Source organism: Moraxella sp. K23 (genome assembly GCF_041154765.1).
GTDB lineage: Bacteria > Pseudomonadota > Gammaproteobacteria > Pseudomonadales > Moraxellaceae > Faucicola > Faucicola tetraodonis.
In genome coordinates this window covers 1-115,343 of record NZ_AP031595.1, presented here as the reverse complement: position 1 = coordinate 115,343, position 115,343 = coordinate 1, and the positions used below count along the sequence as shown (strand labels likewise).

At 44.0% G+C, this 115,343-nt stretch carries 97 protein-coding genes, 3 tRNA genes, 3 rRNA genes and 2 pseudogenes (1 of these 105 running past the window's edge); 37 read left to right on the top strand and 68 right to left on the bottom strand.

Annotated features, from left to right (window positions below):
* The 5 genes from ACAM37_RS00525 to ACAM37_RS00505 form a co-directional block, all read right to left on the bottom strand.
* Positions 1–83, bottom strand: the 5' portion of a protein-coding gene (locus ACAM37_RS00525) for an L-serine ammonia-lyase (protein ID WP_201665058.1). 1,363 nt of this gene lie to the left of the window's left edge; 83 of the gene's 1,446 nt are visible here — the first part of the coding sequence; its start codon is at positions 81–83; its stop codon lies off the left edge, out of view.
* Positions 84–302: 219 nt separating this feature from the next.
* Positions 303–1,490, bottom strand: a complete 1,188-nt coding sequence (locus ACAM37_RS00520; RefSeq protein WP_369626284.1) for an ABC transporter permease — start codon at positions 1,488–1,490, stop codon at positions 303–305.
* On the bottom strand, positions 1,490–2,896 hold the full coding sequence (locus tag ACAM37_RS00515; RefSeq protein WP_369626283.1) for an ABC transporter permease: 1,407 nt from the start codon (positions 2,894–2,896) through the stop codon (positions 1,490–1,492). The genes ACAM37_RS00520 and ACAM37_RS00515 overlap by 1 nt, the downstream gene beginning before the upstream one ends.
* An 8-nt stretch (positions 2,897–2,904) precedes the next feature.
* Entirely contained in the window at positions 2,905–4,116 is a 1,212-nt protein-coding gene (locus ACAM37_RS00510) for an HlyD family secretion protein (protein ID WP_369626282.1), read from the bottom strand.
* 46 nt (positions 4,117–4,162) lie between these two features.
* Positions 4,163–6,112 carry a TolC family protein gene (locus tag ACAM37_RS00505; RefSeq protein ID WP_369626281.1) on the bottom strand — a complete coding sequence of 650 codons (1,950 nt, stop codon included), beginning with the start codon at positions 6,110–6,112 and terminating at the stop codon, positions 4,163–4,165.
* Positions 6,113–6,762: 650 nt separating this feature from the next.
* Between ACAM37_RS00505 and ACAM37_RS00500 the strand changes: the two genes are divergently transcribed.
* Positions 6,763–7,272 (top strand): hypothetical protein, encoded by a 510-nt coding sequence (locus ACAM37_RS00500; RefSeq protein WP_309593384.1) that lies wholly within the window; start codon positions 6,763–6,765, stop codon positions 7,270–7,272.
* On the top strand, positions 7,272–8,558 hold the full coding sequence (locus ACAM37_RS00495) for a replication-associated recombination protein A (protein ID WP_369626280.1): 1,287 nt from the start codon (positions 7,272–7,274) through the stop codon (positions 8,556–8,558). The genes ACAM37_RS00500 and ACAM37_RS00495 overlap by 1 nt, the downstream gene beginning before the upstream one ends.
* A 38-nt stretch (positions 8,559–8,596) precedes the next feature.
* On the opposite strand, the gene ACAM37_RS00490 is transcribed toward ACAM37_RS00495, so the two are convergent.
* Complete coding sequence (locus ACAM37_RS00490; RefSeq protein ID WP_369626279.1) at positions 8,597–9,250, bottom strand: BLUF domain-containing protein; 654 nt, start codon at positions 9,248–9,250, stop codon at positions 8,597–8,599.
* Positions 9,251–9,707: 457 nt separating this feature from the next.
* On the opposite strand from ACAM37_RS00490, the gene ribBA reads away from it, so the two are divergent.
* Positions 9,708–10,823 carry a bifunctional 3,4-dihydroxy-2-butanone-4-phosphate synthase/GTP cyclohydrolase II gene (gene ribBA, locus ACAM37_RS00485; protein WP_095356474.1) on the top strand — a complete coding sequence of 372 codons (1,116 nt, stop codon included), beginning with the start codon at positions 9,708–9,710 and terminating at the stop codon, positions 10,821–10,823.
* 95 nt (positions 10,824–10,918) lie between these two features.
* Here the strand turns inward: ribBA and ACAM37_RS00480 are convergent, their stop codons facing one another.
* On the bottom strand, positions 10,919–11,392 hold the full coding sequence (locus tag ACAM37_RS00480) for an acyl-CoA thioesterase (RefSeq protein ID WP_369626278.1): 474 nt from the start codon (positions 11,390–11,392) through the stop codon (positions 10,919–10,921).
* 54 nt (positions 11,393–11,446) lie between these two features.
* On the bottom strand, positions 11,447–12,415 hold the full coding sequence (locus ACAM37_RS00475; RefSeq protein WP_286130657.1) for an acyl-CoA thioesterase: 969 nt from the start codon (positions 12,413–12,415) through the stop codon (positions 11,447–11,449).
* 183 nt (positions 12,416–12,598) lie between these two features.
* On the opposite strand from ACAM37_RS00475, the gene plsB reads away from it, so the two are divergent.
* Positions 12,599–15,364, top strand: coding sequence for a glycerol-3-phosphate 1-O-acyltransferase PlsB (plsB, locus tag ACAM37_RS00470; protein WP_369626277.1), 2,766 nt, complete (start codon positions 12,599–12,601; stop codon positions 15,362–15,364).
* Between the two features lie 60 nt (positions 15,365–15,424).
* Here the strand turns inward: plsB and ACAM37_RS00465 are convergent, their stop codons facing one another.
* Both ACAM37_RS00465 and argS read right to left on the bottom strand, forming a co-directional pair.
* Entirely contained in the window at positions 15,425–16,156 is a 732-nt protein-coding gene (locus ACAM37_RS00465; RefSeq protein ID WP_369626276.1) for an SPOR domain-containing protein, read from the bottom strand.
* 56 nt (positions 16,157–16,212) lie between these two features.
* Positions 16,213–18,030: an arginine--tRNA ligase gene (argS, locus tag ACAM37_RS00460; protein WP_369626275.1), complete on the bottom strand. Its 1,818-nt coding sequence runs from the start codon at positions 18,028–18,030 to the stop codon at positions 16,213–16,215.
* A 266-nt stretch (positions 18,031–18,296) separates the two neighbouring features.
* Between argS and ACAM37_RS00455 the strand changes: the two genes are divergently transcribed.
* Positions 18,297–18,515, top strand: coding sequence for a DUF2788 domain-containing protein (locus ACAM37_RS00455; RefSeq protein WP_007117392.1), 219 nt, complete (start codon positions 18,297–18,299; stop codon positions 18,513–18,515).
* Between the two features lie 80 nt (positions 18,516–18,595).
* On the opposite strand, the gene cmoB is transcribed toward ACAM37_RS00455, so the two are convergent.
* Together cmoB and cmoA are read right to left on the bottom strand one after the other, a co-directional pair.
* Positions 18,596–19,648, bottom strand: coding sequence for a tRNA 5-methoxyuridine(34)/uridine 5-oxyacetic acid(34) synthase CmoB (gene cmoB, locus ACAM37_RS00450; RefSeq protein ID WP_369626274.1), 1,053 nt, complete (start codon positions 19,646–19,648; stop codon positions 18,596–18,598).
* Between the two features lie 48 nt (positions 19,649–19,696).
* A complete protein-coding gene (gene cmoA, locus ACAM37_RS00445; protein ID WP_369626273.1) occupies positions 19,697–20,470 on the bottom strand; it encodes a carboxy-S-adenosyl-L-methionine synthase CmoA in 774 nt (257 codons plus the stop codon).
* 279 nt (positions 20,471–20,749) lie between these two features.
* On the opposite strand from cmoA, the gene msrA reads away from it, so the two are divergent.
* Together msrA and ACAM37_RS00435 are read left to right on the top strand one after the other, a co-directional pair.
* Positions 20,750–21,280 carry a peptide-methionine (S)-S-oxide reductase MsrA gene (msrA, locus tag ACAM37_RS00440; protein ID WP_144918667.1) on the top strand — a complete coding sequence of 177 codons (531 nt, stop codon included), beginning with the start codon at positions 20,750–20,752 and terminating at the stop codon, positions 21,278–21,280.
* 266 nt (positions 21,281–21,546) lie between these two features.
* Positions 21,547–22,932 (top strand): lytic murein transglycosylase, encoded by a 1,386-nt coding sequence (locus ACAM37_RS00435; protein ID WP_369626272.1) that lies wholly within the window; start codon positions 21,547–21,549, stop codon positions 22,930–22,932.
* 114 nt (positions 22,933–23,046) lie between these two features.
* On the opposite strand, the gene ACAM37_RS00430 is transcribed toward ACAM37_RS00435, so the two are convergent.
* From ACAM37_RS00430 to ACAM37_RS00415, 4 genes are all read right to left on the bottom strand, one after another.
* On the bottom strand, positions 23,047–23,307 hold the full coding sequence (locus tag ACAM37_RS00430; protein WP_369626271.1) for a hypothetical protein: 261 nt from the start codon (positions 23,305–23,307) through the stop codon (positions 23,047–23,049).
* A 201-nt stretch (positions 23,308–23,508) separates the two neighbouring features.
* Complete coding sequence (locus ACAM37_RS00425) at positions 23,509–24,516, bottom strand: DUF4062 domain-containing protein (RefSeq protein WP_369626270.1); 1,008 nt, start codon at positions 24,514–24,516, stop codon at positions 23,509–23,511.
* Between the two features lie 128 nt (positions 24,517–24,644).
* A complete protein-coding gene (gene murI, locus ACAM37_RS00420; RefSeq protein ID WP_369626269.1) occupies positions 24,645–25,514 on the bottom strand; it encodes a glutamate racemase in 870 nt (289 codons plus the stop codon).
* A 189-nt stretch (positions 25,515–25,703) separates the two neighbouring features.
* A complete protein-coding gene (locus ACAM37_RS00415; protein WP_369626268.1) occupies positions 25,704–26,429 on the bottom strand; it encodes a DUF1285 domain-containing protein in 726 nt (241 codons plus the stop codon).
* Between the two features lie 551 nt (positions 26,430–26,980).
* Between ACAM37_RS00415 and ACAM37_RS00410 the strand changes: the two genes are divergently transcribed.
* Entirely contained in the window at positions 26,981–28,642 is a 1,662-nt protein-coding gene (locus tag ACAM37_RS00410; RefSeq protein WP_007115862.1) for an electron transfer flavoprotein-ubiquinone oxidoreductase, read from the top strand.
* Between the two features lie 62 nt (positions 28,643–28,704).
* Here the strand turns inward: ACAM37_RS00410 and ACAM37_RS00405 are convergent, their stop codons facing one another.
* From ACAM37_RS00405 to recG, 3 genes are all read right to left on the bottom strand, one after another.
* Positions 28,705–30,522 carry an alkaline phosphatase D family protein gene (locus tag ACAM37_RS00405; protein ID WP_369626267.1) on the bottom strand — a complete coding sequence of 606 codons (1,818 nt, stop codon included), beginning with the start codon at positions 30,520–30,522 and terminating at the stop codon, positions 28,705–28,707.
* Between the two features lie 235 nt (positions 30,523–30,757).
* Positions 30,758–30,937 (bottom strand): hypothetical protein, encoded by a 180-nt coding sequence (locus tag ACAM37_RS00400; RefSeq protein WP_007115860.1) that lies wholly within the window; start codon positions 30,935–30,937, stop codon positions 30,758–30,760.
* Between the two features lie 208 nt (positions 30,938–31,145).
* Complete coding sequence (gene recG, locus ACAM37_RS00395; RefSeq protein WP_099807411.1) at positions 31,146–33,299, bottom strand: ATP-dependent DNA helicase RecG; 2,154 nt, start codon at positions 33,297–33,299, stop codon at positions 31,146–31,148.
* A gap of 97 nt (positions 33,300–33,396) precedes the next feature.
* Between recG and ACAM37_RS00390 the strand changes: the two genes are divergently transcribed.
* Both ACAM37_RS00390 and ACAM37_RS00385 read left to right on the top strand, forming a co-directional pair.
* A complete protein-coding gene (locus ACAM37_RS00390) occupies positions 33,397–34,482 on the top strand; it encodes an NYN domain-containing protein (protein ID WP_099807410.1) in 1,086 nt (361 codons plus the stop codon).
* Positions 34,483–34,489: 7 nt separating this feature from the next.
* Positions 34,490–35,386, top strand: a complete 897-nt coding sequence (locus ACAM37_RS00385; RefSeq protein WP_099807409.1) for a patatin-like phospholipase family protein — start codon at positions 34,490–34,492, stop codon at positions 35,384–35,386.
* A 49-nt stretch (positions 35,387–35,435) separates the two neighbouring features.
* Here ACAM37_RS00385 and ACAM37_RS00380 read toward each other — a convergent pair whose 3' ends face one another.
* Positions 35,436–35,969: a hypothetical protein gene (locus tag ACAM37_RS00380; RefSeq protein ID WP_065253570.1), complete on the bottom strand. Its 534-nt coding sequence runs from the start codon at positions 35,967–35,969 to the stop codon at positions 35,436–35,438.
* A 516-nt stretch (positions 35,970–36,485) separates the two neighbouring features.
* On the opposite strand from ACAM37_RS00380, the gene argA reads away from it, so the two are divergent.
* Complete coding sequence (argA, locus tag ACAM37_RS00375) at positions 36,486–37,844, top strand: amino-acid N-acetyltransferase (protein WP_065253583.1); 1,359 nt, start codon at positions 36,486–36,488, stop codon at positions 37,842–37,844.
* 98 nt (positions 37,845–37,942) lie between these two features.
* On the opposite strand, the gene ACAM37_RS00370 is transcribed toward argA, so the two are convergent.
* The 6 genes from ACAM37_RS00370 to ACAM37_RS00345 form a co-directional block, all read right to left on the bottom strand.
* Positions 37,943–38,737: an FKBP-type peptidyl-prolyl cis-trans isomerase gene (locus ACAM37_RS00370; RefSeq protein WP_369626266.1), complete on the bottom strand. Its 795-nt coding sequence runs from the start codon at positions 38,735–38,737 to the stop codon at positions 37,943–37,945.
* A gap of 100 nt (positions 38,738–38,837) precedes the next feature.
* Positions 38,838–39,683: an FKBP-type peptidyl-prolyl cis-trans isomerase gene (locus tag ACAM37_RS00365; RefSeq protein WP_369626265.1), complete on the bottom strand. Its 846-nt coding sequence runs from the start codon at positions 39,681–39,683 to the stop codon at positions 38,838–38,840.
* A 362-nt stretch (positions 39,684–40,045) separates the two neighbouring features.
* Entirely contained in the window at positions 40,046–40,681 is a 636-nt protein-coding gene (locus ACAM37_RS00360; RefSeq protein ID WP_369626264.1) for a lysophospholipid acyltransferase family protein, read from the bottom strand.
* Between the two features lie 101 nt (positions 40,682–40,782).
* Positions 40,783–41,121: a YnfA family protein gene (locus ACAM37_RS00355; RefSeq protein ID WP_060995363.1), complete on the bottom strand. Its 339-nt coding sequence runs from the start codon at positions 41,119–41,121 to the stop codon at positions 40,783–40,785.
* A gap of 113 nt (positions 41,122–41,234) precedes the next feature.
* Positions 41,235–43,124 carry a DNA topoisomerase IV subunit B gene (gene parE / locus ACAM37_RS00350; protein WP_369626263.1) on the bottom strand — a complete coding sequence of 630 codons (1,890 nt, stop codon included), beginning with the start codon at positions 43,122–43,124 and terminating at the stop codon, positions 41,235–41,237.
* Between the two features lie 120 nt (positions 43,125–43,244).
* A complete protein-coding gene (locus ACAM37_RS00345) occupies positions 43,245–43,874 on the bottom strand; it encodes a YqiA/YcfP family alpha/beta fold hydrolase (protein WP_369626262.1) in 630 nt (209 codons plus the stop codon).
* Between the two features lie 259 nt (positions 43,875–44,133).
* On the opposite strand from ACAM37_RS00345, the gene ACAM37_RS00340 reads away from it, so the two are divergent.
* Positions 44,134–44,412 (top strand): DUF1289 domain-containing protein, encoded by a 279-nt coding sequence (locus ACAM37_RS00340; protein WP_369626261.1) that lies wholly within the window; start codon positions 44,134–44,136, stop codon positions 44,410–44,412.
* A 39-nt stretch (positions 44,413–44,451) separates the two neighbouring features.
* Complete coding sequence (locus tag ACAM37_RS00335) at positions 44,452–45,438, top strand: putative bifunctional lysylphosphatidylglycerol flippase/synthetase (protein ID WP_369626260.1); 987 nt, start codon at positions 44,452–44,454, stop codon at positions 45,436–45,438.
* Between the two features lie 149 nt (positions 45,439–45,587).
* Here the strand turns inward: ACAM37_RS00335 and ACAM37_RS00330 are convergent, their stop codons facing one another.
* Positions 45,588–45,743, bottom strand: coding sequence for a DUF1328 domain-containing protein (locus tag ACAM37_RS00330; RefSeq protein WP_007115844.1), 156 nt, complete (start codon positions 45,741–45,743; stop codon positions 45,588–45,590).
* Positions 45,744–46,353: 610 nt separating this feature from the next.
* On the opposite strand from ACAM37_RS00330, the gene ACAM37_RS00325 reads away from it, so the two are divergent.
* The gene (locus ACAM37_RS00325; RefSeq protein WP_076775432.1) at positions 46,354–46,845 is read left to right on the top strand and encodes a hypothetical protein; all 492 of its coding nucleotides are present in this window, start codon (positions 46,354–46,356) and stop codon (positions 46,843–46,845) included.
* 148 nt (positions 46,846–46,993) lie between these two features.
* Here the strand turns inward: ACAM37_RS00325 and sstT are convergent, their stop codons facing one another.
* From sstT to ACAM37_RS00310, 3 genes are all read right to left on the bottom strand, one after another.
* Positions 46,994–48,232, bottom strand: a complete 1,239-nt coding sequence (gene sstT / locus ACAM37_RS00320; protein WP_369626259.1) for a serine/threonine transporter SstT — start codon at positions 48,230–48,232, stop codon at positions 46,994–46,996.
* Positions 48,233–48,356: 124 nt separating this feature from the next.
* Complete coding sequence (locus ACAM37_RS00315) at positions 48,357–48,824, bottom strand: DNA polymerase III subunit chi (RefSeq protein WP_369626258.1); 468 nt, start codon at positions 48,822–48,824, stop codon at positions 48,357–48,359.
* Positions 48,825–48,846: 22 nt separating this feature from the next.
* Entirely contained in the window at positions 48,847–50,361 is a 1,515-nt protein-coding gene (locus ACAM37_RS00310; RefSeq protein ID WP_369626257.1) for a leucyl aminopeptidase, read from the bottom strand.
* 348 nt (positions 50,362–50,709) lie between these two features.
* Here ACAM37_RS00310 and lptF point away from each other — a divergent pair, with 348 nt between their 5' ends.
* The 4 genes from lptF (at position 50,710) to ACAM37_RS00290 (ending at position 54,607) form a co-directional block, all read left to right on the top strand.
* Entirely contained in the window at positions 50,710–51,843 is a 1,134-nt protein-coding gene (gene lptF / locus ACAM37_RS00305) for an LPS export ABC transporter permease LptF (protein ID WP_369626256.1), read from the top strand.
* Positions 51,840–52,913, top strand: a complete 1,074-nt coding sequence (lptG, locus tag ACAM37_RS00300) for an LPS export ABC transporter permease LptG (protein ID WP_369626255.1) — start codon at positions 51,840–51,842, stop codon at positions 52,911–52,913. Before lptF ends, lptG begins: the two co-directional genes overlap by 4 nt.
* 1 nt (position 52,914) lies before the next feature.
* On the top strand, positions 52,915–53,580 hold the full coding sequence (locus ACAM37_RS00295) for a DNA glycosylase (RefSeq protein WP_369626254.1): 666 nt from the start codon (positions 52,915–52,917) through the stop codon (positions 53,578–53,580).
* A gap of 205 nt (positions 53,581–53,785) precedes the next feature.
* Complete coding sequence (locus ACAM37_RS00290) at positions 53,786–54,607, top strand: DUF305 domain-containing protein (RefSeq protein ID WP_309596460.1); 822 nt, start codon at positions 53,786–53,788, stop codon at positions 54,605–54,607.
* Between the two features lie 100 nt (positions 54,608–54,707).
* Here the strand turns inward: ACAM37_RS00290 and ACAM37_RS00285 are convergent, their stop codons facing one another.
* Together ACAM37_RS00285 and ACAM37_RS00280 are read right to left on the bottom strand one after the other, a co-directional pair.
* Positions 54,708–55,034 (bottom strand): chaperone modulator CbpM, encoded by a 327-nt coding sequence (locus tag ACAM37_RS00285; RefSeq protein WP_227715536.1) that lies wholly within the window; start codon positions 55,032–55,034, stop codon positions 54,708–54,710.
* A gap of 111 nt (positions 55,035–55,145) precedes the next feature.
* The gene (locus tag ACAM37_RS00280) at positions 55,146–56,144 is read right to left on the bottom strand and encodes a DnaJ C-terminal domain-containing protein (RefSeq protein ID WP_369626253.1); all 999 of its coding nucleotides are present in this window, start codon (positions 56,142–56,144) and stop codon (positions 55,146–55,148) included.
* A gap of 176 nt (positions 56,145–56,320) precedes the next feature.
* Here ACAM37_RS00280 and hisH point away from each other — a divergent pair, with 176 nt between their 5' ends.
* Positions 56,321–56,956: an imidazole glycerol phosphate synthase subunit HisH gene (gene hisH / locus ACAM37_RS00275; RefSeq protein WP_353551592.1), complete on the top strand. Its 636-nt coding sequence runs from the start codon at positions 56,321–56,323 to the stop codon at positions 56,954–56,956.
* A gap of 55 nt (positions 56,957–57,011) precedes the next feature.
* Here hisH and ACAM37_RS00270 read toward each other — a convergent pair whose 3' ends face one another.
* Positions 57,012–58,334, bottom strand: coding sequence for a valine--pyruvate transaminase (locus ACAM37_RS00270; protein WP_099833314.1), 1,323 nt, complete (start codon positions 58,332–58,334; stop codon positions 57,012–57,014).
* Positions 58,335–58,438: 104 nt separating this feature from the next.
* Here ACAM37_RS00270 and ACAM37_RS00265 point away from each other — a divergent pair, with 104 nt between their 5' ends.
* The gene (locus tag ACAM37_RS00265; protein WP_309596456.1) at positions 58,439–59,815 is read left to right on the top strand and encodes an ATP-binding protein; all 1,377 of its coding nucleotides are present in this window, start codon (positions 58,439–58,441) and stop codon (positions 59,813–59,815) included.
* 110 nt (positions 59,816–59,925) lie between these two features.
* On the opposite strand, the gene ACAM37_RS00260 is transcribed toward ACAM37_RS00265, so the two are convergent.
* From ACAM37_RS00260 to ACAM37_RS00205, 12 genes are all read right to left on the bottom strand, one after another.
* Positions 59,926–60,135 carry a hypothetical protein gene (locus tag ACAM37_RS00260; RefSeq protein ID WP_227522662.1) on the bottom strand — a complete coding sequence of 70 codons (210 nt, stop codon included), beginning with the start codon at positions 60,133–60,135 and terminating at the stop codon, positions 59,926–59,928.
* Between the two features lie 97 nt (positions 60,136–60,232).
* Positions 60,233–61,927, bottom strand: coding sequence for an ATP-binding protein (locus ACAM37_RS00255; RefSeq protein WP_060995381.1), 1,695 nt, complete (start codon positions 61,925–61,927; stop codon positions 60,233–60,235).
* 213 nt (positions 61,928–62,140) lie between these two features.
* Entirely contained in the window at positions 62,141–62,848 is a 708-nt protein-coding gene (locus ACAM37_RS00250; protein WP_007115827.1) for a response regulator, read from the bottom strand.
* A 386-nt stretch (positions 62,849–63,234) separates the two neighbouring features.
* A complete protein-coding gene (locus tag ACAM37_RS00245) occupies positions 63,235–63,651 on the bottom strand; it encodes a F0F1 ATP synthase subunit epsilon (RefSeq protein WP_007115826.1) in 417 nt (138 codons plus the stop codon).
* 81 nt (positions 63,652–63,732) lie between these two features.
* Positions 63,733–65,133, bottom strand: a complete 1,401-nt coding sequence (atpD, locus tag ACAM37_RS00240; RefSeq protein ID WP_007115825.1) for a F0F1 ATP synthase subunit beta — start codon at positions 65,131–65,133, stop codon at positions 63,733–63,735.
* A gap of 25 nt (positions 65,134–65,158) precedes the next feature.
* Positions 65,159–66,037 (bottom strand): F0F1 ATP synthase subunit gamma, encoded by an 879-nt coding sequence (gene atpG, locus ACAM37_RS00235; protein ID WP_007115824.1) that lies wholly within the window; start codon positions 66,035–66,037, stop codon positions 65,159–65,161.
* Positions 66,038–66,178: 141 nt separating this feature from the next.
* Positions 66,179–67,723 (bottom strand): F0F1 ATP synthase subunit alpha, encoded by a 1,545-nt coding sequence (gene atpA, locus ACAM37_RS00230; RefSeq protein WP_007115823.1) that lies wholly within the window; start codon positions 67,721–67,723, stop codon positions 66,179–66,181.
* A gap of 47 nt (positions 67,724–67,770) precedes the next feature.
* A complete protein-coding gene (locus ACAM37_RS00225; protein WP_007115822.1) occupies positions 67,771–68,373 on the bottom strand; it encodes a F0F1 ATP synthase subunit delta in 603 nt (200 codons plus the stop codon).
* Positions 68,374–68,398: 25 nt separating this feature from the next.
* Positions 68,399–68,869, bottom strand: coding sequence for a F0F1 ATP synthase subunit B (locus tag ACAM37_RS00220; protein ID WP_036594652.1), 471 nt, complete (start codon positions 68,867–68,869; stop codon positions 68,399–68,401).
* A 79-nt stretch (positions 68,870–68,948) separates the two neighbouring features.
* Positions 68,949–69,191 (bottom strand): F0F1 ATP synthase subunit C, encoded by a 243-nt coding sequence (atpE, locus tag ACAM37_RS00215; protein ID WP_007115820.1) that lies wholly within the window; start codon positions 69,189–69,191, stop codon positions 68,949–68,951.
* 27 nt (positions 69,192–69,218) lie between these two features.
* The gene (gene atpB, locus ACAM37_RS00210; RefSeq protein ID WP_007115819.1) at positions 69,219–70,094 is read right to left on the bottom strand and encodes a F0F1 ATP synthase subunit A; all 876 of its coding nucleotides are present in this window, start codon (positions 70,092–70,094) and stop codon (positions 69,219–69,221) included.
* Between the two features lie 467 nt (positions 70,095–70,561).
* Positions 70,562–70,963: an ATP synthase subunit I gene (locus ACAM37_RS00205; protein WP_369626252.1), complete on the bottom strand. Its 402-nt coding sequence runs from the start codon at positions 70,961–70,963 to the stop codon at positions 70,562–70,564.
* A 343-nt stretch (positions 70,964–71,306) separates the two neighbouring features.
* Here ACAM37_RS00205 and ACAM37_RS00200 point away from each other — a divergent pair, with 343 nt between their 5' ends.
* The 4 genes from ACAM37_RS00200 to gluQRS all read left to right on the top strand — a co-directional run bounded on the left by ACAM37_RS00200 (position 71,307) and on the right by gluQRS (position 74,385).
* Positions 71,307–71,759 carry a Fur family transcriptional regulator gene (locus ACAM37_RS00200; protein ID WP_239741246.1) on the top strand — a complete coding sequence of 151 codons (453 nt, stop codon included), beginning with the start codon at positions 71,307–71,309 and terminating at the stop codon, positions 71,757–71,759.
* A 180-nt stretch (positions 71,760–71,939) separates the two neighbouring features.
* A complete protein-coding gene (locus ACAM37_RS00195; protein ID WP_369626251.1) occupies positions 71,940–72,767 on the top strand; it encodes a metallophosphoesterase in 828 nt (275 codons plus the stop codon).
* Positions 72,768–72,992: 225 nt separating this feature from the next.
* Positions 72,993–73,430, top strand: a complete 438-nt coding sequence (dksA, locus tag ACAM37_RS00190) for an RNA polymerase-binding protein DksA (RefSeq protein WP_036594643.1) — start codon at positions 72,993–72,995, stop codon at positions 73,428–73,430.
* A complete protein-coding gene (gene gluQRS, locus ACAM37_RS00185) occupies positions 73,423–74,385 on the top strand; it encodes a tRNA glutamyl-Q(34) synthetase GluQRS (protein ID WP_369626250.1) in 963 nt (320 codons plus the stop codon). Before dksA ends, gluQRS begins: the two co-directional genes overlap by 8 nt.
* Here gluQRS and ftsW read toward each other — a convergent pair.
* Both ftsW and murD read right to left on the bottom strand, forming a co-directional pair.
* Entirely contained in the window at positions 74,382–75,590 is a 1,209-nt protein-coding gene (gene ftsW, locus ACAM37_RS00180; RefSeq protein ID WP_369626249.1) for a putative lipid II flippase FtsW, read from the bottom strand. The two genes, gluQRS and ftsW, sit on opposite strands and share 4 nt — an antisense overlap.
* Positions 75,591–75,627: 37 nt before the next feature.
* Positions 75,628–77,013, bottom strand: coding sequence for a UDP-N-acetylmuramoyl-L-alanine--D-glutamate ligase (murD, locus tag ACAM37_RS00175; protein WP_369626803.1), 1,386 nt, complete (start codon positions 77,011–77,013; stop codon positions 75,628–75,630).
* 742 nt (positions 77,014–77,755) lie between these two features.
* Here murD and ACAM37_RS00170 point away from each other — a divergent pair.
* Both ACAM37_RS00170 and ACAM37_RS00165 read left to right on the top strand, forming a co-directional pair.
* Positions 77,756–78,094 carry a P-II family nitrogen regulator gene (locus ACAM37_RS00170; RefSeq protein ID WP_007115809.1) on the top strand — a complete coding sequence of 113 codons (339 nt, stop codon included), beginning with the start codon at positions 77,756–77,758 and terminating at the stop codon, positions 78,092–78,094.
* Between the two features lie 122 nt (positions 78,095–78,216).
* Complete coding sequence (locus tag ACAM37_RS00165) at positions 78,217–79,542, top strand: ammonium transporter (protein WP_099833311.1); 1,326 nt, start codon at positions 78,217–78,219, stop codon at positions 79,540–79,542.
* Between the two features lie 144 nt (positions 79,543–79,686).
* On the opposite strand, the gene ACAM37_RS00160 is transcribed toward ACAM37_RS00165, so the two are convergent.
* Together ACAM37_RS00160 and ACAM37_RS00155 are read right to left on the bottom strand one after the other, a co-directional pair.
* On the bottom strand, positions 79,687–80,118 hold the full coding sequence (locus ACAM37_RS00160) for a DUF2147 domain-containing protein (protein WP_253852211.1): 432 nt from the start codon (positions 80,116–80,118) through the stop codon (positions 79,687–79,689).
* Positions 80,119–80,318: 200 nt separating this feature from the next.
* Positions 80,319–81,254 (bottom strand): DNA/RNA non-specific endonuclease, encoded by a 936-nt coding sequence (locus tag ACAM37_RS00155; RefSeq protein ID WP_219300294.1) that lies wholly within the window; start codon positions 81,252–81,254, stop codon positions 80,319–80,321.
* Between the two features lie 126 nt (positions 81,255–81,380).
* Between ACAM37_RS00155 and ACAM37_RS00150 the strand changes: the two genes are divergently transcribed.
* Positions 81,381–81,471 (top strand) — tRNA-Ser (locus tag ACAM37_RS00150).
* 57 nt (positions 81,472–81,528) lie between these two features.
* Here the strand turns inward: ACAM37_RS00150 and ACAM37_RS00145 are convergent.
* From ACAM37_RS00145 to ACAM37_RS00095, 11 genes are all read right to left on the bottom strand, one after another.
* Positions 81,529–83,625, bottom strand: a complete 2,097-nt coding sequence (locus ACAM37_RS00145) for a catalase (protein ID WP_369626248.1) — start codon at positions 83,623–83,625, stop codon at positions 81,529–81,531.
* Between the two features lie 261 nt (positions 83,626–83,886).
* A 5S ribosomal RNA gene (gene rrf / locus ACAM37_RS00140) occupies positions 83,887–84,000 on the bottom strand.
* Positions 84,001–84,098: 98 nt separating this feature from the next.
* Positions 84,099–86,957: ribosomal RNA gene (locus ACAM37_RS00135) — 23S ribosomal RNA — on the bottom strand.
* A gap of 300 nt (positions 86,958–87,257) precedes the next feature.
* A tRNA-Ala gene (locus ACAM37_RS00130) sits at positions 87,258–87,333 on the bottom strand.
* A 6-nt stretch (positions 87,334–87,339) separates the two neighbouring features.
* A tRNA-Ile gene (locus ACAM37_RS00125) sits at positions 87,340–87,416 on the bottom strand.
* A gap of 136 nt (positions 87,417–87,552) precedes the next feature.
* Positions 87,553–89,084, bottom strand: a 16S ribosomal RNA gene (locus ACAM37_RS00120).
* Together the 16S, 23S and 5S rRNA genes with 2 tRNA genes alongside form the textbook arrangement of a ribosomal RNA operon.
* A gap of 446 nt (positions 89,085–89,530) precedes the next feature.
* Complete coding sequence (dnaK, locus tag ACAM37_RS00115; RefSeq protein ID WP_203171263.1) at positions 89,531–91,453, bottom strand: molecular chaperone DnaK; 1,923 nt, start codon at positions 91,451–91,453, stop codon at positions 89,531–89,533.
* Positions 91,454–91,614: 161 nt separating this feature from the next.
* Positions 91,615–92,196: a nucleotide exchange factor GrpE gene (gene grpE / locus ACAM37_RS00110; protein ID WP_065253958.1), complete on the bottom strand. Its 582-nt coding sequence runs from the start codon at positions 92,194–92,196 to the stop codon at positions 91,615–91,617.
* Between the two features lie 223 nt (positions 92,197–92,419).
* Positions 92,420–93,025 carry an L-threonylcarbamoyladenylate synthase gene (locus tag ACAM37_RS00105; protein ID WP_369626247.1) on the bottom strand — a complete coding sequence of 202 codons (606 nt, stop codon included), beginning with the start codon at positions 93,023–93,025 and terminating at the stop codon, positions 92,420–92,422.
* A 49-nt stretch (positions 93,026–93,074) separates the two neighbouring features.
* Positions 93,075–94,304, bottom strand: coding sequence for a DNA-processing protein DprA (gene dprA / locus ACAM37_RS00100; protein WP_369626867.1), 1,230 nt, complete (start codon positions 94,302–94,304; stop codon positions 93,075–93,077).
* 169 nt (positions 94,305–94,473) lie between these two features.
* Positions 94,474–95,577, bottom strand: coding sequence for a LysM peptidoglycan-binding domain-containing protein (locus tag ACAM37_RS00095; protein ID WP_369626246.1), 1,104 nt, complete (start codon positions 95,575–95,577; stop codon positions 94,474–94,476).
* A 375-nt stretch (positions 95,578–95,952) separates the two neighbouring features.
* Between ACAM37_RS00095 and def the strand changes: the two genes are divergently transcribed.
* Both def and hisB read left to right on the top strand, forming a co-directional pair.
* Entirely contained in the window at positions 95,953–96,483 is a 531-nt protein-coding gene (gene def / locus ACAM37_RS00090) for a peptide deformylase (RefSeq protein WP_353551570.1), read from the top strand.
* 22 nt (positions 96,484–96,505) lie between these two features.
* Positions 96,506–97,108 (top strand): imidazoleglycerol-phosphate dehydratase HisB, encoded by a 603-nt coding sequence (hisB, locus tag ACAM37_RS00085; RefSeq protein WP_007117432.1) that lies wholly within the window; start codon positions 96,506–96,508, stop codon positions 97,106–97,108.
* A 79-nt stretch (positions 97,109–97,187) separates the two neighbouring features.
* On the opposite strand, the gene ACAM37_RS00080 is transcribed toward hisB, so the two are convergent.
* Positions 97,188–97,676 carry a YajQ family cyclic di-GMP-binding protein gene (locus tag ACAM37_RS00080; protein WP_036591734.1) on the bottom strand — a complete coding sequence of 163 codons (489 nt, stop codon included), beginning with the start codon at positions 97,674–97,676 and terminating at the stop codon, positions 97,188–97,190.
* 279 nt (positions 97,677–97,955) lie between these two features.
* Between ACAM37_RS00080 and ACAM37_RS00075 the strand changes: the two genes are divergently transcribed.
* Positions 97,956–98,486, top strand: coding sequence for a peroxiredoxin (locus tag ACAM37_RS00075; RefSeq protein ID WP_369626245.1), 531 nt, complete (start codon positions 97,956–97,958; stop codon positions 98,484–98,486).
* Positions 98,487–98,702: a glutaredoxin domain-containing protein gene (locus ACAM37_RS00070; RefSeq protein ID WP_369626866.1), complete on the top strand. Its 216-nt coding sequence runs from the start codon at positions 98,487–98,489 to the stop codon at positions 98,700–98,702.
* A 47-nt stretch (positions 98,703–98,749) separates the two neighbouring features.
* Here the strand turns inward: ACAM37_RS00070 and ACAM37_RS00065 are convergent, their stop codons facing one another.
* Entirely contained in the window at positions 98,750–100,723 is a 1,974-nt protein-coding gene (locus ACAM37_RS00065; RefSeq protein WP_369626244.1) for an ATP-binding cassette domain-containing protein, read from the bottom strand.
* A gap of 132 nt (positions 100,724–100,855) precedes the next feature.
* Here ACAM37_RS00065 and erpA point away from each other — a divergent pair, with 132 nt between their 5' ends.
* From erpA to ACAM37_RS00045, 4 genes are all read left to right on the top strand, one after another.
* On the top strand, positions 100,856–101,188 hold the full coding sequence (gene erpA / locus ACAM37_RS00060; RefSeq protein ID WP_065253985.1) for an iron-sulfur cluster insertion protein ErpA: 333 nt from the start codon (positions 100,856–100,858) through the stop codon (positions 101,186–101,188).
* A 397-nt stretch (positions 101,189–101,585) separates the two neighbouring features.
* On the top strand, positions 101,586–101,942 hold the full coding sequence (locus ACAM37_RS00055; RefSeq protein WP_369626243.1) for a roadblock/LC7 domain-containing protein: 357 nt from the start codon (positions 101,586–101,588) through the stop codon (positions 101,940–101,942).
* 214 nt (positions 101,943–102,156) lie between these two features.
* The gene (gshA, locus tag ACAM37_RS00050) at positions 102,157–103,722 is read left to right on the top strand and encodes a glutamate--cysteine ligase (protein WP_369626242.1); all 1,566 of its coding nucleotides are present in this window, start codon (positions 102,157–102,159) and stop codon (positions 103,720–103,722) included.
* 120 nt (positions 103,723–103,842) lie between these two features.
* Entirely contained in the window at positions 103,843–104,367 is a 525-nt protein-coding gene (locus tag ACAM37_RS00045; RefSeq protein WP_065253951.1) for a disulfide bond formation protein B, read from the top strand.
* Between the two features lie 76 nt (positions 104,368–104,443).
* Here the strand turns inward: ACAM37_RS00045 and guaA are convergent, their stop codons facing one another.
* Entirely contained in the window at positions 104,444–106,027 is a 1,584-nt protein-coding gene (guaA, locus tag ACAM37_RS00040; protein ID WP_369626241.1) for a glutamine-hydrolyzing GMP synthase, read from the bottom strand.
* Positions 106,028–106,516: 489 nt separating this feature from the next.
* Here guaA and ACAM37_RS12205 point away from each other — a divergent pair.
* Positions 106,517–106,981 (top strand): annotated as a pseudogene (locus ACAM37_RS12205) (hypothetical protein); the annotation flags it as partial.
* 66 nt (positions 106,982–107,047) lie between these two features.
* Positions 107,048–107,410: pseudogene (locus ACAM37_RS12200) on the top strand (glycine zipper domain-containing protein); the annotation flags it as partial.
* Between the two features lie 540 nt (positions 107,411–107,950).
* On the opposite strand, the gene ACAM37_RS00025 reads toward ACAM37_RS12200, so the two are convergent.
* The 5 genes from ACAM37_RS00025 to dnaA form a co-directional block, all read right to left on the bottom strand.
* Positions 107,951–108,541 (bottom strand): manganese efflux pump MntP, encoded by a 591-nt coding sequence (locus ACAM37_RS00025; protein WP_095356241.1) that lies wholly within the window; start codon positions 108,539–108,541, stop codon positions 107,951–107,953.
* Positions 108,542–108,644: 103 nt separating this feature from the next.
* Entirely contained in the window at positions 108,645–111,137 is a 2,493-nt protein-coding gene (gyrB, locus tag ACAM37_RS00020; RefSeq protein ID WP_369626240.1) for a DNA topoisomerase (ATP-hydrolyzing) subunit B, read from the bottom strand.
* A 261-nt stretch (positions 111,138–111,398) separates the two neighbouring features.
* Entirely contained in the window at positions 111,399–112,571 is a 1,173-nt protein-coding gene (gene recF / locus ACAM37_RS00015) for a DNA replication/repair protein RecF (protein ID WP_369626239.1), read from the bottom strand.
* A 52-nt stretch (positions 112,572–112,623) separates the two neighbouring features.
* On the bottom strand, positions 112,624–113,799 hold the full coding sequence (gene dnaN / locus ACAM37_RS00010) for a DNA polymerase III subunit beta (RefSeq protein WP_099807350.1): 1,176 nt from the start codon (positions 113,797–113,799) through the stop codon (positions 112,624–112,626).
* Between the two features lie 103 nt (positions 113,800–113,902).
* Entirely contained in the window at positions 113,903–115,243 is a 1,341-nt protein-coding gene (dnaA, locus tag ACAM37_RS00005) for a chromosomal replication initiator protein DnaA (RefSeq protein WP_312523185.1), read from the bottom strand.
* Positions 115,244–115,343 lie beyond the last annotated feature (100 nt).

The window sequence follows — 115,343 nt, the reverse complement described above, 5'->3', positions numbered from 1 at the left end:
AAATTCGCCGCTTTCATCGGTCCGACGGTATGCGAACTTGAAGGTCCAATCCCAATTTTAAATAAATCAAAAATACTGATCACTGATAAATCCTATATGCCAATCAGTTGAAAAATTCAATTATGTTGTATTCATTGTGCTAGATAATCACGAATTGCCCATCTGTGTCAATGTGCTATCGAAAAGTTTATCAAATGATAGATGATGGATGATGGATGATAGATGCTTGCTGCACGCATCGCAAATTTGGCAAATAACCGCACGTGTAACCGCATGATGAAGAAAATAGCCGTTGGCAAGGATTAATCTGCTAACGATTCACTTTCTTTACTCGCTAATAAAAGTAGCAGCAATAAACAAACCAAGAAAATCATCATGAGCGCCATGAGATACACGTTGACATACGCCAGTGGCACGCCCATTTGGTTCAGCATCACAGATGCATTCATCCCAGAGGTGCTAGGTAACACCCAGCGCAAATACTGCAGGGGCTCAGGCAGCATTTGATACGGCCATGAAATCCCTGAGACAAACAGCATCGGCATTGAACTTGCGACCAAGATTTGCATCGCCCGTTCTCGCGCCCCAAACCACACCCCAAGTAGACAGCCCAATGCTGTTACCGCAGGGAAAAACAGGACAAGCAGTACCATTGAACCCGTCAGATTTTGGTTACGGATATAGTCATTGTTGGAAAATACCCAGCCATAATAAAAACAGCCGAGCACAAAACCAAAACACGCTAACCCCAATATTCGCGCAAGCCACGTTTTCATCGAAGCGCGGTGCATGTCTTGCTCTGCCCAAGTACCCACTAGCATTGCCGTGCCCATCAAAAACATCTGCTGCAGAATCAATATCGCAACCGCAGGGACAATGTAGCTACCATAGCCTTCGGTACGGTTGTATAACGGATTAATCGTCAGCGCCACAGGGGAAATATTGTTTTTGGCAACCGTGATGTCTTGCCCGATGGCAACATTTTTTTGTACTTTCGCCCCTGCGGACACGGTGCCGATGACTTCTAAAAACCCCGTTTGTACTTGTTTATTGAGCAAAAAATAGTTACCGTTGGCAAGGATACTCACCTTGGCAGGTTGTCCTGTGGTCACTTTTTGATACAGCCCTGAGGGTATCACCATGTAGCCTGCAATCTTGCCTTGCCACATTAGCTGCTTGGCACTGTTTTCATCATTTACAATGGTGCTTTGGATGCGCGGATTGGCTTGGGCGTAGCTGATAATGGTCTGCGATAAACTTGAATGGTCATAATCCACCACTGCCACAGGAACATGACGCACCACTTCTTTTGAATACGGCCACGGGTAAAAAAAGCCATAAATAATCGGGGCTATCAGTAGCATACTGAGCACCCCTTTGTCTTGAAACACGCTGCGCCACACATGCAAAACTTGCAGCAAAAAACCGCGCTCCCAAATGTTGGCAGTTTTGCTTACGTCGACTTTGCTGGGCGTTGTCTGGGAGGGCATCAGCGTTGCCCCCATTTTTCAGGCTTCAGCAAGGCCTTTTTGGTCAACAATGCGGCTAACAACAAGGTAATCATGACGGCAATAAAAAATCCGATAAAGCTGCTATAGGCAAACGATGGCGGTGCGCCCATTTGTAATTGGGTGGTTTGCAAGTTGAGATAATGGGTTAGTGGTAGGGCATTTGCCCAACGCTGTGCGGCAGGACTCATCGCCAAAAATGGAAACGTCACCCCTGAAAAAGCAAATGACGGGGCGGAGATAAATCCGGTAAATGACAAGCCTTCACGATACGAAAACGTGCCGACCGTGACAATCACCCCAAGCCAGAACGATACCATCATAAACATTAAAAATATCAGATAAGTAATCGCCACGGATGCCAAACGAATGGGGAAAATTTGCATCACCAACGTTAATGCCACCGCTGCCCAAAGCGTATACGCAAACATCGCCCAAATTAATTTGCCATTGAGCCCTGCGATAATCAGCGATAGCTTAGGTTTTTCGTGCCCCAGTGTGACAGGATTGCTGGGGTTAGAGAGGCGGTTACTGGCAAATTTGGGGGATGTTAGCGACTGATACCACTCACCTAACGTCTTGTCGACCAACTCTCGCCCGACAGTTGACGCGCCAATCACCATTGACAAAATATGTAGCAAGGCTGGTACCACAGTGACCGCCAAAAATTGCTGATAATTATTGGCAGTATTAAACAGTGCCACACTTTGCGATTGTATCGGTGCATAACTGGTTTTGGTCAGGGTGACATCTTCGCCAATGGCAACTCGCCGCTGCATCTCTGCCCCTGCCGAAAAGGTAGTGACTGCTGTTTGTACCGCTTTTTGTATCATGCCTGAATGCGTGCCATATTGGGCATTGACATTGAGTAGCAAGCGCGAGGTTTTGCCAGCCAGTAGATTGGTTGAAAAATTCTCTGGGATTTCAACCACCGCCATGACATCGGTAGTCTCGATGGCTTGCTGAGCGGCAGCGGCACTATGAAGACTTTTAACCACCGCAACCTCAGGCGTCGCATCAATATACCGGATAATCGTCGCAGATTGCGCGGAGTGGTCATTGTCTATGACCGCAATCGGAATCCCGACTGCCATGCCTTTGCTAAAAATCCACCAAACCAAAAATATCAGCACAATTGGCATCCAAAACATCAAGGAAAAATCCCAGCGATTTTGCACCAAAAAATCCCATTCACGGCGCGCACTGTACCAAAACGCTGTAAAGAATTGCACAAAGCCTGAGCGGTTATCGAACTGCGCATGACGCTCTTGATCATTGTCATTGTCACCAGCACTGACACTGTCACTGGTATTTGGCACAGCGGACGATGTCGGTGACGCTTTAGAGCGCTTGTTTGATGTCAGTTTTGATGTCAGTTTTGATGCCATAGTTGACTTCATTGTGTTTGGGTTGGCTGCTGGCTTGCCGGTATATCAACCAATACGGTCATGCCCTGTCTTAGACGTGTATCTGACTGGCTCGGGCGCGCACGAATCTCAAAGGTACGCATATCAAAGCCGTCTTTGCTGTTGGTGGGGCGCCACGTGGCAAAATCTGATAGCACGGAACTTGCGTACACTTTAAACACTTGGCGGTAAGGCTGATTGTTGACCGATAATGCAGGAACAGTACCGCTAAATTCACTACCGACTGCAAAATGATTTAGGTTATTTTCGGTAACGTTAAGCACGACCCATTGGTCTTTGGGGTCGACAATGGTCATCAGTGGTACGCCCTGTCCCACCACTTGACCTGGTTTGACAATCACGTTGTCCACAATACCTGCAATCGGGCTTTTAAGATTGGCTTCTTCTTTGGCAACCATCGCTTCTTTAAGCTTGCCTTCTACTTGGCTGACTTGCGCTTGCGCGGCGGTTTTATCTTCACTGCGCGCGCCCGTTTTGGCTAACTCATATTGGGCTTTGGCAATTTTGGCTTTATTGACATTGGCGACATAGTTGGTATAGGCTTCGTCACGTTTTTGCCGTGACATCAAGCCTTCTGCTGCGAGTCGGTTGATACGCTCATAGGTGACTTTAGCAAGGTCAGCCGCGGATTGGGCAGCATCGTACTGGTATTTTGCCATTTCAATCTCTTGCGGTCTTGCGCCATTGTTGGCTTTGTCCAGTTGGCTTTGGGCTAATTCTTTCCCTGCTTGTGCTTCTTCGACCTTGGCATTGATTTCCGGGCTATCCATATCAATCAAGCGTGTGCCGACGCTAATTTCATCGCCTTCTTTGACATAAATATTGGCAATACGACCGGCAACTTTGGCAGCGACGGGCGTTTGCTTTACTTCCATATGCCCTTGGATGGTCACAGGCTCGCTGCGCGTTTCGCGCTTGTCTTTGATTAGTCCCCACGCGACCAGTCCAATCAGCCCAAGGATAATCAAAGCTATAATGATGGTGCGGATTTTACTGGGTTTTTTGGTAGGCGGCATGTAACGGCTATCCGTCGTAGCGGCTGCCAGGCTGTCCTCTGCGTGCGGCTCATCGGCAGCTTGGGCGTGCATCGCTGCATTAGCATTATCCGCAGCGCTGTCCAAAGTGTTGTCTTTAGCGTTGTCCATCGCATTGTCTGGTGTTGGGTTTTGTGGATCAGCCATACGGTAAGCCTACTGGTGAAATAAAGACACGGGTTAAAGTAATTAATTAGTTCTTACGATGTTCAAAATAAATCGCGGGTAGCTTGACGTCCGCTGCCTGCATATAACGGTTAAACTCTAGTGGCGTACCGCAGCTTTGCATCAAGTCTGCCATTGCCTGCACATAATCATTTGCCGCTTTGGCTTGCTCGGTTTTGGCTTTTTCCAAATTGGCTTCGGCTTGCATCACTTCTACGGCCGTGTTGACGCCTTCTTTAAAGCCAAGCTGACGAAAACGTAGCATCTCACTGGCAAGTTCAATATTGGTATTTAAGGCAATGAAATTATCGCGTGCATTGTTGACTGTTTGCCAATTTTTTTCTACCAATAACATAATATTATCATTGACATCGACTTGGCTAAATTCGGCTTGGTGCAGCTTGGCAAGGCTAGATTGGGTACTGGTACGGCGATCTACCCCACCCCACAATTTCCAGTTGGCAGACACTCCAGCAATCCAATTTGGGTCAGCGTCGATTTCCGAGCGACCAAAGACGGTGACATTGGGTTTGTAGGCGGATTCACTAAATTCATGCAGCGCTTTGGCTTGGTTGTATTTGGCGGCAACCTTATCAAACCCTGGATGATGCATTTTAGCCTGCTGCTGAAAATAACTCAGTGGCGGCAACGGCTTGGTGGATACAAATAAAGGCGATGTTGGTTTGATAAAATACGGCGTCCGAAGTAACCGCTGTAATGCGGTCATGGCAAGCTCAGCATCGTTCAGCGCTTTGCTATTTTCGTATTCGGCATCGGCTAAGGCTTTTTTGGCTTCCAAACGCTCGACTTTTGAAATCAGCCCCACATCGAGTGCGCGCTGTGCGGCATGGTCGGTGGCACGAATCGCATTGAGCGCATCGGCGCGTAGATACGCTGCCATGATGGCAAGCTGGGTTTGAAAATAGCGTTTGGTAAGCGTGGTGTATTGTTCATCCAGTGACAAGTCAGCATCGGCACGGCTTTCATCCGTCATACCATTGAGCAAACTGGTCACTGCTTCGGTTTTATGTCCGTTATAAGCAGACCATAGCACGGTGACATTTGCGCCTGTTCTATTTTTATCGACATTGACAGGGATGCTATTGGGAATCGGATCGGTGATTAAGCCACCGATATCGACAGGGGCGCTAGGCAGTGGCAAGGTGATGGGCAAATTGCCAATATTGTTATTGACTGCGTTGTCAATGGCATTGGCTAGGTTGTTTTTAATGCCCGTGGTATCTATATTGTTATCCACATGTACATGCGTGGCACTGGCACCCAGATACACAATCGGTTTGTTCAAGCCTTTGGTTGACTCAGCTCGCAGCTCATTACTCACGATTGCCGCATTGTCTGACGCGACTTTGGGTGATACTTTGACTAGGTACTGCTGCGCTTGTGCCAGTGTCAAATTACTGGGCACATCTAGGCCATAACTTGGCGGATAAGGCACGCCATTATTGATAGTAGGATCGTAGCTGAGCCCAGCTGCTTTACCACCTTTAACTTCATTGGCGCGGGTCGCGGTTTTTTTCGATGGCGTGTCTGCTGATGGTGCGTCGGTGGCAGGGTTAGCATTGAGTACAGGCTCAGGATTGGGCGGGGTATTGATTACCGGCGTAAACTCTGCGGTGTCGCCACTGGTACTGGGCTGCAATCTGCTAGTTGGTTTTGTGGTTGCCGCTGCTGGTGTGATTTTAGCCGATGTTTTAGCTGATGTTTTAACAGGCGGCTTGTTAGCATTTTTGGTGGGGGTACTGGTCGTTTTGGTGGTTTTTGTTGTAGTTTTTGTCGGGGTGGTTTTGGTAGTGCTGGGTTTGGTGATCGTGGTCGCAGCAGTCGCTGCCAAAGATAAGGACAAATTCAACGAAACCATTGCCACCGTAAACGCCGACAGGGTAAGCACGCGTGATAGTGGCTGCAGATGATGGCTTACTGGGTAAGTCGATGGCTTGATGGATTGATGTAATTTCATACGACTCGCTAATAACTTGCCTATGGCTTTGCCGCAACATAACAACCACGCAAGCCGTCAATTACCCTAGTAATTGATGCGTTCGCCGTTATGATGCCCGTATTACCAAAAAACTGTCTTATTAAATAATGTCTTATTAAATAATGTCTTATTAAATAATGTCTTATTAAATAATGCCTGATTAAATAATAAGAAATACCAAAGTGAGCACTAACTGTCAGTTTGAATATTAACTAAAGTATGAAATTGTAAAAAGAAAAAACTGACCCGTCAATCTACACTTGTCATATTAACAATATTGTAGTTTTTTTAATAATATGGCTCATTAAGCCTCACATCATGACTGTTTAATTTTATTTAACAAAGTAAAAATATTTCTCAATCCAAGTAGTCACACAAATCAAACAAGTTAGCTTACCGCTGTCATTTAGGCATGCTAAAATGCCTAAAAAAATCCCAGTTCGTACAAGGGATTTTGAACTTTGCCAAACCATACCTAACAACCGCGTTGCGTTTTAAGAAAGAAAACACAACATCACTCCTTAACTCATTTAGCCGCCCACGCCCTTGTTTGCTACACTACAATACTAGGCGTTATTTAAAAAACTTGATTTAAAAACTTGGTGCCATGCTAGATAAGGAAAGAAACGATGCTAAAAGAAACGGTGCTAAAAGTTAGGCATTTATTGATGGTTGCCATGTTCGCCGTTACTTTATTAGCATGTTCAGTGCCGTCTATGCAGCAAAGTTCAAATCCAGCCACAACATCTGAGTCAAAGCCTGCGGTTCCAACTTATACAACGACGAGTTATGTGCTGGCAGAACCATTGCCAAATAAGAAATTAAAAATCTCAATTACGGCAAAAGACCAAGATTTGTATATTACCAATTGTAATGCCTACATTGGTATTAATTTATTTGATAAAGCCAATCCGCAAAACAATTGGGGTGAAGTGACAAACTCTTGTCGCTCACAAGATTTAATTATCCCACAGGGTGCGACCCTAACCTTTGAACGACAAATCACTGAGAGCCATTTTCCGATCAATCTAAATGGCACTTACCGAGTAGGTACCGCACTTAGCTACAATCCCAATTTAAAAAATAGTGAAATCGCTGAAGACCTTCGACTAAGTAATCCAGTTAAACTTATACCTTAATGATGAATCAACTCGCTCAAATCCCCCTTGCCCAACGTGTCCGCCCAAAATCGCTTGACCAGGTAATCGGACAAACCCATTTGCTCGGTGTCAACGCACCGATTCGCCGTATTGTTGAGCAAGGTTACTTGCCATCGATTATTTTGCATGGGGAAGCAGGTATTGGCAAAACCACCCTAGCCATGCTATTAGCCGATGCCGTGGGTCGTCCTTTTCGCCCACTCTCTGCTATCAATGCAGGGGTCAAAGAGTTGCGTGAAGTACTGGCAAAAGATGACGGCTTGTTTGGCGAGCCGCCGGTGGTATTTGTCGATGAGATTCATCGGTTTAACAAAGCCCAGCAAGATGCACTCCTCGGCGCGGTTGAGTCAGGGGACATTACTTTAATCGGTGCGACCACCGAAAATCCCTCGTTTAGTGTCAACAATGCGCTATTGTCTCGTTGCCAAGTGTATCGGCTCAATCCCTTGAGCGAAGATGAAATCAGCCAAGTACTACAACGTGCCATTGACGATGATGCAGTTTTTAAACAATTTAAGATTGAAATACAATCAAGCCAAGCGATTTTTGCGCTATCGCAAGGCGATGCGCGTAAGGCGTTAAATTTACTTGAACTCGCCATTCAATCAAGCCCCAATTTTAAGCAAGGCAGTCAGTCAGCGATTGTGGTGACTGATGACAATGTCGTCGCGGTCGCAGGTGCAAGCTTGGTACGCTACGACAAATCAGGTGATGGCCATTATGACCTAGTGTCAGCGATGATTAAATCAGTCCGCGGCAGTGACCCTGATGCGGCACTGTATTGGATGGCGCGGATGCTGACAGCGGGCGAAGACCCTGCCTTTATTGCGCGGCGGTTGGTGATTTTGGCAAGTGAAGATATCGGACTTGCCAATCCCAATGCGTTACTACTTGCCGATACCGCCCTGCGAAGTGTGCAGAGCATCGGTATGCCTGAAGCGCGGATTATTTTGGGGCAAGTGGTGGTGTATTTGGCGACATCGCCGAAGTCCAATTCTAGTTACCAAGCCATCAATAAAGCGATGCGACTGGCTGAAAATGACCAATCGCCTGTACCGCTACATTTGCGTAATGGCGTCACCAAGCTGATGCGCGCCGAAGGTTATGGTGCCAATTATATCTATCCGCATGACTACCCCAACCATTACCATCCACAGCAGTATCTGCCTGATAATTTGCTGGGCAAGCGGTTGTTTGACTTTGCTGATAATGCCAAAGAACAGCAAACCTATGCCTTTATACAGTGGTTAAAAAACAGTGATTAAAGGGCAGTCTTTGAAAAGCGGCGATTAAAGCGCGATGATTAAAGCGCGGCGGCTAAAAAACCCGTCAAAGTAGACAACGGATGATTTAGCGCAGCCAAATGAACCCTATTCTGAAATAACCAGTATATGACCAACAATAAAAACACCAACAAAAACCCAAGCTGAATCCACAAAAAATAGCGATGCTTAAAGCCCAAGCGGCGCAGCTTGGCATGGCTATAACTGCCCTTATCAAAGTTGGTATGTTGATGCCTTTGCCATTTGCCCGAACGATAATAGTTTTCTACATCCGCAAGCAACCTTAGTACACTGGCGCTATCAAATTGCGCAGTTTCAAAATAATCTAGCAGGGGGCTGATATCATCGACATCATCCATATCATTGACGCTATCTAAATTGATGCAGTGCATTTTCCAGTGCCCAAACAGCGCATTGGGCGCCTGTCCCTGCTCAATGATGTGAATATTTTTGTGTCTTTTATCGGCTTTGATTTTGTCAAATAGCTGGGTGATAGTGCGCTCACTACCTTCCATATAGTGTAGAAAGTTGCCTTGCTTGAGAAATAGTACGCTATTGACATTTGCCTGGGTGTTGCGCGCGACTGACTGACGATAGATATCAGGCAACGTCATCGTATGCAAACTTGCTTGTAAGGTAATTTTGCTCGTGTAGATAAGATAAAAGACTGACATCACAGGATCCTTAGATAAATAAATCGGTTAGACGTCTATGGCTTTTTAATAGCGTTTTCCCCAAACGTATTAACAATGTAATTTTTATTAATCATTCAGTAATAATATACCAGTTTTTTTTAATTTTTGCTCAAAAAATATACAAAATCACCAATTTTTGTTAATTTTTTTAACTAATCTACCCTAACCTTATGTTTGCGTGCGCTACCAGCGCGTATGGCTATCAATATTTCGCTGCTTAGACTCACTGAGTTAATGCTATAATAGCGCGCAAATAAGAAATGAGCGCCCATACTAGCTTCACCCAATTTGATGAGATGATTGTTAAGGTTGGTTTGGACAATAGTTTGAACAAACTAGCTGATAGCGCTTATTTTCTGTCCCTATTTGTTAATCAGTTTTTCAATCAGTTTTTTAATCAATGTTATTCCAATAAATCGCTAACAAAGGCACTTTTATGGCATTTAATACAACGGCAGAAATTATCGATGACATCCGTGCAGGCAAAATGGTCGTTTTGATGGATGATGAAGACCGTGAGAACGAAGGCGACTTGGTGATGGCAGCCACCCATGTACGCCCAGAAGATATTAACTTTATGATTACCCACGCGCGTGGCTTGGTGTGTTTGACCATCACCGCTGACCGCAGTGAACAGCTCAATTTACCGCTTATGTCGGATAAAAATGGCGCTAAATTTAGCACCAACTTCACGGTATCAATCGAAGCGGCAGAAGGGGTCACCACAGGTATCTCAGCAGCGGATCGCGCCAGAACCATCCAAACAGCGGTGTCTTCGACTGCCAAACCCGAAGACATCGTACAACCGGGACATGTATTCCCGATCGTGGCACAAAATGGCGGTGTGCTACACCGTGCCGGTCATACTGAAGCCGGCTGTGACCTAACACGCTTGGCAGGACTTGAACCTGCGGCGGTGATTTGTGAAATTATCAAAGAAGATGGCGAAATGGCGCGCCGTGATGACCTAGAGATTTTTGCCAAAGAACATGGCTTAAAAATCGGCACCATCGCTGATTTGATTAATTACCGTATTGCCAATGAGCAAACGGTAGAAGCCATCGCTAATTATCCTATGCAAACTGAGTTTGGTGAGTTTACTGCTTATCGTTTTAAAGAAAAAAATTCAGAGGATACCCATTTGGCACTGGTCAAGGGCAACCCACAAGAAGGCGTGAGCACTGTGCGGGTGCATAGCTTCCAGCCATTGCGAGATTTATTCACCGTGCAGCTACCCAACAGCGGTAAGAGTAACTGGGATATCCATGCCTCACTCAAAGAAATTAGCGAAGCAGAGCGTGGCGTGTTTGTCTGGATTGGGCATCAGCAAGCGATTGATATAGGCGAAGCACTCGATAACTTTATGGCTGACAAACCCAATTCACCGCTTAAACACCAACCCTACCGCAGCATTGGGGTTGGCTCACAGATTTTACGTTATTTGGGCGTGCGTGATATGCGTTTGCTGTCATCACCGCTCAAATTCAACGCGTTATCAGGATTTGACCTAAACTTGGTGGAAACCGTTGCTAACCCAGACCACAAAGCGTGATTTACGAGATAGCAATTTATCAAACAAAAAAAGCCACGAGCATTGCAACTTGTGGCTTTTTTAACAATTTTAGTAATAGTTAAACACTATAACTTTTAAACCGTATGACTTTCTAACTCGGTAAGTTGTTGGCGTTGACCCTCAGAAATCGGTTGTTTGTTTTTGCCATTTTGGTCAAAAAATACAATGACTGAGGAGACGGTGGCGACGACTTTTTGCTGGGCCGTGCTAAAGTAAACATAGTCATGGGTCAGACTGGTATTACCTATTTTTTTGGCACGAATGCCAATCCAAACCACATCGGGGAAAGTGACTGAATTCAAATACTGGCAAGATGACGAAGCGAGCACGGTATAAGTTTGTAAGTTAAACATATCGACTTGTTCAAGGTAGTGGATACGCGCGCGCTGGGCATAGTTGTAATACACCACGTTATTGACGTGATTGAACGCATCCATATCACCCCATTCCACTTTTTGCTCATAGATAACCGCAAAGCCTTTTAATGGGTGATTGTGTTGTTGGGCGATGTTTTGGCGGACGGCATCACTCATTGGGGGATTGGACATATTTTTCTCTCTCATACGGCTACTGTTTAATACAAGGTAAAAATTATTGAATCACTAGCGCAGTCGCATTAACCCTTGCTGCTGGGTTGTGGCGACCAATTTGCCATTTTGCCAAAATTGACCGTGGTTTAGGCTTTTTGACTGTGACGTGGTATCACACCACATGTTATAGAGTAACCAATCATTCATATCAAATGGGCGGTGAAAATGCATACTATGGTCGATACTTGCCGCTTGCAACCCTTTAGTCATAAAGCTAATCCCGTGTGGCATCAGCCCTGTACCAATCAAATAAAAATCAGAAGAAAATGCGAGCAGTGCTTGTTGCACTTGAATCGACTGTTTACCGAGCTGCGGAATACGTAGCCAGTTGGCTTGGCTAGGTTCCATGATTTTTGGATGAATCGGGTCACGCGGCTGTACTGGCTTGATTTCGATATGACGCTGGCGCATAAAGCGCGCTTTTAGGGCATCAGGGATTTTGCCTACCACTTGGTCTTTGAGCTGCTGCTCGGTCAGCAACACATCTGGCGCAGGATACGTTGGCATCGCTTGTTGATACTCAAGCCCTTCTTCAAACGGTGAAAAAGACGCCATCATGGTAAAAATTATGCTCGGTTGGTTATCGTCATCATATTGGCGTGCTGTCACTTGACGTGAAGCAAGGCTACGACCATCACGTAATTTCTCGACTTGGTAATATACAGGCTTATTGATATCGCCACCGCGCAAAAAATAGCCATGAAATGAGTGGCAAGGTTTTGCATGCTCTACGGTATGGCTGGCTGCCATCAATGCTTGTCCCAGTACTTGCCCACCAAAAATACGCGCACCGACATAGTCGTGGCTTTGCCCAATAAATACACTGTCTTGATACGGTACGAGGGTTAAGGTTTCCAATAACTGCGTGACCAATTGCTGCCAAATCGCTTGCTGCTCAAGCTGCTGATGCGTTACGGGCACCTGTGGTTGGTGAGTGATATCAATCGTATGGGTATGGTTTATATCTTGCTGGCTTGCCATAGACGCTCTTATCATTAACGTTATTTTGGGTAGATAAAATGGATTAAAGTCACTCATTATACAAGAATTTTTGAGTGATAAGGTTTAGAAATTCATCAATCTATGGCATGATAAGACAATTTTTAAACCTTGTATTTATCTTTAAAAAACTTACGAAAAAATCACGCAATCACTAGGCATACTATGAATCACGTAGGGAAAAATTCAGGCACTACCGAAGCAAACAACAAAGGTACCCATCCTGCTGCGACCCCGCTGTTAAAAAATCTATACCGACAAGTCTCTGGCAAATTATTGGGGCTCGCCGTCAAATCCAAACTTATCGGCGACATCCCCAATATTAGCGAAGCCAGGAACCAGGTTAGCGATGATAAGCTACCGCTAGCTAGCGGTAGCTTAGCAAGCGCCAATACAAATATGGATAGCGACACATCAAGCCAGCGACTCACCTTTTATGTGCTCAAAGAGTATTCTCGTAGCAACAGTATTTTAATTGACCTAGAAACCAAACAATACGACCTACCCCCTGCCCTAGCCAATGTCATCGATCGGGCGCATGGTATTGATGAAAATACCGCAATGATTTTTTTGCATCACCATAAAACAGAAAAACTGTCTCATGACAGCGCCGTATTCTCACCTCGCCTATTACGCTTGATTGAAGCCGTCGAGCAATACCCAACGCTACACATTGATTTTATCCCTGTCACTATCTTGTGGGGGCGCGCCCCAGAAAAAGAAGATTCGCTGTTTAACCTCCTCACCGCTGATGAATGGCAAGTACCTACCATCAGTAAACAGCTATTTAACATCGGGGTCAAAGGGCGGGATACTTATGTGCAGTTTCACTCACCCAAAGACCTGCGTGGCATCATCGAAGATGAGATTAGCAAGAACCCTGTGCTGCAAGCCGATAGCGTGGCACCCACTGATACTGCTAGTAACGACCGCCATCATTTACACACCATCACTGCACGGGTACAGCAGCGTTTAGAAGGTTATCTGGATAAACAACAAGAAGCCATCTTGGGCCCTGACTTATCAGACCGTCGCAATGTGGTCGATAAAATTCTGTATACGCCTGCCATTCAGCATGCCGTGAATGTCGATAGCAAAGAAAACTCACGTGAACTCGCCAAAAGCCGCAAATTGGCGCGTGGGTATTTGAACGAGATTGCCAGTGACTACTCGTCTGCAACCGTGCGCTTTTTTGACCGCTTTTTGACCTGGCTGTGGACACAGTTGTATGACGGGGTTGAAGTGGCGCACTTTGAGCGGGTACGCAAACTGGCATCCGACCATGAAATCATCTATGTGCCTTGCCACCGCAGTCACATGGACTATCTGTTGCTGTCATACGTGATTTATAAACGTGGGTTACGGGTGCCCTACGTTGCCGCAGGCGAGAACCTAAACATCCCCGTGCTAGGTCAAATACTACGCAATGGCGGCGCTTTCTTTATGCGTCGCAGTTTTAAAGGCAATCCGCTGTACTCTGCGGTGTTTCGTGAATACGTGCATAGTATGTTGATGCGCAACACGCCGATTGAGTACTTCATCGAAGGCGGACGCTCGCGCTCAGGGCGCTTGTTGCCGCCCAAAAAAGGAATGCTAGCGATGACGGTACAAAGCCATCTGCGCCAAGCGGGCAAACCGATTGTCTTTATCCCGACCTACATCGGTTATGAACGTATTATGGAAGGCGGCACTTATGTGGGTGAACTTAAAGGTAAACCCAAAGAATCCGAGTCGTTATTGGGTTTGTTAAAAGCCAGCCGAAAAATCGAGCGTATCTTCGGTCATGTGCACGTCAGTTTTGGTCAGCCGCTGTATCTAGCTGATTTTATGAAAAAATTTGACGTTGCCCCAAATACCCTACCCAAAGACCGTACCGATAGTGATATGCCTGCCAATGTCACTCACATGATTGACAATTTGGGCATCAAAATCATGCAGCGTATCAACCGCTCTGCGGTGCTTAATCCAGTCACTTTGCTATCTTTAGTACTGCTCGATACGCCGCATGGTGCACTCGATGAGCAAAGCTGTCGTGAACAGTTGGCACTGTATCAACGTATCGCAGAAAAAATCCCGTATGATGATGATGTATCAATCACCCAGCAAAGCCCAGAATCCATTATTAACTATGGTGTCAAGCTTAAACTCATCGAGCGCACCCCACATGTGCTCGGTGACTTGATTCGTATTGCGGACGGTCAAGCACCGCTACTGAGCTATTTTCGCAACAATATTTTGCATATTTATATCATCGCGTCACTGTGTGCATCATTGATACAGCGTAATGGCACCATGAGCCTAAACACCATTGAGCGGGTGGTGGGTATTATGTATCCTTTCTTGCAAGCAGAGTTGTTTTTGAAATACCCACTGCGCACCCTAAATGACACTTTGCGTGAGCATATCGATACTTTAGTCGAAGAAAAAATCATCGTGGACAAAGGGGTGAATGCGGACGGTCATCGCATCCTGACCACGCCAGAGCCGAATACCCGTAGCTATCAGCAGTTGACAGTGCTTGCCAACTCAGTTGAGCAAAGTTTAGAGCGCTACTTTATGGTACTTGCGCTGCTGAGTCAGCAAGGCTCAGGCAAACTCACCAAAGATCAAGTGATTGATTTGGGTCATCTGCTCGGTCAGCGTCTATCCGTGCTATACGAAGATGATATGCCAGATTTTTTTGACCGTGCCTTGTTTACTAGCTTTATGGATGCGCTAGAGCGTTTAGGGTATATTACGGTGTCGGCTAGTGGGCTGATTGAGTTCGATGCGCGCATTCATACCATGGCAAAAAGCGCGCGGTTTATCCTTAACATGGACGTGATGCATATCTTGCAGCAAATTTCACAACTGACTGATGAGGAAATCAAACGCACCTTGACTGAACTGCAAAATAAAAAGCAACGCAAATTTAGTCGTAAAAAAGCTTAATTCCACCGAACAATAAAAAACCGTGTTATCACAACACGGTTTTTTTGCATGCAAATCAGCCTAGCGACGCTGCTCGACAATCAGTGAATCAATGCGGCTATTTTGTAGTTGGCGTTGGGCTTGTGCCGCCATCTCTGGGCTACTCATGGCGCGAGAGATGACTTGATAGACGGTTTGGTCATTGTTTAAGCGTTTTTTGATGATTTGGGCATCCACCCCTGCCATTAGCACTTCAGCACGGCGTTTATCCGCATCATCAGCATTATCAAAGCTATTGATTTGCAAGATATATGTCCGCGTAGGCTCTTCATTGCCAATGACAATGGCATCGGCACTGCTTTTGTCATCGGCAGCGGTGCTGGTGTCTATCGTACTATTGTTGGCTGAAGCCCGTGGTTTGGTACCGTTATCATCAGACAACAACGGATTATCGACCACGCTGACATTCGCTGATTTGGGCGCACTGGTGCTGTCAGCTTGGGTCAACACCACATCAGGCTGCACCGAGACTGGCTGACTGGCAGCCGCCTCGTCGGGGACGGCACTGACCTGCTGTTCTTTGAGCAAGTCATAGAACTCGTAGTTATTGGTTTTGGGTTGGTCTTGCACCTTTGGCTGCACCATCGGCGCTTCGTCGCTGCTCGTGGTTTTGCCTTGGTTAAATGGATTCCACAAATAAACAAACAGACCAATCCCCACGGTCAATATCATGCCCACCAACATGGCAGCAAAAAACGACATCGTGCTTGGCGCTTTACGCGGGGTCGCTCCTTTGGGTCTTGCCATCATCATCTCCTACGACATGGGATACGGTAATATTACAGCGTTTTTAGCGTATCCTAATCATATCACATACTGGTTGGTGCCGTTAATCCGAGCAAAATTAAGCCATTTTGAATCACTTGGCGTACCGACTTTGATAACCGCAGACGCGCTTGCATCAAGTCAAGCTCGTCTTGGGTTGGGGTTTCGCCATCTTTAGGTAAGATACGGTTGTCGTTGTACCAACCGTGGAACAAGCTTGCCAAATCTTTGAGGTAATTGGTCAATAAATGCGGCTCATAATTAACGGCAGCACGGCGTAGCACTTCAGGGTAAGAAGCCAGTAAGCTCAATAAATCCGTTTCAGCAGGTTGGGTCAACAGATGCTGGTGTGCTTTGCCGGCTTTGTCATCGACCTTAATACCGCGCTCTTCAGTACGCTCAAGCACACGGCAAATACGCGCATGCGCATATTGAATATAATACACTGCATTATCTTTGGTATGCGATTTGGCAAGCTCTAAGTCAAAGTCAATGTGCTGTTCTGGTTTACGCGCGACATAATAAAAGCGCGCGGCATCATTGCCGACTTCTTGACGCAGTTCACGTAAGGTCACAAACTGACCTGAGCGTGATGACATCTGGATTTGCTCTGTACCGCGCCATAGGGTGACAAACTGCACCAAAATCACATCCATACGCTGGGCATCGTAGCCCATCGCCGTCAACGCCGCTTTCACGCGTTTGATGTAGCCGTGGTGGTCTGAGCCCCACACATCAATAATTTTGTCATAGCCGCGGTCAAGCTTGTCTTTGTGGTAGGCGATATCCGAGGCAAAATAAGTAAATTGACCATTGGCACGGCGGACGACACGGTCTTTTTCATCGCCAAATTCGGTGGATTTAAACCACAAGTTGCCGTCTTTTTGGTACAGAAAACCCCGCTGCTCTAATAACTCCAAAGCAGGCACAATGGCATCTTGAATTGATTTTTCGCTAAACCATTGATCAAAATGGACGTTAAAATCCGCCAAATCATCTTGGATATCTGCCAAGATTGTACTAAGTGCGGCTTCATGAAAAATCTGATAGTTATCGCCCAAATTGGCTTTGGCATTGGCAATCAGCCCGTCAATATGGGCTTCTTTATCACCTGAGACACATACTTTTTCGCCGTTGGCATCGATTTGGTACTCGGCATCGGCAGGTACATTGAGTAGCATATGTGCCCAAGCGGTTTTTAGGCTATCGCCATGCTGTTTTTTGATGGGTTTGGCAATATCTTTGACATAATCGCCTTGGTAGGCATTGGTGGGAAATACAATTGGCTCACCGCACAGCTCAAGGTAGCGCAAATAGGTACTGGTTGCCAAAATATCCATCTGACGACCCGCATCATTGACATAATATTCCCGCCCGACTTGGTAGCCAACCGCCTCTAGTAAATTGGCCACGCTCATGCCAAACGCAGCGCCTCGACCGTGACCCACGTGTAGGCTTGAGGTTGGGTTGGCAGAGACAAACTCAACTTGGATTTTTTGACCGGCAAATTCTTCGGATGTTCCAAAGTCGCCTTTTTGATCCATAATGGTGTCTAAGATAGCAAAACGCGCGTTATCATCTAAGAAAAAGTTAATAAACCCCGGTCCTGCAATCTCAACTTTGCTAATCATGTCCGAGGCAGGCAACATCGCCACGATGGTTTGCGCCAGTTCACGCGGGTTTTTCTTGGCAGTCTTGGCAGCTATCATGGCAAGGTTACTAGCAAAATCGCCGTGCGCTTGGTCTTTGGTGCGGCTGATGGTACTGTTATCAACCCAATCGATTGGCAAAATTTGCTGTTGTTTTAGTGATTCCACCACTAATGCTAAGGCTTGCGAAATGACGGGTTGTTGTTCTGACATGGAAATTCTCTTTGTTGGCTTACAGGTTTTGTTGCAGGATTGATAGCTAAAAAAGCACGATAAATCAATGATTCACCATCGATTTGAGGCTATCACTCGCTCATAATCGATGGGCATGGATTTTGGCGTTCAATATACCAATTTTTGATGGTTTTTTCATTATAATCCTGTCAAAAGATACATGCCATTACAAGGAAACGCGGTTTTTTGGCGTATAATATGTGCTAAAATTTTTTAATGTCTGATGACAATCATAGGATAATAACATGTTTGTTTTAGTCTCTAGTGAGTTAATCACCAAACTTGGCATGTATGTGCTGCTGCCTATCTTTATCGCGTTTTTATTTTTTATCATGTACGATATTTCCAAGAAAAACAATGCAGGCAAACAAGGCACATTTTGGATTTTCTTGGCACTGGGCGGCGGTTTTTTTGGCTTTCTCATCAAAATGGTCTTGGAGTGGTATTTTAGTAGGACGCTTTAAACTACCCTGCTCTAAACCTTACTAGCCTAAAACGCCATTACCCCAAACCGCATTACCCATGTTACTTGTTTATGTTACCGTTACGGTCGTTTGGCTATCATCACCGCACGGGTCGGGCGTTGATAGCCTTCAATGGTCTTGGTGTCATCAGTTGGGTCAAGAAAATCGCTTAAAGATTGATAATCCATCCAGTCGGTTTTGCGTTGTTCATCCGTCGATGTCACATCCACATCGACACAGCGCACCGCCACAAAGCCTACTTTGTACAGCCACAGCGCCAGTGCCGCAACTGAGGGGATAAAATACACGTTATTCATCTGTGCATAGCGCTCACTTGGCACTAGCACGGATGTTGCATCCCCTTCAATCACCAAGGTTTCTAGTACCAATTCTCCGCCTTTTGCTAGCTGATTGTATAGTTGCTCAAGATGCTCAAACGGTGACGCGCGGTGATACAGAACGCCCATACTAAACACGGTATGAAACAGACCTGCTTGCCCACTAGTCAAGCTAGGATTGGGCAAGGCTTCAAGCGGTACAGGCACATAGTGCACCGTGTTGCGTCCAAAATCGTTACGGTCAGCCTGCCCCACAAAATGGCGAATCGCCATAAACTGGTGATAAAACAGACACGATGGGTCAATCACAATCACCGTGCTTGCCCCTGCGCCCGCCATACGCCAGCCGTGATAACCCGAACCGCCGCCCACGTCTAGCACGCGTTTGCCGTGAAGTGGGCTGATATGTGGCAACACCCTATCCCATTTCCAGTCACTGCGCCATTCGGTATCAATATGGATTTGCAGCTCATCTTGACCCAGTAAAAAACCGCCTTTGCGCCACGGCATCAAACGTTTGAGTAGCGCATGGGTTTGCTTGTATTCATTGTCTTGCCAATCAAATGCTGCGGTGATACAGGGTTGATTTAAGTCTACTTGCGCGTTGTCAACCACGGGCAAGCGCTCAATAAGCGATTGATAAAATGGGGCATGGGCGTAGCGTGATTTGTCTTTGATGGTAGCGAGCCAGTTGGGCAACTTGGCAAGCCATTCATTGGCAACTGGGTATTTTTCCGCCAATTGCAGCAAGGTAAGATAGACGTCGGTTTCGGCAGTTTTGATGGTATGGTTCATGGTGGACTCTTTTAGGATTGACAGGTTTTCATCTTTTAAGGGCAATCATCACTTAAACGCAATAATCGACGCAAAGTTTAAAAACTGAAACCACGTCAAATGGCGGTCAAACCCTACTGTTGCTAAACGCTGATGATGAAAATTGAGGGTATCGGTGATAAGCACATTCTCGAGCGCATTGCGTTTACCACTGATTTCCATCTCACTATAGCCATTGGCGCGTTTAAAATCATAATACCGCTCAACACGCCAGGCATCGTCCGCTTCATCGAGCAAATGGGTTTTTTCGGTCAAAATCAAAATACCGCCTTCAGCCAACGCATCATAACAGCGTTTGAGTAACTGCTCGCGCTTGTCAGGGGATAAAAACTGCAAGGTTAAATTGAGCACAATCATATCGCACTGCTCAAACGCCACCTCACACACATCAGCGCAAATCAGCTCGATATCATGCTCAGGATAATGCGGTATCAGTACACTTTGCGCTTTGGCGATCATTGGCTCTGAGATATCAATGGCTTTGATTTGCAAATCTTGCGGCGCAAACTCGCCTGCGAGCGCAAAACTCACCGCCCCGAGTGAACAGCCCAAGTCATAGACGCGGCTGACTTTATTGCCGTCGCTATTGGTTTGGCGAAACTGGCAATGGCGTTTGGCAAAAATCGGCAACATGGCGAGCATCTGCCCATAGCCAGGCACACTACGACGAATCATATCGGGAAAACAAGCCACCACTTGCTCATCAAAGCTAAACCGCGCATTGGCATCTAGCGGCGTGGTAAATAAGGTATCGTGGGGTGGTTTGGCTTGGGGCTGACTCATGCGGCTGACTCACTATGGCTGATTGAGCGTTACTAAGACTTAGTATCGCTGACTTAGTATCGCTGACAGTTTTATGATCGCTTCAACAATAAAATGCTTAAGGAACGCTTAAGAAACGCTTAAACTGTCAGGTTTTTAAATAGCGGAAACTTGGTTTACATTGCCTAACTTGAATGGCGAGTAAACTTTGCTATTCTAACATTTTCACCCGTTTTACTTTTAATAATTTATTTTAATCCTTATATCAAACCAATGAAATAACCATAAAAAGGTACTATTATGCAAACGATTATTTTAGGCGGTGGCTGTTTTTGGTGTACCGAATCCGTATTTAGTCATGTCAAAGGTGTGACCGATGTCACATCAGGCTATATGGGCGGTGATGAAGTAAGCGCCAACTACAAAGCCGTCTGTGGCGGCGATACCGGTCATATCGAAGTGATTAAGGTCGATTTTGATGAGACCATTATTCCGCTTGAGACGGTATTGGATATTTTCTTTGCCACCCATGATCCAACGACACAAGACCGTCAAGGTAATGATGTCGGCAGACAATATGCCTCTGTGGTGTTTTACACCGATGAAGCGCAGCAAAAACCGACTATTGACCGTGTGATTGGTGAGCTTCGTGATGAGCAAGGCATCAAAGTGGTGACCGAAGTGCATCCTGCTGCGCAGTTTTTCGTTGCCGAGGACTACCACCAAGATTATTATGCCAACAACCCGACCCAAAGCTATTGCAACTTTGTGATTCCGCCCAAGCTTGCTAAGCTTAAACAATATTTTAGTGGTTTTATGATTGAACAATAACCCGTATCCATACAGTATTAATACCTTGTTGGTACTGTATTAATGCTTTCAAAATTGGGCTTTACACCGTTAATGCCCAATTTTTTCGTGTTAAATAATTGGACTTACCACAACCGTGCAAAAATTAACGCTTTATCACCCAATGTGAAAAAATGTAATTAAATGCATTTACTCCTTTCACTAAGCGGGCTTTTTTTATACCCTTGAATGAGTCAAAATTCACCCCGTTTGTTGATGTCTTTATCTATCACTATTCAAGGTTTGTTATGCGTTTACTTCCGATTTTTATGGCGCTGGCAGGTGTGGCGATGATTAGCCAAGCCAATGCCGCACCGACACCGCCTAATCTTAGCAATGCCCAGTTTCAACAGTGTTTATCCAATCTCAAAAATAGCAGTACCTTTCGCGGTGTAGCCAGCACTTTAGAACAATATCGCCCAACTGAGCCTGACCCTAGTGTGATTGTCTCGCTCAACTATCAACCTGAGTTTCAAAAAGAAGTGTGGGACTATCTCTCAGGTCTGGTCGATGAAGAGCGTGTGCAAGACGGTATCAATGCCAAAAACCAACTGCAAAGCACGCTAAACCGCATCGAGCAGCGCTATGGGGTGAAAGGAACGGATGTACTTGGCGTCTGGGGGGTAGAGTCGAACTTTGGTAAGCAGCTGGGTAAAAAAGATTTAATCCAGTCGTTAGCGACCTTGTCTTGCTTTGACCGTCGTCAGTCGTACTTTCGCACGGAATACGCCAACGCGCTGCGTATCTTGCAAAATGGTGACATCCGCCGTGATGATATGACTGGCTCATGGGCAGGGGCGTTTGGGCAAACCCAGTTTATGCCAAGTACCTTCTTACGCTTGGCGCAAGATTTTGATGGTGATGGACGTAAAGATTTGGTCAACAGCCAAGCTGATGCGCTCGCGTCAACGGCCAATTTCTTGGATAAAGCAGGTTATCGCACGGGCGAGCCTTGGGGGTTTGAGGTCAAGCTGCCTGCAGGATTTTGGGCAGATAGCAACCGCAAAGCCAAAAAACCGATGAGCTACTGGCGCAGTCAAGGTCTGACTCTTGCCAATGGTCAGCCGCTACCCTCTAGCCTTGATAGTGCAGGTTTGCTATTACCTGCAGGTAGTAAAGGTCCTGCGTTTTTAGTGGGTAAAAACTTCGATGCGTTTTATAGTTACAATGCGTCAGAGAACTACGCGCTAGCGATTGCGCATTTGTCCGATATGATTAGCCAAAACCGCACTAGCAATGTCGGCTTTGTCACACCTTGGCCAACGGATGATGCCGGTATTAGCCGCCGTCAAGCCCGTGAAATCCAGCAAGCACTGCTTAATCGTGGGTATGATATTGGTCAAGTCGATGGCATGATTGGCGATAAAACGCGCTATGCAATTCAAGATTTTCAGCGTCAGCAAGGTGTCAACCCTGATGGTCGTGCGGGTATGAAACTCTACCGTATGCTAATGACTCAGCCAGCAGGCAATGCTCAGTATCCAACCCAATACCCAACCCAAATGCCTGTTCGATACCAGTCTGTACCGAATTCAACGGTTACTGCCACGCCGACTAAAGTGGTACGCGATGCCAATGGTCGCACGAGTTACTATCGTATCGATAATGGGCAAGGTGGGGTGACAACTCCTTAGTGTTTCCTGTTAATCATACCTTTCTAATCGCCCAACAAAAAACCCTTAATGTCACCATTAAGGGTTTTTGTTAATATCGATATGGTCTTGTCAGTATTGACACATTGGACAACTTTATACAAAAGGTGGCGGGGTGGGCTCTTCACCATCATCCATTTGGATCGGTTTGACTTCGCCTTTTGAATTGCTGCCCCAATTGTCCTCTTCGTCTTCATCCCATTTTTTGAAGTTATCACGTGGGTTGATGCCACGGCGTTTCATGTCTTCGACTTGCTCTTCAAGGGTGCGAAACTGCTGGGCTTCGTGCATGGTATCTTCAAGTTGATTGATTTTGTTTTCAAGATCGTCCGCTTGCGGGGTGACATGCGTACTCATAATTTTATCCTCTTTTATCCTCAATGTTATCGTTATGTGTGTTATGAGATTATCATAGCATAAACAAATGTGACGCTAGATAGCAGGTCTGTATAATATTGTCATGACATGAGTAAATCATGGCTTGGTGAAAGCTGGTATAACATGCTTGGGTAAAATACTGAGATAAACCACTAAAAAAGGTGTGTTAAAAATGACGGATTAAGCTTGTACGATGATGTTAATCTGCCACAGCTCGCGGATACTTCGCTCTTCTTTGACCGAGAACAACCATCGTTTTTTCACCAGTTGGCTTTTTATCCATTGATAATCGATACTACTGATTTGACAGCGCGAGACCGCATGGATATTGGGTGAGATTTTGAGCGCTTCTGCCATTGCAGCATCTTTGAGGGCATCATTAATTTGGGTCAACATCATATTACTGGTAAACGGTTGCGGTAATGCTTGTAGCGTTTGCACAATATTGCCCCAGCTAAAGGTGTAAGTTGCGCTGATTTCTTGCAAATTGCCGCCTTCAAACGCGTGTGCGGTATAGTTGACCAATAACGCTTCATTGAGCTCTTTTGGCGTAACCTGGGTCGGTCTGGCTTCAAGTTCAGGCGGCTTTTGATCGCGCTCTAGACTACTGGCAGTTAAGGCGGGTTGCACGCCATTACGGATATGAAATCTATCCGAGACAAACATCGACTTTAAATCGCCACTAACGCCTGTCGGTAGCGTGCTCAATGAACGGGTGTCTTTGACCCAACCTAATCGCGGAAATTTCTCTTTGATTTCCCCAAGCATACGCACGCATTCTGACACGCCATCATGGGTCTGACCGAAGTGAATTACCCGCAACCCCTGTTCTTTAATCACCAAATTAAACAAATCCAACCGTTGGCGTAATAGCTCATGTTGGCTCGGCTGGGTATTGACTAACGCAATCATCGGGACGCGTTTTGAAGACGCATAGATATAAGATAAGTGCAGATAACTGACACCAGATAGGCTTAAATGACCGTAATCATTGCCCAAAATAAAAATCATATAATCGCATTGGTCGATTTGTTGGCGGCTGTACTCAACAAAATTGGTATTGGTGGCAAGCAAATCCCAAGTCAAAAAATAATCCTTCGATAACGCGTACTCTAGCGCGTTCTCTAGGTAGAGATTTTCATTTCTCACCAAAGAGATATGAATATGATAACGTTTCTTTTGAGACATGCTATCTTCTCCATAACGCTCTAATGAACGCAATTAATTAAAAAGGTAAAGGATTAAAAGCTCAATCGTTAGAAGTTAAATCGTTAAAACTTAAAAGGGTAAAAAGCCATGCTGACTAATCAACAAGCTCAATACACTGCACCATATTGAGTCACACACAAGGTAAAAAAATCAATCCCCAACTCTGGCAAAAATCGCTGCAACAAACGCGTTGCCGCCTGCTCAGTAGTGGGCAAGTTGGCAGTGGCATAAAACTGTAACCGTGGTCGCTCTTTATGAGAGGCAAGCTGATTGGCTTGCTCAAGCAAATCATATACGCGTTTGGCAATGGCATCGCCCGAATCAATCAATGCCACTTGCCCCATAGCTTGGTGGGTCATCAGCTCATCGATACGCTGTGCCAAATAGGCTTTAAAAAAAGGAAAATGGGTACAGCCCAGTACCAACTGGTCTACCTTTTTATCCTGTAGCTCACTTAGCAAGTGATCTAAATCAGTCACGGCTGGGTGATGGCTTGGCATACCCAATTCCACCCAAGGCACTAGGCTGTTAAAGCTATATTTGTGGACAGTCACTTGCTGCGGTTTGGCGACTTGTTCAATAACTTCATTGAGTAAATACCCGTGCAAGGTCGCTGGGGTTGCCAACACCGCGACTTGCTTGGTCGCCGACTGCATCACCGCAGGTTTTAATGCGGGGACTAAACCGACAATCGGCACTTGAGGATACTGCCGCCTTGCCGCCTGTAATCCATGCGCAGAGGCACTATTGCAAGCTATCACAATAAGTTTACAGCCTTGCGAATGTAGCCATGCCACGGCCTGCAAGGTAAGCTCACGAATCTCTGCTTCACTGCGTGAGCCATAGGGTACGTGCAGGGTATCGGCAAGATAGATATAACGTTCAAATGGCAAGCGCCGCTGCAAATGGGTCAATACCGACAATCCGCCCAACCCAGAATCAAATACGCCTATCGGCGCGCTTGCCAAATCTACCATAGCCTAATCAGTCCAACTCGCAGGGTGTTGCTATTTTAAACCGCAAAATAATCGCCTACCCATAAAACAGACCACTATCTTATACCAATTTTTAGACGCTCACTACAAAAAAATGCGGGGCCGAATTTGACAGCCCATTCGTCACTTTACTTGCTCAAAACTTATCAACAGTTTGCTTAACGCTGAGACTTATGCGCTCATGGTCAAGGTAAAAATGCTATCACCACTGTGCAAAATCAATGACGTACCCTCTTCACCCTCTACCAACTCACCCAATTCAATCAAATGGTAAAACACATTGCGATGAATGAGTCCGTATAGCGCTGAGTCACCATTTTGCCGCACCAACAGATAAGGCTGGCTGGCTTGTTTTTGCTGTAAGGACGCATCATGCTGGGTAGCATGGGTAAATGGCAGACCCAAACGGATCGGATGCTGCTCGTCAGCAATCACCACATCGCCTTGCGTGGTGGTGAACTGCAACACCGGTTTGCTAGTAGCGCCAAATTGCTTGGTAATGACGTCCACTTGATTGACTAGCAGTGGCGCGTCTTCTACTTGAATTTGCCATTTCTCAACAGGGGTTTTTAAAAAATACTCAACGTGGTGGTTGTCATCAACCTCTGACCATAACACTTTGGCAAACAGATCAATGAGTAGTGGACGGGTGATTTGACTGCCTTCATGCCACCACTCGCCATTGGCTTTGACCACCACATCCATCGCACCGCTGAGTTTGGGTTGCCATTTTTCAAGCGGTGGAATTTGGCGTGTCGGATGGTTTGCGACTGCTACTGCTTGCGAAGCGACCGATTGTTCGATTTGTTGGCTTAGCTCGCCTATATCAAAGCTAGTATCAAAATTAATATCAAAGCTCGGTTTAGATGCTACATTATTAGTATCAGTATTAGTCATTTTATAGCTCGTATTATGGTAGTTTTTATTTAGATTAGGATTTAGAGTATTGTATGGGTTTATGAATGCCATGATGCGCTGTGTTGACATCACTTTGTGGTACATAGTAGTCAATTCAACGCTGGGTTTCAAATAGTCGCTGTTAGTACCTGTGTCGATTTATTGTATATAAAGGTAATAGATAGCATAAGACAAGCCAGATTGGCTGCGATAAATTAAGCCCGGCAGTCATTTTCTCCTGCAAAAATATTAGGTGGTTAAAGGGTTAATCTATTATACTAAGTAGTATTTTTTCTGAATTCATATAACGATTCATTATATGTTAAAATCAAGAAAACCATTGATAACATTGCCAGCCTGCGCCAGCAATTATTTGATGAACTGATAATCAAAGGCTAACCTTCTAGATCACTAGCCTTGCAAAAATCATCGTGATGCAACTTAAGTTGAAAGGCTGTCAGATGTAAGCTGATAAATCGCATTGTTTAACCCAATGCGAGCAAGGTTAAGTAAGTTGTCATCACTGAATTTTATTTTTCTAAGGAGTTTGTATGCAAGACATCGAACGCGAGCAAATGGAGTTTGACGTAGTTATCGTGGGTGGCGGACCTTCAGGTCTATCTGCGGCAATTCGTCTACGTCAACTTGCCATTGCTGCTGGCAATCCTGATTTTAGTGTGTGTATCGTTGAAAAAGGGTCAGAATTTGGTGCCCATATCTTATCAGGTGCGGTCATGGAACCTAACGCACTGACTGAACTGATTCCTGATTGGAAAGAAAAAGGTGCGCCCGTTCGCGTGCAAACCAAAGGTGACCGCGTCTATATGCTCAAAAATGAGACCAAATACCGCGAATTGCCAGAAAAAATCGTCCCAAGCTTGATGCACAACCATGGCAACTACATTATCTCATTGGGTAACCTTGTGCGTTGGTTAGCCACCCAAGCCGAAGAGCTTGAAGTGATGATGTTCCCAGGTTTTTCTGCCGCTGAAATTCTGTACAACGAAGATGGTTCTGTTCGTGGCGTATTGACGGGTGACATGGGCGTCAATGCCGAAGGTCAACCAAAATCAGGCTATGAGCCAGGCTATGAGCTACTGGCAAAATACACCATTTTTGCTGAAGGTTGCCGTGGTCACTTAGGTAAACGCTTAATCAGCCGTTTTAACCTATCAGAAGGCAAAGACCCGCAGCACTACGGGATTGGCTTAAAAGAGCTTTGGGAAATTGACCCTGCCAAACACCAAGAAGGTATGGTGCTGCACGGTTCAGGTTGGCCACTTAGCGAGACGCATAGTAATGGTGGTTGGTGGTTATACTTTGATGAAAACAACCAAGTGTCATTTGGTATGGTGATTGATTTGTCTTATCACAACCCTTACCTATCGCCATTTGATGAGTTACAACGTCTAAAAACCCACCCGCTCATTCGCAATATTTTAGAAGGCGGTAAACGCTTATCTTACGGTGCGCGTGCCTTGACCAAAGGCGGTTTAAACTCATTACCAAAACTATATTTTGCCGGTGGTGTGTTAGTGGGGGACGATGCAGGTTTCCTAAACCCAGCAAAAATCAAAGGTACTCATACCGCCATTAAGTCAGGTATGTTAGCCGCGGAAGCCGTGTATGAAGCGATTGCTGCCGGTCGTCAACATGACGAAGTGCCCACCTATGAGCAAAAATTCAAAGCATCATGGCTCTACAACGACATGTACCAAGCGCGTAACTTCGCAAATGCGATGCACCGCATGGGTATCTGGATGGGCGGTGCATTCAACTTCCTAGAGCAAAATATATTTAAGGGTAAAATGCCTCTGACTATTCGTGACAGAATGCCAGACTACGATGTGCTTGAGCGCGCAGACCACGCTTATATCCCTGAGTATCCAAAGCCCGATGGTAAGCTGACCTTTGATAAATTATCTTCCGTGTTTATCTCCAATACCAACCACGCTGAAGATCAACCTTGTCACCTAAAATTAACCGATCCAGAGGTGCCAATTAAGCGTAACCTCAAAATCTTTGCTGAGCCTGCACAGCGTTACTGCCCAGCAGGGGTATATGAAGTGGTACAAAGTGACAGCGGCGCAAAATTTGTGATCAACTCACAAAACTGTGTGCACTGTAAAACTTGTGATATCAAAGACCCCTCACAAAACATCACGTGGGTCACGCCAGAAGGCGGTGGTGGTCCAAACTACCCAAATATGTAATGATGTATCAAAAAAAAGCCGCTAACGTTAGCGGCTTTTTTATTGGGTTTTGTCAAAGTTGTTTAAACTAAAAAAGGCTCACCCACTTTGACACGCATGGTTTTACCAACACTACTTGAATAAGTGGGCTTGGTGATATCGCTGACAAATACCCACTCGCTGGTGCATTGCTCAGGGGTCACTGTCACAATCATATAACCGCGCTGAGAGGTGTCACACCATTTTAACGTACCACCTTTGACCAGCATAGGTAGCCCCAGTGCTAACTGTCTTGGGTCAACTGTTGCTAAGTATTCTTCAAAACCTGGCGATGTCACTGACTGTACCGCAAACTCCACCCCAACGGGTTCGCCTTTGACATTGACTAGATTATTCGCCCAAGCGTTATGGGTATCGCCTGCCAATACCACTAAGTTTTTTTGCATCGCGTTGGCAATACCATAAATCATCTCGCGTGCCACCGCATAACCATCCCACGCATCCAGGTTATAAGGAATGAATGGCGCTTGCTGCAACTGTTGTACCATCCTCTGCTCTTGCGGCGTTAAGGTAGTTGGGGCGGTTTGCGCTTTTTGCATTAGGGTCAGATAAGTGACGGCATCTACGCCCAAAGCAGGGTTCATAAAGTTGAGCAGTACGGGTGCAGGAATAAACATCTGCCCCATCACCACTTGCTGGCCTAGAATTTGCCAAGTCGACTTTGACGCTTGCAATTGACCTGCTAGCCAGTTTTGTTGTGACAAACCAATCATTTGGCGGCTGGTATCTTGCATTGCTGCGGTGAATTTTGCGGCATCTAAAGTGAGCTGACCATTGGCGTCTTTAACTAAAAAATTATTGTAATCTAGCTGTTTGTCCCGGGCAATGACACGGGTGTCTAGCATATGTAGACTGAGTAAATTACCAAAATCAAAACTACGATAAATTTGCGTCATCACACTATTACGCGTGGGCATCCATTCATGATAGGCTTTCATGGCGTCCATTTTGCGCTGATTCCAGTCGCCTTCATTAGATTGGTGATTTTCGGCACCTTCTTTGAAGGTGTCATTACTAATCTCATGGTCGTCCCATACCGCAATCATTGGCATGGCGGCATGTACAGCTTGCAAATCTTTATCGGTACGATATTGGGCATAGCGCAAGCGATAGCCAGTAATGGTGAGCAATTCTTCCATTGGAATGACTTCACGATTGAGCTGTGCGGCCTGGCTTGAAGCATAGGCAGGCACCGTTTTACCTTGGTCATCGATGGTATGACGACCATATTCATAGATATAATCACCTAAGTGCAGCAGCACATCGACATCGCTACGCTTGGCAATATCGGCATACGCGTGAAAATAGCCTGCAGGATAGTTTGAACAGCTCACCACCGCAAGTTTTACTTGATTGACATTCGTGACAGGTAGGGTTTTGGTTTTGCCAATCGGACTGGTGACACCACCACATATAAATCGATAGAAGTAAGACGTATTCGGCTGTAAACCCGTGGCATCCACTTTGACCGTATAATCTTGCCCACCGTTTGTTTTGCTCGTGCCTTTATGGATGATGGTGTTAAACGTATTATCACTGGCAATTTGCCACTCGACATCAAGGCTGCTGCCACTGCTCACCGGTGTCACCCGAGTCCATAAAATCACTTTGTCAGCAAGCGGGTCACCACTGGCTACGCCATGTAAAAAACTAACCTGCGCTGTGTTATCATTATCATCATTGTCATTATTACAGCCCATCAGCATCATCGATGCACCTGCGGCAGTCGCAAGCGAGGTAGATTGTAAAAAACGACGACGGTTGATAGCTGGGGTTGATGGCTGGGTGTCTTTAAGCAAATTGTGGATAGGAGAATTTTGCTCAGCAGGCGGTTTGGTCATGGGGTTTCCTCTAGATAAGGCAAAGCCAAAATGTGATAAAAATGGGTGATATAACTAGGAAACATTAGCTGACGAAGGTGACAACCGTATGACGATTGAATGAACAATTTACGGCAAATTCTAGCCAATAAAAAAGCTGACCGAAGTCAGCTTTTATGCAGTCAAAAATCTCTATAATAAAATATACAGGCAATAAAATTAGGCTAAAAACCTAGTCGCTTATCAAGACTAGTAGCTAGATACCCACGGCCGTTTTGAATGCCGCTTCATCAAAATCGTCACTATGGGTCACAACGATGGTGCCATTAGGGTTAATGTTGACAAACTTGACCCCTTTGATGTCTTCGGTTTTTTTGATGATTTCATCCGCATGCGCTTTGTCTGCGATAGGTACATCATATTTGGTTTGTGGCATAACATATATCCTTAAAATATTGATAATTCTAAATTAATAACCGTGATATTGCCTCATGTATAAAAAATCAACTAAAACCAATAGCCATGCAAGTGTACATTCATCAATCAGTCATATGGCATAAAATAACAAAAAATTGCGGATGTGAATAGGCGCTTTATCCGTAAAAACAACGCTTTATCAGAATTTAAGCCTCTACTATGGGCTATCATGCGTTAATGTATTTGATGGCATCGGGTGTCCAATGACTGATATATTGCTGCACTTGTGATTTGCGATTTTCATCAGCAATTAGGTACTTAGCAATCGCTTGCGCCACGATTAGCAAGCTTTCATCTCTGGCTAGGTCACTGACATAGTAGCTGTCAAACCCCGTCTGCCGTTTACCCAAAAGCTCCCCTGCACCGCGCAGTTCCAAATCTTTTTGCGCAATCACAAAGCCATCGTTGCTATCTCGTAGCACATTGAGCCGCTCGATACCCGTTTCTGATAGTGGCGTTTGATAAAGCAATACGCAAAAGCTTTTTTGCGTGCCACGTCCCACGCGTCCGCGTAGCTGGTGCAATTGCGATAACCCTAATCGCTCAGCATTTTCAATCACCATCAGCGAAGCATTGGGCACATCGACCCCGACTTCAATCACGGTGGTAGCCACTAGCAAAGCGGTTTTACCCGCTTTAAAATCCGCCATGACCGCTTGTTTGTCATTGGGCTTCATTTTGCCATGCACCAAACCAATGTTCAGATTGAGCCTGTCATTCAAATCGGCATAAGTCGCTTCAGCGGCTTGCGCATCAAGCATGGTTGACTCTTCGACCAGTGGGCACACCCAGTAAGCTTGTTTGCCTTGCTCGCAGTTGGCAGCGATACGTTCAATCACTTCATCACGTCGGTCACGGCTTATGGTGACGGTGGTGATGGGGGTGCGGTTGGGCGGCAGCTCATCAATGATGGACGTATCCATATCACCAAATGCACTCATGGCAAGGGTACGCGGTATGGGTGTGGCTGTCATAATCAGCTGATGCGGTGTGGTATGCGCCAAGCCTTTATCTACTAGCGCCATTCGCTGCTCCACCCCAAAACGGTGCTGCTCATCGATAATCACCAAGCCCAACTTGGCAAAATTGACATGTTCTTGAAATAGCGCATGCGTACCGACCACGATTTGTACCTCGTTGTCTTGTACTTGTTGCAAGGCTTTTTCACGCGCTTTGGCTGTTTGCTTGCCCACCAGCCAACCCACACCGATGCCAAGCGGTTTAAACCAGCTTTTAAAGTTATTAAGATGTTGCTCCGCCAAAATCTCTGTCGGTGCCATCACTGCCACTTGCCAGCCGCTATCAAGCGCATAGCACGCCGCCAAAGCTGCTACCAAGGTTTTGCCTGCGCCAACATCGCCTTGCACGAGTCGCAGCATGGGCACTGACGTTGACAAATCTTTGACGATTTCCGCTACTACCCGATTTTGGGCATGGGTAGGGGTAAAAGGTAAATTGGCTAACAGCCGATTGGCAAGCGCGCTTGTGGCATCGCAGCGCGGTGCTTTATGCTGATAAAGTTGTTGCTTGCGGTACAGTAGACTCAGCTGGTGCGCCAGCATTTCTTCGATAATGAGCCGCTGACACGTCGGATGACTGCGATTTTTTAACGCCTCTAATACCAAAATTTGCTTGTTCAAATCGGTATAAATCGGTGGCTGATGGATAAAGCTAATGGCTTCTAGCAAGCTAAATTCCCCAAATGGGTTGTGGCTACCTGCCAGTAACGGAAACTGTTGGCTCAGCGCATTTTGTACGATTTGCCACTCAGCATCACTGATAGTAGCCATCACAGGATTGGCTTGTTTAACCGTCTGCAGCGCAAGTCGAATCAAGCTACGCAGTTTATTTTGATGCAAGTTTTTGACCGTTGGATAAACAGGTATGAGCCCTGTATTGGTCAGGGGTTGATGTCCAGTAATAATTTCATATTCAGGGTGGCTGATTTGGGTGCCATACTTACTTATACTGATTTCGCCAAACACACGCAAGGTATTGCCCACTGCCATGGTTTCGGTCAATCCACGATAGACCTTGAAAAAGCGTAATGTTGTTTGCGCTGTGCTATCTTGCAATGTCACGCTCAAGCCCATCTTTTTGTTGTCGACGCGGACAACGGTGCCTTGTAGCAATGCCGATTGTCCATCGACGACATCACACATGTTGACCAGTCGGCTGCGATCTTCATAATCACGCGGCAAATGTAGCAACAAATCAAACACGCGCTCAATACCAAGTTGGTCAAGCTGTTCAGCGATTTTGCTACCCACGCCAGCGAGCGCAGTAACAGGAAGATTAAAGATGTCAGGTTTTAGCGTCATATTATAAAGTTAGCTTATCTGCCTATAATAAAAATAGCATGAAAAAACACCAAATTAAGTTAGAATACATAGCGACACAATTTACGCTTTATAACCGATGAACTCAACAAATTTATCATTTAATAATATTGCTGTTTTGATTGATGGCGATAATATCAATGCAAAAAATATTGAAAGTATTCTAGCTAAAGTCAGTACCTTTAGCACAATCGCCTGCAAGCGAATTTATGGCGACTTTAAACAAGGCAAACTAACAACTTGGGATGATATATCACTGAAGTTATTACTTGAACAAGTGCATATTCCCGCCTACGTTAAAGGTAAAAATGCGACTGATATCGCTTTAGCTATTGATGCCGTTGACTTATCTTATCTTGATTACGACTGTTTTTGTATCATCTCATCAGACAGTGACTTTAGCATATTAGCCAAAAACTTACGTACCAAAGGCAAGAAAGTTTTTGGCTTTGGCAAATCGACTACTGTAGAATCGTTTAAAGTCGCTTGCGATGATTATTTTGTAATGGATGATACAATACCGCCAGAGCCAAGCAATAGCGCGACCAAACCAACCCCAAGTCAACAGTTAACTGATACATCTTTTACTCAAAAGTTGGCTATGAATGAAAGCGTATCTGAGCCGCCTATCGCTCGCGTAATGCCGCAGCAACTAAAACAAGACACAGCTTTATTAAATGCCTGTCGGCAAAGTATCCAACATCATCGACAAAATAATAGTTGGTCAAATTTTTCCAAAGTTATCAGCCACTTAAATAGCAATTACCCAAAAATTTCGCCAAAAAATTACGGTTATAGTAAGTGGCGCAGCTTGTTTAATCAGATAGATTTATTTGAAACCCAAATGCAAAACAATCTGTTAATGATTCGACAAAAACCGAGTAAAAATAAGACAAAAAATCTGCTAACCGATGCGACTACGCTCATTCAAGAGCAAAAATTGCTCGATGATATTTATGAGATTTTCGCCAAACCCATAATCAAAAAATTGTTGACTAAAAACCAAGGTTGGCTACATATTGGACAGTTTGGCAGTGAGCTTAAGAACAAAGGCTATAACCCCACCCAATTTGGGGTTAAAAATTTTACCAAATTGGCAGAAAATATTGCTATTTTAAAAGTTAAAAGACAACCCAGTGTCATTATGATTGCTCTACGTACTTAGGCTTGCTATGAAACCGCTTTCTTTTTTTGCCCTGATAACTACTAGCATTTTTTTTACGGTTACCGCTTGCACTAAAACGCCATTGATACCCACACAACCTACTAAACCATCCGTTCAACCATCAGCAAAACCCAAAATCGCCCTTGTATTAGGCGGGGGCGGTGCCAAAGGCTTTGCCCATGTCGGCGTCATCAAGGTACTGGAAAAAAATGGCATCACCCCTGACTTAATCGTCGGTACCAGTAGCGGCAGTCTAGTCGGTAGTTTATACGCCAGTGGCAAGTCCGCTAGCGAACTTGAAGACATCGCGACCCATGTTAGCAATAATGAATTGCTTGATTATAGCTGGAGCAAACAAGGCTTTATCGAAGGCATCAAATTACAAAACTGGGTAAATATTCAAGTCGATAATCAACCGATTGAAAAACTCCCCATCCGTTTTGCCAGCGTTGCCACCGATTTAACCACCAAGCAAAAAGCCGTCTTTGATAAAGGCAATACTGGTCTTGCGGTGCGTGCGTCCAGTAGCGTGTATGGCGTTTTTGTACCGCCACGTATCAACAACAAACGCTATGGCGATGGCGGTCTGACAAGCCTTGTGCCTGTGCAAACTGCCAAACAAATGGGCGCAGACGTTATCATCGCGGTAGATGTTTCAAGCCCGCCAAAAAATAGCCATCCACAAGATTTTTGGGCGCTACTGGATAAGACATTTGCCGTCATGCCCAATCAAGCAAATGCTGCTGAAATTAAATTAGCGGACGTGGTGATACGCCCGGCCGTTGGTGATATTGGCACGACCAATACCGTAGCCAGAGAGGCGACGATAAAAGCAGGCGAAATTGCAACCTTAGCAAAGCTCAGCGATATCGAGCAAAAAATCGGCAAGTTTCAAAAATTGTAACTAAAAAAACCGCTCATTCAATTGAGCGGTTTTATGCGTTGAGCGCTTATTATTTTACTTTTAAACGATATTTCACCATCGCTACTTCATTAAGACCCAAACCTGGTACATCCCACTGTATGGCTTTATAGTAAGCCATCGGTAGGTTCTGTAGCACGCCATTCATGTTGGTCTTTAGCGGCATATATTGAAAATTGGCACCGTCCATACTACCAAACGCGCGGGTTGGCTCCACATCGCTTGTGCTCACTAATTCCATATTGGCTGGAATGTTCATGGTCACTTTCATGTTGCGGATACGGTCGGGGCTGTTATTGGTTAAGTAGCCGCGATACTCTACGACGTTGCCTGATGCAAGGCGCGTTTGTGCATTGACGGGGCTTAACACTTCTTGACCTTGTGGATCCTGACCAACAACAGAGGCTAAAATGCGGGTTTGAACTTGACCAGCAGCGGGTGCTGAGATAGGCGCTGCTTGATTATTATCAACAGGGTCTAATGCCACCGTTGGTAGCACAGCCATTGCGGCGGCTGATGCCCCAAGTGAGGCGGTCATTAGCGCGAATACTGAAAGCTTTTGCATGAATATTCTCCATTAAATCATGATTTTCAAATGTTCAAAATTGTTGTGTCAGCGGGTGTTAGCGTATTCTCTTTTTTTGGCAGGTTGGCATACACCGCTGATTGGGTGGTCAAATAGGTTAAGGCTCGACTATAGATTAGCATAACAAACTTTACAATTTAACTCACTATCAAGTTGAAAGTTGCGGGATGAATTTACTAAATACAAACAGCGCAGCCAAAATCAGTAAGATTAGCTATTGTATTTTGTAAGGTTTATTGATAGCCTTATCGTTAGTCTCTTAGCGACATATCGCAATCACGCTGTTAAACATACATGTATGTTTAATTACATGTATGTTTAATTAAAAGAGACAAAAACTTTATCGTGCGCTGTTTGTACGTCTACTTTTTTATCATGTCTACTGTTATCATGCCAACTTCAACCGATACTTCAGCAAGTTTTACCCATGGCAATGCACCACTTGCCGATGGCGAAACCATGACTGACAATAACCCTATACTTGCCTATCACGCTATGATTGATTTACCCAATACTGCCCAACAAAATGCCGCTGCCACAACCCCAGCTTATGTTACCCCGCCTTATGTATTATGGTTTCGTAACTTTGCGCCCTATATCAACACTCATCGTGGCAAGACCTTTGTCATTATGTTCAATGGCGAAGCAGTCAATCACGACAATTTTAGCCATTTGATTCATGATTTTGCGCTGCTGCATAGTCTTGGTATTAAGCTCGTACTCGTCCACGGTGCGCGTCCGCAAATTGATGCCAATCTTGCCGAGAATCATATCGAAACACCGATGGCAGATGATGTGCGCATCACCACAAAAGAAGCCATGCCGTACATCCTAAAAGCCGTTGGCTCAATTCGCCTGCAAATTGAAGCGCAGCTATCCATGGGGCTTGCCAACTCGCCGATGTATGGCTCTCGTATTGATGCCATCTCAGGCAACTTCGTCACCGCCCGTCCTTACGGTATCCGTAATGGCATCGATTATCAATTTACTGGAGAAGTCCGCGCGATTGATGCCGAAGCCATCCACAACAATTTAATCCATGATCATGTGGTGATTTTGGGCAGTATGGGCTATTCTGCGACAGGCGAAGTATTTAACCTGCTGGCTGAAGATGTGGCGTTACAAGCCGCGATTAGTCTAAAAGCGGATAAATTAATTTTCTTGGGTGAGCAAACAGGTATCTATAAAGATGGCACTCACCTGCTTAAAGAAATGATTCCGCATGAAGTGACACGCTTCTTACGTGATGTTCCTGAAAGCTCAGAAATCGCGCGTTTCTTACGGGCGGCAAGCGATGCTTGTCAATACGGTATCCACCGTACCCATATCATCTCCTATGCCAAAGATGGTGCACTGCTTGAAGAGTTATTTACCCGTGATGGCTCAGGGACGTTAATTTCCCATGACCCGTATGAAGAAATTCGCCGTGCCGATATCGACGATGTGGTAGGTTTGATTGAACTGCTAGAGCCACTCGAAGAACAAGGTATTTTGGTCCGTCGTTCGCGTGAGCGTTTAGAGAGCGATATCGAAAACTTTAGCGTGATTGAGCGTGATGGCATGGTGCTAGGCTGCGCGGCTTTATACCCACTCAACGACCAAGCCGCGGAAGTGGCTTGTGTGGCTGTTCATCCCGATTATCGCAATGGTAGCCGTGGCGCAGATTTGATGGCATTTTTAGAGCAACAAGCGCGTAGCCGTGGCATCCATGAACTCTATGTCTTGACTACTCGTACCGCACATTGGTTTGTCGAGCATGGGTTTATGGAAGTCCCTGCTGAATCGCTACCGGCTGACCGCTATGCTTTTTATGACAATACCCGTAACTCTAAAGTATTAAAAAAGGTGCTTTAAAGGTACGCTTTTCAACCCATCATACAAAAAACGCTCAATAGGAATATGAGCGTTTTTTCATAGCCAAGCTGGGGGAAAACTTTAAGATGGGAGAAAACTTAAAGTTTGACGGGTTGGGTCACAGGTGGATTGACTTGTAACAGCTCAATATCAAAAATCAACACGCTATTGGGTTCGATATCGGCATTGCCTGCTTCGCCATACCCCAAATTAGTGGGGACAAACAGACGGTATTTACCCCCTTCTTTCATCAACTGTAGCCCTTCTGTCCAACCTTTAATCACTTGATTGAGTGGGAAAGTCACAGGTTCGCCACGTTTATAAGAGCTGTCAAAAATGGTACCGTCAATCAAGCGCCCTTCGTAGTGGACTTTGACTTTGTCCGTCGCTTTAGGCGATTTGCCTCTTCCTTGTGTTAGCACTTGGTATTGTAGACCCGACGCAGTAGTCTTCACGCCTGATTTTTTGCCGTTTTCTAGCAAGAACTGTTTGCCTTTTGCCGCATTGCTCGCTGCTAACGCTTGTACTTCTTTGGCATAGGCAATTTCTTTGTTTTTTTGATAGTCGAGCAATACTTTTTGCATTTGTTTTTTGTCAAGATTGGGCGACTGCGCTGAGTAGGCATCTCGAAATCCCTGAAAAAACGCATCAAGATTTAAGTCATCAATACTGTCTTTATTGCTCTCACCCATCAGATAGCCAAAGCTATAGCCGACTTGTGCCAATGCTGGGCTAGTTGCCGTCACTGTGGACTTTGGTACATACACAGAGGACGCAACTTTGTTTGTGCCAGTGCTGGCGGGTGCGGCATTTGCACTGATTGACGTAACTGCTAATAGCATGCCAGTAGCGATGCCAGTCACTAAACTTACTTTTTTATATCCTAAAATCATTGGGATGTTCCTTTGCCATCGTGCCGATGAGTAGGGCGAGCGAATTCGATAGTTGCGCTTGCCCAGCTGATTGAGATCACCTATCCGACGCCAACCCCACCTATTGAGCAGGTTGAGAAGCTGACTGCATGGATTCAATTTGTTGTTGTAGTTGGGCTTGGATATCCGCTGCGGCAGGCTGCGCGGCATCAGCCGGTGGATTGACTTTTAGCAAATCAACATCAAAAATGAGCACACTATTTGGCTCAATACCACCTTGAGGGGCACCTTGCTCACCATAAGCAAGTTTTGATGGAATGTAGAAGCGATATTTGCCGCCTTCTTTCATCAATTGTAAGCCTTCAGTCCAACCCGGGATAACTTGGTTAAGCGGGAATACCGCAGGTTGACCACCATGCTGTGCGGTGCTATCAAACACTTTACCGTCTAACAATTTACCTTCATATTGTACTGCTACGATGTCTGTGGCTTTTGGCTGCGCGCCGGTACCTTCTTTGAGCACTTCATACTGTAAGCCAGACGCGGTAGTTTTAACACCCGCTTTTTTAGCATTTTGCGCTAAGAAAGCCTCGCCTTTGGTTTGGTTGTCTTTTAGGCGTTTTTGCATTTGGTTTTGCTCATAGGTTTGTACCGCTTTAATCATTTCTTCACGGGTCATGGTCGATTCTTTACCATTAAAACCGTCATTGATGCCTTGATTGATATCAGCAGGATTGAGGTCTTTGGCGTCTTTTTTGACGTTTTGACCCATCATATAACCTAGGCTATAACCTACCTTTGCCACTTCACTGCTTTGGGCATTAATAGCGGCTGAATTACCCGCCAATTGACGGCTACCGATGGCGGCTACTTGTGGGTCGTTGCCAAAACTTTTGATAAAAACGGGTGATAATGCCAAAGCACCTAACACAACTGCTGCCAATACGGGAACTGTATTATTGCTCATAAAATTTCCTATCTGATATGTCCAATTAAGGTCTAATAATTACTAAAAAATCGTCTCAAAATTGTATCTATCATAGCAGAAATAGTTTGTAAAACCTATGACATCGTCAGGTTTAGGTTTTTTTGTGTGCAAATAGGGGCGATAGCAAAACGGTCTTTACCTTGATACCCTTTTGTTGAACGTATTGTCAGCAAAAGGACTTTCATAGCGAATTTTTACCCTTTTTTTACCCTATCAGCCCGCTAATAAGAAATGGATTGAATGTGACAGCAGAGTTGTTAAGCCCTTAATATAAAGCTACCTTAACTAAAAGTAGCTTAACGTAAAGACAGCATAAGAAATTTATGGGGTAGCTAAGACAGTTAGCCATGCAAATCTTGTAACGGCTGTGACATTTTTTCAAAATGCTTACCCAAAACGCCACGATAGTTTTCTAAAATTTTGGGCAAATCGGCGTCATAGTCGCCCGTTGGGTAAAACAAGGGCATAAAGCGCATTTGCTTGGTGTTATAGTCCATCGCAATCGGTAAAATCGGTACGCCCGCCCCTACGGCAATATGATAAAACCCTGTTTTCCATTTTTCGGTATAACTGCGGGTCCCTTCAGGTGCCAACCCTAACCAAAGCTGCTCTTGTTGGTTAAATTGCTCAATGGCGGCCTGCAAAGTTGAACCTTTTTTCTGACGGTCAATCGAAATCATCCCACCCCATTTTAAGAAAGACCCGATGAGGGGAATACGAAACAGCTCTTTTTTACCCATCAATTTAAAATCAATGCCAACCGATAAAATACCCATCACCGCGTTCCAACCGTCTTCGTTTGAGGTGTGCGGGGCAGCGAGCATCACCAGTTGTTTGACATCAGGTACGTCACCGACCACTTGCCAACCTGTTATTTGTAAATATTTTTTGGCAAGTTTGGCAATTTTTGGGTCATGACGGCGCGGCACGTTAGACCCAAAGTGGCTAGGGTCTACTGGCGTTTGGTTGATATCCATGAATATACTCTTTGAGATACTAGATTGAATTAAGATACTAGGCTAAAATTTTCAGTTTACATTAGTTCACTGAAATTAGCAAATTTGTTGATTGGCGGAGTCTATAACAAACTTTTGGGCTGAAGGATGATAATACTTGCGCCCAACAATATTACCAAACCGCCGATGCTGTCCCAGTGAGTCAGAGAAACGCCATCGACAAATTTCAGCCATATCAAAGCCGTCGCGATATATATGCCACCATATGCGGCATACACTCGCCCTGTCGCTGTGGGATGAAGGGTCAATAACCATACGAACAGGGCGAGCGTGATGGTCATAGGTACAATGAGCCAAAGCGGTTTATGCTGTTTGAGCATCAGATAGCCAAGATAGCAACTGACAATCTCGGCAATGGCGGTGATAAAGAATAACAGCAGGGTAATCAACAATTTAGTCATATTCGCGGATTTGCCCCATGTTAGATGTTAGGCAGAAAGGGAAAGTTGATAAATCGCATCTACAAAAGTATGCGCTAGCATTGTAGGCTTAACGTCAATCATTTGCGTAGCCATTAAACCCCAATTTCCGCCAAATCGCCTTTTTGCTCAAGCCATGTTTTACGGTCGCTGGCGCGTTTTTTGGCAAGCAGCATATCCATCATGCTATCGGTTGCAGTTGGGTCATCAAGGTCTAGCTGCACCAAACGTCGCGTATCAGGATTCATCGTGGTTTCACGTAGCTGTTCGGCACTCATCTCGCCCAAACCTTTAAAACGGGTAATTTGCGGCTTTTTATTTTTTGCCACTTTTTTCAAGATTTGCTCAAGCTCGTCATTATCAAGGGCGTACTCCACATCTTTGCCAATATCAATGCGGTATAGTGGTGGCATAGCGACATACAAATGCCCTGCATCAACGACTGCTTTAAAATGTTTGACAAACAGCGCACACAGCAGCGTGGCAATATGCAGTCCATCCGAATCGGCATCCGCCAAAATACAGATTTTATCATAACGCAGCTCGCTCAAGTCGTCCGAATCAGGATCAACGCCAATGGCAATGGCAATGTTGTGGATTTCTTCACTGGCAAGCACCGTATCGGGCGATACTTCCCATGTGTTCAAAATCTTGCCTCGCAGGGGCATAATCGCTTGGAAGTGACGGTCACGGGCTTGTTTTGCCGAGCCACCTGCCGAATCCCCTTCCACCAAAAACAGCTCTGCGCCATCTCGCAAATCGCCGCGACAATCCGCCAATTTGCCTGGCAGTGCCGGTCCTTGGGTGATTTTTTTACGCTCGACTTTTTTGGCGGATTTGAGGCGTTTGCCCGCTTTATTAATCGCCAATTCAGCGATTTGTTTGGCAATCTCCGAGTTTTGATTGAGCCACAGGCTAAAGCCATCTTTGGCAAAGGCTTGTACCACGCCCGCCGCTTCTCGGCTCGATAGGCGTTCTTTGGTCTGCCCGCTAAATTGGGGTTCGGAGAATTTTAGCGATAAAATATAATTGACCCCATCCCACACATCTTCAGGAGCGAGTTTGACGTTGCGCGGCAGTAGATTGTGCAGTTCACAAAATTCTTTTAACGCGTCAGTAATACCTGTGCGTAGTCCATTGACGTGGGTGCCACCTTGTGCTGTAGGAATCAAGTTAACGTAGCTTTCTTGTACAGGCGTACCACCCTCGCTAAGCCAACAAATGGCAAAACTTAAACCTGCTCGCTCGCCTTTTTTGGCATCGTAATTAAACACAAATGGCTGTTCTGGGAGAATGATTTCTTCGACCAGTTGCTCGGTGAGATATTGCGATAGCCCATCGGTAAATTGCCAAACGTCTTTGTCGCCGTCAATGTCATTGATAAAAGTAATGGTCAGCCCTGCCGATAACACGGCTTTGGCTTTAAGATGGTGTTTGAGTTGTTTAATGTTAAATTTTGGTGAATCAAAGTATGTTTCATTGACCCAAAACCGCACGAGTGTACCGCGTTTTTTCTTGTTAGAAGACGGCGCAACCGCCAGTGGGGCAACGGCATTGCCATCGACAAATTGCATGGTAAATGCTTCGCCATTTCGCCACACAGTAACATCGACTTTGTGCGATAAGGCATTGACGACTGAAATCCCCACGCCATGCAGACCGCCTGAGACTTGATAGTTGTCGGTAGAAAATTTACCGCCTGCGTGTAAGCGGGTGAGTATCAGCTCAATGCCCGATTGCTTAAATTCGGGGTGAATGTCGGTGGGCATGCCGCGTCCGTCATCTTCGACTGATAATGAGCCATCCGTGTGCAGTATCACGGTGATGTTTTTGGCGTGACCTGCAAGGGCTTCGTCCACCGAGTTGTCGATGACTTCTTGTGCCAAGTGGTTGGGGCGGGTGGTGTCAGTGTACATACCAGGACGACGGCGTACCGGGTCAAGACCTTCTAATACTTCAAGTGATGTGGATGTGTAACTACTCATAACAACCTTAATTTTTTAAAATTTTAAATGATTCATAACAAATACAAATAGTAGATATAGCTAGTGATATGACGCAAACCCATTTTCTAGGTTAATGCTTGAACTTTTGACCAACATTTTTTATTGAATCAACGGCAAGCCGAACAAGAACAGTATGATTTGCGGTAGTTTGGTTTCAAAATCACTCATCACATGGTCGCCACCCTCTTCCACAATGATATGGCTTTGGGCATTGCTTTTTTCCAAAGCGCTTTGACTAAAATAATTGACCGCATCTTGGAAATTGAGCAACTCATCGCCTTTTTTCAAGATTACCAATAAATTCTGCGGATTGAGCGATTGTTCGGGGCGATTTGCTACCAGCCACTCAATATCTTTTTTACTAATATGCCAACCATCGGGGGTCACGTGACCGATATAATCATCGGGCAAACCGTCAAAATCTTCCCCAAAAAAACGCTTGAGACTTGTGCCACTGTGCACACTTGGATTGAGCAATACGGTTTTTTTACCTGTCAAATTTGCCAAAATATTGCCATAAAATCCCCCGAGCGAACTACCGACCAAACCTGTATTCGGGTCTTTGGCAATAATTTCTTGGATTAAAGCAATCGACTCATTGGGTGAACGATTCAAATCGGGCGCAACAACTTTGATTTGTGGGAAATATTTGGCACAAAAATCTTTGAGTTTTTGCGCTTTTTCGGCGTTTGGATTGCTATCAAGTCCGTGAATATACACAATTTGCATGGTTTTCTCGCTATTTTTTAATTATAGTAAATTATCATATCGACTGTTGTTGGTTTGGCTAACATTTAATCTTAGCATTGCTTGGCTAAAATAGCCATGATGCGAGGTTTCAACACGTTAAAATTTGTCGTGTTAGTTAGATAGCCGTAGTTGATAGTACGTTTTTGCCGCTATTATTTGATTTTCCGCCCATAACCTTATCTCTGCATAGGTGGATTACGCGTCCATTGGCATGGCGTAGTCAGGAGGTATCACCGCGATGGAGCAGCAAGAGTTATTTGAGATTGCCAGTCCTTGTATTCAAGTCTGCGAGCTTGATAAACAGGGGTATTGTAAAGGCTGTTTGCGCAATCGCACTGAGCGTGACCTTTGGCTTATGATGAATGACTCACAAAAGCGGCAAGTACTTAAGTTATTGACTATCCGACGGCTCAAACGACTGCGTGCCGAGCGTTTGGCGCACCAAACCCCTACTGCGCGAGATGATGAGATAAATTTGACATTGTTTGAAGATAATGAAAATAATGTTGGCGATTAAATGATTGTAATGTCTACTAAAAAAAATTAGGTTGAATGCATGAATAGTTCTTGGTTTAAGCAGGTTTGGCGACTTGCATTAACAGCGATTACGGTATTGATTTTTTTTATGGCAATTCGCGCGCTTTATGGTTTGACCAAAACTGTGCACTATCAAGACGTTCTAGACGCTATCGCGCATATTCCTACCTTCCATCTTATTATCGCCGCCATCGTGGTGGCTTTTGGTTATTTAGTACTCACCCTTTATGATTTTATTGCGCTACGCCAACTCGGCAAAAAACTTGATTACCGCCATGTCGCCCTCACCTCTTTTACCGCTTATGCCATTAGCCACACCATTGGGCTCAATCTTGTGACCGCAAGTGGTATCCGTTATCGTAACTATCGCCGTTTTAATCTGACTCATAATGAAATTGCCAATATCGTCTGGATGGTGTCGATGGCATTTACCTTTGGTATTACCACGTTGATTGGGGCGTCTTTGACTAGCCATCCTGAGATTACCATTCAACTATTATCTGAACTGGATAAATCCCTTGGCATCTTTGAGCATACTTTTTATGTACGGGTGCTTGGCATCATCATGTTAAGCGTTATTGCAGCGATTATTGTATATGCTGGCAAGCAAGGCAAACACGTGGTAATTCGGGGTTGGCGTTTTGACTTACCGCCCGCCAAAATTTTGCTGCAACAGATTGCGATTGCCATTTTAGATTTAAGTACCGTGGCGTTGGTACTGTACTTACTATTGCCGCCTTCTGAGCATATTAGCTATTGGGCGACCTTTTCTGCGTTTATTCAATCAATGGCAATCGGTATTTTAAGTCATGTCCCTGGGGGATTGGGCGTATTTGAAGTGGTTATGATTACGGCTTTGCCCAAAGTCGATCGGACGCAGATGCTGGCGGTGCTATTGATTTTTAGATTACTGTATTACATCATGCCATTTTTGGTTGCCTTACTGGCATTGCTGGCATATGAGGCAAAGCTATATCTGAGTAAAAATTCTAACAAAAAAAAATAACCTTTTACATTGTTAACACTTTGCATCAAACAAACGTGTTTTCATATCGTAAAAGGTTATTTTAAGTGTGTTTGGTAGATTCATACCAAGTTAAATAGGGCTATCAAATCGACCTATCGTATTACCATTTAGTATCAAAACTTTAGTAGCTAAACTTTTCGGCTAATAAAGGCGATAATAAATAAAATCACCGCTACTGCCAAGAACACATATGCCAAGTTTGCCGATAAACCTGCGACACCACCAAACCCTAAGAAACTCGCAATCAGTGCGATTACCGCAAAAATAATAGCCCAACGAAACATGATAATTCTCCTTTTTTTAGTATTTTTAATGTCCTGCTTTTGTACTTTGACACTTTTAGAAATTTTGCATTTTAGTTATTAAAGCATATTGACCTATGCTTTAACACATGACTGCATATTAAAATGATTCTATCTTGTTGTAACGAGCAATTTTGTAAGGTTTGTGGGATTCTCATAGCCGTTATATAAAAAAGTGCAAAAAAATTCCTCCAAGGTTGATATCGTTGACGCTTCTAGTAAGCTTTAGTAAGTTTTGCAACACTTTGTTAATAAATGCCGATAACTAATCTTTTACTTATACCATAAAATTTACCCCAAAATAAAATTTGATGGCGTTTCATTGACAATTTCACTGATTGTTAACGCTACCGGATAACTTCTTTGATGGCGTTAGGATTTATTTACGTATTCTCAACATTTTGCCTGCAATCCTTACATTGTTGCGTCGGATGATTGTTCTATAATGATATCTAGGCGTTTAGTACTCCCTTAAAGTATTTTCTTGATAATTGATAATACGGTCATATTTGGGGAATGATACTAACCACCTAATATAACTATAGAAAACATGCTGGTCATCAACTTAGCAATCAACAATGAGGAAAAAATTATGAAAAAATTAGCCACAACGCTTACTGCATTAGTCATAGCAACAGGTCTTACCGTGAGTGCCCAAGCAGCGACTAAAGTAACAACTACGACCAAATCGACTACCACACACAAAAACGTCGCATCGGCAAAAGCAAAACCGCAAAAAGCGACGCAAAAATCCACAAAAGCCTCAAAAAATACTCACAGTACCAAAGCTTCAGCCAAGGCTAAAAAAGGCAGCAAAGCAACGCCAAGAACCAGCGAAATAAACATTGATATCCCAGCTGACCTAAAAATCGACGAAAGCACTAACAAATCTGTTGCGCCAAGAGCACCTATGAATGCTCAACCCAATCCTGTAGTTGTGGTCCCTGTAGTAAAAGTTATCCCAAAAGGGCCTGCGGTTCAAGCAGTCACCGTTAAACCTATTGACGACAATACAGCGATTGCCTCAACAACAACGGCTGTACCCGTTGATGTACAAATCGTACCTGTTGTAGTAAAACCATAATCGCTAATTGTTAAACGATTTTTATAAAAAAAGATGCCTGCGTGGCATCTTTTTTTGTGGCTAATTACTGGATTGATTATTTGGTCAATAAAAAAGACACTCTGAATACCTTTTTTATTGTTATATGACTCAAAATCTTTAGCAACTTTTAGCGGTGATAAGCAGCATATTTGGGATCTGCTGCCGCGGTGAATAACACGTCCGTTGATGAGTTGAGTGCTGTCTCAACCGAGTCTTGTACTACCCCAATAATAAAGCCAATCGCGACTACCTGCATGGCAATGGTGTCAGGAATATTAAAGAAACTACAGGCCAATGGTATCAATAGCAATGACCCCCCTGCAACACCCGATGCCCCCGCCGCAGCTAAGGTAGATACCACAGCTAACAACAGCGCAGACCCGAAGTCCACGTGAATACCTAATGTATGTGCCGCTGCCAATGTCATGACATTGATGGTAATCGCCGCCCCTGCCATATTAATGGTGGCACCTAGTGGAATAGTGATTGAATAAGTATCTTCATGCAAACCTAACTTATGCGCAAGGTTTAGATTCACAGGAATATTGGCGGCTGAACTGCGAGTAAAGAAGGCGGTGATGCCACTTTCTTTAAGACAGGTAAACACCAGTGGATAGGGATTTTTGCGGGTTTTGACAAACACAATCAATGGGTTTACAACCAACGCGATAAATGCCATAGAGCCGACCAACACTGCTAACAAACGGGCATAACTTAATAACACCGACAGACCAGTTTCAGCGATGGTTTGTGTCACCAAGCCAAACACGCCCAATGGCGCAAACCAAATCACCCATTTGACCACGCTTGAGACCGCTTCCGCCAAATCGTTAATCATTTGCTTGGTATTGTCTGAGGCATGGCGCAAGGCAAAACCCAAAATCGCCGCCCAAGATAGCACGCCCATGTAGTTGGCATTGACGATCGATTTGATAGGATTTTCCACCATGTTGGTCAATAGTGCTTTTATCACTTCTGCTAAAGATGACGGTGGCGCTTGGCTGACTTCACCGGCTTTTAAAATCAATTCGGTTGGGAATAAAAAACTTGCCACGACGGCCGTCAAAGCTGCCAAGAACGTACCTGCCATATACAGCACCAAGGTTGAGCGGACATTGACCTGAGTGCCTGATTTATGCTGACTTATAGCGGCAATGATTAAGATAAACACCAACAACGGTGCAATCGCTTTTAACGCACCGACAAACAACGCCCCCAAAATTGAGATGGTTTGCGCCACACTCATGGATAAACCGCCGATGATAGTCGGATTGGCTAATGAACCGACTAAGATACCCAGTATCAGCCCTATCACAATCAAAGGCACCAACCCCACGCGCTGATACGCTTGGATAAGCTTTAACATAACAACCTCTTAATATTTCACCGCAAAAATGGCTGATATATTAACATTTTTTAACAATTTGCATAATTATTTTTAAAATCGTCAACTTGTCAACTTAAATCTATCAAATTGTCGGATAGAGAGGTTATCGGATTTGAAAAACTTGGATGTTAGGTGGGCTGCTAGTTGCTAGGGCTTGTAATTGTGCTTGATAAGCGCGGTATTTGTGACGACCACTTTCAACCTGTTCGGGGGCGGCGTCGATGACTTCTAGCAGGCGGCTAGCTTGGGTATCTACAATTGCTTCGTTAGTGAGATTGATGACGACGCCATCAAATTGGGTGACAAGTTCGATATTATCAGTAAGTACCACACTGGCAGGGAGTTTTTGGTGGTAAAAGGCATCAAGTCGCTGGATAATTTGGTGGGGAATAAATGCCACATCACTCAATGACCATAGTCGCTCATCAAGTGAGGGTAATAGCTCGGACGCTGCCACCACAATAATGCTATCCTCGCTTTTGGCTAGCACGGTTGAAATTAGCTGGCAGACAAACGCCAGCTGTTTTTTTTGCGGGGATAAAATATAAAAACTAATTTGTGATGCCGTCATAGGGTGGTCAGCGTCCTATCAGCTAGACTGCATCTTGGGTAGCTTGGCGATAGAGATAATGCATCAATAGCGGTACTGGACGACCCGTTGCGGTTGGCTCTTTGCCCGACTGCCACGCTGTCCCTGCAATATCCAAGTGCGCCCAAGGAATATCTTCGACAAACTTCGATAAAAAACACGCCGCTGTGACTGACCCTGCTGGCATACCGCCAATGTTTTGCATATCTGCCATGTTGGATTTAAGCTGCTCTTGGTAGTCATCATCCAGTGGCATGTGCCAAACACGGTCATACGCTGATTCGCTAGCTTGTTCAAGCTCAAAAATCACATCTTCATTGTTACTGTATAGACCTGAGCGCACATAACCCAGCGCCACGATACATGCCCCAGTCAAGGTTGCCATGTCGATAATCACTTTTGGCTGATAGCGCTGCACATACACCAAGGTGTCGCACAGTACCAAACGACCTTCGGCATCCGTATTGAGGATTTCCACGGTTTTACCATTCATGGCGGTGACGATATCGCCAGGGCGAGTCGCTGTTCCTGATGGCATATTCTCCGCACAAGCGAGTGCGCCAACGACTTGCAGCGGTAGACGCGCTTCACATAGCGCTTTAATCATGCCCATGACTGCAGCTGCACCGCCCATGTCGTATTTCATCTCACCCATACCGAGACCTGGTTTGAGCGAAATACCACCACTGTCAAAGGTAATGCCTTTGCCCACCAGCACAATCGGTTGCTCTAGGCTTGATTTTTTGCCTTTGGTTTTGCTGTTTTTGTCTTTTTTGGCGGCTTTGCCATTGTACTCAAGTAATACTAGCTTAGCTTCATGCGCGGAGCCGCGAGCGACTGCCAAAAAGCAGTTCATCCCTAATTGCTGCATGTCTTTTTCACCCAGTACTTTGACCGTCAATAGCTCTGGGTATTGATTTGCCAAGTTTTGCGCTTGCTCTGCAAGATAGGCAGGGAAACATACATTCGGTGGCTGATTTGCCAAATCTTTGGTGAGTGATTGACCTTGGGCAGTTGCCTGTTGCAGCTGTAGCAGGGCGTCAAACGCGGCTTGGTTGTCTGCGCTGACCAATAAGGTCACGTCTTTTAGCGTCGGTTTATCCGCTTTTTGCGATTTATAAATATCAAAGGTATAGCTTTGATTTAACAGGGCTAATGCCAACTGACCAAAACTCACTTCATCCATACTATCGCCTAAACTGATAACCGCAGATTTGGTAAGACGACTCAAACTTGCATAAATTGCTTTGGCAATTTTTTGCAAGCTACCGCCGTTTAATTTATCTTGACTGCCCACGCCAACCAACAATAAACCCACATTGTTGTCAGTACCATAATTGATTGCGGTATCGGCAAGCTTACCCTTAAAACGACTTGCTTCAATCAAGCGACTGACAGCGGTTTGTAGTTCGCTCGTTAGTTGCCCCATAGTTTGGCTATTGTCATCTACCAATACCACGTGATAGCTGTTCTTGACCGTTTTTTTAAGCGCGGTCGCTAGTGTCAATGTCAAACTCATTTAAGCTCCTTAATTATTGTTATCAAGAAATAACTATTATCATAGCATACCTATTATGGTATTTGGGTTATCACTGCGTGATGGAATAGCAGGCGTCATTGTGTAGGGTAAAATGCGGTTGTAAAAAGTCTTTGTAAAAATTGGCTTTGATAAAGCGGCTGTAAAAAGTGGTGGTGAAAAGTCATTGTGAAATGTTACCTTACAGTATTCATATTCATAATCTCTCGGCAACGCGCTAAAATAGCCGATTAACAGATGCGCCGAATGGTATGATGTCGTACAATATTGGCATTTACTTCCCTAGCTGTTTGAATTGATTAATTTTTGAGTAATATTAGGTGGTTACTTGTGATATTACGACGCTATATGACGCAACAAGTCGCCGCTAATACTGCGATTGTGCTGTTATTTCTGATGGCGCTGATGCTTGGCGGTCGCTTAATACGCTATTTTGGTATCGCTGCAGAAGGCAGGCTGGATGTGGGTTTGCTATTTGCCATTATTGGCTATAACATTCCAACCTTTCTTGAGCTAATTTTACCGCTGTCATTTTTTATCGCACTGATGCTCGTGCTCGGTCGTATGTACGTGGATCAGGAGATGAGCGTCCTGTTTGCCAGTGGTATCAGTCGCGGCCGTTTAACGCGTTTGATGATTCCGCTCATTGCTGGGTTATTTGTATTTCAGATGGGGATTAGTCTTTGGGCAAAACCATGGGGACTGTCTAACAGTAAGCAGATTTGGCAAACCCAGTCGCTCGGTAGTTTGCTCGATTTAGTGCGTCCAAAAACCTTTATCAGCAGTGGTAACTATCACCTGTATGTCGATGAGTTTGATAAAGAAAAACGTGAACTCAAAAATCTATACGTGGTGCAACAGCAAACCGACAAAAGCGGCAAAATCGCCAAAAACGATGTTATCATCACGGCCACGCGCGCCTATCAAGTACCCAGTAAAGACACGGATAGCTCAATGCAGCTAGATTTGTTTCAGGGTCGTCGCTATGAGCTTGGCACCAATAACGCCAAATACAACCAAGCCAGTTTTGAAAAATATCGCATCACCCTAGAAAAACCTGCTAGCGAAAAAATTACCGAAACCAATGTCGAAACCCAAACCACTGCCAAACTGCTCGCCAATACCCAAAAACCCGAAGTCAAAGCCGAGCTAGGCTATCGCTTTACCATGCCGTGGCTGATCATCATTGCGGCAATGCTTGCTACTCCGCTTGCACAGGTGCGCCCCCGTCAAGGACGCTGGCTTCGTTTGTTACCTTCAGTGCTCATATTTGCTAGCTGTGCGATTAGTATCATTTCGCTACGCACTGCCATTGGTAAAGAGCGCATAAGTGAGTACGCATATATTTGGCTAATCCTTGGTTTTATCGCATTTGCATTATTGTTAAATTGGCAAAGCCGCGTGGTACATCGTGTCCGCTATCGTCGCCACAGTCGTCAGTTGTCCCCAGGCGGTCAGCCATGATTCTATCTCATTACGTTAAAAAACAAGCGCTTTTTGCCATGGCAGGCGCCATTATTGGTCTTTGGCTACTTAAAGTCGTCTTTGATTATCTAGCAGAGTTGCAGGATCTTAATGATCATTACAATTATTTAGATGCCTTGCGTTTTATTGCCTATAGTGGACCCAGTGATTTACTCGACTATATGCCATTTGGCACGTTGTTAGGCGCAGTAGTAGGTCTAGGCTTGCTTGCCAACACCAGTGAGTTGACGGTGATTCAAGCAGCAGGTATCAGCCGCTTTAAAATAGTCGGTTGGGTGATGCAACCAGCGATTCTTTTTGTCATTATTGGGCTATTACTTGGCCAGTATGTAGTGCCAACTAGCAATCAGTTAGCGCACCAAGTCAAACATGACAAACCTTTGCTATCAAGTGCCATCAACGGTTATTGGGACAAACAAGCCAACCGCATCATCAATATTGACTATGCCAATACCAAAGGCGAGCTCAAAAATATCAAAGTTTGGCAGCTAGACGACACTGCCCATATCCAGCAAGTGCTGCAGGCCGATACCGGCAGCTTTGTCAGTCAAAATACCGCCGATAAGACATCGGGCTGGCAGCTGCAACAAATCAAACAATTGACCATCGCCGCCGATGGACACAGTCAATTAACTACCATCCCGACTATGACGCTGCAATTACCCATTGAGCCGTCAGCGATTTATCTGTTAACACGCAGCCCTGATAACATGTCAGTGACCGAATTATGGCAGCACCAACAGCTCTTAGCCAAAGACAAACGCCGCTCGCTTGAGCATGAAGTTGCCTTTTGGAAAAAGCTATTGGCGCCTTTTGCCATGTTATCGCTAGTATTGGTTGCTTGTTCATTTGTATTTGGCTCCTTGCGTAACCAAAGCTTGGGCTATCGTATTGTGATTGCTCTGCTCTTTGGCTTGGTGTTTAGTTATCTGCAAGATTTGGTCGGGTTCGTCAGTTTAAGCACGGGATTTTCACCGTTTTTTATGGTGCTATTACCTATTATTGCCAGTGCCGCGCTTGGCGTGTATTTAATTAGAAATAAAAACTGATATGTCTGCTGATTTATTGACTGACCCGCGTGTCGAAGTCCATCCATTTGGTAATTTCTTTTTTGCTGATACCAAAGTATTGATGATGGGTACCATGCCGCCCACACCTGATAAATGGTGCATGGCATTTCATTACCCCAATTTTTATAACGATATGTGGCGTATCATGGGCAAGGTGTTTTTTGATGATATCGATTATTTTCGAGTCGGTGCCGAAAAACGCTTTGATGCCGAAAAAATTAAAGCATTCTTACAGGCTTATAAAATCGGTGAATGTCCTTCAGTCACTCATGTCATCCGCGAAAAAGGCAATGCGGCTGATGAACATTTGACCGTGGTTGCGACGGTTGATTTGGGTAAAGTTTTGGCACAGCTTGAGCAGGTCAACTGGATTTACACCACTGGTGGCAAGGCCACAGAAGTACTGATAGCGCTGGTCAACCAAAGTATCAGTGACCCCGCGTCACCCTATTTTGATCCCAGTCAAACACCCTATAAACTGCCAAAAACTAATCAGTTTCTTGAAGTTAACGCTTTTGGGCGAACATTTGGTATTTATCGGTTGCCATCGACCTCGCGCGCTTATCCGCAAAGCTTGGAGAAAAAAGTAGCCGCTTATCGCGCGTTTTTTATCTTGGCAGGAATATTGCCCGCAAGCGACAGCTAGCATAATCGACAGCTAGCACAATCGACAGCTAGCAAATGATAAGCAAGCTGCCATGACACAATTGATATAGTCCCTGTGCTTGCCCTACTTTATACTCTTGTCTAATGACGAATAATCAATGCTGACAGTCAACGCTTACAGTTAATGCTTACAATCATCATTTCAAAACCAACCGTATAAAAAATCAAGGCATGGGAGCCGATGCATGTCCAACACTGCACCATCAATCTTGCTTATCATCGCAGTTATCAGCATGATTGGTTGTGAGCAATCTGATTCTCAGCAGCCAGCATCCCCAACGGCTGCTAGCGCGAGCGCGCCCCAAGAATTTGATGATAAGCCATTGCCCCAAGTATTAGACACACAGGCAATCAATAAAAACATGCTTACCGTCAGTCAACTGGCACAAGGTTATGTGATGCCCGCCTCAAGTACCATCAATGACTATCAAGAAGCGTATTTTACTGTCATCAAGCAGCCGAGCATCGATACGGCTGCAGCCAGTGAGCCAACCGCCCTCAATCAATTTGACTATATACCCATCTCGCCTGATATGATTTTTGTCAAAGCTATGCTAAGTCATTTTGATGAAACCATCGCGCTTGCCAGTATTGAGCAGCGATACGGCAAAAATCCTGAACTGCTAGGTTTAGCCCGAGATATTATCAGCTCACGCCAAAATGAATCACAAATATTACAGAATTGGCTTGCCATGCAACTAATTCAAAACACCGCGGACCCTAATCAGCCGATGGCAGATAGTGTGGCAGCCCAGCAAGAAATCGATAGCATTATCGATGATATGCAGCAAGAAATGGTGGACACGGTCATGACTAAAAACGCCGACCAAGCGTTTGCCCAAACCGTGCTGATTCATCATAAAGGCGCGATTGCGTTCTCACAAGTGGTTGCCAAATATGGTAACGATGACAAAGTGCGTAGCCTTACCAATACCCTAATCGATACCCAACAAGCCGAAATTCAACTTTTACAAAACTGGCTCCGTAATCACGGTTATGCCCAATAATCGGTTGCTGTAGCAAATAAAAAGGGCGGGTTATCACACTATAACCCGCCCTTTTTTAACATTAAATTCACCTAAGTGATGTTGGCTAACTTGATGTTTGTTAGTTATCATCCACATCATGAATCATTCGCGTGAGCGTGATTTGCCGCTGTAACTGTCGAAGCGGTCTTAGCTCGTCAAGCAGCGATAGTATTAAGCCAATCGCTTGCGGACTGGCATCAAAATCACGGCGTAGGCGTGAGGCAAGGCGCACTGTGGTCAATTGTGCGCTATTAAAATAGGGCTGGCTGTCGATAGCAGGTGTTTCAGCATAAATAATATCTTCATCCATTAGCGCTAATACCCAGCTTTTATCCCAACTACTCGCCGTAATCAAATCATCTAAGGTTAACCGTAACGATAAATCCATATTGGTGGTTTGAGCCATGTTGCACTCCTGTTGTGTCTCTATAGTTATGTTTGGTGCTTGTTTGTCATTTTTTTTATTGTACTGCCTATTTTATTGCTTAGTTATCAATAGAGCTTAATTATCAATAGATTAGCGCGTTGGGACAAACGAGGCAAATGCCGATTTGAACGCTTCAAACGCTTGGATATCTTCGTCTGTATCGATTTTTGGCAACACGATATTTAAACTTAAATACAAATCACCGGCTTCTTTGGCTGGGATACCTTTACCTTTAAGGCGCAGATTGGTACCAGTACGGCTATTTTTTGGGACATTGACATTGACCTTGCCAGCAGGCGTGTTGACCGTGATTTGACCACCCATAGCTGCTTCCCAAGGCGCAACGTCTACCGTTTGGAACACGTCTTTGCCTTCTACACGGATATTATCTGGGTGATTAAATTTAATTTTTAGGTACAAATCGCCATTATCACCGCCATACGGGCTTGGATTGCCTTGTTTTGCCAAGCGAATTTGTTGCCCTTCGGCAATACCTTTGGGGATTTTGACTTCAATAGTCTTGGTTTGATAATCCAGCCCTGTCGCGGTTTGCACGGGTAAATTTAGGCTGATTTTACGGGTATCGCCTTCATAAGTGGCTTTTAAATCAATTGATAACTCGGCATGCTGATCGTCGCCTTTGGTCGAGCGTTGCGACTGTCTGCCACCAAATCCGCCTGCACCGCCCCCGAATGTCGAGAAAATATCATCAAATCTAAAGCCACCCGCACCCCCGCCTTGCGACTGACGACCGCCCGCCCCACCGCCAAACTGACGGAGGATTTCATCCAAATCCGCTTGGCTCATATTGGCATTAAAGCCCTGACCGCCGCCCATGCCGCCCCCCATACCGCCAAAGCCTTGACCCATATAAGGGTTGTCGAGCATCATGTCGTATTGGGCGCGTTTTTCAGCGTCCTTGAGCGTTTCATAGGCGTTATTGATTTCACCCATTTTGGCGTCGGCATCGGGTGAGTCGTTGATATCAGGGTGATATTGTCGTACCAGTTTGCGATAGGCTTTTTTAATATCTGCTTCACTGGCTTTTTTATCGACGCCTAAAATGTCATAATAGTTTTTTTCTGCCATTATTGTTGTCCTTAAAATTTTGCAAATAGTGCTATTTGCGCAGCAATGTGATGATATTAATATAATGGCTGTTTTGGCATTTTTCAAAACTTCTTTGGTAATTGATGATAGATTAGCGCCAAGTGATATCAGCGCTTAATCGCGGTTTTGGGCTTTTTTTGACAACAGGATAACAGATGACAAAGGTTGCATTGTTAGATTATGGCATGGGTAATTTACATTCGGCAGGTAAAGCCTTGACGGCAGTGGGCGCTGATGTGGCAATCACGCGTGACCCTGCGGTGATTGCGGCAGCAGACAAAATCGTCTTCCCTGGCGTAGGGGCAATGCGCGACTGTATGGCAGAGATGCAGGCAGCAGGTATTGCTGATGCCGTCAAAACGGCTGTATTTAATAAGCCTGTGATGGCAATTTGTGTCGGGATGCAGGCGTTGTTTGAGCGCTCAGAAGAAAATGACGGGGTAGACTGTCTAGGGGTATTGGGCGGTGACGTCAAACGCTTTGATGATCATTGGCTAGATGACAAAAACGAACGCATTAAAGTGCCGCATATGGGCTGGAATACTATCACCCATATGGATTTGGCGCATCCGCTATGGCAAGGGATTGAAGATAATACCCACTTTTATTTTGTGCATAGTTTTTATTGTGTGCCGTCTGATACCTCGATTGTGGCGGCAACCTGTGATTATGGCGTCGAGTTTTGTGCCAGCGTGATTAAAGATAATTTGTTTGCGACCCAGTTTCACCCCGAAAAAAGCCATACCGCAGGGTTGCAGCTATTGAGGAATTTTGTGGAGTGGAAAATTTAGTTGTTCAAAACAACAGTAAAAGGGCGCGATGTATGCCCTTTTTTATTGCTTGTTTTTACTGGTTGGCATAAACCGCCCTCACCACTTTCCCAATCGTAGCGATACCTTTTTTCAAGGTATCATCATCTTGGGCGATGCTTAGGCGGATACACTCATGGGCGTGTTTAAAGTTTTCAGTATCCACGCCAACAAAGAAATGCTCGCTAGGGATAATCAATGTGCCTTTGGCTTTTAATCGCTCATACAACTCAACCGTGGTTATCGGCAAATCTTTAAACCATACCCACAGGAAAATCGCGCCTTCAGGCTTGTGGATTTTCATCGCATTGTTATAGGGGCTTGGCAAGTCGCCCAGTTCTTGTTTTAGCAGCTGCACCGCTAATTTGGCTTGTCCTTGATAAAACGGACGAATATGATTGTCTGACAAATCTTTTAGCCGGTCATCTTGTAGCAGTGGCGTAGCAATCGCCGCGCCAAAACGGGTCGGCGCTAGATTAACAATGGCGTTTAGGCTGCTAATCGCTTTAACCACCTGCGGATTGGCGACCACAATCCCTGTACGCACCCCAGGCAAACCGATTTTTGATAGGCTAAAGCACAAAATAATTTGCTCATTCCAATTGAGCGTGGCTTGGCTATAGATGATATTGGGGAATGGCATTCCATACGCATTATCGATAATCAGTGGGATATCAAAACGCTTAGCAATCGCTTCAAGGCGCGCCATTTCGTTATCGGTCAGCACGTTGCCTGTTGGGTTGGTCGGGCGTGAGCAACAAATTGCCCCAATTTCGCCGTTGTGCAGTTCAGCCAAATTTTCTAGCGTATCAAAATCGACTCGGTATTTAAAAAAGCCGTCTTCGCCTTGGTGTTGGACAAAGTCAATGCTGGGTGGCACTGCGATAAAATACTGCCCATCCACATGGGCATCGGCATAACCCACATATTCTGGGGCAAGTGGTAATAGAATTTTTTTATCAATGCCGCCTCGTGTGGTATCGTCAAACTGCCCACCAAACAAGTTGAATAAATAAAAAAATGCGTTTTGTGAGCCATTGGTCAGGGCGATATTGTCTGTGGTAAGTCCCCAATCATAATGGCGATTAAAAAAATCTACCAATGCTGCAATAAACTTGGCATCGCCCTGCGGCGTTGAGTAGTTTCCGATATTTTCGATGGCCATTGAGCCCATATCACCTTCAGCTAAGGTTTTAAACACCGACCAATAGGTTTGGTTAACTTTATCAATCCGTGCTGGATTGCCACCGCCGAGCATATTAATCGGTTGTTCGCTGTTAAGCGCGTTGCCCAAATCATCCATTAACTGCAAAATACCGCTATTTTTGGTAAACTTTTCACCAAACTTTGAAAACTGCATGATTGCCCCTTTAATTTTGCCAAGCTATCTGCGTATTATAACAGGATGCCAGTGCCGTTGCCCGTTTTGACTCAGCTGTACAGCCACCATCAGGATACCCCAGCATGAAACCGCATTTACCCAAACTCAAAGGCTATAGCCACACTTGGCAAACCACCTTGATGGTGATGTTGATGGTGCTGGTGAGCGTGGCATTGTCGCTATGGTTTTTTTGGCGCAGTCTGTATTTACCAGAGCTACAAAACCATGCGACTTATCTTGCCAATCAGCTGTTGATGATTGATAAAGCGGATAAAGATTTTAAAAACAATCCCGAGCTTAAAAATTGGATTATTGACGCCTCACATATTAATGTGATTACTGACCCACAACAGATACCCTCTTTTCAAGAAAAAACCTTGGTGGATTACTTTACCCAGCGAATGGCAACACAGATGGAAAGCGTGATGCAGCGTCCTGTATCGGTCAATTTTAAATTCAAACCCATACCGATTTTGTATATTCAAGACAGCGCGCATCCGGATGTTTGGCTGCAAGAGCCTGTCAAGTTTTATGCCAAATATAGCCCAACGTCGATTTATTTTTTCTTATTGGGGATTCCGCTTGCCACGTTGCTGACTATTTTGTTTTTGGTCAGACAATTAAATCGCCCGCTCAAACGCTTACAAAAAGTGGCGATTGATTACATCACCCTTGGGCACGCCAACAATTTGGCGACCAATGAAGGCTCAACAGAGATTCGTCAGGTGAATTTGGCATTTAACCGACTGTTTCATAACCTGACCCAAACCCAAAAAGAACGCAATATTATGCTCGCTGGTATTTCCCATGATTTGCGCACGCCACTGACGCGGATGCGACTCACAGCCGAGATGCTACCCGATGAGTTTTTGCGTGAAGGGCTAGTGTATGATATTGAGGACATGGACGCGATTTTGGAGCAGTTTATTTCATTTATGAAAGATGGCTCAGATGAAGCGGTACGATTGACCAACCTACGCCCCATCATTAACGAGATTGTGGTGCAATTTGCCCCTACCCCATTTATTATCGATATCCAAGAAGATCTGCCCAGTGTGCCATTGCGACCTTTATCCATTAAACGTCTCATTGTTAATTTGGTCAATAATGCTTGTCGCTATGGTCAGCCGCCCATTCATATTGAGATTAGCATTGATAATGCTCTACAGCCTACCGAGCAAGTGGTCACCGATGAAAATCTAACGCCAGAGATAACCTCTAGACAAAAATACTTAACCATTAAAGTTAGCGATGAGGGGCAAGGCGTTGCCGAAGATCAGCTTGAGCGGATTATGCAGCCGTTTGAGCGGGGCGAAACGGCACGTACCACGCAAGGGAGTGGGCTTGGGCTTGCGATTGTAAGCCGCATTACTCACCTGCACAATGGTAGCGTCATCGCTCGTAATCAGCCCAATGGCGGCGGTTTAGTAGTGGTGGTTAATATTCCGATTATAGAATAAAGATGACAAAAGACTAATTGGTTGCTTAATAGGTTAGGCTAATCATGATTCCTTAGTAACTTTGGTGTTGATAGCTTCGGTTTTGATAACTTTGGTTTGGGTAGCCATTTTTACTTTTTAGTACCAATCATGGGGGGTAGTTCACTTGACACATCGGTGGCTGTGACAGGATGAACCAATGCTGCGCGCGCCTGTGAGACGGACTGGCTTTCAGTAGGTTTGCGCAAAAAACTATAATAACCAAAAACCGCCATGTTGAGTGCCACCAAGGCTAAAAACAGGTAACGCATGCCATCCTCGCTTGTGATGATTTCGCTCATCGGTTAATTGATGTGCGCAAATTTTGCTAAACCATTGCATAACTCACTAAAATTTAGCCCAGTCTGAGCTAATTTGCAAGTGTCACTGGTAACGAGCTTATGACCCTTGCGCTTGCGTATATTTTTTCTCGCTACTTTTTTGGGTAATTTCATCCGCTTCAATACTTGAAGCTAGCTGGCTTTTTGGCCATTTCATGATAAATCGCGCCCCACCCAAGGTAGGGCTTTCATCCACTGACATGCGACCGTTAAACCAAAACGCAATTCGAGACACGATTGATAAGCCTAGACCATAACCACCCGAGGCACGGGTACGACTATCATCCAGACGCGCAAATGGGATAAAGACTTTTTCACGGTCTTTTTCTGGAATACCCTGTCCATCATCTTCCACACTGATAAAGGCTTCATTTTTTTCTAAGCCTGCTGAGATGATAATGGTGCTTTCGGCATACCGGGTGGCATTGCCTGCCAAGTTTTGCAACACGCGGTGTAAATAGCGTCTATCGGCTTGTGCAAATGCACCTTTTTGTACCTTGCCTATTTTGACGTTAACGGGTTTACCAAGCGCATTGGTCTCACGGGCAATCTGCGAAACAAGTTCTTGCAAGTCGACATCTTCCCAGTCCATTTTGGGTGAGCCTTCTTCAAGCTTGGCATAGGTTAAAATTTCATCAATCAAGCCATTGAGCGATTCGATATCTTGGTCGATATAATCACGCTGACTCATCCGATCGTCATAATCATCCGTATCAGCCAGCATATCCACGGCAAAGCGGATACGTGCTACTGGGGTGCGCAGCTCATGGGATACGGCACGGGTCAACTCGCGCTGGGATTCAATCAAACGGCGGATGTGCTCAGTCATACTATTAAAGGTTGCCGCTAGATGGGCAATTTCATCTTCGCCCACGACTTTTACTTTGGTATTGAGCTTACCTTCGCGCACTTTGGTGATACCGCTTTGAATGAGCTGCAGTTTACGCTCTAATGGGAAAATCAGCGCATACACCCCTAGACTGATTAAGAACATACTAATGAGCGTGATACTAATAATCAGATTAAGCGGAAACCAGTTAAACAGTGGAATGGGTCCCAAATCCACCACAGTATCTTGGAGTTCAGTCGGTGCTAGTACCCGAATCGATGAATTCTCTACACTGGTATTGTCACGGAACATAATCACGATATCTTTGCGATACAGGCGCGCTTTTTGGTCGGTATCAAGTTGCAGTTTATTAACGGATTGCAAGGTGAGCTTAAAAGGGAAAAATTTTTGAATTTGTTGCAAGCGTTGCTGTTTTTCTGCCAAGGTGCGATAGTAAGACAAATCATCGAGCAGCAACACACCTATCCCTTTAATTTGTTGCTCATTGAGTTTATTGACGCTGACATGCAAGACGTTATTCTCACCCGAGACTTTATGATAAATCTCTGCGGTATTGGTATCGCCATTAAAACGTACTACGGCTTGTTGTTTGTTGAGTCGATTAATTTCGCTGGTTTTAAAATCCGCTTTTGAGGTAGGTTCGATTTCAAACTTAGTATCAAATAAGGTACTGACATCAGAGAGCCAAAAATTACGCTCTTGCGCCGTTACTTGGCGCGACAACCCTGAGTCAATGAGATAAAATGCCGCTGATGCCATATCCTCGCGATAAGTCTGTACGCGCTCTGCGTTGATAGTGGTGATAAGCAATTGCGCAAACAACGCAACCAACAAACAAATAAGTAACAGACCTGCATAAATCCGCAGAAAGATAGATTGGTTTAAGGACGATAATAGTGGCATAAAAATCTAGGGTTAAGGTCAAAAGATAATAGCCGTATTATTACCTAGCAAAATTAATATTACAATGTAAAATTCATGAAGCGATTGTCTAGTAACGTAGCAAATTGTTGTGCTAAATCTACCAATTGCTAGGTAGCAAAGTTACCAGTGATAGCGATAAAAAAAGCCAGCTTGATGCTGACTTTTTTCAATACTGTGTTTATCAATACTATGTTAGTTTTCCTTGACAAACAGATAGCCTTTACTGCGAACGGTTTTGATACGTTTTGGGTTTTCTGGATCATCACCAATTTTTGGACGGATACGAGAAATACGTACGTCAATCGAGCGGTCTTGACCATCATACTCGATACCACGCAGACGTTCAAAAATATCTTCACGCGATAAGATACGACCTGCATTTGATGCCAATAACCACAATAAATCATATTCCGCACTGGTAAAGTCAACAAGCTCATCATTCAAAGTAACCGAACGACCGCCGTTATCAATAACCAAATCGCCAAATTCAAGACGCTGTGGCACTTCATCAGTTGGCGCGGTATCAGAGCGGCGCAATAGTGCACGAATGCGCGCTAATAACACACGCGGCTGAACGGGTTTTGCCACGTAGTCATCCGCACCCATTTCTAGACCTAATACTTGGTCCATATCTTCGGTACGCGCGGTTAGCATTAAGATAGGGTTATGAAAATGAGGACGTACTTCACGGCATACCGTCAAACCGTCACTACCTGGCAACATCACATCAAGCACCACCATATCAGGCTGCTCAGCCACGATACGACGAATGGCACGGTTACCATCAGTTTCAATTGCCACATCTAGACCATTTTTACGCAAATAATCTTGGGTCAAGGTTGCAAGACGCTCATCATCCTCTACAATCAATACGCGGGGTATCAACTCTTCTTCTGACATAATTTCCTCCAAAAAATTTTATACATACTCTTAATACTTATATCAGAATATATCTTTATTTATCTATCAGCAATAGGTAATGAAAGTTTACGCATTACCTGTACTACTACAATATAATTGAATTAATTTAGCGAAAAAATAGCCAATTTAATATTGTTAAAACGTAACTAAACATAAAAAAAGTATAAATACCACATATAATAAGATGCAAAAGCATACGATATAAGGTTATCTATTCAATAACTGATAAAAATTTTTTGCTAGCTTTGGTTTAAAAGATAATTAGTAAAATTTTAATCGCTCTTTTTTTAAGCATTTATATCTTTAAGCACCCATAAAAAAAACAGTGGTCATAGCCACTGTCTTTAAACATAGTACCATCAAAATTAGGCACGGTTTTTGAATTTTTGTAAGGTTTGCAATTGTGCCAAAGATTCTGCCAATGCTGCCAAAGCCGCAGAGGTGTCGATATCGGCTTTTTGATTTTGCAAGCTTTGTTCTGCATGACGACGTGCTTCCAAAATTTTGGCTTCATCTAAGTCATTTGCACGTACTGCTGTATCTGCCAATACCGTCACTAAATGCGGTTGTACTTCTAAAACACCACCTGATACATACACCATTTCATCATTGCCATTGCTGGTTTTGATCTGCATGGTGCCCGGCTTTAATAGCGTAATAAAAGGAATATGTCCTGGCAAAATACCGACTTCACCTTCTACCCCAGTAGCAATTAACATACTAATCTCACCAGAGTAGATAGTTTCTTTCGCACTGACGACATTACATTGTAAAGTTGCCACAGTTCTCTCCTATGGTATTGCAAAATTAGGTTGATAAAACCCTGTTACTTTATTTTAAACTAACAGGGTTTGATTGAGAAATTAGCCGCGTAGTTTTTCTGCTGCAGCAACCACTTCTTCAATACCACCTTTCATGTAGAATGCTTGTTCTGGCAAGTCATCATACTCACCATTCAAGATTGCTTTAAAGCTTTGAATGGTTTCACGGATTGGTACGTATTTCCCTGGTGAGCCAGTGAATACCTCTGCAACGTGGAAAGGTTGTGACAAGAAACGTTGGATTTTACGTGCACGGTATACCACTAATTTATCATCTTCTGATAATTCGTCCATACCCAAAATCGCAATAATGTCTTTCAACTCTTTAAAGCGTTGTAACACTTCTTGGACACCACGAGCAACAGCATAGTGCTCTTCACCAATGACTAGTGGGTCTAACTGACGCGACGTTGAGTCGAGTGGGTCAACCGCTGGATAAATACCTTGTGAGGCAATATCACGGCTCAATACCACTGTTGCGTCTAAGTGTGCAAAGGTTGTCGCAGGTGATGGGTCAGTCAAGTCATCGGCAGGAACATATACTGCTTGAACAGAAGTAATAGAACCTGATTGGGTTGAAGTAATACGTTCTTGTAATACACCCATCTCTTCTGCAAGTGTTGGCTGATACCCTACCGCAGATGGCATACGACCTAACAATGCTGATACTTCGGTACCCGCTAGTGTATAACGATAAATATTGTCAACGAACAATAATACGTCACGACCTTTACCGTTTTCATCTTTTTCGTCACGGAAGTATTCCGCCATGGTCAAACCTGTCAAGGCAACACGTAAACGGTTTCCTGGTGGCTCATTCATCTGACCATACACCATCGCAACTTTATCAAGTACGTTTGAGTCTTTCATCTCGTGGTAGAAGTCATTACCTTCACGAGTACGCTCACCTACACCAGCAAATACAGATAAACCTGAGTGTGCTTTTGCGATGTTATTGATAAGTTCCATCATGTTAACGGTTTTACCAACACCTGCGCCACCGAACAGACCGACTTTACCACCTTTAGCAAATGGGCATAGTAAGTCAATTACTTTAATACCCGTTTCTAAAAGTTCAGTAGAGTTTGATTGTTCATCATAGCTTGGCGCTTCACGGTGAATAGCCCAAGTGTTGCTATGCTCTACCGGACCTGCTTCGTCAATTGGACGTCCTAAAACGTCCATGATACGACCTAGGGTACCTTTACCCACAGGTACAGAGATTGGTGCGCCAGTATTGCTAACTGGTAAACCACGTTTTAGACCTTCAGTAGAACCCATGGCAATAGTACGTACGATACCATCACCCAATTGTTGTTGTACTTCTAATGTAGTTTCTGTGCCTTCAACTTTTAAGGCATCATAAATTCTTGGTACGCTTTGACGGTCAAATTCAACGTCAATAACCGCGCCAATAATCTGTACAATACGACCGCTACTCATTACGCTCTCCTTGAATGTAGGTCAATTATGAAACAGCAGCAGCACCGCCAACGATTTCCGAAATTTCTCGGGTAATCGCCGCTTGACGCAGCTTGTTGTAAACCAATTGTAATTCGTTAATTAAGTTACCTGCGTTATCCGTTGCTGCTTTCATAGCAACCATACGTGCAGACTGTTCAGAAGCAATATTTTCTACCACACCTTGATAGACGATTGATTCAACATAACGTCCCATCAAACCATCAAGCAGCTCTTTGGTAGTTGGCTCATAGATGTAATCCCAGCTGTGTTCACGATTTGCCATCGTTTCATCAACCAAAGACTCAGCCGCAATCGGTACTAAGCGTTGCACACTGGGATTTTGGGTCATGGCATTCACAAATTCGTTATATACCATGTAAATCTCATCAATTTCGCCACGATTATACGCATCAAGCATTACTTGAACTGGCACACTAAGTTGCTCAAAGCTTGGGTTATCACCATAGTGAGCTTCCGCAGCAATCACCGTACCACCGAATGTTTTAAAGAAGCTCACGCCTTTTTGACCAATCACCGCAAAGCGCGTTTCAACCGATTGGCTTTTTTGTTGTTTGACATGCTGCATCAATTTTTTGAATAAGTTGATATTCAAACCACCTGCAAGACCACGGTCAGAACTGACTACAATATAGCCAACACGATTAACCGCACGAGGCACTAGATAAGGATGTTTGTAGTCTGGTGAAGCTTTAACTAGATGAGAAACCACTCGACGCATGCTATCAGCATAAGGACGACCTAGTTGCATACGTTCTTGGGCACGTCGCATCTTACTCGCTGCAACCATTTGCATGGCACGAGTAATTTTCTGGGTACTTTTAATACTAGCAACTTTTGCTCGAATTTCTTTTAAACTTGCCATAAATAATCCATACAGCCATGTTTAGTTTCAGTCCACGCCCATTGATATAACATGGACGAAATTTGGAAAAATGAACAAAGTAATCATAACCCCTTTGTTCATTTATTCTATGACAATGCAGTTCTAAAATTTCACTAAATCTTAGAAAGAGTGATTTTGCTTATAGTTTTCAATCGCTGATTTGAATTGGTTTGCGATATCATCATTATAGTTGGCAGTGTTATCAATGTCTGCCATAAAATCACCATGTTGGTCACGTAGGTAACGTAACAAACCTGCTTCAAATGCACCCACTTTGTTGACGGGAACATCGGCTAGATAGCCTTCGTTAGAAGCATAAATTACCGCAGCTTGTTCAGCGATGCTCATTGGTGCGTATTGATTTTGTTTCATCAATTCAGTCACACGTTGACCATGATCAAGCTGTTTACGGGTTGCGTCATCTAGGTCAGAAGCAAACTGTGCAAACGCTGCCAATTCACGATACTGTGCCAATGCGGTACGGATACCACCTGATAATTTTTTGATGATTTTAGTTTGCGCTGCACCACCCACACGAGAAACTGAAATACCCGCATTCACCGCTGGACGGATACCTGAGTTGAATAAACTTGACTCTAGGAAGATCTGACCGTCCGTGATTGAAATCACGTTGGTTGGTACGAATGCTGATACGTCACCCGCTTGGGTTTCGATAATTGGCAAGGCAGTTAACGAACCTGTTTTACCTGTTACTGCACCGTTGGTGAATTTTTCTACATACTCAGCGTTCACGCGTGAAGCGCGCTCTAATAGACGTGAGTGAAGGTAGAATACGTCACCTGGGTAAGCTTCACGTCCTGGTGGGCGACGTAAAAGCAATGAAATTTGACGATAGGCTACGGCTTGTTTTGATAAGTCATCATAAATGATAAGCGCATCTTCACCGCGGTCACGGAAGTATTCACCCATAGTACAACCAGAGTATGGCGCGATGTACTGCAGCGCTGCAGGTTCAGAAGCCGATGCAACCACAACCGTTGTATAAGCTAGTGCGCCTGTTTCTTCTAGTTTACGTACCACGTTTGCGATGGTTGAGCGTTTTTGACCAACGGCTACATATACACATTTAATGCCCGAGTGTTTTTGCGCGATGATCGCATCGATTGCCATCGCTGTTTTACCAGTTTGGCGGTCACCAATGATAAGCTCACGTTGACCACGTCCGATTGGAATCATGGTATCAACGGCTTTATAACCTGTCATTACTGGCTCATCAACTGATTGACGGTCGATAACGCCTGGGGCGATTTTTTCAACTTTATCCGTTAATTTGGCGTTGATTGGGCCTTTACCATCGATAGGATTACCCAGTGCATCTACCACACGACCTAAAAGCTCAGGACCCACTGGTACTTCTAAAATACGACCAGTACAGTAAGCTTTTTGTCCTTCTTGGAGATTCAAGTATTCACCTAGAACAACCGCGCCGACTGAGTCTTGTTCAAGGTTTAGCGCCATACCATATACGCCACCTTCAAACTCAATCATTTCGCCGTACATGGCATCTTCAAGACCATGAATCTGTACGATACCGTCAGATACCATGACAATAGTGCCTTCGTTCTTTGCTGTGGCACCCGCAGTCAGGTCTTGAATTCGCTGCTTAATCAGATTACTGATTTCCGCTGGATTCAATTGTTGCATTGCACTGTTCCTTAATTTTTACTGACTAGAATCAATTTTGTTGAAATTTATGCCGTCAGCTGTGTTTTTAACTGTTTTAATTTGCCACGTACAGAGTCATCGATTACTTTGTCACCGACCTTAATCGTCACACCTGCAATTAGGGCAGGGTCTACATTGACATGTAGTACGACCTTCGCGCCTAGGGATGTGGCTAGTCGGTGTTCAATGAGTTGCTCTTGCACTTGCGTTAATGGATATGCCGACGTGACATATGCATGAACTTCTTTTGCATCAGCGGCTTTTAATAAACCAAAACGCTCATTGATACTGGGTAATAATGCCAAACGATCTTGCTCTGCAAGTTGCGTCAAAAAATTAACAAAAGCATTGGAATCTGCTTGTGCCCCACCCTCAATAGCGGTGCTTAAAGTTTTAAACACAGTATTGCTATCTTCAGGTGAACTTTGGTTATAAAGGTCTTTTAAAGTAGCGACTTTAGCTTGTGCAGCAACTGCTGGATTATTGATATAATCGGCAAATGCTTTATCACTAACGATGGCATTCATCACGTTTAAGTAATCTTGCCACTCATTGACTGACGTGTGCTCTTTAGCATAATCAAATGCTGCTTTTGCATAGGGTCTTGCTAAGGTTGATAAATCAGCCATCATATCCTCACTGTACGGTTGCTACTTATAACTTGGCTGCCAATTGGTTTAACATATTGGCATGAGTTTCTGGATTGACCTTTTCTTGTAAGATTTTTTCGGCACCGAGTACGGCAAGTTCTGCAACCTGCGCGCGTAAACCTTCACGGGCTTTATTAATTTCTTGATCAATTGCTTCACGCGCTTGCTGACGAATACGTTCGCCTTCCACTTGTGCTTGCACTCTGGCATCTTCAATCATTTGATTGGCGCTTTTGTTCGCTTGGTCAATGAGTGAAGCGGCTTTTGCTTTTGCTGCGATAAGCTCTTGCTCTGCAGCTTGTGATGCAGTTGCTAAGTCTGCTTTGGCTTTTTCGGCAGCATTTAGGCCATCTGCGATTTTACGTTGGCGATCCGAAATAGCAGCAACCAAAGGCGGCCACACAAACTTCATGCAAAACATCACGAAGATGGCGAATGCAATCGATTGTCCAATTAGGGTTGCATTGATATTCACTTAGAATCCCTCGTTAATTAAGTTTCTTCAATCCTTGTCCACATAAGATGATGTGGACATTGTACTGATAGTGTACCTATTAACCTGCTAAAGGATTTGCGAATAACAATAACATTGCAATACCAACACCGATCATCGGTACGGCGTCAAGAAGACCTGCCACGATGAACATACGAGTTTGCAATTGTGAACCTAGTTCTGGTTGACGAGCGACGCCCTCTAAGAATTTGCCACCTAAGATTGCAAAGCCAATACCTGTGCCTAGTGCACCTAAACCGATTAGCAAAGCAACGGCAAGAACGGTCATACCTTCTAGAGTCATTGATGTATCCTCATTACTGTTTTGAAATTAATGTTCAGTTTGTGATGCAAGGCTAAGATAGACAATGGTTAGCATCATGAAAACGAACGCTTGCAAAGTGATTACTAAAATGTGGAAGATTGCCCACGGTACTGATAACACCCATTGAATCCAAAATGGCATAAGGGCGATTAACACAAAAATTAATTCACCTGCATACATGTTACCAAAAAGTCGTAAGCCAAGTGAGATAGGTTTTGCGATTAGAGTTACAAACTCTAGGATAAAGTTCACTGGAATCAATAAGATTTTAGCGATTGGGTTTTTTGCGCTAAATGGATGAAGGGTTAATTCACCAATAAAACCGCCAAAACCTTTTTCTTTAATACTATAAAAAATGATCAGTGCAAATACTGAGAACGACATACCAAGCGTCACATTTGGGTCGGTACTTGGTACGACTTTCATGTAAACATGGTGTGGGTTATGTCCTAGCAAACCACCAATTTTTTGTGCAATTACAGGCAAATAATCAACTGGCAGAAGATCCATGAAGTTCATCAAGAAAATCCACACAAAAATTGTCAATGCCAATGGCGCAATAACTTTTGATGTGCCATGATAAGTATCACGAACGTTACTATCAACAAACTCCACAATCATTTCAATAAAAGCTTGCATTTTGCCGGGTACACCCGAGGTCGCTCTTTTTGCCACCATATAAAAAATGGCACAAAAAAGCACCCCTAAACCAATCGACCACAGCATTGAGTCTAAATGAATCGCATTAAAACCCATTTCAGAAGCTTGCTGTTTGGTTTCGGCAACTATCCAACCTTCTGTTGGGTGATTACCGAAAGTCCAGTTTGTCAAGTGGTGATTGATATACTCATTTGAAGTAATTTCTGCGTTTGCTTCTGCCATAATCTTAACTTCTTTTTTATATTGAGCCGATAATAGAGGGAGTTAGCGTCAGATATTTCGTCTAATCACAAAAATTTGTAACTTAACACTATAATCGTATCTAACTGAGCTGATGATACTCAATGAGAAGTGCAAACATGACGTCAAAGGCACATCGAGGCGTTTAAGCAATCTGCTTAACTAAGGTGATGAACCGTGAATAAACAACTTGTTTATCAACGTAATAATATAGGCTATCGACCTACTGTGTTTTGCTTGACTCAAATAAGTGGGTCATCAGTAAAACATATATGCAATTGCTTGAAAACTAATTCTTTTTAGCCAATTAGCGCTGAGCAATCGCACCTTCAAAAAATTTTCACTATATTAATTCAACTGTTACCTTTTTGTAAAGGATTAAATAGATTTATTTGTGATTTAGTTTAGGTTATTTCCAGGATTACGAGATAAATGTAAAAGGCCTTTTTTTACCAAGGATTTCGGTAAGTGATAATGAGGTAACTCATTTGCAAAATTAAGTAGCCCGCGAATACCGCAATGGCATTTAGCGGTTTTAACAGCAGAAAAATCAGTGCAAATCCAATAATGGTCAACACCCACTTTGCCATATGCGCTTGATAAAAACGATGAACAATTTGACGACGCTGCTGATAGCCCGATTTGCTCAAGGAAATTTTAGCAAAGATGATTTGGCTCACCCACCCTAGCACACTACCGGCTAGCAAATTTTTACTCACGGTATACTGGCTATTGCCTTGCCAAACATCCCATACAATCCCGATAGCAACCAGCCCAAGTATCAGCCACGACTGCTTGTTGATAGATTGTTGGATAGACTGTGGGTCAAATGGCTTGGCTGGTTTTGACATAGCAAAATAACGGCTAGCTGATTATGGGCAGGAATGATAAAAGTAGTATAGCAGAATCTTGATTAAAAATTTGGCTAAAGGTTGTTTTATCTATGCTGATGTTAATCGCCAGTCATTATGAATAGTGTATTGTTAGACTTGTTATATTGTCGGGTATGTTTATAGCTGAATCGCTAATTTCTCAGACAAATTATGCGGTTTTCATGCTAAAGTAAGTTGAGAGTTATTAATGATTTTATGTGATATGACCCAACGTTCTATTCAATCAGCTGGAAGTTCTATTCAGTCAGCTAATAATTATGACGCAAATTGTCACCACCTATCTATATCTATGTCCATGTGTATGCAACAAATGACCGCCGAGCAGATTGAAGCACAGATTACTCAGATAAAACAAGATTGCCAAGCGCAAGGTTTACGTTTTACTGCGCTGCGAGAGCAGGTGTATCGTTTGATTCTACTTGCCGCTCAGCCCATTGGGGCGTATGAATTATTGGATTTACTGCAATCAGCGAGCGAAAAAGTCGTCGCACCGCCAACTGTATATCGTAGTTTAGAGTTTTTGCTCAGGCATGGCTTGGTTCATCAATTAAATTCCAGCAAGGCATTTTTTGCCTGCTCTCAGCCCACCGATCGCCATGTTGCCGCTTTTTTGGTCTGTCGATGCTGTGGTGAGGTACAAGAGTTTAGCCATCCATCTATCCAGACCATGCTAACTGAGGTTGAGCAATCGACCAATTTTGCCACCCAATCGAGTATTATTGAGCTTTCAGGTGTTTGTGAGCGCTGCCAATAGTTCCCTATTTTATCCAATTATTTGAATGAAGATAGGCTAAAAATTATTTTGCTATTGTGTTTGTCAATTATGAGTATTTGTGATATAAAACATGCCTTATTTAATTAACTTTAGTTAATTAACCGTTGTTTGATAAAGTTGTACTGCCACGATTACCGTCATTATTCTAAGGATAACTGAGTGACGTTACTGCCAAGTTCGATATCACAACACCATGCCGATTATTTTTCAATTATTGAATTAAGTGATCTGCATCTCTTTGATGACCCTAATAAGTTAATGAATGGTGTTAATACCGCAGACACATTTGAATCGGTATTATCCTTGGTCAAACAACAGCGCGATAATGTTGATTTGTTGGTACTGACGGGGGATTTATGTCAAGAACCTACTCAGCAAAATTATGACCGTTTATTTGCAGCCTTAGACGACATCAATATTCCTTTTGTAGCTATCCCGGGCAATCATGATGTGACCCTAGAGCTTGATCATCATCTACCTTTTGCCCAACGCCGTCATTTGCCAGTCAAAGCAGATTCTCGCCTGCAAACCCGCTATAGTATTGCCACCGATTATTGGGACTTATTGTTATTAGACTCTTCTTGTGAGGGGCACAGTCATGGGGAGTTTGATGAGCAGTCATTGCGGTGGCTAGCGCAGCAGTTAGCGAATGCCGATCGGCCTTGTGCAATTTTTTGTCATCATCCGATGGTATTAATCGATTCAGCATGGCTTGATAAGTACACTATAATAAATTCTGAGCGTTTTTGGGAAGTAGTAATGCCGTATCTAGACCGCATTAAAGCTATATTTGTCGGTCATATACACCAAGAAATGCATAAGATTAACTACGGGACATCGGTATTTGGTTGCCCATCGACCAGCCTACAGTTTAAACCCTTGTGTAAAGATTATACCATTGACGAAATTGCCCCTGGTTTACGTTGGATAAATTTATATAACAATGGGTTACTTGCAACTGGTATCAAAAGAACAGATACTATCTGACTAATTTTTCATGGTTGTTGAACTTATGTTCATAAACTTAATGTCGTGAAAGTTTGGTTAGCTTGTTTATTAAGGTTTTAGCGTTTATTTTAGTTTGATTTCATATACTGGCGAATTGCAGTGTTTAAAGCGTTAATAACGCGATGTCATTGGCTTAAGTGCTGAACTCGTAATGAAATTGTAAACTTAAAATTGTATCACTATCGTTTTTTAAAGGAATTAGCTATGGCATCTGCCCAAAATGAACGTGAATTAAGCTTTACCCCATATCAGCCAGCGGCTGAAGAAGAATATATGAATGATGCACAACTTGCGCATTTTAGAAAAATTTTATTAGATTGGAAAGAGCAGTTAATTAGCGAAGCTGAATCAACAAAATCTTATATTCAAGATGAATCAACGGCAATGCCTGATATTAATGACCGCGCCACCCAAGAAGAAGAGTTTGCGTTGGCACTGCGCACGCGTGACCGTGAGCGTAAACTGATTCGTAAGATTGATAAATCGATTGCTGAGATTGACAGTGGCGACTACGGTTTTTGTGAGACTTGTGGTGTAGAGATTGGTTTGCGTCGTTTAGAAGCCCGTCCAACCGCAACCCAATGTATCGATTGCAAAACCTTATCAGAGATTAAAGAAAAACAAGCATGGGGTCATGCTTAATTTATCAACGTCTCCTGTCATTGGTCGCTTTGCTCCTTCTCCGACGGGAGCTTTGCATTTGGGGTCGCTAGTGACGGCTATTGCCAGTTACTGTATCGCTAAGCAAGCGCAAGGCAAGTGGCTAGTACGCATTGAAGATACTGATACTGAGCGCTGTCATCCAAAATTTAGCGATTTGATTTTATCAGATTTGGATCGATTAGGCTTGCACTGGGATGGTAACATTCGCTACCAGTCGCAACACCTAGATACGTATCACGCGTTATTGGATGAGCAGCTAAAAGCAGTAAGTTATGGCTGTGATTGCAGTCGTAAATCCCTGCAAGCTTATCAACTTGCCCACCCCAACACCCAATACCCTTATCCTAGAATCTGTGTCCATAAGCGGCTATCACGCGATCATGCCATTCGCTTAGTAATGCCAGATAACCTAATGCTTTTTTTCGATCAGCTGCAAGGGGTGATTTTGGGCAATCCGCAACGAGAACAGGGTGATATTGTGGTCAGAAGGCGGCGCATTGGGCGGTCTTTTTCAAATACGCCAACCGCCAACAAAGGCATGATTAATTATATGCTGGCGGTGGTAATTGATGACGCGCAACAAAGTGTCAATCAAATCGTGCGGGGTCTGGATATATTGCCATTGACGATACCGCAAATGGTCATTGCCGATTATTTAAATTTCCCCCCTAACCAACACTACTATCACTTACCCATTTTGGTGAATGCACAAGGGCAAAAACTGTCTAAACAAACGCTCGCAGAGCCGATTCAATCCTACCCTGCACGCCAACTTATTAAGACCGCACTGCAATTATTACAACAGCCACCGATTGATATGGATAAACCAACCACGATGCTCGAGCAAGCGGTTTGCCAATGGGATCATACGCCGCTGCAAGGCAAACAGCGTATAAAAGTCGATAGTTTACAAAATCTTTTGGCAAGCCGTTAATAATAACGACATTGATTGGCAGGAATCGTTGGGCTTTCTTTGATAATTCGCATCAACAATCCGACGATAATGAGATTAACCACCATAGAAGAACCCCCATAGCTAAAAAATGGCATGGTTAACCCTTTGGTAGGTAGCATCCCCATGGTCATGCCCGCATTGACGAAAATTTGCCCAAAGAACAAAATACCAACCCCAAACGCAAAATAGCTTAAGCGTGTTTGGTGCCGTGCTAGCGCTTGGTAGCTAATGCGCATAATGGTAGTGACCAAAATAATTTGTAACACCAGTAAAAACGACACACCCACTAAGCCTAACTCTTCACCGGTAATCGCTAGTAAAAAGTCGGTATGCGCCTCCGGTAAATGGGAGAGTTTTTGGATGCTTTCCCCATAGCCGACACCAAACCATTCACCGCGGGCAAAGGCTACAATACTGCGACCTAGCTGATAGTCACTATTTTTTAAGTCATCAAACGGATCTAAAAATGAGGTTACCCGTTTTAGTCGGTAACTTGCCCCCATAATCGCCATGGTACCTGCCAAAAACATGGCACCCATGATGATAAAAAACTGGCGCATGGGTAAGCCGCCGACAAAAATCATCGCCGCAATACAGGTCGCAATAATCACCACCGAGCCGAAGTCAGGCTGCAACATGATAAATAAGATCAGCCCCATGGCTATCAGTGTTAGCCGCAAAAAACCTTTCCAATGGTTGCGAATTTCTTCTGATCGGCGCACCAGATAATCTGAGGTGTACAAAATCATCAACAATTTTGCCAGTTCAGAGGGCTGAAAATTGATACCACCCAGTTCAATCCAGCGTTTACTGCCGTTAATCACTGACCCACCGATTAAGGTATAAATAATCAGCAAAAGACAAGCCAGCAGCGCATACATAATGAAATCTAAGCGAAACGTCTTGCGAAGTGGGATAAAATACACCAGTAAACCAAGAACTGCACCGATTCCCATGTACGCCAATTGGTGATAAAAAAAGTAAAAATCACCCAGTTTTTTGGTTTGTGCAAAGGGTATTGACGCGGACGCCACCATCAACAGACTAAATACCATAATGGTTGCTACCGTGGTCAATAGCACCGAATTAATGGGCGGAATCCACTGGCGGCTTTTCTTAGCAGAAACGCTGTTAGCTGAGAGGGATGAAGAAAGTGACGAAGAAGTCGAATGGGGCGCGGGCATAACACAACCTAAATATTAAAAATACACTAGCGAATGATTATTGGGATTTGACTAAGCGTTGAAAAACTTGTCCACGTTCCACATAGCCACTAAACTGATCAAAACTTGCACAAGCGGGTGATAGCAATAATACACCTAAAGCGGGGAATGTTGACTGGTCTTGCCAAACTTGCTTGACCGCTTGTTCCAGAGTTTGGCATTTGGTTAACACAATCCTTGCAGGATTGTGAGTATCTAACCCCGCTGATGCCAAATCAGCCGCGATTTTATCGGCATCTTCACCAATAAAGTACACCACTTGCGCATAATCCATCAGGGGTTTTGCCAGTTCAGCAAAGTTTTGACCTTTGCCTTGCCCGCCCAAAATCACTGCAAGTTTTTTGCCTTTGGGTGCATATACTTTACCTAGCCCCAAAATTGCCGCGATGGTCGAGCCAATGTTAGTGCCTTTAGAGTCGTCAAAACAATCAAGCTGATGAGTAGTTGTGATAAATTCACAGCGATGTGGCAGCCCGACAAAGTTTTTTAATGTTGTCAACATGCTGTCTAGCGGCAGACCTGCTAGTTCGCCAATTGCTAGGGCTGACAGCGCATTCATCAAATTATGCTCACCTTTGATCGGCACGTCTTTTTCATTGAGTAACCGCTCGCGACCCCGTGCTAGCCAGATTTCACCATCGCTATCTTTTATCAATCCATATTGATTCATATCCGGTGCGTTACTGCCAAAGCTAATGGTGGGCATCTCATCGGCTACCAACGGGCGACTAAGCAAGTCCTCGCGGTTGACCACAATGGATTGCACGCCTTGGAAGATTCGGTGTTTGGCTTGGTGATAGCCGAGCATATTGCCATGGCGATCTAGATGGTCAGGCGACATGTTAAGCACGGTGGCTACTTTGGCGGACAAATTGGTGGTGGTCTGTAGTTGAAAACTGGATAACTCAAGCACCGCCATCTGTATGGGCTCAAGTAACAAATCAAGCGCGGGCGTTCCTAAGTTACCACCGACACCGACTTTAAACCCCGCATTTTTGACCATCTGGCCAACCAGGGTGGTGACAGTGCTTTTGGCATTAGAGCCGGTAATCGCAATAATCGGAATATCTCGCTGTTTAGCTACCTCATGGAACAATTGAATATCACTGACAATCGCGATTTTTTTCGCACGTGCGCCATCAAATATAGGCAAATAAGGGTCAATACCAGGACTGATGATAATGCGATCTGCCACTGCCAACATTTCGCCATCTAATGCCCCAAACTTGGTCACTATATCGGTTGGCAAGTGCTCGGCAAGTTTGGGCAGACCGGCATCGGTGACCGCTACGGGGTAGCCAAGCGCGTGTAAATAGTTGACTGCCGACAAGCCTGATTTGCCAAGTCCAACCACCACTTGTAATCCATTGCCACGTTGAATCATGCTCGATGCTGATGGCATGCTTTGGTTGGTTGAAGCAGGTGAAACGGCTGATTGAGTGGCTGAGAGTTGGCTCACGAGAATTCCTTGTAACACTTAAACTTATAATACTTAAACTTGTAGCACTTAAATAAGGGTACCGCTAACTAAGGCAATAACAATACTTGCCGCATAAGCTAAAAAACGTTTTCTATCATACCATTTTATGACAAAAAGTTTTGCGATTAAATGTGAGTTTTCATGTTTTGTAGTGACAGCAATAAAAGGCGGTTTAAATGCTACGATTTTTGCGATGAAGATATACTTTTGATCTGTATTACCCAACAAATTTAACAATTTTAGCCAGTAAAATGCACTTTTTTGGTGCAATCATTTTGTTTTTATTGCCAATCATTAAAATAGTTCTAAAAATTATCTACAAAATCGTTAATGGCAACCAAATAACCTTTTTGGTGCAATAACTGATTTACATTAGAGGAATTTTTATTTTTTCGCTATAATAAAATCACGCTTTCTGTGTGATGGTCGCATTGAAACTATAAAAAATTTTTTGCTTTATTTTCAATAGGTTATATTTTTTACCCCCTTAAAAATAGGACATTTATGAAAGTTGGCATAGCTTTTGAATTATCGAAACTACCATTTTCAACACGCTATACGAATGCTGTTTAGGGTAACTGCTATTAATCCACTGCAGCAACTAGTAACTAACTCAACCATAAGCGGCACTTAAAAGGAAATTATTATGAAATTAATTACGGCTATCTTAAAACCGTTCAAACTAGATGATGTACGTGAGTCACTCTCTGAGATTGGTGTTCAAGGTATCACTGTTACCGAAGTAAAAGGTTTTGGCCGTCAAAAAGGCCATACTGAATTGTATCGTGGCGCTGAGTATGTGGTTGATTTCCTGCCCAAAGTTAAGTTAGAAATTGCAGTGACTGACGAAATGGTTGATGCAGCGATTGAAGCTATCACTCGCGTGGCTAGCACGGGCAAAATCGGTGATGGCAAAATCTTTGTATCACCATTAGAACAAGTGATTCGTATCCGTACTGGTGAAACAGGCGCTAATGCTATCTAACACTATCATGACTGTCGTTGTGGCAGGGCTTGTTAAATTTTAAAGTCGACCATCCTTTAAACATTAACGTAGACCTATCAAGCAGCTTAACGACTATCTCAAATAATTTTAAGGGGGTTACGATGAATGCCGTCATTACAAGGGCAGCTTTTGCCAAATTTTTACAGCCACTAGTATCTACTAAATCAATTTTATCGTTATTGTTGTTATCTCCATTGGTGGCTCATGCTGCTGACACGCCTACGCTAAATGCGGGCGACACCGCTTGGGTATTAATTTCGACTGCATTAGTGCTACTAATGACTATTCCAGGGTTGGCATTGTTTTACTCAGGCATGGTACGCAAAAAGAATATTTTAGGGACAATGGCACACAGTTATGGTGCCACAGCATTAGTATCTATTGTTTGGATTGTGTTGGGTTATTCGCTGGCGTTTGGTAGCAGCGATTTTAATCAATTTGTTGGCGGTTTTGATAATGCATTGTTATCTAATATTGGGCTAGGTGATTTAACCGGTACCGTACCAACCCTGTTATTTGTCACTTTTCAAATGACCTTTGCCATTATCACTGTGGCAATCTTAGCAGGCTCAATTGCTGAACGTATTAAATTCAGTAGCTTTATGGTGTTTACTGCCCTTTGGGTATTATTGGTGTATGCACCGATTTGCCACTGGGTTTGGGGCGGCGGCTGGTTGATGGCAGATGGTGCGCTAGACTTTGCAGGCGGTACGGTCGTGCACATTAATGCCGGTGTGGCAGGTATTGTGTTGGCGGCTGTTCTAGGTAAACGTAATGGCTATAACCGTGACCCAATGGCACCTTCAAACTTGGCTTTAACCTTAATTGGTACGGGTTTGATTTGGGTAGGTTGGTTTGGCTTCAATGGCGGTAGTGCGTTAGCGGCAAATGCATTGGCAGGTAATGCCCTACTCGTCACGCAAGTAGCGGCAGCGGCAGGGGCATTAACTTGGTTTGCCATCGAAAAATTAGTCCGTGGTAAAGCCTCTGTATTGGGCGGTGCATCAGGCGCAGTAGCAGGTCTAGTCGGTATCACCCCAGCGGCAGGTTTTGTGACTGTAGCAGGCGCATTAGCGATTGGTATCATCACCTCATTGGTTTGCTTTTATGCAGTCAACTATCTGAAACGGCTGTTAAAAATCGATGATAGCTTGGATGCGTTTGGATTGCATGGCGTTGGTGGTATCGTCGGCGCCATATTGACAGGTGTCTTTGTGAGTCCTGCTATCACTGGCAAACCACTGGCTTTATCGACTATGGGTCAAGTGTGGGTACAGTTAGAAGGCGTGTTTGCGGTTATCATCTACTGCGCGATTGTGACTTTCATTATTGCCAAAGTGATTCAATTAACCATGGGCTTACGTGTCACTGATGAAGATGAATACACCGGTCTTGATTTAGCCGTACATGGCGAACGTATTGAATAGACAAAGAATAGTAAACATAGGCTGATTCAATCAGCCTATTTTTTTATATAATTATACTAAAAGAATCTACAAAACTTGCGATTGGACAGATAAAAAAGCTAGATAGTCATATCTAGCTTTTTTGAGATTTCAAATCAGTAGCGATTATTTAATTTTTTTCCAAGTTTGGCTGCCTTTGACTGGAACAGATAAAGTCAAGGTTGAACCGCTTAATGAAATATCTGCACCTAACCCAAAGCCCCAACGTGGGTCTTTGGCTTTACCTGAATATTTGCCATTACCCGCTGCTTTAACGCCTGTTAACACAGTTTTACCAACAAAAGATTTTGCTTTTTCAGTATTGCCCGCAACGATTTTACCGGTGAAAGTAGCACCTGTTTGTGAGATTTGAACTTGCGCTTTTGGTTGATTGTCTTCATAAGTTTGCCAAGTACCCACAATTGGATCGGCAGCCATAGCAGCAACACTTAAAGTAGAAAGAGCAACACCAACGCTGATTGATTTAAGAGAAATTTTCATAACAGTTCCTTCTGTAGCGCACTGCAAAAAAGTAAGGGAAGTGAGATGCAGTGCCATTGACAATCATTATAGCCAAAATGGTTTTGAGGTAAAGATATTTTTTAATACGCAAAAGTTGCTAATAGTTTTCTACATCCTTACAGGGTAAAATTATCCATTTTTTTAATTCTAAGTTATTGATTATAAAATAGTTATTTTTTTTAAAAATCCTTAAGGGGTAAATTGACCAATCAGTCATTTTGGTATATTTATCACTTTTAGGACTTAAATAGACTCATTATCCATTCAAAAATGGTCAAGACTAAATTAACTAAGACTAATAAAATTTGCTGGTTATCGGGCTCTGATTTTGGCGTGTTTTTGTTTTTTGTAGCTGGTGAATAGTCATCGATAGGCAGCGTCATTGCCGTTTTTTGTACCTTCCCTGATAACCCTGGCATGGCATCCACGCCTATTCTTACCGCAAGTTCATCCAGACTAATGATTTCCACTCGCTGACTATCATCATTAGGGACAAAATAAACCCCTGCTTGTTGTAGACTTGGAATATAAATCGCTTTGTACAGATGACTGGGTACTAATATATTGTTATTGATTTTCTTAACCCGATTACTGATAAAAGCCACCCCTGTCACCACATAGATACGATTGTGTTTGATCGCTAGGTAACGGGTACGGGACTCAATGTCTCGCCAAGTGCTACGATTATTGACAGGATTTTGCGGTACAATGTTGGCAAGGCTAAAGCTGTCATATTGTGATTCAAGCGTACTCATATCTGCATTCGGCGCTAGATGCCCACGATCATAAGGTACGTTACGATAATCAGCTAAATAGCCTTTAACCCGATTAGGCAGCTGACTTTCCTCGTGAAAATTATTAACCCTAGATAACTCGCTCGCTTTTTCAATACGCGCTCGTGTCAAATACTCCGCTGACCATAAAGCGGTTTTACTCAGTGACGAATACCCCACAGCAAAGCCATTTAGACATAGATAATAAATCTCAATTGGTTGATTCGAGAGTGGCTGGGGACTTTGTTGGTTAGCATAGGTATTGCCGCATTGATTGAGATGCTGTTTGCGATAATCTAAAGAGCGGCTAGAATGTGCCCATAAGGGCAATAAGGATAAACCCATCACTACCAAGCTCTTTGACAGTGATTTGTGTGAAAGACGCTGATAACCACTCATACGCTATAACTTACCAACTCTAGCCATCGATGAAAATTGATTAATTATACATGACATTTGGCATTATTTTGGGTAAAATAGGCGTCCGTTTTGCGATTACCTATATTTTGAAGTTGCAACCCGATTGGAAACGTGGCTGAGTGGTCGAAAGCGCACGCCTGGAAAGTGTGTATACGTTAATAGCGTATCGAGGGTTCGAATCCCTCCGTTTCCGCCAAACAAATAAAAAGCTAGCTTATTATTAAGCTAGCTTTTTTGTTGCTAGGTTGATGAGTTATGCTAAATCACGCACATTAGGCTCACGATCCCATTCACGCGATTTGGCCTTCTCGATAAAGGTATCTATTTCCTTTAAAGCCACCACACTGGCATCTTTCTCAATATGCTGGGGAATCAGGATAAACTCATCCGTCGCACCGCAATAAGCAATCACTTTTAGATGGGCGTGCGCATCTTTAAACCACGCAATCGCCTCACTTACTTTGGCTAGTTTTTTCGCTTGCTCCGGCATAATGATACTAACGATTGCATCAAACAAGACAGAAGGCGAACCCGCCAATTGACCGTCAGCTGCAATGGTTTCACCATTGTTTAAGGTAATACTAATTTTTGGTGCTACTATAAAGGGTGTTGCCTTTGCTGCGGTAATCGCCGCTTTATATTTTTCAAGCATTTCTGCATTTGAATCATCTGCGACTAAAATAGCGACTTTACGACCTTCAAGCGTTGGCTTGGCTTTGCCAATCAACTGCAAAGCCGGCGATAATGGCAAATCTTGCACCGGAACCGTCGGCTCAATTGGTTTTGGCACTGGTTTCATCCCTAACCCATCGGCAACGCGTTTACCCAATGTTTCATCAACCGTTAGCAGCTGGGCAACCATGCGCTCACGGATATAGGGTGTCTCAACTTTAGAAAGCTCAAACACAATCGCTGAAGCGATATGCGCCTGCTCAATAGGGGTTTGACTACGATAGAACATACGCGGCTGACTATAAAAGTCTGCAAAGCTTTCTGCACGGATACGACCTTTAACCGCATCGTTATTTTGAGTTAAATCATCTGTAAATGATTTAAACCCAATTGACGGATTTTCACGCGGTTTTTCTGGTTCCAAACTTTGTGGTTCATAAGCGACGCGACCTTTAGGAATTTGCATCTGCATATGGCCATCACGCTGCATATTATGGAATGGACATTTTGGCGCATTAATTGGTAGCTGGGCAAAATTTGGTGAGCCCAAACGTGACAACTGGGTATCTAGGTAACTAAATAAACGACCTTGTAGCAACGGATCATTACTAAAGTCGATACCTGGTACGATGTTTGCTGGGCAGAAAGCCACTTGCTCTGTTTCCGCAAAGAAGTTATCGGGATAACGGTTTAATACCATTTTACCTACGATTTCAACAGGAACTAATTCTTCTGGAATTAATTTGGTTGCATCCAAATGATCAAATGGGAATTTTTCTGCTTGTTCTTGGGTAAAGATCTGCACACCAAAGTCCCAAACAACTTCGTCACCATTTTCAAACAAAGTTTCAAATAGATCACGACGATGATAGTCTGGATCAGCACCGGCAACTTTCACGGCCTCATCCCACACATGTGATTGAAGCTGCAAACGTGGACGCCAGTGATAACGGAAGAATACACTTTCGCCTTGGGCATTAATAAAGCGATAGCTATGGATACCAAAGCCCTCAATCATGCGTAAACTGCGAGGAATAGCGCGATCACTCATCGCCCATAGGTAGTTATGTAGGGTTTCAGGGTTTAACGAGATAAAATCATAAAAGGTATCATGCGCTGATGCCGCTTGTGGGAAACCACGATCAGGCTCCATTTTTACAGCATGAATAATATCGGGAAATTTAATCGCATCTTGAATAAAGAACACAGGGGTATTATTACCCACTAAATCCCAGTTACCTTCCTCTGTATAGATTTTGACGGCAAAACCGCGAATATCACGCGGCGTATCAATCGATCCCGCACCACCGGCTACCGTTGAAAAACGAGCAAATAATGGGGTTTGTTTGCCCACCTCTGTTAATACCTTAGCTGTAGTAAATTGCTCTAATGATTTAGTTAATTCAAAATAACCATGGGCTGCCGTACCACGAGCATGTACAACACGCTCAGGAATACGTTCATGGTCAAAATGGGTAATTTTCTCGCGTAAAATAAAATCTTCCAGCAATACAGGCCCCCGGCGACCTGCCTTTAGCGAATTCTGATTATCTGCAATAACAATACCTTGCTGCGTAGTTAAATTGGTTGAATTATTATCAGCCTGCTGATGAGTTTCACCAGCATTGCCTTGCTGAACATTCATATTTGGCTCTGGTTTAACGGGCTTTTGTGTCATTTTTTATCCTAGATATTTAATTATATTTGTGATTTTTTAGAAAACATCAAATGTTCACCTAAGGTTAAAAAAGGATCGACATTGATGTAATCAGTATATAGGATTCAAAAATTTACAGTGTGAAAATGCGTAAAGCTATGTAACAAATAGGTTATTAATGCAGCATATAAAAAGAATAAAACTAACATCATAATACTGCATGTTATTTTGACAATAAAAACACCCCCTTACAAGAGTAAGGGGGGGTGTTTTGGAATAGGGAGCTGACGATGACCTACTCTCACATGGGCGAACCACACTACCATTGGCGCATTGGAGTTTCACTTCTGAGTTCGGGAAGGGATCAGGTGGGACCTCCAAGCTATTATCGTCAGCAAAGGGGGATAGAGAAATGAGTTGATTTAAAAGTAAAGTATGAGCTATATCAAGCGAGGTGATAATCGTTATTACCTACAAAGCCATTTAGGCGTTGTATAGTCAAGCCAAACGAGCAATTAGTATTGGTTAGCTACACATATCACTATGCTTCCACACCCAACCTATCAACGTCGTAGTCTACAACGGCTCTTTAGGGAAATCTAATCTTAAGGTGGGCTTCCCGCTTAGATGCTTTCAGCGGTTATCCCATCCGAACATAGCTACTCGGCAATGCGACTGGCGTCACAACCGAAACACCAGAGGTTCGTCCACTCTGGTCCTCTCGTACTAGGAGCAGATCCTCTCAAATTTCCAACGCCCACGGTAGATAGGGACCGAACTGTCTCACGACGTTCTAAACCCAGCTCGCGTACCTCTTTAAATGGCGAACAGCCATACCCTTGGGACCTGCTTCAGCCCCAGGATGAGATGAGCCGACATCGAGGTGCCAAACACCGCCGTCGATATGAACTCTTGGGCGGTATCAGCCTGTTATCCCCAGAGTACCTTTTATCCGTTGAGCGATGGCCCTTCCATACAGAACCACCGGATCACTAAGACCTACTTTCGTATCTGCTCGACTTGTGGGTCTCGCAGTTAAGCGCGCTTTTGCCTTTATACTCTTCGAACGATTTCCGACCGTTCTGAGCGCACCTTCGTACTCCTCCGTTACTCTTTAGGAGGAGACCGCCCCAGTCAAACTACCCACCATACATTGTCCTCAGCTCTGTTAAGCTTGAGTTAGAACCCCAACATTACCAGGGTGGTATTTCAAGGATGGCTCCACAGACACTGGCGTGCCTGCTTCAAAGCCTCCCACCTATCCTACACAGGTAAGGTCAAAGTTCAATGTAAAGCTGTAGTAAAGGTTCACGGGGTCTTTCCGTCTAGCCGCGGGTACACAGCATCTTCACTGCGATTTCGATTTCACTGAGTCTCTGCTGGAGACAGCGCCGCCATCATTATGCCATTCGTGCAGGTCGGAACTTACCCGACAAGGAATTTCGCTACCTTAGGACCGTTATAGTTACGGCCGCCGTTTACTGGGGCTTCGATCAAGAGCTTCGCTTACGCTAACCCCATCAATTAACCTTCCAGCACCGGGCAGGCATCACACCCTATACGTCCACTTTCGTGTTTGCAGAGTGCTGTGTTTTTAATAAACAGTTGCAGCGGCCTGGTATCTGCGACTGCCAATAGCTTTGTAGAGCATGTCTACTCACCATCGGCAGCGTACCTTCTCCCGAAGTTACGGTACCATTTTGCCTAGTTCCTTCAGCAGAGTTCTCTCAAGCGCCTTGGTATTCTCTACCTGACCACCTGTGTCGGTTTAGGGTACGATTTCTTTATGACTATCGCTTAGAAGCTTTTCCTGGAAGCAGGGTATTTGCCACTTCGCTGTACAAGTACAGCTTGCTATCAGATCTCATTAATAGTCTAGCGGATTTGCCTACTAAACCTAACTACATCCTTCCACTTGGACAACCATCGCCAAGCTGGCATAACCTTCTCCGTCCCTCCATCGCATCATAAACAAGTATCGGAATATTAACCGATTTCCCATCGACTACGCCTTTCGGCCTCGCCTTAGGGGTCGACTCACCCAGCCCCGATTAACGTTGGACTGGAACCCTTGGTCTTCCGGCGAACGGGCTTTTCACCCGTTTTGTCGTTACTCACGTCAGCATTCGCTCTTGTGATACCTCCAGCATGCTTTACAACACACCTTCACAGGCTTACACAATGCTCCCCTACCACTTAATTGAAACAATTAAATCCGCAGCTTCGGCTCCTAGTTTGAGCCCCGTTACATCTTCCGCGCAGGCCGACTCGACTAGTGAGCTATTACGCTTTCTTTAAAGGATGGCTGCTTCTAAGCCAACCTCCTAGCTGTCTGTGCCTTCCCACATCGTTTCCCACTTAACTAGGAATTTGGGGCCTTAGCTGGCGGTCTGGGTTGTTTCCCTCTTGACGACGGACGTTAGCACCCGCCGTCTGTCTCCCGGATATCACTCATCGGTATTCGGAGTTTGCATCGGTTTGGTAAGTCGGGATGACCCCCTAGCCGAAACAGTGCTCTACCCCCAATGGTGTTCGTCCGAGGCGCTACCTAAATAGCTTTCGGGGAGAACCAGCTATCACCGAGTTTGATTAGCCTTTCACCCCTATCCACAAGTCATCCCCTGGCTTTTCAACGACAGTGGGTTCGGTCCTCCGGTAACTGTTACGTCACTTTCAACCTGCTCATGGATAGATCACTCGGTTTCGGGTCTATACCCTGCAACTAGACGCCCTATTAAGACTCGGTTTCCCTACGGCTCCCCTATTCGGTTAACCTTGCTACAGAATATAAGTCGCTGACCCATTATACAAAAGGTACGCCGTCACGGAACATGTCCGCTCCGACTGCTTGTATGCACACGGTTTCAGGTTCTATTTCACTCCCCTCACAGGGGTTCTTTTCGCCTTTCCCTCACGGTACTGGTTCACTATCGGTCAGTCAGGAGTATTTAGCCTTGGAGGATGGTCCCCCCATCTTCAGACAGAATTTCTCGTGTTCCGCCCTACTTAATATGCTTCTTATAACCTTTCGAGTACGGGATTATCACCCTCTACGATTGACCTTTCCAAGTCATTCCTCTAAATTATAATCAGTCGGCTCCTCCCCGTTCGCTCGCCGCTACTAGGGGAATCTCTATTGATGTCTTTTCCTCGGGTTACTGAGATGTTTCACTTCTCCCGGTTTGCCTCGTAAATAAATTTACGATACCTGTCTTATGACAAGTGGGTTTCCCCATTCAGATATCGCCGGATCACAGGATATTGCCGCCTCCCCGACGCTTTTCGCAGGCTGTCACGTCTTTCATCGCCTCTGACTGCCAAGGCATCCACCATGTGCACTTCATTACTTGACTATACAACCCTAAAGGGTCGTATAGGTAATGGTAACGATCTTCACCTATGTTTACGCTTGATTCAGTTCTCTTTACTTTTAAGTAATCAGTTATTCCAATCATTTCTTTGGGTCTGATTGGCTGATTACTAAGGTTAATTATCTTCGTTGGAACTTGATAATTAACCCAGACTCATTTCTCTATGTTGTTATTGAATTATCAGACCTTCGTCAGGTCGTGATTTCTGATAAAACAGATTGAAGTAATCTCTTAATACACTGACTAAATTACTCTGTCTGCTTTATTACGTTAAGCTAATTATGGTGGAGCCAAGGAGAGTCGAACTCCTGACCTCCTGCGTGCAAGGCAGGCGCTCTACCAACTGAGCTATGGCCCCGATTAGTGGTGGGTCTAATAAGACTTGAACTTATGACCCCTGCCTTATCAAGGCAGTGCTCTAACCAACTGAGCTATAGACCCTGAACGAGGATTAGCAAAGCATCGCTTTGCCCGAGTGCAAGAGAATTTACGAAGTAAATTCTGAAGCCGTAACCCTCGAATTAGCTTATTTATACACAAGAACAACTTGCTGTGAATTCTCACTTAGTGCTTTAGTTAAGGAGGTGATCCAGCCGCAGGTTCCCCTACGGCTACCTTGTTACGACTTCACCCCAGTCATCGACCACACCGTGGTAAGCGCCCTCTTGCGTTAGGCTACCTACTTCTGGTGCAATAGACTCCCATGGTGTGACGGGCGGTGTGTACAAGGCCCGGGAACGTATTCACCGCAGCATTCTGATCTGCGATTACTAGCGATTCCGACTTCATGGAGTCGAGTTGCAGACTCCAATCCGGACTACGATAGGCTTTTTGAGATTAGCATCACATCGCTGTGTAGCAACCCTCTGTACCTACCATTGTAGCACGTGTGTAGCCCTGGTCGTAAGGGCCATGATGACTTGACGTCGTCCCCGCCTTCCTCCAGTTTGTCACTGGCAGTATCCTTAAAGTTCCCGGCTTAACCCGCTGGCAAATAAGGAAAAGGGTTGCGCTCGTTGCGGGACTTAACCCAACATCTCACGACACGAGCTGACGACAGCCATGCAGCACCTGTATGTGAATTCCCGAAGGCACTCCCGCATCTCTGCAGGATTCTCACTATGTCAAGACCAGGTAAGGTTCTTCGCGTTGCATCGAATTAAACCACATGCTCCACCGCTTGTGCGGGCCCCCGTCAATTCATTTGAGTTTTAACCTTGCGGCCGTACTCCCCAGGCGGTCTACTTATCGCGTTAACTGCGCCACTAAAGTCTCAAGGACCCCAACGGCTAGTAGACATCGTTTACGGCGTGGACTACCAGGGTATCTAATCCTGTTTGCTACCCACGCTTTCGAATCTCAGTGTCAATATTATGCCAGGAAGCTGCCTTCGCCATCGGTATTCCTCCAGATCTCTACGCATTTCACCGCTACACCTGGAATTCTACTTCCCTCTCACATATTCTAGCACCACCAGTATCACATGCAGTTCCCAGGTTAAGCCCGGGGATTTCACATGTGACTTAATGAGCCACCTACACTCGCTTTACGCCCAGTAATTCCGATTAACGCTCGCACCCTCTGTATTACCGCGGCTGCTGGCACAGAGTTAGCCGGTGCTTATTCTGCAGGTAACGTCTAATCTAATGGGTATTAACCATTAGCCTCTCCTCCCTGCTTAAAGTGCTTTACAACCAAAAGGCCTTCTTCACACACGCGGCATGGCTGGATCAGGGTTGCCCCCATTGTCCAATATTCCCCACTGCTGCCTCCCGTAGGAGTCCGGACCGTGTCTCAGTTCCGGTGTGACTGATCATCCTCTCAGACCAGTTACAGATCGTCGCCTTGGTGGGCCTTTACCCCACCAACTAGCTAATCTGATTTAGGCTCATCTAATAGCAAGAGCTTGCGCCCCCTTTCACCCGTAGGTCGTATGCGGTATTAATTCGAGTTTCCCCGAGCTATCCCCCACTACTAGGCAGATTCCTAAATGTTACTCACCCGTCCGCCACTAATCATATCTAGCAAGCTAGATAATCATCGTTCGACTTGCATGTGTTAAGCCTGCCGCCAGCGTTCAATCTGAGCCATGATCAAACTCTTCAGTTTAATCTTTCTATATCCTAATCACCACTTCCGCAGTCACTAAGATATTAATTTGTTGACTCAATTATTTATACTGTCTTTGCTCAAATAAACTTACGAGTATCTTCACTCTGACAATACAATTAATTAAAGTCTTAATTTTATCGCCCTAAGTGAAAATCCACACAAGTTGTTCTTGTGTTCGTTGTTATTTAGTGTACCAAAGATATCGTCTATCATATGGTGAGCTTGATATTGTAATACGTTTTGTTTTACGCTGTCAAGCTTTATTTAATTCTTGCTAAGCTTCGTAATTTGTTTTACTTGTTTGTAAACTCTTCGTCGCTCAGTGGTGGCGTATTATACGTGAATCTAAATGGGTGTCAACACCTTTTTCTTAAAATTTTTAAATAAAATAAAAATACCGCCTTGCGGCGGTATTTTTATTGATGCTCTAATCAGTAAATTGATTATTTGTTGTCATCTTTTACTTCGGTGAATTCTGCATCGACAACCCCATCATCTTGCTGGGTTTGTTGTGGCTGTGCATCACCCGTTTCTGCAGTAGCGCCTGCGTCAGCGTAGATTTTTTGACTAACCGGTAAGAAGGCATTGTCTAGGGCTTCAAGTTTTGACTTGATGTCTTCTAGATTATCTTCTTTGACAGCCAATTCTAGCGCTTTGATAGCTTCTTCTACTGCGGTTTTGTCGCTATCGGTTACTTTGTCAGCCGCATCTTTCATGGCTTTTTGCACGCCATGAATACGACCGTCTGCTTCGTTACGTACTTGCGCAAGTTCAGCAAATTTGGCATCTTCAGCGGCATTAGCTTCAGCATCACGAATCATCTGCTCAATTTCAGCATCTGATAGACCTGAATCGGCTTTAATTTGGATACTTTGTGCTTTACCCGTACCTTTGTCTTTAGCCGAGATATTCATGATACCGTCAGCGTTGATGTCAAAGGTAACTTCAATTTGCGGTACGCCACGCGGTGCGGGTGGAATATCGGTCAAATCGAAACGTCCAAGCAATTTGTTTTGTGCGGCAATTTTACGCTCACCTTGGTAGACCTGAATAGTTACTGCTGGTTGGTTGTCATCCGCTGTAGAGAACACTTGTGATTTCTTGGTTGGAATCATGGTGTTTTTCTCGATGATTGGCGTCAACACACCGCCCATGGTTTCGATGCCTAGGGTTAACGGTGTCACATCAAGCAGTAGTACGTCAGTTTTGTCACCAGACAGTACCGCACCTTGAATCGCTGCACCCATCGCTACGGCTTCGTCAGGATTCACATCTTTACGTGGCTCTTTGCCAAAGAATTCTTGAACACGCTGTTGCACCAGTGGCATACGGCTTTGACCACCTACCAAGATAACGTCATCAATATCAGACGCTTTTAAGCCCGCGTCGCTCAGTGCGATTTTACAAGGCTCAATGGTACGGTTGACAAGCGCTTCAGTTAAGCTTTCTAACTTGGCACGGGTTACGTTTACCACTAAGTGTTTTGGACCTGTGGCATCGGCAGTGATATACGGTAAGTTAATATCGGTGCTTTGCGAGCTTGAAAGTTCGATTTTTGCTTTCTCTGCTGCCTCTTTTAGGCGCTGCATTGCCAGCGGGTCACCTTTTAGGTTCACACTGTTTTCTTTTTTGAATTCTTCAACCAAATAGTCGATTAAGGTCAAGTCAAAGTCTTCTCCGCCTAAGAAGGTGTCACCATTGGTTGAAAGCACTTCAAATTGTTGCTCACCATCAACGTCTGCGATTTCGATGATTGAAATATCGAAAGTACCACCACCTAAGTCATAAACCGCAATCTTACGGTCTGCACCGCCTTTTTTGTCCATACCGTATGCTAAGGCTGCCGCTGTAGGTTCGTTGATGATACGTTTGACATCGAGACCTGCGATTTTACCTGCGTCTTTAGTGGCTTGACGTTGGCTATCATTAAAATAAGCAGGTACCGTTACTACCGCTTCGGTGACGTTTTCACCCAGATAATCTTCTGCAGTTTTTTTCATTTTTTTCAAAACTTCAGCAGAAATTTGAGGTGGTGCTAATTTTTTATTGTTGATATCAACCCAGGCATCGCCATTGTCAGCTTTGACAATTTTGTATGGCACCATGCCGATGTCTTTTTGCACGACTTTGTCTTCAAACTTACGACCAATTAAACGCTTGATAGCAAATAAGGTATTTTGTGGGTTGGTTACCGCTTGGCGTTTGGCTGATTGACCTACCAAGATTTCACCGTCATCTTTATAGGCAACGATTGATGGGGTAGTGCGTGCGCCTTCAGCATTGTCGATGACTTTAACTTTGTCACCTTCCATCACTGCAACACATGAGTTGGTTGTACCTAAGTCAATACCAATAATTTTAGCCATGATTAAATTCTCCAATTTTTATTTTGAGGGTAAGTGGTGATGAGCACCACGTTGTCTTGTATTTTTATATCGGTTTAACGATGGTTTTTTTCAAGCAGTTAGCAAAAGTTTTTTGCTACAGTTGTAACCAATCAGTCAATCCGTTGTTGACTGCTTGCCTACTAGCTGCCAACGCGAACCATGGCTGGGCGCAATAAACGCTCATGTAGTGTATAACCTTTTTGTAGTACTTGACCGACTTGGTTGGCGCTCGCTTCTGGGTCGATACCCACGGCTTCATGTAGGTCGGCATTAAATGTTTCGCCTTGTGGATTGACCACTTTAACACCGTATTTTTCTAGCACCGCAATCAGCGATTTGTGGGTGAGTTTGACGCCTTCAAGCACAGGATCATTGTCAGATTGGCTGCTTTCAATCGCACGTTCAAGGTTATCAACAGTGTCTAATAGGTCTTTGGCAAACTTTTCTAAGGCAAATTTTTTGGTTTTTTCGGTTTCTTGCTCCATGCGGTTGCGCGCATTGTAGGCTTCAGCATTGGCACGGGCATGGGCTTCTTTGGCTTCTTTGACTTGACCTTCAAGCTCGGCAATACGCTGCTCGTAGGTGCTCAAATTGATGTCGCTAGGAATGGTTTTTTGCTCGTTACTTGGCTCAAACTGTTCCATGGCATCTTTTAACTCCGTTGAGACGGCGTCAGTTTGATTTTGCGGTTGCGTATTTTGGTTATTATCAGCTGAATTCATCAATCATCACTCCTATTATCAAAGTAACCGTCACCAAGGTAACAGTTACACGTTAAAACGGTTAAAGTTATTGGCTTTGATAATGGTTAATTCCTTTGATTTCAAGAGTGAGTCGCATTATTTGCGGGTCAAAATGGCGTTTTTCATATATATCCACACTAAATTTGCGTATTTATGAAATTAGGGAATAAAAATCGCTACAAATATTCCCAAAAACAAGGCGTTAAGCGCGTACTTGTTGTTGGGTTAGTGCATCAAAAATTTGGCTAGGTCGAACAAATCCAAGGGTGTCGCCGAGTAAATAACCGATGGCATCACCAAAGTATTGATAAGCAGCCGCGAAATCAGTAGCAGGTGTTAGACCAGATAGGTTACAACTCGTTGATACCAAAAATCCAAATGGGTTATTGTTGTCTACGTGGGCGATGTGATTGCATAGTTTGGCAATCATCGGATGGCTAATCACTCGTATGGCTAAGCTATCTCGCCCACCTGTGACCCACTCGGGGATTTTTCTTTGCAATGATGCAGGAATCGGTAACAACCAAGTGGTGGCTTGTGCATCGCTAGACTGCCAACTTGCCGCAATGTTATCAACTACTTGCTGTGGTAACGGCTGTAAGAATGGCTGAATATGCGCAATATCGCCTGTGATAACAATCATGCCTTTTTCGATTGGACGCTGTTTAATCGCTAAAATCTGTTTCACTGCGATTTCGTTAAATGGGTCACAGCCGATTCCCCACACCGCTTCGGTTGGATAAGCGAGCAGATTGCCGGCTTGTAAAAATTGCTGAACTGCATCGAGCTGGGTGTCATTAAATTGCATTATATACCTCGATTATTTTGTAGTTTTCTTTGCTCATCGCTTATCAAAATTAAGGTCGGCAGCGCATGTATAGACCGCCGCGTTGCATCACCAGTCCCATTAGCTCAAGCTCAATCAGCCAGCCCATAAGTGTCGCAATATCGGTGCGGGTCTTATCGACTAAGCTGTCTAAATCTTGCCCTACCCAATCGAGTTGATTAAGTAGTGTCTGCAAATGCGGGGGCACATCCATCGCCAATGTCGCTTGGTGCGGCTGGGTTTTTGGTGCTGATTCGGACGGTAATTGAGGGCTATTGCTCACTGCCTGTGCAACTATCGGCGCTGTTTCAACCTCGGTGGCTTTGACAAGCGGTGATTTAAAAATTGATAAATCTTCCAAAATTTGTGATGGATGATCGACCAAGGTCGCACCCTCACGAATCAATTGGTGGCAACCTTTGGCGTTGAGGTTATCAATATGACTAGGAATAGCAAAAACTTGTTTGCCTTGCTCGTTGGCTTCTCTGGCCGTGATGAGCGAGCCACTTTTTGCAGCCGCTTCTACAACCAAAGTTGCTAAACTTAGCCCAGCGACGAGACGATTGCGCCTTGGAAAATGGTAGCGATTGCTCGGCATATCAGGCAATAATTCACTAATGACGCAGCCACCTGACGCAATAATATGGGCTTTAAGGCTGGCGTGATTTTTTGGATAACAATGTTTAATACCATTGCCCAGTACCGCAATAGTACCACCTTGTGTGGCCGTCATCTGTAAACTTAACGCACCTAAATGTGCTTGTTTGTCAATTCCTTCTGCCATGCCACTGGTGACCCATAAGCCTTCGTGCGCCAAATATTGCGCCATATCAAAGGCAATTTTTTCGGCATGTGGGCTAGGTTTACGACTTCCAACGATCGCCAATTGTGGTTGGCTTAAGGCAGATAAGTTGCCTTGGTACAATAGCAAAGGGGGTGGGTCATAGATGTTTTTTAACTGATTCGGATATAAAGGGTCATTATCAAACACCACACCATACTGCCCTTGTAATAGTTCTAATAGCGTATCATTCAAAAACTGGCTGGTTCGACTGGTGCTGATAAACTCAGCAAAGCGTTTGTGGTGATTATCATGCAAGCCCAGCGCTTGCCAATCTGCCAGCTTGGCTTGAATCGCTTGTTCAGCGCTACCAAAGCGCGCTACAAGCTTGTTATAAACAGGTACAGATAAGTTCACTAAATGCCATAACAATAAGGCAGCCTGCTGCGCCGGGTTTAGGTTAGGCTGATAATCCTGCATCACGTATATTCCTTAGGCATGTATAGGGCTTATGAATGTTTGCTATTATAAATTTTTCTCACGATAAAAACTTTAAAGACAGCAAAGCCAGTCAAGGTGACTGGCTTTTGAACAATCGCTTACCAAGCAAGCAAGCATAAGCAAGGGCAAGCAAAGGTAAGCGAAAGCGTTAGTTGCCGACCGCAGGCAATAAAAAATCTTGCTCATGAATCGGTGATTCTGCATCGAGTACATAAGCGTAGCTAATATCGTTAAATGCTTTAAATACCATCACATGAGCGATTTGCTCACTTGGCAACCGTACTGCATCACCTTTCACGGGTGAATAGTCGTCCAAGACTAAAGCGCCTTTTTGATAAACCGTCAATACATCGCCTGGCTCAGCGCCTTGGCTGGTGCCCAAATTAATGGCAATCACCCCATCTCGACCCGCACTACTAATTGAGTTTAAAATACGAATCACGCGACCGCCACGGGTAACGCTGGCAGGTTTTGGATAAAACGCGGGTGGCAAGTACTGACCGACTTCGACAAATACACGGTCACCTTCGCGCACTTCTTGACCATACGATTTTTTAAGCTCGATACTAGAAACACCGTTTGATGCTACGCTAGTGACAATACCTGCGGCAACTTGAGTGACTTCAAGACCGATGACTTTACGGGTGGTTGGGTCAACATACGGTTCGCCCTCACGATACACACCATAGCGTTGTCCCACAATGAGTGGCACGCCTTTAGCATATATTTTGTTACCGACACCTGTGATAATGTTTTTATCTTTTGAAGCCAGCACATAGGGGGTAGTTTTAAAGTCATCAGGCGATACGATGATATTGCGTTCAAGCCATGTTTCAATGGCAGTCAAAGGAATCGCAGGGATACTACCTGCGGCACTCACCACCGTGGTTGTAGTGGTTGGCGCGCTCATGGCTTTTTCAATGCCTGCACAGCCTTCCCCCGTGTCTACACCGACCAATTTTTGCCCTTTAATCACACATAAGATAATCACATCTTTTGGATAAATCAGATGCGGATTACGAATCTGTTTATTGGTCGCCCAAATTTCTTTCCAGCGCCACGGACTTTCTAAGAATTTACCGGAGATATCCCAAAGCGTATCACCTTTTTTCACCACATAACGGTTGGGCGCATCGGCTTTGATACGAGGTGGCGGGTTGTTAGCAGCGGCTAGCGAACTCACTGTCATACCAAGGGTTGCCAACAAAGCGAAGGATAATTTTTTCATTGTCGTGGTGTTATAGTTTGTCATAGCCCAATACTCAAGGTTAACCGCTTAACGCTTTAAAATGGCATATGCTTTACCATCACTTATAAAAATCATAGCCGAATGTTGTGTTATGTGTCGCAAAATCACCCATAATTTGCACTATGTAAATTTTGGTTAGCATAGCATAAAATTATTGGAGCTTCATAAATTTTCTCTTTAAATCGTTTTTTTAAATGATTTGGTTTTGGTAGATTTTAATCACTCAATCATTATCATTGATTATTTGCTATTGTGAAGCGATTGGTTTGCACCTATATATAAGTTATAGTAGCCAAACTTTAGCGTTTGCGTTACCCTATGCCAATTTTTTTAGATAATTTTTGCCTTATTATTTGCCTTATTAACAGTTGACCGATTATGACTTTACGTACCATTTTAAATTACCCAGATCCGAGACTTCGTACCCTTGCCAAGCCTGTCACCCACTTTGGTGATGACCTAAAAACCTTGATTGATGATATGTTTGAAACCATGTATGCCGCCAAAGGTATTGGTTTGGCGGCGACACAAGTGGATGAGCACATTCAATTGGTAGTGATGGACTTATCTGAAGATGGCAGCCAGCCTCGGGTGTTTATCAACCCTGTTATCACCCCATTAGCCGATGAATTATATAGCTATGAAGAAGGGTGTTTGTCTGTGCCAGAGTATTATGACAAAGTCGATAGACCCAAACATGTCAGAATTGAGGCTGTCGACGCGCAGGGCAACCCGTTTGTTGAAGAAGCACAAGGCCTACTTGCCGTATGTATCCAACATGAAATTGACCACTTAAATGGTAAAATTTTTGTGGATTATTTATCCAAGCTCAAACAAGACCGTGCACGTGATAAGGTGCGTAAAGTTGTCAAACAACGTGAAAAAGATGCTGAACATAAAAGACTGTGATTTTTAACTGTAAGGGAAAACCATGACCACTCGCCCATCACGTATCGCCACCGTCACACGCAATACCGCTGAAACCCAAATCACCGTATCTATCAACCTTGACGGTACCGGTCAAGGCAGCATTGACACGGGTGTGCCATTTCTTGACCATATGCTTGACCAAATCAAACGTCATGGCTTAATTGACATGGATATTACCTGTAACGGCGACACCCACATTGACGACCATCATAGCGTCGAAGATGTCGGTATTACGCTAGGTCAAGCCTTCAAACAAGCGATTGGCGATAAAAAAGGCATCGTGCGTTATGGACATTTTTATGCCCCACTTGATGAAAGCCTTAGCCGTGCGGTAGTGGATATTTCAGGTCGCCCTGGACTGCACATGGATATCCCGTTTACTCGTGCGATGATTGGTGGGTTTGATGTGGATTTGTTCAGTGAATTTTTTTATGGCTTTGTCAATCATGCCATGATAACTATTCATTTGGATAACTTGAAAGGCAAAAACAGCCATCACCAAATTGAAAGTACGTTTAAAGCCTTTGCTCGTGCGCTGCGGATGGCGGTGGAATATGATGAACGCGCACTCGATAGATTGCCGAGTACAAAAGAAAGTCTTTAATAGCAAACTGTAAAAATAAAAGCCCTGTTTGAGACGAGGGCTTTTTTTATGCTAGTTGTTTTGTACTAATTTTCGGGTGTTAGTCCTTAAAATTATTAAATTGCAGTGGCACACCAAATTGTTTTTCTTTCAAAAACGCCATCGCTTGCTGTAGCGTGTCTTTTTTCTTATCATTGACCCGTACTTTATCGCCTTGAATCGCTGCCGATACTTTCAAATCCGACTCTTTTAATGCCTTACTGATTTTTTTGGCGGTATCGCCATCAAGTCCATCTTTGAGATTGACTACCTTTTTCATTTGTTTGCCCGAGCCTTGATTATCCTGTGGGTCGAGCGACTGCAAATCCACCCCACGTTTTATCATGTTTTTTTCAAGCATGGCATACACGTTTTCCATCTGCAACTCATTGTCTGCGGTGATGGTGATTTTTTTGTCTTTCTCATTGAGTTCTACTTTAATATCGCTGCCTTTAAAGTCAAAACGGGTGGCGATTTCTTTTTCGGTATTTTGCACGGCATGTTTAACTTCAAATAACTGTAATTCTGAAACCACGTCAAATGATGGCATGAGGTTTTCCTTATCAAATTTGTTGAATAAAATCTAAAAAATCTGCCCTATCATAACTGATTTTGTCAATTTTTAACAATTAACCAGCTGTTTTTACCAAAGTTAATTATCTAAAATAAATCATAAAACATATAATGATTTAAAATACTTATTAAAATAATTAACTTTTTAATAACGCTGATTACAGTTTTTTACCTTATTTGTTTGTATAATGAGTAAGCAAATAGGTCATTTAATAAAAAATGTAGTATAACAATTTACGATAATAAGGAGTAGGACATGGCGTTTAGCGATATGATTGGCAAACAAGTGCCAAGCGTGACTTTTCATACCCAGCAGCAAGGCAAATGGGTAGATGTTAGTACGGATGAATTATTTAAGGGCAAAAAAGTCGTATTATTCGCCTTACCAGGGGCGTTTACACCAACGTGTTCGTCACTACATTTGCCCCGCTACAATGAATTGGCAACTGAATTTGCTAAACTAGGCGTTGATGACATCGTGTGTGTCTCGGTCAACGATACCTTTGTTATGAATGCTTGGGCAAAAGACCAAGACTGTAGCAATGTGACCGTGATGCCAGATGGGAACGGTGAGTTTACTGAAGCGATGGGGCGCCTAATTGATGACTCAGCAATTGGGTTTGGCAAACGTTCATGGCGTTATTCGATGCTGGTGGATGATGGCAAAATCGTCAAAATCTTTGACGAACCCCAAGACAGCGGCAGTGATGACCCATACGAAGTATCAGATGCTGATACCATGATTAAATACATTGACCCAAACTGGCAGGACAAACCCTCTGTCTGAATTTTTACCAAGCCTGGTTGCCCACATTGCGCCAAAGCCAAAGAAACGTTAACACAAAAAGGCTTTCAGTTTGAAGAAATTGTCCTTGGTAAAGATGCCAGTATTACCTCAGTGCGAGCCATTACTGGTCGTGAAACTACCCCACAGGTGTTTATCGGTGGCAAACACATCGGTGGTAATGATGACTTGCAACAATACTTTGCTGATGCAAAATAATGTTGGATTAAATAAAAAAAGACAGTCTAGGCTGTCTTTTTTATTGGCTAGTTAAAATTATTTTCCATCTCTTCAAGTGCCATCATCAAATTCATTACCTGCTCTTCGACTGCTTCAATGTCACTTTTTAATGCCGTCTGCTCATCGAGCAACGTTAACAAATCGGCTTTTCGGCTATCATCATACAGACCTGCATCACCCAGCTTTTCTTCAATTTCACCTAGCTGCGCCATGAATTTTTCTAGTTGCTTTTCCTCGTTTTCGATTTTTTTACGGATGGGCGCGGTGAGTTTACGCTGTTCAGCGGATTTTTTGCGTTGTTCTTCTTTGGATAACGCATTGAGTACGCTAGAAGTTTCACGTGAAACATCTGTTTTATGGTCGGCTAATTTTTTGTCTTCGAGCTTTTTATTGTCGCTCGCTTGTTTGGCTTGCTGTTTACGGGTTTGTGATAACCACTGACTATAATAAGCGATGTCATTGTCAAAGATGTTACATTGACCATCATGCACCAAATATAGCTCATCGCAAACATTGGCTATCATTTCTCGGTCATGTGACACCAGAATGACCGCCCCTTCAAATTCTTGCAAAGCCATGCTCAATGCTTGCCGCATCTCCAAATCTAGGTGATTGGTCGGCTCGTCTAATACCAAAACATTGGGACGCTGCCATACGATGAGCGCAAGGGTGAGTCTTGCCCGCTCACCGCCAGAGAATAACTTGCTTTTGGTATCAATGCGCTCACCGCGAAAGTCAAAACTCCCTAAAAACGCCCGTAAATCAGCGTCTGAGGTTTTGCCTGCGAGACGCTGTAGCATCAACATGGGTGATGCTTCGCCATCAAGGCTATCCATTTGGTGTTGGTTAAAATACCCTAGTACCAAACTATCTGCGGCTTTACGCGTCCCAGACAAGATAGGCAACTCACCCACCAAGCCTTTAATAACCGTTGATTTGCCTGCGCCATTCATCCCTAGCAGACCGATGCGGCTGTCAGGGGTAATTTGTAGGCGAATGTTCTCGATGAGTGCGACACCGTTGTAACCCACACTGGCATTGTCTAGCACCAATAATGGCGATGTTAATTGCACAGGGGCTTTGAAACGAAATTGAAACGGATTGTCCGCCATGATAGGCGCTAGCTCGGTCATCCGTTCCAGCTGTTTGACACGGGCTTGTGCTTGTTTGGCTTTGGAGGCTTTGGCTTTAAAACGGCGGATAAAATCTTCAAGATGGGCACGGGTTTCTTGCTGTTTTTCAAACTGCTGCTGCTGCTGGGCTAAACGCTCACTACGGGTACGCACAAAGGTGCTGTAATTGCCTGTATAAAGGGTCATTTGTTGGTTTTCAATGTGCAAGATATTGCTCACTACATTATCCAAAAACGCTTGGTCATGCGAAATCATGAGTAGCGTGCCATCATAGGCTTTGAGCCATTCTTCAAGCCACAAGATGGCATCTAAATCCAAGTGATTGGTTGGTTCATCAAGCAACAATAAATCCGCTCGGCTCATTAAGGTTTTGGCAAGGTTTAGGCGCATACGCCAGCCCCCTGAAAAACTACTCACAGGTTGGCTTTCTTGGGCGACATTAAAGCCAAGTCCTGTCATGATTTGGGACGCTTTTGCAGGGGTACTGTAGCCATGGATATCATCAAAGCGCGCGTGCACATGGGCAAGCTCATCTTCTGACAAGGTATCTGGATGGTTAATCTTATCTTGCAGCTCAAAGTATTCTTTGTCGCCACTGAGCACAAAATCTATTGCCGATTGGTCAGTGCTTTCAATCTCTTGCGCCATATGACCGATTTGCCAACTGTTTGGAACCGATAGACTGCCTGTGTCGAGTGCCAATTCGCCTTCGCCCTTTTGGGTCAATAGCGTCGCAAAAAAACTGGATTTACCTGTGCCATTGTTGCCTGTTAAACCGATTTTCCAACCTGGATGGATTTGCAAATTAACATCTTTGAATAATACCCGCCCATCACGGCGAATACTGGCATCTTTTAGTTCTATCATAATCGGCTCAAAACTCAAAAAATTTGACTAAAATTAAATGGGAAAATTCTTGATAGTATAAAGCAAGCACCCCATAATAAGAAAAAAGTTTTTATAAGGAATACCCCGATGAGCGATACCGTAACTGATAGCATGGTTGATGGCATGACCTTGACCGATAATGCTGCCAAAAAAGTGCGTAACCTACGTGATTCAGAAGGCAATAACGACTTGATGCTACGCGTATATGTGACGGGTGGTGGCTGCTCGGGTTTTTCGTATGGTTTTAATTTTGAAGAAAACTTGGGCGATGATGATGCTACCTTTAGCAACGATGACGTAGCACTGGTCGTTGATAGTTTAAGCTACCAATATTTACATGGCTCAACCATTGATTATGTGGAAGGCTTGGAAGGCTCGCGTTTTACCGTCAACAATCCAAACGCCACCACGACTTGTGGCTGTGGTTCGTCATTTTCTATCTAGCTTTACTAGCTAATTTTACTGGGATTCTTTACCTAGTTTATTTGAATGATTAAAAGGCTTTAGCTTAAATTCTGGCTTAAATATAGCCAGTAACTGTTAAGTTTAGCCTTTTAATTTTCGTTTATCCTGTATTTGTTACCTTTGAACAAAATCATCTACATTTTTTCAGCGTTTATCAGATTTGATTTGTGTCATTAGCCTTTATCCGTAATAATGCTTCCATCAACAGCGTGCTGACACTTAACCGTGTTATCATCAACTACCCTAATATAGGTTGACATTAATTTATTGTTGTTAATTACTTAATGTTAAATGTGTTAATGATTTAAGTTTGTTAGCTAAGCAATTATTAATAAGCAATCTTTATTATTAGTTTAATAACACCAAGGAGCTTATCATGGCTAAATTATCTTTAGACGCACTAAATAACATCGACGGTTTCATTGCAGCTGCATTGGTTGACAGCGAATCAGGTCTAGCCCTTGCCACAACGGGTAATGGTATCGACCTTGAAGTTGCAGCAGCGGGAAACACTGAAGTAGTACGTGCAAAACGTAAAGCTTCTAAAGCTTTAAACCTTAATGATAATATCGAAGACATCCTAATCACATTAAGTAAACAATATCACTTAATCCGTCCGCTAGTCCGTAACGAAAACCTATTCTTGTACCTAGTACTTGATCGTCAAAAATCAAACTTAGCCATGGCGCTTCATGAATTAAAAGGGTTTGAGACTGAATTGGATTTCTCTTAATGCCTTTTTCATTAAAAGTGACAGATGTCAAGTAAAAATTACCAGTTAATCGAGTAATACGATAGTTTTTATCATACCCACGGTATTATTACTGTGGGTTTTTTACGTTTGGCGAATATCGCAATTGGTAATTTCGTCATCACGATATTTTGATAGTGTTTGCCTAAATTTGGTGGCATAATTTCACACAATTAAAAATAATATTAGGATAACTATGACTCAAGCGCCTCAAACTTGTACTTCTTTGCAGCTACCTACTTGGCTGACCGCTGAAAACATTCATGGCATGCTACGGGGTATCGAAAAAGAAGGCTTACGTATGAGCCCTGAGGGATATATCGCCACTACCCCACACCCGGCAAAGCTTGGCTCAAAACTCACTCACCCTTTTATCACTACTGACTATGCCGAAAGCTTGTTAGAGCTCATTACTGAGCCAAAACCCACGGTGAAAGAAGCACTTGATATGCTGCGTGATTTGCATATTGTGGTACAAAATGCTTTGACCGATGACGAGCTGTTTTGGTCGATGTCGATGCCTTGTATGATTTCGGGCGATGAAGATATTTTGCTGGCCGACTATGGCACCTCAAACTCAGGTAGATTAAAAACCCTATATCGTCACGGTCTAGGCATCCGCTATGGTCGCCGTATGCAGACCATTGCTGGATTGCATTATAATTTATCATTTGGTGATAATTTATTCACCGCTTGGCAACAGCAGTTAGGTGATACCCAGCCATTAACTGAATTTAAAAATGAAAAATACTTGGGTCTGATTCGTAACTTCAAGCGTCTAAGTGGTATGGTGCTGTACTTGGTTGGTGCAAGTCCTGCCGTGTGCGCGTGTTTTTTAAAGGGTCGCGAGCATCCGCTACAGCCAATGAACGCATCAACCTACTATTTACCCAATGCTACCTCTCTGCGCATGGGCAAACTGGGTTATCAAAATAGTGTACAAGATGATTTAGATATCCGCTACAACAGTCTCGATGAATATGTCGCAGGTTTGCGTAATGCCATCCACACGCCGCATCCTAATTTTAGCGCGTTGGGACTCGATGACGACAACGGCTATCCCATTCAAATCAATGACCATATTTTGCAGATTGAGAACGAGTACTACAGCCCGATTCGACCCAAACAAATAACCCAACCTGGTGAAAACCCCAGTGATGCCTTAGCCAAACGCGGTATCGCTTATGTGGAACTGCGAGCGATTGACTTAGATCCGTACAGCGAAATCGGTATCAGCTTAAATACCGCCTGTTTTATGGAAATTTTAGCATTGTACTGTCTATTGCTGGACAGTCCTGACTTATTGCCCGATGAAGATGCCCTACTTGCTCAAAACCAAGAAAAAATCGTCAATCAAGGGCGCGAGCCAAACTTAATGATTGATACAATGGCCGGGCAAGTCGCATTTAAAGACTGGCTACTACAGCATTTGCTAGGTATGCGTAAGCTATCAGAACTCATGGATGTCACTTATGGTAGCAATGATTACCGCAACGCGTGGCAATCGATGATGGCAAAAGCGCAAAATCCCGACAATACCCTATCAGCGCAAGTATTAGCCGATACTGAACGCTTTGATAGTAGCTGGCAGTTTGGTAAGTCACTGGCGCAAATGCATGCCAATCGCTTAAGACATCAAGGATTGGTCCCTGAGCAAATGACTTACTTTGAGCAGCTTGCCAAAAACTCTGTGCGTGAGCAAGCCGATATCGAGCAGAATGACACACAAGATTTTTATGCCTATGTGGGTCAATTTCGCTAGTTAGCAGGTGCTAGTAATCAGATATTGTTGGACTGATTATTTTTTAGGGTTAAATTTCTAAAATTCTAAGCGCTATGGTTTGGCTTATTCTTTTTCACTAAATTGTTTGATGGTTTTTTTATGCGTGATGCTTCATTGACCCACAGCTTGTTAAGTTATCGGGGACTGGCAGGACTATTGACGTTAGCCAGTATTATTGGCATGAGTTTCGCCTATTTTTATTTGCAAGGGGTGGTAAAATTAGACCCGTGTCCGCTGTGTATCTTTCAGCGAGTGGGTTTAATTGTGATGGGGATTTTTGCATTTATCGCCTTTTTACTCAATCCAAAACAAGCTTGGGCAAAGATTTTGTTGATGTTTGGCGCGCTGCTCGGCATTTTGTGGTCAATTGCTGTGGCGATTCGCCATGTATGGATTCAACACCTGCCACCTGACCAAGTCCCCTCATGTGGTCCTGGGTTGGACTATTGGATGGATACGCTGCCGATTGCTCAAGTGTTGAAAGAAGTATTTAAAGGTTCTGGCGAGTGTGCGGTGATTGACTGGACGTTTTTAGGCTTTAGTATCCCAGAATTATCACTGGGGTTTTTTAGCATTTTATTGATAATGATTATTTTGGCGATCCGTAAAAGCAATACTCGATAACACTATCGGTCGTGGTCTAAAACCATAAAAAAGGCGATAATCAATCGCCTTTTTTTATTAGCTTTTTTTAGTCGCTTTATTCCCATTCAATGGTCGCTGGTGGCTTACTTGAGATATCGTAGGTCACACGTGATACTTCTTTGATTTCATTCATGATGCGATTAGACACTGTTTCAATCAAATCATACGGCAAATGGGCAAAACGCGCTGTCATAAAGTCGATGGTTTCAACCGCCCGTAACGCAATCACCCACGCATAGCGGCGACCATCACCGACCACGCCCACTGATTTTACCGGTTGGAACACCGCAAACGCTTGTGCGGTTTTCTCATACCAACCAGATTTTTCCAACTCTTGCATAAAGATGGCATCGGCTTGACGCAAAATATCGGCATATTCTTTTTTCACTTCACCCAAGATACGCACGCCTAGACCTGGACCTGGGAAAGGATGACGATAAATCATTTTTTCAGGTAGCCCTAATGTCACACCGAGCTTACGCACTTCATCTTTAAACAAATCACGTAAGGGTTCAATGAGTTTGAACTGCAAATCGTCTGGCAAGCCACCGACATTGTGGTGCGACTTGATCACATGTGCTTTGCCTTGGTGACTTTTTGCAGATTCGATGACATCGGGATAAATGGTGCCTTGTGCCAAAAATTGAATGCCTTTGCCCTCACCCGACAGTTCACGTGCGGTATCTGCAAACACATCGATAAAGGTTTTGCCAATGATTTTACGTTTGGCTTCTGGATCGCTAACACCGGCTAATGCGGTCAAAAAACGTTCTTCGGCATCCACGCGAATGACTTTAACGCCCATGTTTTCAGCAAAGATTCGCATCACTTGGTCGCCTTCATGTAGGCGTAACAAACCATTATCAACAAACACGCAAGTTAGCTGCTCGCCAATCGCTTTGTGAAGCAGTGCGGCTACCACCGAGCTATCAACGCCGCCCGAAAGTCCCAACAACACTTGCTCATCGCCAATTTGTTCTTTTAACTGCGCCACACGCATCTCAATGATGTTATCCGGCGTCCACGCATTGGCACAGCCACAGATTTGGTGCACAAATCGGCTAATCAATGCTTCACCTTGCAGCGTATGGGTCACTTCTGGATGAAACTGCACCCCATAATAATGCTTGCTTTCATTTGCCATTGCAGCAATTGGGCAGCTTGGCGTTATCGCAGTCACTTCAAAGCCTGCAGGTAACTCAACAACTTTATCGCCATGACTCATCCAAACATGTAATTTGTTGGGCTCATCTTCAATGCCTTTAAAAAAGCTATCTTGAGCGGTCTTTTCAATGATAGCAGCGCCAAACTCTTGGTGACTGCTGGCTTCAATTTTGCCACCAAACTGATCTGCCATCGCTTGCATACCATAGCAAATGCCTAGTACCGGCACATTGATATCAAATACGGCGTCGTTAATTTTTGGGCTATTTTCTGCATACACGCTCTCTGGACCGCCCGATAAAATAACCCCTTTTGCACCAAAGTCGTGAATGCGCCGTGCTTCGATATCGTATGGGTACATTTCACAGAATACCCCTGCTTCACGCACGCGGCGCGCAATTAGTTGACTGTACTGTGAACCATAATCCAATACCAAGATACGGTCTTGTTTGATTGAGTTGTTGGATGTTGACATACAAGCCTCTTTAAATTTAGGTAAATAGCTTAACTGAACCGATGCTAACAGGTTTCAAAAATTTATGGGTATTGTACCAATTAACGGCTTTATTTGCTGATTTTTATAGAGTGAAAAATGGCTACATGAATGTTTTAAGTAGAAATTTTCTCTAAAAAATTTCTCTCATAAACGGTCTTTACCTACATTTTTTTGCATCACTTTCACCAATTGATTATCTTTGTTACACAAACATAATCTAAGAGGCTTTAGGTTTACCAAACTCTACGAAAAAATTGCTGATATTGCTACAGAGTAGACGCAAAAATTTATTATTATGAAACGGTAATAACCGAAAACGGTTTTACGAAAAAATTGATTTTAATTTATGCATTTTAAGTTAACGTCACGTTTAATTGTTTTTCGACAATAAAAATAACAGCCATATTAAAAATTTTTTCTAAAAACTGGTATGGCTTGGATAAAAAAACTTCAAATGAGGATACAATCATGGTAGACAATATTAACAATTCAGACTTAAACCGCGACCCTATCACTGGTGAACCAGGCTCACATCCAATCGGTACCGCAGTAGGCGGTATGGGTGGTGCGGCTGCAGGTGCAGCTATCGGTGCTATTGGTGGTCCATTAGGTATGTTAATCGGCGGTGCAATTGGTGCCATCGCGGGCGGTGCAGCAGGTCACGCCGCAGGTGAAGCGATTGATCCAACGATTGAAGATACTTATTGGAATGATACCTATTCACAAACAACCTACTATAGAGATGGTTATGATTATACCACTGACTATCAACCAGCTTATGCCGTCGGCTATGCCAATCGTGCAAAATACCCAGCTGGCACAACGTTTGACAGTGTAGAATCTGATCTTGAACGTAGCTGGCATGAAGTAAAAGGTAATTCACGTCTTGCATGGGAAGATGCCAAAGAAGCCATTCGTGATGGTTGGAATAAAACAGATGCTCGTATTGCTGGTCAAGAATATTCACCACGTTTACGTACAGTGGATGGCTATGCAGAAGGTGAAGAAAAAGGTCATCCTGTTGCTACTGGTACAGGCGCATTAGGTGGTGCCGCAGCTGGTGCAGCCGTTGGGTCAGTAGCGGGTCCCGTTGGCACATTGATTGGTGGTGCGATTGGCGCCGTGGCAGGTAGCGCGGCAGGTCATGAAGTCGGTGAAGCAGTCAACCCTACCACTGCTGAAGATGCTTACGAAAAACCTCATCCAGTTGCCAGTGGTTCTGGGGCACTAGGCGGTGCCGCAGCCGGTGCAGCCGTTGGTTCAGTAGCGGGTCCTGTCGGTACCTTAGTGGGTGGCGCGATTGGCGCTGTAGCTGGCGGGGCAGCAGGTCATGAAGTCGGTGAAGCAGTTAATCCAACTGAAGCAGGTGAACAGCGTAAAGAAGCTAACCCTGTTGCCAGTGGTACAGGTATGGCAGCCGGTGCTGCTACAGGCGCAGCAATTGGTGCAGTAGGTGGTCCCGTAGGTTCAGTGGTGGGTGGTGCAATTGGTGCTGTAGCAGGCGCAGCCACAGGTAATGCCGTAGCAAATACGCTTGAAGGTAATACGGAAGAAGATACCTACTGGCGCAATAACTACAATACGACGACTTACTATAGCCAAGGCTATGATTACGATACTGACTATCGCTCAGCGTATGATTATGGTTACCGTGCACGTCATCATTTTAATACTGCTAATGAGTTTGAAAGTGTTGAAAATGATTTACGCAATGATTGGGAACAATTCAAAGGTAATTCACGTTTGACTTGGGACCAAGCTCGCCTAGCAGCACGTGATGCCTGGTATCGTATTGAACGTTAATCTTTCGATTAAGTTAGCTTAACATAAAAAAAGACTTTCATTAATTTGAAAGTCTTTTTTATTTAAACCATTAAAATCCAAGACAAATAAGCTGGTCTATTAAATTACCATTTTGATGCCAATACCGATTAATACTAGCCCACCAAAAATTTCAGCCTTACTCTCAAGCCACGTGCCAGATTGCTTGCCCATAAATACGCCGATAAAACTAAAAATACCTGTTACCACGGCAATTACCGCACAGGATACATAAGGATTGACTGGGATTAAATTTAAGGTAAATCCAGCTGCCATTGCATCAATACTGGTTGCAATCGCTAAAGTAGTCATGGTTTTATGCGTGATGACAACATTGGCATCATTGGCGATATCTAAAGCAATATTGTGCGGGGTGGAGTCTTGTGATGTCGCATCTTCATCATCGCCAGATAAGGCTTCATACAGCATTTTTCCACCAAGCCCCACCAAAATAATGCACGCGATCCAAGGCGCCCAATTTGCGATAAATCCTAAGATTGAACGTCCACCGAGATAACCAATCAAAGGCATTAAACCTTGAAAGACGCCAAAATATACGCCTGCCATAAGTGCAATTTTGGTCGTATCTTGACGGTGTTTGGCACCCAATCCAATCGCTACAGCAAAGGCATCCATCGATAAGGCTATCGCTAGCAGTAATAAGGCAATCATGTGATATCTCTTTTAAAAATTCTAGCTGAAATAAAACCACCTTATTACAACATAAGGTGGTTTCCATTGTATTAAAGTATTAAAACACGACCCTAAAATTGGGTTAAATATCCAAGTTGGTCACTGTTAACGCATTCTCCTCAATAAAGGCACGACGCGGTTCTACATCATCCCCCATCAGACACGAGAACAAATGATCAGCAGCAATCGCATCTTCAATGGTGACTTTTAGCATATGGCGATTTTCTGGATCCATCGTGGTTTCCCACAATTGATCAGCATTCATCTCGCCCAACCCTTTATAACGCTGAATCGCTAAACCACGGCGCGCATCACTCATGATAAATTGCCATAGATAACCCATGTCTTTGATCGGCAGTTTTTTATCACCTTTAGCGACATAAGCGGTATCTGACAACATGTCTTTCCACTGACTGGTCAAGCGATGCAAACGGCTATACTCACCTGAACCAATAAATGCGGTATCTAACAAGTATGCGTGTGGCAACTGATGGATAAAAATCGTCACGCGCGGTAGATAATAGGTTTTTTGATAATCGCCTTCTTGTTTGCTAAAGGACTCTAATTCAATTTGTGGGTGTAATCCGTCTGCCGTCACTGCTAGATTCTGCGCTAACGCTTCTAGCCAATTTCGCATTTGTGCTTCATCTTCAATCATTGGCATGCTAAGTTTGCTGGTGATTGCCAACGCATCCAATACGGCACTTGGATATTTGATTTGCAAACGGTTTTTGATGGTTTGAGTTTGGTTATAATCATTGAGCAAGGTTTCTAGTGCTTGCCCTGTGACCGCAGGCGTACCTTCACTCAAATGCAACTGGGTATCATCAATGGTTGATGACAATAAATAGGCCTTTAACGCTTCATCGTCTTTGACATACAATTCTTGGCGGCCTTTTTTCACTTTATACAGTGGTGGCTGCGCAATATAAATATGACCACGTTCTAATAGCTCTGGGGTTTGACGGAAAAAGAACGTCAGGAGCAAGGTGCGAATATGTGAACCATCCACGTCCGCATCGGTCATGATGATAATTTTGTGATAGCGTAATTTATCAGGATTGTACTCATCAGGCCCGATGCCTGTACCCAATGCGGTAATCAAGGTACCCACTTCTTGCGACGATAGCATCTTATCAAAACGCGCACGTTCTACGTTTAGAATTTTACCTTTCAGTGGTAAAATCGCCTGCATCTTACGGTTACGCCCTTGTTTGGCAGAACCCCCTGCCGAGTCCCCTTCCACAATGTACAGCTCTGACATCGCAGGGTCTTTTTCTTGGCAATCAGCAAGTTTGCCTGGCAGACCTGCGATATCCAGGGTGGTTTTACGGCGAGTCATTTCACGAGCTTTACGCGCCGCTTCTCGCGCACGGGCGGCATCGATGATTTTACCAGCAATCCCTTTGGCAGCATTGGGATTTTCAAGCAAATAAGCGCTAAACTTATCGTGCATGGCTGATTCAACCGCTGGTTTAACTTCACTCGATACCAGTTTGTCTTTGGTTTGGCTTGAGAATTTTGGGTCAGGTACTTTGACAGAAATAATCGCGGTTAGACCTTCACGCGCATCGTCACCTGTTACCGCAACTTTTTCTTTTTTCATCAAGTTTTCGCTATCCATATAGCTATTTAGGCAGCGCGTTAACGCCGAACGAAAACCAGAAAGATGGGTACCGCCATCTTTTTGCGGGATATTGTTGGTGAAGCATAATACTTTTTCGTTGTAGCTATCTGTCCATTGCAATGCCACTTCGACACTGATACCATCATTTTCTTCACTGGTAAAATGAAACACCTCATTTAGCCCAGTTTTGCCCGCATTGATGTAATGAACGAATTCAGATAGACCGCCAACATGTTCAAACTCATGGCGTTTGTCATCGCGCTCATCCGTCAATACGATGCGTACACCCGAGTTTAAAAACGACAATTCGCGTAAGCGCTTGGCGAGAATTTCAAAATCAAAAATCGTGCCTGTAAAAATATCATCGCTTGGATAAAAGCGCACTTGTGTGCCTGTTTGATGGGTGGCTTCAAGTTGCTCAATAGGGGTTACGGGCTCACCATCGGCATACGTTTGGCTATAGTGGTAACCGTCACGCCAGATATCGAGCACCAGTTTTTTTGATAAGGCATTAACCACTGAGACACCGACACCGTGCAACCCACCTGAGACTTTATAACTGTTGTCGTCAAATTTACCGCCCGCATGCAGTACTGTCATGATAACCTGTGCGGCTGACACCCCTTCTTCTGGGTGAATATCGACAGGAATACCGCGTCCATTGTCTTTGACGCTGACCGATTCATCTTCATGGATGATAATATCAATTTGATCACAGTGACCCGCCAAAGCTTCATCAATGGCGTTATCCACCACTTCAAACACCATATGATGCAAACCTGTGCCATCGTCGGTATCGCCAATGTACATACCAGGGCGTACACGGACGGCTTCTAAGCCACGAAGTACGCGGATACTATCAGAACCATAGGCTTTATTTTCTTGATGACTTGATTGGGTAATAGATTGTTGTGTCTGATCGGCTACATTCGCAGATGTATCAGTCATGATGACTCCATAAGTTTTGCATGGCAAAAACGTCAGAACATACTCGATTTTATGGTCAAAATCGTTGATTTTTTTCTTAGTTTTTTGGCGAAAATAAAGGGTTTATTGTAGCAAATTTTAGGGGAAAAGTCACTGAATATCCCTGCTTATGAGAGGCAAAATAGTGATTTAGCAGAGCTAAAAAAGAGGGAGTTTAAGTTACATCAGTTTGAAAAAATACTTAATCATTTAAACTTAGTCACCTAAAAATATTATTGGTTTTTATAAGCCATTTTGAATACCTTGTGCTTCAAGGGATAATTGTCTAACGCTTCCCTGTTCCACGTGAAACAGTTTGACCTTATCCTGCCAAATCTTTTGAATACTCTCTACGATATCTTGGGTAAGACTGGTGACAAACAGCTGTGAATTCACTTGTTTTAAGCCAGTTAATAACAGCATAAGTGCGTCACTATCCAATTCTGCTGTGATATCGTCCACCAATACCAAAGGTACTTTATCGACCTGGTTAAGTAACGGCAACTGCGATAAGCGAAGCGCCATGACCAATAATTTTTTTTCACCCCGTGACAGCATATCGGTGGCAAGCAATGTCTGCTTGTGTTTATGCCCTGCTGCATCAGTATGCACTAAATCTAGCACGACATTGATATCAGCCCGATGGCATCCCATACGCGTATAGCCCAGCTCAATGTCAGACGCTAAACGATTGGCTAAGGTCGTTGCTAAGCCAACTTCAATATCAAACCCCGGTATATAACGCAATCGTAATTTTTCGGCATACTGGGGTAAAAATTTTTGCACTTGCGCCAAAAAATGGGGCTGCCATTGTTCAATGATGTCGGCCCTTGCTTGGTGAATTTTTTCTGCATGTTGGCTTAGCTGATAGTCCCAAGCTGACAGTTCTTGCTGTTGCAGGCTAGTCAATGAGGCATTACCAAAATTTTGCTTTAATAAGCTATTGCGCTGTTTTAATAGACGCTGATAAGACAGCCAATTGGGATGAAACGATGGTTCCACGTGAAACCCTAACCAATCTAGCATTTCACGCCTTGCTTGACTACCGTCTTTTAGTTGGGCAAGGCTCACAGGCTCAAGCAACAGGGTCGGTAGTAGCTGCGCAAGTGGGCTTTGGGTCACAAGCGACTGCCCATTGAGTCGCAATTGCGTGGTAGCGTCTTGGGATTTGGCAATAGCGACTGTTTGATCATCATTGAGCCTAGCAAAAACCGTCGTATCGCTAAAACCATGCTCAATATAATGCCTCGGTTGATGATGGCGAAAACTTTTGCCGCGCGATAATAAATAGATGCTTTCTAATAGCGACGTTTTTCCGCTGCCATTTTGACCCAAGAACACATTACAACTGCTGGGTTGGAGCTCAATCGTGTGAAGATTGCGAAAATGATGAATAGCTAATTCAATAATTTGCATGATTTATCTACTTGACTACTCATCACTAAATTGAAAAAAATATGCCCGCTGACTAAATACGCATTGGCATAACCACAAACTCGTGTTTGCTATCGTTGACTTGCTGTACCAATACCGAAGCGTTGGCTTGGCTCATATGAAAGTCAATTTCCCCTTGCAATACATTAAGTACATCTAGTAAATAAGCCACATTGAATGATATCTCTAATGCCTCACCTTGATATTTAACCTCAAGCTGCTCACTGGCTTCATCTTGCTCAGCATTACTAGCACGCACCATCAAATTGTTATCGCCTGAAAAATCAAAAATCACGCCACGCGATTTCTCGTTACTCAAAATAGCCACGCGGCGAAGCACATTCGCCAGCTGCTCTTGGCTGATACGGGCAATTTTGTTGGTCAATGATGGCATAACGCGGCGATAATCGGGGAACTTACCATCAATCAAACGGGCGGTAAAAGCCACCATGATGGCATTTTTTAGCTGACCTGTGCTATCGACTTCCCCAAAAGGGAGTAAAACTTGTAAAAATTCACGACCGACATTGAGGGTGATTTTATTATCTTGATTCGGTAGCATGCGTTTAAGCTCTGCTAACAAACGTTGTAATTCAAGTACGGCTTTTCTTGGTAAAATTGCAGCCAGTGCCACGCTATCATCACACGCTATTACCGTACGTGCCAATGCCAAGCGGTGGCCATCGGTTGATACCGTCGCCAATTGCCGCTCTTTGACTTCAAACAGCATACCGGTGAGATAATAACGCACGTCTTGCACCGCCATCGCAAAATGCGTTTTATCCAGCAAATCGACTAGGTCTTCACGGCCCAATTGGATAGGCGTGACTTGCTCGGGCTCACCCAATAGGGGAAAGTCTTGGGCAGGCAAAGTGCTGAGTTTAAAACGACTACTACCGCAGACAATTAAACACTGATTGTCGTTAGCGACAGTGATAGAGACCGGTAAACCGTCGGGCAATAATTTTACGATATCTTTGAATTTGTTGGCAGGAACGGTGATTTCACCTGGTTGTTTGCACGCCGATGCTGGCAAATTAAGGGTGGCTTGTAATTCAAGCTCCAAATCTGACGCTACCATCACCAATTGAGAGTCGGTTAACGCCAATTTCATATTCCCCAAAATCACCATGTTATGGCGTTTGTCAGCGGCTTTTGAAATTAAATTAATCGCTTGTAGTAACAAATCGCGAGAGATTACTAATTGCATGGCACCGCCTCAAATCAAAATGAATGGTTTAACAAATGGAAAAATTACAATCTATTATACGGGGTAATTAACTAAAAATCTTTTTAATCGAGTTAACAAAATACTAGGTCTGTAACATTAATTTTAATGAGCGATAATCCTTGTCAAACATCAGATCGCTGACACAAAGTTCTTGTACTTTCTCACAAGCGTGCATCACCGTGGTATGGTCACGACCACCAAATGATTGCCCAATTTCTGTAAAGCTGTTATTGGTTAGTTCACGGGCTAAACTCATAGCCACCTGACGCGGACGAGCGATATGACGTAGACGCTTTTTACCCATCAGGTCTTTGACCGATATATCATAAAACTCAGCAACGACTTTACGAATATTATCCATACTGACCGCTTGTACACGAATGGCAATCAAATCTTTTAACGCCATTTGTACCAATTCTAAATGGATAGGCTGATTGAGCAGACGGGAAATGGCTAAAACTTTGTTGAGCGCCCCTTCCAACTCTCGCACATTGGCGATGATATGCTGAGCGATAAAAATAGCGCACTCTTTTGGCAAATTCACCTCTTGCGCTTTGGATTTTTTTTGCAAAATTTGAATACGGGTTTCTAACTCTGGCGGCTCTAGCGCTACTGCTACTCCCCAAGCCAGACGTGACTTTAAGCGCTCGTCAAAATCAGTCAGTGCGCTCGGGTGTTTATCAGATGCCAAAATCACTTGTTTATTTTTGCTCATAAAATCATTGAGCAATAGCAAAAACTGCTCGCTACTTTTTTGCTTTCCCGCAATCACATGAATATCATCAATAATCAATAAATCGGCTTTTTTAATTTTATCTTTGAACTCATCGATTTTTTGTTTTCTTAATGAATTCACCAGCTGGTTAACAAACTTATCGGACGTGAAGTAATAAAAACTTTTGCCTTGTTTTAAAATCTCGTGGGCAATTGCTTGCATCAAATGGGTTTTTCCCAAACCTGTCGCGCCATAAATAAACAGCGGATTATTTTTTGATTGACCCAAATTGTTGGCAGTCTCTCGGCAAATACTATAAGCAATTTGATTGGATTTTGCGGTTACAAATTGGTCAAACGTAAAATGCGGATCGATATACTGAAAAGAGCGTTGCTGCTCATTTTTTACCAGCGTCACTTTTTGCTCACCAAGCTCTTGTGTACCGACAGCGTCAGTGATTGCGTTACCTTTATCAATTTGAATCTGCACATGAATTGGTAGGGTTGGCTCAAGCTGGTGTAAAATCGTTTGAATTTGACTTAAATGATTTTTTTCAACATAGCTGGCAAAGTATTGATTAGGTACATTAACGACCATCGTGTTGTCATGCATTGAGGCGGATAATGGGCGAATCCACATGGTAAAAATATTATCAGGTACTTGATATTTTAATTCGTCAACGCACTTAAGCCATAATGCATCAGCCATAACTTTGCTTTCCTAATCCAAGCATCTTCAAATTTGGTGTAATGTATCATAAAACAGCGATTTTACAAATAAAATTATTGTGGATAACAATGTGGATATA

Bases quoted from the DNA above. Each gene is read 5' to 3' on its own strand.
- ACAM37_RS00495 (WP_369626280.1), top strand. From the start codon at position 7,272: ATGATGAATCAACTCGCTCAAATCCCCCTTGCCCAACGTGTCCGCCCA.
- ACAM37_RS00330 (WP_007115844.1), bottom strand. From the start codon at position 45,743: ATGTTTCGTTGGGCTATTATTTTTGCGGTAATCGCACTGATTGCGAGT.
- ACAM37_RS00250 (WP_007115827.1), bottom strand. From the start codon at position 62,848: ATGTCAGAAGAAGAGTTGATACCCCGCGTATTGATTGTAGAGGATGAT.
- ACAM37_RS00515 (WP_369626283.1), bottom strand. From the start codon at position 2,896: ATGGCATCAAAACTGACATCAAAACTGACATCAAACAAGCGCTCTAAA.
- ACAM37_RS00490 (WP_369626279.1), bottom strand. From the start codon at position 9,250: ATGTCAGTCTTTTATCTTATCTACACGAGCAAAATTACCTTACAAGCA.
- ACAM37_RS00335 (WP_369626260.1), top strand. From the start codon at position 44,452: ATGAATAGTTCTTGGTTTAAGCAGGTTTGGCGACTTGCATTAACAGCG.
- ACAM37_RS00510 (WP_369626282.1), bottom strand. From the start codon at position 4,116: ATGGCTGATCCACAAAACCCAACACCAGACAATGCGATGGACAACGCT.
- ACAM37_RS00425 (WP_369626270.1), bottom strand. From the start codon at position 24,516: ATGTCTCAAAAGAAACGTTATCATATTCATATCTCTTTGGTGAGAAAT.
- ACAM37_RS00105 (WP_369626247.1), bottom strand. From the start codon at position 93,025: ATGCAATTTAATGACACCCAGCTCGATGCAGTTCAGCAATTTTTACAA.
- ACAM37_RS00410 (WP_007115862.1), top strand. From the start codon at position 26,981: ATGCAAGACATCGAACGCGAGCAAATGGAGTTTGACGTAGTTATCGTG.
- murD (WP_369626803.1), bottom strand. From the start codon at position 77,013: ATGATTCAACGTGGCAATGGATTACAAGTGGTGGTTGGACTTGGCAAA.
- dprA (WP_369626867.1), bottom strand. From the start codon at position 94,304: ATGCAGGATTATCAGCCTAACCTAAACCCGGCGCAGCAGGCTGCCTTA.
- hisB (WP_007117432.1), top strand. From the start codon at position 96,506: ATGACCACTCGCCCATCACGTATCGCCACCGTCACACGCAATACCGCT.
- ACAM37_RS00225 (WP_007115822.1), bottom strand. From the start codon at position 68,373: ATGGCTGATTTATCAACCTTAGCAAGACCCTATGCAAAAGCAGCATTT.
- ACAM37_RS00155 (WP_219300294.1), bottom strand. From the start codon at position 81,254: ATGAGTGGTTATCAGCGTCTTTCACACAAATCACTGTCAAAGAGCTTG.
- ribBA (WP_095356474.1), top strand. From the start codon at position 9,708: ATGGCATTTAATACAACGGCAGAAATTATCGATGACATCCGTGCAGGC.
- ACAM37_RS00255 (WP_060995381.1), bottom strand. From the start codon at position 61,927: ATGCCACTATTATCGTCCTTAAACCAATCTATCTTTCTGCGGATTTAT.
- atpA (WP_007115823.1), bottom strand. From the start codon at position 67,723: ATGCAACAATTGAATCCAGCGGAAATCAGTAATCTGATTAAGCAGCGA.
- ACAM37_RS00370 (WP_369626266.1), bottom strand. From the start codon at position 38,737: ATGATTTTAGGATATAAAAAAGTAAGTTTAGTGACTGGCATCGCTACT.
- ACAM37_RS00355 (WP_060995363.1), bottom strand. From the start codon at position 41,121: ATGACTAAATTGTTGATTACCCTGCTGTTATTCTTTATCACCGCCATT.
- ACAM37_RS00285 (WP_227715536.1), bottom strand. From the start codon at position 55,034: ATGGCTCAAACCACCAATATGGATTTATCGTTACGGTTAACCTTAGAT.
- msrA (WP_144918667.1), top strand. From the start codon at position 20,750: ATGCAAACGATTATTTTAGGCGGTGGCTGTTTTTGGTGTACCGAATCC.
- ACAM37_RS00400 (WP_007115860.1), bottom strand. From the start codon at position 30,937: ATGCCACAAACCAAATATGATGTACCTATCGCAGACAAAGCGCATGCG.
- ACAM37_RS00310 (WP_369626257.1), bottom strand. From the start codon at position 50,361: ATGAGTTTGACATTGACACTAGCGACCGCGCTTAAAAAAACGGTCAAG.
- ACAM37_RS00065 (WP_369626244.1), bottom strand. From the start codon at position 100,723: ATGATAGAACTAAAAGATGCCAGTATTCGCCGTGATGGGCGGGTATTA.
- murI (WP_369626269.1), bottom strand. From the start codon at position 25,514: ATGGTAGATTTGGCAAGCGCGCCGATAGGCGTATTTGATTCTGGGTTG.
- lptG (WP_369626255.1), top strand. From the start codon at position 51,840: ATGATTCTATCTCATTACGTTAAAAAACAAGCGCTTTTTGCCATGGCA.
- ACAM37_RS00315 (WP_369626258.1), bottom strand. From the start codon at position 48,824: ATGACGGCATCACAAATTAGTTTTTATATTTTATCCCCGCAAAAAAAA.
- ACAM37_RS00290 (WP_309596460.1), top strand. From the start codon at position 53,786: ATGTCCAACACTGCACCATCAATCTTGCTTATCATCGCAGTTATCAGC.
- ACAM37_RS00080 (WP_036591734.1), bottom strand. From the start codon at position 97,676: ATGCCATCATTTGACGTGGTTTCAGAATTACAGTTATTTGAAGTTAAA.
- ACAM37_RS00200 (WP_239741246.1), top strand. From the start codon at position 71,307: ATGCAACAAATGACCGCCGAGCAGATTGAAGCACAGATTACTCAGATA.
- ACAM37_RS00295 (WP_369626254.1), top strand. From the start codon at position 52,915: ATGTCTGCTGATTTATTGACTGACCCGCGTGTCGAAGTCCATCCATTT.
- cmoB (WP_369626274.1), bottom strand. From the start codon at position 19,648: ATGAACCATACCATCAAAACTGCCGAAACCGACGTCTATCTTACCTTG.
- ACAM37_RS00170 (WP_007115809.1), top strand. From the start codon at position 77,756: ATGAAATTAATTACGGCTATCTTAAAACCGTTCAAACTAGATGATGTA.
- ACAM37_RS00145 (WP_369626248.1), bottom strand. From the start codon at position 83,625: ATGACACAAAAGCCCGTTAAACCAGAGCCAAATATGAATGTTCAGCAA.
- argA (WP_065253583.1), top strand. From the start codon at position 36,486: ATGATTGATTTACCCAATACTGCCCAACAAAATGCCGCTGCCACAACC.
- ACAM37_RS00260 (WP_227522662.1), bottom strand. From the start codon at position 60,135: ATGAGCGAAATCATCACAAGCGAGGATGGCATGCGTTACCTGTTTTTA.
- ACAM37_RS00435 (WP_369626272.1), top strand. From the start codon at position 21,547: ATGCGTTTACTTCCGATTTTTATGGCGCTGGCAGGTGTGGCGATGATT.
- sstT (WP_369626259.1), bottom strand. From the start codon at position 48,232: ATGTTAAAGCTTATCCAAGCGTATCAGCGCGTGGGGTTGGTGCCTTTG.
- ACAM37_RS00480 (WP_369626278.1), bottom strand. From the start codon at position 11,392: ATGTCCAATCCCCCAATGAGTGATGCCGTCCGCCAAAACATCGCCCAA.
- ACAM37_RS00165 (WP_099833311.1), top strand. From the start codon at position 78,217: ATGAATGCCGTCATTACAAGGGCAGCTTTTGCCAAATTTTTACAGCCA.
- ACAM37_RS00390 (WP_099807410.1), top strand. From the start codon at position 33,397: ATGAACTCAACAAATTTATCATTTAATAATATTGCTGTTTTGATTGAT.
- ACAM37_RS00160 (WP_253852211.1), bottom strand. From the start codon at position 80,118: ATGGCACTGCATCTCACTTCCCTTACTTTTTTGCAGTGCGCTACAGAA.
- guaA (WP_369626241.1), bottom strand. From the start codon at position 106,027: ATGTCAACATCCAACAACTCAATCAAACAAGACCGTATCTTGGTATTG.
- gshA (WP_369626242.1), top strand. From the start codon at position 102,157: ATGACTCAAGCGCCTCAAACTTGTACTTCTTTGCAGCTACCTACTTGG.
- ACAM37_RS00045 (WP_065253951.1), top strand. From the start codon at position 103,843: ATGCGTGATGCTTCATTGACCCACAGCTTGTTAAGTTATCGGGGACTG.
- ACAM37_RS00325 (WP_076775432.1), top strand. From the start codon at position 46,354: ATGAAAAAATTAGCCACAACGCTTACTGCATTAGTCATAGCAACAGGT.
- ACAM37_RS00280 (WP_369626253.1), bottom strand. From the start codon at position 56,144: ATGGCAGAAAAAAACTATTATGACATTTTAGGCGTCGATAAAAAAGCC.
- erpA (WP_065253985.1), top strand. From the start codon at position 100,856: ATGGTTGATGGCATGACCTTGACCGATAATGCTGCCAAAAAAGTGCGT.
- ACAM37_RS00385 (WP_099807409.1), top strand. From the start codon at position 34,490: ATGAAACCGCTTTCTTTTTTTGCCCTGATAACTACTAGCATTTTTTTT.
- ACAM37_RS00430 (WP_369626271.1), bottom strand. From the start codon at position 23,307: ATGAGTACGCATGTCACCCCGCAAGCGGACGATCTTGAAAACAAAATC.
- def (WP_353551570.1), top strand. From the start codon at position 95,953: ATGACTTTACGTACCATTTTAAATTACCCAGATCCGAGACTTCGTACC.
- ACAM37_RS00025 (WP_095356241.1), bottom strand. From the start codon at position 108,541: ATGATTGCCTTATTACTGCTAGCGATAGCCTTATCGATGGATGCCTTT.
- ACAM37_RS00270 (WP_099833314.1), bottom strand. From the start codon at position 58,334: ATGCAGTTTTCAAAGTTTGGTGAAAAGTTTACCAAAAATAGCGGTATT.
- dnaK (WP_203171263.1), bottom strand. From the start codon at position 91,453: ATGGCTAAAATTATTGGTATTGACTTAGGTACAACCAACTCATGTGTT.
- atpD (WP_007115825.1), bottom strand. From the start codon at position 65,133: ATGAGTAGCGGTCGTATTGTACAGATTATTGGCGCGGTTATTGACGTT.
- ACAM37_RS00465 (WP_369626276.1), bottom strand. From the start codon at position 16,156: ATGATGATGGCAAGACCCAAAGGAGCGACCCCGCGTAAAGCGCCAAGC.
- cmoA (WP_369626273.1), bottom strand. From the start codon at position 20,470: ATGAGTCAGCCCCAAGCCAAACCACCCCACGATACCTTATTTACCACG.
- ACAM37_RS00380 (WP_065253570.1), bottom strand. From the start codon at position 35,969: ATGCAAAAGCTTTCAGTATTCGCGCTAATGACCGCCTCACTTGGGGCA.
- ACAM37_RS00075 (WP_369626245.1), top strand. From the start codon at position 97,956: ATGGCGTTTAGCGATATGATTGGCAAACAAGTGCCAAGCGTGACTTTT.
- grpE (WP_065253958.1), bottom strand. From the start codon at position 92,196: ATGAATTCAGCTGATAATAACCAAAATACGCAACCGCAAAATCAAACT.
- recG (WP_099807411.1), bottom strand. From the start codon at position 33,299: ATGACGCTAAAACCTGACATCTTTAATCTTCCTGTTACTGCGCTCGCT.
- ACAM37_RS00345 (WP_369626262.1), bottom strand. From the start codon at position 43,874: ATGCAAATTGTGTATATTCACGGACTTGATAGCAATCCAAACGCCGAA.
- gluQRS (WP_369626250.1), top strand. From the start codon at position 73,423: ATGCTTAATTTATCAACGTCTCCTGTCATTGGTCGCTTTGCTCCTTCT.
- ACAM37_RS00360 (WP_369626264.1), bottom strand. From the start codon at position 40,681: ATGGATATCAACCAAACGCCAGTAGACCCTAGCCACTTTGGGTCTAAC.
- ACAM37_RS00520 (WP_369626284.1), bottom strand. From the start codon at position 1,490: ATGCCCTCCCAGACAACGCCCAGCAAAGTCGACGTAAGCAAAACTGCC.
- ACAM37_RS00095 (WP_369626246.1), bottom strand. From the start codon at position 95,577: ATGACAAACTATAACACCACGACAATGAAAAAATTATCCTTCGCTTTG.
- ACAM37_RS00055 (WP_369626243.1), top strand. From the start codon at position 101,586: ATGGCTAAATTATCTTTAGACGCACTAAATAACATCGACGGTTTCATT.
- ACAM37_RS00340 (WP_369626261.1), top strand. From the start codon at position 44,134: ATGGAGCAGCAAGAGTTATTTGAGATTGCCAGTCCTTGTATTCAAGTC.
- ACAM37_RS00405 (WP_369626267.1), bottom strand. From the start codon at position 30,522: ATGACCAAACCGCCTGCTGAGCAAAATTCTCCTATCCACAATTTGCTT.
- atpG (WP_007115824.1), bottom strand. From the start codon at position 66,037: ATGGCAAGTTTAAAAGAAATTCGAGCAAAAGTTGCTAGTATTAAAAGT.
- argS (WP_369626275.1), bottom strand. From the start codon at position 18,030: ATGTCAGAACAACAACCCGTCATTTCGCAAGCCTTAGCATTAGTGGTG.
- hisH (WP_353551592.1), top strand. From the start codon at position 56,321: ATGACAAAGGTTGCATTGTTAGATTATGGCATGGGTAATTTACATTCG.
- ACAM37_RS00500 (WP_309593384.1), top strand. From the start codon at position 6,763: ATGCTAAAAGAAACGGTGCTAAAAGTTAGGCATTTATTGATGGTTGCC.
- parE (WP_369626263.1), bottom strand. From the start codon at position 43,124: ATGAGTAGTTACACATCCACATCACTTGAAGTATTAGAAGGTCTTGAC.
- atpB (WP_007115819.1), bottom strand. From the start codon at position 70,094: ATGGCAGAAGCAAACGCAGAAATTACTTCAAATGAGTATATCAATCAC.
- ftsW (WP_369626249.1), bottom strand. From the start codon at position 75,590: ATGCCCGCGCCCCATTCGACTTCTTCGTCACTTTCTTCATCCCTCTCA.
- recF (WP_369626239.1), bottom strand. From the start codon at position 112,571: ATGCAAATTATTGAATTAGCTATTCATCATTTTCGCAATCTTCACACG.
- ACAM37_RS00205 (WP_369626252.1), bottom strand. From the start codon at position 70,963: ATGTCAAAACCAGCCAAGCCATTTGACCCACAGTCTATCCAACAATCT.
- dksA (WP_036594643.1), top strand. From the start codon at position 72,993: ATGGCATCTGCCCAAAATGAACGTGAATTAAGCTTTACCCCATATCAG.
- dnaA (WP_312523185.1), bottom strand. From the start codon at position 115,243: ATGGCTGATGCATTATGGCTTAAGTGCGTTGACGAATTAAAATATCAA.
- gyrB (WP_369626240.1), bottom strand. From the start codon at position 111,137: ATGACTGATACATCTGCGAATGTAGCCGATCAGACACAACAATCTATT.
- atpE (WP_007115820.1), bottom strand. From the start codon at position 69,191: ATGACTCTAGAAGGTATGACCGTTCTTGCCGTTGCTTTGCTAATCGGT.
- ACAM37_RS00415 (WP_369626268.1), bottom strand. From the start codon at position 26,429: ATGACTAATACTGATACTAATAATGTAGCATCTAAACCGAGCTTTGAT.
- ACAM37_RS00455 (WP_007117392.1), top strand. From the start codon at position 18,297: ATGTTTGTTTTAGTCTCTAGTGAGTTAATCACCAAACTTGGCATGTAT.
- dnaN (WP_099807350.1), bottom strand. From the start codon at position 113,799: ATGCAATTAGTAATCTCTCGCGATTTGTTACTACAAGCGATTAATTTA.
- ACAM37_RS00265 (WP_309596456.1), top strand. From the start codon at position 58,439: ATGAAACCGCATTTACCCAAACTCAAAGGCTATAGCCACACTTGGCAA.
- ACAM37_RS00475 (WP_286130657.1), bottom strand. From the start codon at position 12,415: ATGGCAAGCCAGCAAGATATAAACCATACCCATACGATTGATATCACT.
- ACAM37_RS00365 (WP_369626265.1), bottom strand. From the start codon at position 39,683: ATGAGCAATAATACAGTTCCCGTATTGGCAGCAGTTGTGTTAGGTGCT.
- plsB (WP_369626277.1), top strand. From the start codon at position 12,599: ATGAATCACGTAGGGAAAAATTCAGGCACTACCGAAGCAAACAACAAA.
- ACAM37_RS00505 (WP_369626281.1), bottom strand. From the start codon at position 6,112: ATGAAATTACATCAATCCATCAAGCCATCGACTTACCCAGTAAGCCAT.